Genomic DNA, 112,351 nt, shown 5'->3' with positions numbered 1-112,351 from the left:
CGGTCGGCCTCTCTTCCGAGATTTCTGCCGCCGACCGGCGTCCGCCGCGCGAGTGATCGTTTCGATCCCCCGACGGACCCGCAGATCCCCTGATCCGTCTCAGCGCAGGAGTTCGCACCATGACAACCACTCACCTCACCCTCGGCCTGGTGCCGGCCGCTTGTCGTCGGTCACCAGCTCCGGCACCGCACTGACCCCTGCACGTCATCTCTGAAAGGAACAACATGGCTCGCTCCGATGTCCTGGTCCCCGTTGACTGGGCCGAAGAGAACCTCAACGCCCCCGGCGTCGTCTTCGTCGAGGTCGACGAGGACACCTCCGCCTACGAGGGTGGCCACATCGAAGGCGCCGTTCGCCTGGACTGGAAGACCGACCTGCAGGATCAGGTTCGTCGCGACTTCGTGAACCAGGAGCAGTTCTCCGATCTGCTGTCCGCGCGTGGCATCGGCAACGACGACACCGTCGTGCTCTACGGCGGCAACAACAACTGGTTCGCGGCCTACGCCTACTGGTACTTCAAGCTGTACGGCCACAACGATGTGAAGCTGCTCGACGGCGGCCGCAAGAAGTGGGAGCTCGACGGTCGCCCGCTCTCGACCGCGCCCGTGAACCGCCCGGCCACCCAGTACAAGGCCGCGGCCCCCGACCTGAGCATCCGCGCCTTCCGCGACGAGGTCATCGCCGCCATCGGCACCAAGAACCTGGTCGACGTGCGCAGCCCCGACGAGTTCTCCGGCAAGATCCTGGCGCCCGCGCACCTGCCGCAGGAGCAGAGCCAGCGTCCCGGCCACATCCCGAGCGCGATCAACGTGCCGTGGAGCAAGGCCGCCAACGAGGACGGCACCTTCCGTTCCGACGCGGAGCTGGCCCAGCTCTACAAGGACGCGGGCCTGGACGGCGAGAAGGAAACCATCGCCTACTGCCGCATCGGCGAGCGTTCCTCGCACACCTGGTTCGTGCTCCAGGAACTGCTCGGCCACCAGAATGTCAAGAACTACGACGGCAGCTGGACCGAATACGGTTCGCTCGTCGGTGCACCTATCGAGTTGGGAGCGTAATCAATATGTGTGCAGCACCTACCCAGGGTCAGGCCATCCCGGCCGGCGTCGATGTGGAGAAGGAAACGGTCATCACCGGCCGTGTCCTGAGCACCGACGGCCAGCCCGTCGGCGGCGCGTTCGTGCGTCTGCTCGACGGCAACGGTGACTTCACCGCCGAGGTCGTCGCTTCCGGCACCGGTGACTTCCGCTTCTTCGCCGCGCCGGGTTCGTGGACCCTGCGCGCGCTGTCGGCGTCGGGCAACGGTTCGGCCGAGGTTCGCCCCGAAGGCGCCGGCCTCCACTCCGTGGACGTCGCGGTCGCCAAGTAAAAGCTCACAACGGCCCCGGTGGTTCCTGTGCGGGAACCACCGGGGCCGTTTGTGTGCGCGCCGCGCGCAGTAGCTAGAATTCAGGCGTGGTCCTCTTCTTCGAGATACTCCTCATCGCCGTGTCGATCCTCATCGGCTGGTTCGGCCTGTACGTCTTCTACCGGCTCTTCACCGAGTCATGAGCGGGCTCGCGAGCGAAGGTTCCGATCCGGCCGAGCGAGCGAGTACTGAGCAAGGCGCCGCGGCCGAGCGTCGAAGCGGCGACGAAGCGGTGAACATCGCCGCCGAACGGGCGAAAGAAACCGGGGTCCGAAACATTTCAGTCCTCGAGGGTCTTCCGCTGCCCGAAGACACCGCGAACCTGCGTGAAGGCCCCGACCTGAACCACGCCATGCTGGCCCTGCTGCCCATGGTGGGTGTGTGGCGCGGCGAAGGCGAAGGCCACCATCCGACCGACGGCGACTACCGCTTCGGTCAGCAGGTCATCGTCTCTCACGACGGCGGCGACTACCTGGTCTGGGAATCGCAGACCTGGAAGCTCGACACCGAAGGCAATTACGAGCGCCCCGACCTGCGCGAAAGCGGGTACTGGCGGGTCGGCACCGACGCCGACGAGGAAACGCTCGAACTGCTGCTCACCCACAGCTCCGGTGTGATCGAACTCTTCTACGGCACCGCCCGCAGTCAGTCGTCCTGGGAGCTGGCCACCGACGTGGTGATCCGCAGCCAGTCCGGCGCGGTCGTCGGCGGCGCCAAGCGTCTCTACGGCATCGTCGAAGGCGGGGACCTGGCCTATGTCGAGGAGCGCGTCGACGCCGACGGCGCCCTCGTGCCGCGTTTGTCGGCGCGGTTGCAGCGCTACATCGGGTAGCTCGGCCGTGGCCGTCCGGCCTTCACCACGATGGCCGGACGTTCACCGCTTGCGTCGGCACACCGCAGTAAGGTCGAGGTCGATCGGGAACGGCACCAACGTGGTCAATCGCTCGTGGAAGATCCCGACCAGCGCGTAGCTCTGGGTCTCGAGGTCGAGTTGGTAGGTGTAGACGATCGCGTCGTCGTCGCGGCGCTCCACCCGCCAGTAGTGCTGGATTCCCGCCTTCGCGTACTTGAGAGGTTTGGTTTCTCGATCCCGATCCGCTGACTCGGGCGAGACAGCCTCGACCGCGAGCAGAACATCGTCTGCCCGGTAGTACGTCGACGCGGGTTCGCGATCGTATGCCTCGGCGGTCACAACAACCACGTCGGGCTCGGGCATTTGATACTTGCCCAGGCGCACGGCCATCTCGTGGATTGCCCGGAATTCTTGCGGTGCTTGCTCATCGAGTTCCCGCTCGAACAGCGAAATGACCCTGCTGTGCCATTGCGCCTGCGGACTCACGAAAACCAATCCCCCATCGATCAGTTCGGTATGCTCTGGCAAGCCTGGCAGTGCGAGGTACTGCTCGACCGTGAACCCCCCTGCAGGCGGACGCATCCAGTCCGGCACCGGCTCTACCTCGTCAGGTAGCGGCTCTGCATTCATTCTCATATCGTAGCCTTCGAGCAGGCTGTCGAGCAGCGTGTTTTCGCCCGGAACGGAGCGACCCCCGAGCCATACCGCCGCGTTCTCGGGGAACGTGGTGGTCCCGGTTGGATCTGCCGGGAGCTCGGGGGTCGGGTAACTGCCTGGGATTCGCTCAGCGCACCGCTGGGGAACTTCCACAGGGGTGCTGCTAGCGGGCAGCCACCTCACGCATCCGATGAACATACATTCTTCAGACCACCTCCTCTCTTGTGTACCGACGAATCTAGCGGTGCGCCGCGAGGCCGGCAATTGATTTTCGCGCAGAGCTGACCTGGGCGAACACGGCCCGGATCGCCGATCTCGGCGCCCAGAAGTGCGAAGCCGTTGTCGGTGCGGGTGACTACTGCTCATGCACGCCGGCGGCACCGAGGGCTTCGGCCCGGCCGGTGGCATCGACCGTGACGACGGTGTCCGCGCGGTGGCCGACCGGGAGCTGGTGGGTGACGACCACGACCGTGCGACCGGGGTCGACCAGACCGCTGTCACGGTCGAGCAGGTTGCGCAGGAGTTGTGCGCCTTCGGCGGCGTCCAGGTGTTCGGTGGGTTCGTCGAGCAGCAGCGTGCCGGCGGGGGCGACGAGGGCGCGGGCGAGGAGCAGGCGGCGGCGCTGACCGCCCGAGACGGCGGCGGCGCCCGCGGTCAAGGCGGTGTGCACCCCGTCCGGCAGGGTGTCGAGCCAGGCGCCCAGACCGACTGCGCGCAAGGCGTCCTCGGCGCCGTCGGCGGTCAGGTCGCCACGCGCCACCCGCAGGTTCTCCAGGATCGAGGTGCCGAACAGGTGCGCGTCCTCGGCGAAGAAGGTGACACCGTCGCGCGGGGTGTCGAACAGTCCCGCCCAGCTCATCAGCAATGTCGTCTTGCCCGCACCGCTCGGACCGACGACGGCGATACGCCGACCCCGCGGCATCGGGATGAGCCCGGCAGGTGCCGCGCTGGGGAAGACGGCCGCTCTCCCGTCGGGAGTGCCCTTGCCGGCCGGTTCTCCCGGAGCTTCCGGTAAGTCTTCAGGAGGGGATGCGGTGCGGAGGCGGTGGAGGGCCGCGCGGGCGGTAGTGAGGGTGGTGGCCGCGGCGGGGAGGGCACCCACGGCTTCGAAGGCGGAGAGCGGGACCAGGACGAGGATGGTCAGGGCCATCGGGCTCATGCCGCCTGGGAGGCCGCCGGTGGGTCCGTAGGCGGCGATGCCGACGAGCAGGGCGCCGAAGGTGCTGATGCCGATGGACAGGGGTGTGGCCGCGGCAGCCCAGGCGCTGCGCGAGGCGGCCGAGTCCTCGGCTGCGACCGCCCGGCGGGCGGCCTTGTCCGCCTCGGCGAGCGCCGCGTCCAGCCGTCCCGCGACCCGCAGTTCGGCCGCGTGATCGAGCACGGTGAGCGACTCCGCGGTGAAGTCGGCGCGGTCACGGCGCACCGCCCGCTCCGCGTCGCGGGCCGCCACCGCCGACAACCAGGGCGCGAGAACCCCGGAAACGCCCAGCGCGACAGCCAGAATCACCGCGGCGGACACCGAGATGATCGCGATCAGCCCGACCGCCGCCAACGACAGCACCACCGCCACGGCAATGGGCACGAACGCTCGAACCACCACTGCACCGAGATCGTCGATATCGGCCCCGATGCGCACCAGCACATCGCCACGCCGCAACGCCCCCGCCGAACCCGGCCGCCCACCAGCGGTGTCGCCGGCACGATCCGCAGCGCCCTGGCCGACTCCCCGCACCTCGGCGGCACGACCCGTGACCCCTGACCCAACGCCCGGGCCGGTCGCCGACTCCGCGGGCTGCGATCCGCGCCGGTCACTCCACCACCAGATGTCCGATCGGGCCAGCGCGCGATACACCGTGGTCCGCGCGGTCGTCATCGCGCGCAATGCCACATCGTGGGTGGCGAGCCGTTCCAGGTACCGGCACAGCCCACGTGAGATCCCGAGCGCCCGCACCGCCACCACCGCGACGCTGAGATCGAGCACCGGCGGCATCTGCCAGGCCCGCGCGATCAACCACGCCGCCAACGCCGCCAACGCGAGCCCACTCCCCAGCGCCACCACGCCCCACGCCACCGCCACCAGCACCCGCCACGGCGACAAGGCGAGCAGCCGCCACATCTCCCGCAGATCCGCGATCACGCGCCCCACCCCCGTCCCACACCATCACCGAGCCGCCCGCCTTTGCGCACTCCCACCCGCGGCTCACAATCAACGTCCGGCACCGAATCGCCCTCATCGGACGACTCACGGCTGGGCGCCAAGCCGCCAGGGAAACTACCTCCGGCCTCCGCCCGCTCACCAGCTTCTCGACCCTGTGGGGGTCCACTCGCCCGCGACCCACGATCAGCGCCCGACACGGAACCGCCTTCATCGGAAGCCGACTCACCATCGAGCGCACCTCTGTCAGCGGAACTACCGCCGGCTTCGATCCGCTCCCTACGTTCCCGCGCCTGTGCGGGTCCAGCCGCCCTCGGCCCACGATCAGCGCCCGACGCGGAACTGCCCTCATCGGACGACTCACGTTCGGGGGCAGAACCGCCAACGAAGCTACCTCCGGCCTCCGCCCGCTCACGGACTTCCCGGCCTCGTGCGGGCCCACTCGCCTCCGGCGCACGATCAGCGGCCGACACGAGACCGCCTTCGTCGGAGGCGGACTCACCATCGAGCGCACATCCGGCAGGGGAACTACCGCCGACTTCGATCCGCTCACTACCTTCCCGGTCTTGCCCGGGTTCGGCGGGCGAGGGTGGGGTGGAGGCGACGACCTCGACGATCACATCCGCCGCTGCCAGCACGGTGGGGCGGTGGCCGATGACGACAACGGTCGCGCCTTCCGCCGCGAGTTCGCGCAGGCTGGTGAGTACGCGTTGTTCACTGGCGGGGTCCAGGTGGGCGGTGGGTTCGTCGAGGAGCAGGATCGGGCGGCGGGCGGCCAGGACTCGGGTGAGGGCGAGGCGTTGGCGTTGGCCGAGGGACAAGCCGGTGCCGCCTTGACCGACCACGGTGTTCCAGCGGTCCGGGAGCGCGGCGAGGACAGTGTCGAATCCGGTTGCCTCGCCGGCTTTTTCGAGATCGGCGAGCACGTCGGCTGTCTGCGCGCCGAGCAGTTCGACATTCTCGCGTAGCGTGCCCGGCACCAGGACCGGCCGCTGCGGCAGCCAGGCGATGCGCTCCCACCATGTCTCGGAGTCCAGTTCGCGGACATCGGTTCCGTCGACGAGCACGGCACCACCGTCGGGCTCGATCAAACCCAGAATCGCCTGCAACGTGGTGGATTTCCCGCAACCGTTCGGCCCGGTCAGCACTGTGACCGCCCCGGGGCGCAGCACGGCGGTCAGCCGGTCCGGCGCGGCACCGCTCCGCGCGGCGACGGTGAGCCCGCGCAGCGTGATCTCCGCACCGGCCCGAGCAACCGAGCGCGAGCCTTCGGTGTCAGCACCGCTGGGCCCGGTCAGCTCCGCACCGCCCGATCCATGAGCTCCGCGCACCGAACCGGCATTCGCTCCGCCCACCGGCTCGAGTCGGTCCACACCAATCGGTGCCGGCGCAGGGTCACGTCGCACCGCCCCGCCCGCCGGCTTGCCCACCGCTCCGTCCGCCGACTCGCCCACTGTTCCACCCGCCGACTCGCCCACCGTCCCGCCCGCCGGCTCCAGCACGGCGAACGCCTTGTCCGCCGCCGCCATCCCGTCCTGGGCGGCATGGAACTTCTCCCCCACCTGCCGCAACGGCCAGTACACCTCCGGCGCCAGAATCAACGCCACCAGTCCGGCGTACAAACTCATCTCGCCGTACACCAGCCGCAATCCGATCGTCACCGCGATCAGCGCGACGCTCAGGGTCGCCAGGCTCTCCAGCACCATCGAGGAGAGAAACGCCATCCGCAGCGCCCGCATGGTCCGGTGCCGCAGCGAATCACCGAGGGCTTGTACCTGATTCGCCATGCTGGGGGCCGTACCGCCCTCGCGGCCGAGCGCACGAAGGGTCGGCATGCCGGCGAACAGGTCGAGGATCTGGTCGGACAGGCGGGTGGTGGCGGCCAGTGTGGCTTCGGCGCGCCCTTGGGTGAGCAGGCCGATGAGCACCATGAACACCGGGATCAGGGGCACGGTGATCACCGCGATCAGGGCCGAGGTGGGGTCGTGGAACGCGATGACCACCAGCACGATCGGCGGCACCAGGCAGGCCAGCAAGAGGGCGGGCAGGTAGCCGGTGAACCAGCCGCGCAGTCCGCTGAGCCCGTTACCGACGACGACCGCGATCTCGGTGCGCCGCGCGTCGAGTTCCCGGGGTGTGAGCTCCGCACCGGCACGCAACACCGCTGTCTCGAGTTCGGCGACCACGGTGCTGCCCGCGCGATGCGCCAACCGGGCCTGCCACCAGCTCGCGATCCCGCGCACCGCCACGGCGAGCGCGAGGACCACCAATTCCGTCGTCCACATGCCGAACTCGCGCAGGGCTGGATCGGTGATGACCCCGGCGAGCACGCGTCCGAGCACCACCGCCATCACGATGATCGTCACCGTGATCACCAGCGCCAGCCCGATGGCGATCAGCAGGTACGGCCGCGCCGAGCGGGCGTGGCGCCACAGGCGTGGGTCGACCGGCGGGCGCCGGCGGGCGGGTCCGGCCGGTGGTGAGGGCGCCGACATCACCGGGCTCAGCCCTTGCGATTCAGCGGCAATCCCACCGGCGCCGGGATGTGTTCGACCCGGATGCGCTGGCGGAACACCCAATACGTCCACCCCTGATAGAGCACCACCACCGGTGCGGCGAACGCGGCCGCCCAGCTCATCACCTTCAGCGTGTACGGGGAGGACGAGGCGTTGTCGATGGTGAGGTCGAAGTCGGGGCTGATGGTGGAGGGCAGCACGTTCGGGTACATCGAGCCGACGATCAGCACTGTCGCCGCGATCACGGTGAGGGCGGTGCCGACGAAGGCCCAGCCGTCGCGTCCGGCGGCGGTGGCGCCGCCGGCGACGAGTAGCCCGGCCACCGCCGCACCGAGCGCGATCCAGGTCCAGCCGCTGCCGTAGGCGAGCTGGGTCCACAGCCCGAAGGCGCCGACCACCAGCACGGTGGGCGCGAGCAGCATTCGCGCGGCTCGTTGGGCGTCGTCGCGGATCTCGCCGCCGGTCTTGAGTGTCACGAAGATCGCACCGTGCAGCGCGAACAGGATGCCGGTCGCCAGCCCGCCGAGCAGCGCGTACGGGCTGAGCAGATCCAGCACCGATCCGACGATCTGTTTGCGTTCGTTCAACGGCACTCCACGCACCAGGTTGGCGAACACCCAGCCCCACGCCAGCGCCGGCACCCAGGAACCGATCCCGATGCCCATATCGCACCAGAAACGCCACTTCGGGTCGTCGATCTTGGCGCGATACTCGATCGCGCAGATCCGCAGGATCAACGCCACCAGCAACAGCAACAACGCCAGATAGAACCCCGAGAACAAACTCGCGTACCACTCCGGAAACGCCGCGAACATCGCCCCACCAGCGGTGATCAACCACACCTCGTTGCCGTCCCACACCGGCCCGATCGTGTTGAGCACCGCCCGCCTGCGCGCATCCGAACCCCGACCCAGAATCGGCATCAACATACCGACCCCGAAATCGAAACCCTCCAGCACGAAATAACCGGTGAAAAGGACGCCGATCAGAATGAACCAGAACAGCTGCAAACTCATCGCCGGCTCCTAGTACGCGAAAGACAGTTGTTCGACACGGGGCTTATCTGTTGTGTCGCCGACGGGTGCGGGCTCATCTGGCCCCACAACGACATAGCGGCGCATCAGGTAGCACCAGACCACCGCAAGCACACCGTAGAGCAGTGTGAACACGATCAGCGAGAACACGACCGTGCCCGGCGAGTGTTCGGATACCGCCTGCTGCACGGTCATCCGGATATTCGGGTCACCGGTCGGATTGGGGACCACCGCCCACGGCTGGCGGCCCATCTCGGTGAACACCCAACCGGAGATATTGGCCAGGAACGGCGTGGGAATGGCGAGCAGGCTCAGCCAGGAGAACCAGCGCTGGTCCGGCACCCGGCCGCGGCGCGTCACCCACAGTCCGGCGAAGACCAGCAGCATCGACCCGGCTGCCAAACCGATCATGGCGCGAAACGACCAGTAGGTGACGAAAAGATTCGGCCGGTAATCGCCCACCCCGTATTGCTCGTTGTAGGACTTCTGCAGGTCCACCACACCTTCGAGGGTGACGCCGGAGAAGGCGCCTTCGGCGAGGAACGGCAGCACATAGGGCACTTCGAGGACGTGGATCACGCCGTCGCAATTGTTGTGTGTACCGACGGTGAGTACGGAGAATTCCGGGTCTGTTTCGGTGTGACACAACGATTCGGCCGAGGCCATCTTCATCGGCTGCTGCTCGAACATCAGCTTGCCCTGCACGTCACCGCTGAAGACCAGCCCGATACCGGCGAGCACCACCACCACCAGCGATGCCCGCGCCACCGGACGCCAGATCGTGCGTGCCTGTGCCATTTTCGCGGCGTCACCGCTACGTGCGTTGCGCACCATCCACCAGCCGGCGATGCCGGCGACGAAAGTGCCCGCGGTGAGGAATGATCCGGCCACCACATGCGGGAAGGCGGCGAGGGTGGTGTTGTTGGTGAGCATCGCCCAGATGCTTTCCAGTTCGGCGCGCCCGGTTTCGGGGTTGTAGCGCGCACCGACCGGGTGCTGCATGAACGAATTCGCGGCGATGATGAAATAGGCCGACGCGTTCACTCCGATGGCGACCATCCAGATCGTGGCCAGGTGCACGAGTTTCGGCAGCCGGGTCCAGCCGAATATCCACAGCCCGATGAAGGTCGACTCCATGAAGAAGGCGATCAGGGCTTCCAATGCCAGTGGTGCGCCGAAGACGTCGCCGATGAAGCGGGAGTACTCGCTCCAGTTCATCCCGAACTGGAATTCCTGCACGATGCCGGTGGCCACGCCGATGGCGAAGTTGATCAGGAACAGTTTGCCGAAGAATTTGGTGAGCCGGTACCACTTCTCGTCGCCGGTGACCACCCAGGCGGTCTGCATCATGGCGATCAGCGGCGCCAGACCGATGGTCAGCGGGACGAAGATGAAGTGATAGACGGTGGTGATGCCGAATTGCCACCGGGAAACATCCAGCGTGTCCATCCGACCCTCCACCCACTACTACGACGACTTGTAGTAGATCGTACGTCCGCGAAGGCCCTGCGGAAGGGTGATAACCACCACCCCGGTTCCGGCCGAATTACGAAAAGCCCGCAGGGGCACGCCCACCCGTGCCCCGCGCGCGGCTCACCAGTCGCCGATGGTCCCCGGCCGGTCGATGCCGAGGTCGACCATGTCGATGATCTCCTGGGCGTTGTCGGGCGCCGACAGGCGCACACCGTCGAGCTGATTCACCCGCGCGGCCAACGTGATGCTCGACAGCAGCCAGATGCTGTCACAGTCGAACAGGTCGGCGGTGAACAGCGACTGGTACTTGCACTCCCAGCCCTTCTTCTCCGCCACCGTGAACAGCGAACGCTGGGTGACACCCGGCAGCACGCCGATCTTCGCCGGCGGGGTGATGAGCTGCTTGCCGCGCGCGATCACCACCGTCGACCGTGGCCCCTCGAGCACCCGGTGTTCGGTGCTGTGGAAGATCACGTCCTCGGCGCCCATCCGCCGCGCGAACCGCAGCGCGGCCATATTGGTCGCGTACGACAGCGTCTTCGCGCCGAGCAGCTGCCACGGCGCCGCCTGGGCCAGGTCGACCGAGATACCGCGAGCCAGCGACATCACCTTCACGCCCTCGGCGCGCGCCTGGGCCACCCGGGCGGGGACCGGGGAGACGAGCACGTACGCCGTGGGGGCCGGGTCGGGCGAGGCCGGACCCGAGCGCGGCGCGTCGAATTCCGAGTCCCGGCCGCGGCTGTAGATCAGGCGCAGCATCCCTTCCTCTTCCGAACCCCACTCCTCGACCGCCACCTCGACCGCGGCGCGCCACTTCGACAGCCCCGGCTCCGGCAGCTCCAGTGCCTGGGCCGAGCGGCGCAGCCTGGCCAGGTGGAATTCCAGCGCGGTGGCCACTCCGCCGCGCACCAATATCGTCTCGAAGACACCGTCGCCGCGCAGCGCTCCGATGTCGTCGGCATAAAGCGACGGCGCGTTCGCGTCAGCGACCGCGCCGTCCAGTGTCACAAGAACCCGTTCTCCCATGTGCCGAGCGTAGGCGTTATCGCTCTGTTATGCCTACGCCTGCGGGGAATCCGACCCCCGGCGAAGGCGCCGCACCCGCCCGCCTTCTGCACTTGTCGGCAGACGCGCCTACAGTGGGTGCTGTGTCGGTGGTCGTCGCCCCAAGTCCTGTTCTCCACACTCCGGGTGCCGTTGCGGGCATCCCCGGCTCCCCGGATGCCGCCGTCGCCTGGCATTACGGTGACCCGTTCGGCGAGCAGAAAGCCGCCGCGCAGCGCGTGGCGCTGGTGGATCGATCCCATCGCAGCGTCGCCCGGATCACCGGCGCCGAGCGCCTGAGCTGGTTGCACACCATCACCAGCCAGCACATCGCCGCGCTGCCCGACGGGCACAGCGCCGAGAATCTCGACCTCGATCTCAACGGCCGCGTGCAGCACCACTTCGTGCTCACCGATCTCGACGGCACCGTCTGGCTCGACACCGAAGCCGACCGCGGCGCCGAGCTGCTGCCGTTCCTGCAGAAGATGGTCTTCTGGGCCGATGCCAAACCCGAGCCCGCCCCCGATCACGCCGTGCTGAGCCTGCTGGGCCCGCAGGCGGCCACGCTGGTCGACGCGCTGGGCATCGACGCCCTGCCCGAGACCTACGCCGCCGTCGCCCTGCCCGGTGGTGGCTTCCTGCGCCGGATGCCGTGGCCCAGCGCCGACTCCTTCGATCTGATCGTGCCCCGCGCCGAGCTCACCACCTGGTGGCGCAAGCTCACCGAGGCGGGCGCCGAACCGGCCGGTATGTGGGCCTTCGAAGCGTTGCGGGTGGCCGCCCTGCGCCCCCGGATCGGCGTCGACACCGACGAACGCACCATCCCGCACGAGGTCCGCTGGATCGGTGGCGTCGACGAGCACGGCGCCGTGCACCTGGACAAGGGCTGCTACCGCGGGCAGGAAACCGTGGCCCGCGTGCACAACCTGGGCAAACCGCCGCGCACCCTGATGCTGCTGCACCTGGACGGCTCCGCCGACGAACGGCCCGCGACCGGCGACGAGGTCACCGCCGGTGGCCGCAAGGTGGGCCGGCTCGGCACCGTGGTCGACCACTTCGAGCTCGGCCCGATCGCGCTCGCGCTGGTGAAGCGTTCGGTCCCGGTCGACACCGAACTGGTGGTCGGCGCCGTGGCCGCCGCCATCGATCCCGATTCGCTGCCCGCCGATGACGGCGTGCAGGCCGGCCGCGCCGCCGTCGACCGCCTGCGTGGTCGATGAGCCCGCTCATGCGTGTCGGTGACACGGGCCGTGTCGACGCCGTCTGCGTCGTGCACGCCGAGCTCGAGGTGCGCACCAAGATCGGCCGCACCGCCATCGACAAACGCCCGGTCGATGGTCGCGTCGCGGTCGGCGTACTCGGTGTCGACGGCGACCATGTGTGCAACACCGCCTATCACGGCGGCCGCGATCAGGCCGTGTACGCCTACGCCGCCGAGGACGCCCGCCGCTGGGCCACCGAACTCGATCGCGACCTGCCCCCGGGCTGGTTCGGCGAGAACCTGCGCGTGACCGGCCTGCCGCTCAGCGACGCGGTACTCGGCGCGCGCTGCGCGATCGGCGACACCCTGCTGGAGGTGAGCGCACCCCGCGTCCCGTGCGCGACCTTCCAGCAGTGGACCGGCGAACCGCGCTGGGTGAAACGCTTCGCCCTGCAAGCCGACACCGGCGTCTACTTCCGGGTACTCACCGAGGGCAGCATCGCCGCGGGCGACGAGGTGCGGGTGGTGCACGTGCCCGAACACGGCATCACCGTGCGTGACGTGTTCACCGGCGCCGATCCCGCGCGGCTGGCCCGGCTGCGGGTGGAGGAACCGACCATCTCCGCTGAGATCCACCGCCAGATCGACCGGCACACCAAGTCCCGGACCCAGGACGTCCGCGGATGAGTGGTCGCCGAGTAACCCGGAGGGAGACAGCGTGAGCGTCGAACTGGTCGAGGTGGTCCGCTCCGGGTTCCGCGAGTGTGTGCACCGCGGCTCGGTGGTGGTGCTCGACGCCACCGGCGCCCCCGAGCTCGAACTCGGCGAGGTGCACAACCCGATCTTCCCGCGTTCGACCAACAAACCGATGCAGGCACTGGCCCTGCTGCACAGCGGTTTCGACCCGGTCGACGACGCCGAGCTGGCCATCGCCACCGCCTCGCACTTCGGCGAACCCGACCACATCGCCCTGGTCCAGCGGCTGCTCGACCGCTACGGATTCACCGCCGCCGACCTCGCCTGCCCACCGGACCTGCCCTTCGCGGACCGGGCCCGCGCCGATGCGCTCACCGGCGCCGGTCCGAGCACGCTGTACATGAACTGTTCGGGCAAACACGCGGCGATGCTGGCCACCTGTGTGATCAACGACTGGCCACGAACCGGGTACCTCGAGATCGAACACCCGCTACAGCAACAGGTGCTGGCCACGATCGCCGAAGTCACCGGCGAACCGGAGACCGATCTGGGCATCGACGGCTGCGGCCTGCCGATCGTGCCCGTCTCGCTGATCAACCTCGCGCGCGCCTTCGCCGGCTTCACCACGGCCGAGCCCGGCACCGCGCCGCGCCGGATCGCCGATGCCGTTCGCGCCGATCCGCGAGTGATTTCGGGCACCAACGGGCCCGACCTACTGGCCATGTCGACCACGCCCGGACTGTTCTGCAAGATCGGCGCCGACGGCGTGCACGCGGGTGCGTTGCCCGACGGCCGGGCCTTCGCGTACAAGATCGATGACGGCCATGACCGGGCACGAATGCCGCTGACGCTGGCGATTCTGCGTCGTCTCGGGGTGGAGTGGACCGATGCGCACACCGATCTCGCGGCCACCGGGGTGCTCGGTGGTGACACCCGAGTGGGGGTGATCCGCGCGATCCCGGGCGTCATCTGAGACCGGTCGGTCTTGGCGAAGAAGGGGCAAACCACACCCATTCGGTAGGTGTTCGACCACTCCTGGGAGCGCGACTGCCTGACACACGCTAAAGTGTCTGTCAGGAAGAGTATTAATTCGAACGGGGCCGCCAACAAACCCCAGGCCGCCCCGCAGTGACGCGAGGGGGTCAGCCATGGGCCGTGGCCGGGCTAAGGCAAAGCAGACCAAAGTCGCACGTGAGCTCAAGTACAGCTCCGCGCCGACCGACTTCGCGAGCCTTCAGCGCGAGCTTGCGGATAGCACGCCGCTCTATTCTCAGCCGAGAAGGAGCGGAGCGATATCCGACGAGCACGACGCAGACGAGTCGCCGTCGCGCTGGAACAGCGAGGACGACGACTACGACAGCTGGCGTCGCTGATCGAACTCGGCTGAAGGGGGAGGCTACAACGGCCTCCCCCTTCAGGCGTGCTCCGGAAAGCGCTCCAGGCTCGCAGTAGTACGGCGAACATCCGAATAAACGACGAGCGTCCTGTGCACACACAGGACGCTCGTCGTATTCGCCGCCTCCGTGCCCCGACGACACCGAGCCGGCAGCTCGTCCCCCCTCTACTGAGGGGTAGCCGATCCAGCGCCCGAGCAAACCCCGACAGACCGATGAGCCGGGCCGCAGTTGCGGCCCGGCTCATCGTCAACAGCAGATCAGAACCTGGGGTGATCACCCAGCAGCACCGCGCGCGGTGCCTCGACATCGGCGGCCTTCTTGACCTGGCCCAGCGTCCAGCAATCGATGTGGCGGGCGGTGAGCACCGCCAGCGCCCGATCGGCGTCCTCGGGCGCCACGATGGCGACCATGCCGACGCCCATGTTGAACGTCTTCTCCATCTCCACCCGCTCGACGCGCCCGCGCTGGGCGATCATCTTGAACACCGGCGCCGGGTTCCAGGTGCCACGGTCGAGCTCGGCGACCAGACCGGCCGGCAGCACGCGCGCCAGGTTGGCGGCCAGACCGCCACCGGTGACGTGGGAGAAGGTCCGCACATCGGTTTCGGCGATCAGCGCCAGGCAGTCCTTGGCGTAGATGCGGGTGGGTTCGAGCAGTTCCTCACCGAGGGTGCGGCCGAACTCCTCGACGTAACCGGTGAGCGACATGCGGTCGATGTCGAGCAGCACCTTGCGCGCCAGGCTGTAACCGTTGGAGTGCAGACCCGAGGAACCCATGGCGATCACCACGTCGCCCGGGCGCACCCGGTCGGGACCGAGCAGCGCGTCGGCCTCGACGACACCCACGCCGGTGGCGGACAGGTCGTAGTCGTCGGGGTCCATCAGACCCGGGTGCTCGGCGGTCTCGCCACCCAGCAGCGCGCAGCCGGCCTTGATGCAGCCCTCGGCGATGCCGGAGACCAGCTCGGCGACCTTCTCCGGGACGACCTTGCCGATGGCGATGTAGTCCTGCAGGAACAGCGGCTCGGCGCCGCACACCACCAGGTCGTCGACGACCATGGCCACCAGGTCCAGGCCCACGGTGTCGTGCTTGTCGAGCGCCTGGGCGACGGCGATCTTGGTGCCCACACCGTCGGTGGAGGAAGCCAGCAGCGGCTCCCGGTACCCGCCCTTGAGCGCGAACAGACCGGCGAATCCGCCGATGCCGCCCTGCACCTCGGGCCGGCTGGCCTTCTTCGCCAATGGTCCGAACAATTCGACGGCGCGGTCACCGGCTTCGATGCTCACGCCTGCCGCGGCGTAGGAAGCGCCTGCACCGCTGGGTGTCTGTTCAGTCATTGTGGGGGAAAGCTCCAAACCGAATCGGCGGATAGATGCCTAGTAACTCTAGGCGATCGGCCCGCCCCGCTGTTGTGCGGCTCCCAGCAGGTGTCAGACCTTCTTGATGACGACGGGGAAACCCTCGAGCAGGCGGGAGAGGTCGGCGGCATCGGAGGTGTAGAGCACGACAGGCCCGGGGAGCCGACAAGCAACGGCGGCGAGGTCCGCATCGATCGCGTACTTGTGCCCGTGCAGGCCCGCCGCCGTCAGCAAACCGCGGGCCTGCGAGATCACCGCGTCATCGGTATAGCTCGCGAAGCCTGTCCATAGCGTCGCGATGCCGGACCGCCTCGGTGACGTAAGCAGACACGCCGCGCTCGTCGGCCCGCTCACGGATCGACTCGAGCAGATCGTCAGGAAGCGAAATGGTGACCTTTCGCGCCATACTCCAAGCATGGCACGTACCCGGACGACTTGGGATGTCCCCGCCACCTGCCCGACGGCGGATTCCTTCTCGTGAACGCACGACGGACCGATCGTCACGTGCTGTGGTTCATGATGTTCTGGCTGCATGATCCAGGTCAAGCTGCGCGGATCCCGGTGTGTCCACCGGGGAATGTTCCGCCGTGGTGGCCCACTTGGCTGCCGGTTTGAACGACTAGAAGGGCCGGTCAGGAGCTATCCCTGACCGGCCCCAGCGGGCGAAACCTACGGGCGGCTCAGCGCATCGACGTTGGCGTTCTCGCCGAGCAGCTTCGCCTCGGGCTGACCCGACAGCATCCCTTCCAACAAGTTCTTGCCGATGGCGGCCTCCTGCGGCAGCTCGATCGGGTAGTCACCGGTGAAGCAGGCGGTGCACAGGCGCGTGCGCGGCTGTTCGGTGGCCGCGATCATGCCCTCGGTGGAGATGTAGCCCAGGGAGTCGGCGCCGATCGAACGGCGCACGTTCTCGATCATGTCCTCGTAGCTGTCCTCGGACCCGGCGCCGTTGGCGATGAGCTCCGCGCGGGAGGCGAAGTCGATACCGTAGAAGCAGGGCCACTTCACCGGTGGCGAGGCGATCCGCACATGGATCTCGAGCGCCCCGGACTCACGCAGCATGCGGATCAGCGCGCGCTGGGTGTTGCCGCGCACGATCGAGTCGTCCACCACGATGAGCCGCTTGCCGCGGATCACCTCGCGCAACGGGTTCAGCTTCAACCGGATGCCCAGCTGACGGATCGTCTGGCTCGGCTGGATGAAGGTGCGGCCCACATAGGCGTTCTTCATCAGACCCTGGCCGTAGGGAATGCCGGAGCCCTGGGCGTAGCCGACCGCGGCGGGCGTGCCCGACTCGGGCACCGGGATCACCAGATCGGCGTCGATCGGGTGCTCCTTGGCCAGCTTGCGGCCGATCTCCACGCGGGTGGAATGCACCGAGCGGCCGGCGATCGTGGTGTCCGGGCGGGCCAGGTACACGTATTCGAAGACGCAACCCTTGGGTTCGGGATTGGCGAAGCGCATCGAACGCACCCCGTCGGAGTCGATCGCGAGCAACTCGCCCGGTTCGATCTCACGCACGAAGGCGGCGCCGACGATGTCGAGCGCGGCGGTTTCGGAGGCGACCACCCAGCCACGATCGAGCCTGCCCAGCACCAGCGGGCGCACACCGTGCGGGTCGCGGGCGGCGTAGAGGGTGTGCTCGTCCATGAAGGTCAGGCAGAACGCGCCGCGCAGGGTCGGCAGCAGTTCCATCGCCGCCTGCTCGATGCTCGAATCCGCCGAGGCGTGCGCCAGCAGTGCGGTGATGATGTCGGAATCGGAGGTGGCGCCGGTCATCTGCGGTCGACCGTTGACCACACCGGCACCGAGGAGACCGAGTTCGCGTGCGCGCTGGGCCAATTCGGCGGTGTTCACCAGGTTGCCGTTGTGGCCCATGGCCAGTCCGGAACCGACCGAGGTGGTGCGGAAGATCGGTTGCGCGTTCTCCCAGGTGACCCCACCGGTGGTGGAGTAGCGGCAATGGCCGACGGCGATATGGCCGGGCATCGCGGCGAGAGTCTGCTCGTCGAAAACCTGGGAAACCAGGCCGAGATCCTTGAACACCAGGATCTGGGAACCATCGGAGACCGCGATACCCGCGGCCTCCTGCCCGCGATGCTGGAGCGCATACAGGCCGTAGTAGGTGAGCTTGGCGACGTCCTCGTCGGGAGCCCAGACGCCGAAGACGCCACACTCCTCGCGCGGCTCGTTCTCGGGCTCGTCAACGGGTGTGGCAGGGCTGTCGATCATCGGATCGGCGTGGGTCACCGTGTGCTCCCTGTTCGGGCGGGCTGGGGGCATCCGTCAGTCTACGGGTGAATCGGGGCGCTTACTACGGGTGCGCGCATCCCGGTAGCAATCACCGCGCTCGAAGCCGCTGATCAGCCACTGCGAGCTGTTACCGTGCACAAGGTGACGACGGACGACAGCGGAGATGTTGCAGCCGGTGACACCGGCTCGAACAATGAAAACGCCAGTTCGCAGCCGATTGATTCCACGCGACCGCCCACTCACGGAGCGACCTTCGCCACATCTGTGCGCCCGAGCCGTCACTGGGCCCAGATTGTGCTCGCGCCGACACTGGTCCTCACGGTGCTCACCGCCCTGCTCGGCGTGATGTACCTGGGCTATGTCGCCGATCCGGAGAAGAACCTACACGACTTCCCGATCGCGCTGGTGAACCTCGATGTCGGCGATGTCCTCGATACCGGTGGTGAACAGCGCAGGGTCGATTTCGGCAAACAGGTCACCGAGGCGCTCGTCGCGGGTGTGCCCGCCGACAAGGTGGACCTGCGGGTGGTCGGCAAGGCCGAGTCCGAACAGTTGTTGCGCACCGGACAGATCTACGGTGCCATCATCATCCCCGGCGACTTCAGCAAACGTCTGGGCATTCTCGGCGCCGGCTCGATCGTGCCCGGCGAGATGGAACGACCGATCATCACCCTGCAGACCAACCCGCGCATGGGCGCCTACGGTGACGCGATCGTGCGCCGGATCGGCGACCAGGCCCTCGACGAGGTCGACAGGCAGGTCGGCGCCCAACTGGTCGATCAGGTGCGCGCCACTCTCGCCGAGACCCCCGAGGGCGCACCGGCTCCGGAGATCTCCGGGGCGGCGATGCTCAGCCTGCAGGACCCGATCGAGGTGGTCGATCAGGAGTACCGGCCGTTGCCGCCGGGCACCGGCCAAGGGCTCACGGCCTTCTTCTACGCCCTGCTCCTGCTGCTGGCCGGCATGGTCGGCGCGATGGTGATCCACACGATGATCGATGCCCAGTTCGGTTTCGTGCCCACCGAGTACGGGCCCTGGTTCGTGCACTACCCCACCTCGTCGATCTCCCGGTTCCACACCCTGCTCATCAAATGGGGTGTGTCGGCGGTGGTCGCGGTGGTGGTGTCGTTGGTGTTCCTGCTGTCGGCCGAGCTCATCGGCATGCCGATCGACAATCCGCTGGCTCTGTTCCTGTATTCGGTGCTGGCCATGATCGCGGTCGGCTGGACCGGTCTGATGACACTGGCTGCACTGGGGAGCGCGGGTCTGCTGGTGAACCTGGTCCTGTTCGTCATTCTCGGTCTGCCGTCTTCCGGCGGCACCGTACCCATCGAAGCGACCCCCACCTACCTCACCTGGCTCGCCGAATTCGAACCCATGCACCAGGTGTTCCTCGGGGTGCGCTCGATCCTGTACTTCGACTCGAACTATTCGGCTGGCCTGGATCGTGGCATCTGGATGGCGTTGCTCGGCATCGTGATCGCCGTCGTCGCCGGCACCCTCATCACCCGCTACTACGACTACCGCGGCATGCACCGCCAGAACTCCGCGGCCTGAGCGTTCAGTCGGGCCGCGGCAACACCACGATCGGCAGCCACGCGGCGATCTCACCGGCCCTGGTCCCCGACGCGGACACCACCCCCGACTCCACCGCCGCCGCGAAATCCAGCAGCCCGGTGGCCAGCAACAACCACGTGCGCGCGTCGGTCTCCACCACGTTCGGCGGATTCCCCCGCGTGTGCCGCGGCCCCTCGATGCACTGCACCGCCACGAATGGCGGCACCCGCACCTCCACCGAATGCCCCGGCGCACTCCCCGCCAACGCCCGAGCCGTCCCCCGCACCGCCGCACCCAACTCCGCCCGCCCCGGCACCGGCAACACCGGATCCTGCAACCAGTCCCGGACACCCAGCACAGCCGCCCGCACCTGCGCGGGATCAACCACATTCCGTCCAGCCATACCCGAGAAGCTACCGAGGACCACTGACATTTCGGCCCAGCACCCGCCAACTGCCCGACTCCACCGTCGAATACGCGCTAGCGTCCTTCCCGATGAGACTTGCGAGAGCCTTGATCTCGGTCCCTGCCGCGGCCCTGATCGCCGCCTGCCAAACCCCCGACGACACCGCCCCGCTCGAACCTCCGTACGCCGTTCTGGCATGCCGAGGCGACATGCCGACAGGGCCACAAACGATCGCCGGTTCCGACCTCTCGAAATTCGTGGGGCGCACACAGCTCCCACCGGAGGTTCGCGTGGCCGGCGGCAAATCAGCCCCATCAACCGAGCATCCCGGCCTGGTTGACCTATCGCTCGAACTCTGCCTGCCAGGCGCGGCGACAATGGCCGACCTCCTCCCGGCCGCCACCGACCTTGCCCACAACCTCAAAACCGACGAACTCGGCGCCACCACCGCCACCCTGTCGATCACCTGCGTTTGCGAGCACCTACCGGGCCGCACCGCGTTGCACGACAGCAACTTCCAACAGCATCCGTGGGACGGCACCCCCACCCCCGACGCCGAATACCTCATCTGGGAAACGGAGGGGCCATGAACTCGCCATCACCGCCAAGGTTGGCAGCACCGATGTCACAGCCGCTGCGCGAGCGGTGTCGCAAGCGCGCCGCGGCCGCCCAGCAGGAAGCCCACGCCATGAAGATCGCGACCGCGACGGCGCGGAAACTGGCCGCCGACGGTGTTCCGGTCCGTGATATCGGAGCTGTGCTGGGTGTGACCTTTCAGCGCGCATCACAGTTGGCCAATTCCTGCTCTGTCGCGATTCGCCGATCGTGGTCACCCACCATCCACACTCTCCCCGCACCCTGAGCAGCAGCAACGAGACGACTTGGCTTCGATCAGAATGGCGAGTCGGGGCAGCAGCGCGGCGCCGGTGTTGATCGTGAGGTGGAGCAGGGCGGGGGCGGTGGTGCTGGTGGAGCGGTGGCGCAGGTAGGTGAAGAGCAGGCCGGCGAGGGTGGTGGCGGCGAGGGTCGCGGGGACGGGGTCGCCCGCGGAGCGGGCGGGGTGCAGATGCCAGAGGCCGAAGTCGAGGGGGCCGAGTAGGGCGGCGGGAGTGCCTGCGAGGAGGGGGTCGAGGGTGGCGCGGAAGATTGTCTCCTCGGCCAGGACCGTGCCGAGCGGGATGTGCACGGCGATCCATTCGGTTGTCGTGGTTTCCGGGGCCCGGGCCTCGACTCCGGCGGCCAGGCGGCGCAGTGGCGGGATGGCCAGGACGGCTGCGTAACCGGCCAGGACAAGCGCGGAGCTGCCGATCCCCCAGCGAAGGCCCTTGGCGGAGAACCAATTCGGGCGTCCGCGGAAGGCCACGGTGTAGGCGGTGGCGAAGAGCGCGTTCGCGACGGTGCGCCCGCGAAGCGGGAGATCGAGTGCGGGCAGCACCCGGTTGCTCCACAGCGGCGCGAGCACCAGGGCCGGCACGGCGCGGATCGTCACTTCACCTCCCGCTCGTGCTCCTCGGCGGCTTCCACTGCGGCGCGTACCTTTTCGACCACCTCACCACTGACCCCGGGCGGCGCCGCCACCGCCAACCACCCGTCGAGCACCAAACTCCCGTACCGGTGCCCGTGCCCGTCGGTCACTCCCTGCGCATTGGTCAAGTCGGCGGTGACCTGCCAGAACGTCACGAACGGCGCCCAGCGCATCTGGGTGGACACGTCGTCGCCGCGAGGTTCGCGCAACCAGTCGGGGCGGGTGTGGATCAGGTCCGCCGACCACCACACGATGGGGTCGGACGGGTGCTGCAAGTAGGCGATGCGGGGCGCGCGCCAGTTCTCCGCTGGGCCCAGATCGGTGGCGTCGTCGGCGAATCGGACGACGAGACCGTCGGCGTACACCGGAGCCACCTCGGGTGAACCGGGGTCGCGCCGGTCGACGAACTGGCGCCACAGCCGGTTGGAGTTGGGCGGGCCCACCCACAGCGCCCCGTCGACCTTCTCCCGTAATTCGGCGAGCCCGCCGAAGGCTTCCTCGGATCCCTGCGAGCCCAGGCTCTCCCCGTAGACGAACAGTTTCGGCCGCTGCTCCACCGGTTCGAGCAACCACCGCCGGTAGACCGCGTCGAAAAGGTCGCGGCTCGCCGCGGCCGCCTTCTCCCGGTCGGACAGGAACGACAGCACGCTGGGCAGATAGGAGTACTGGGTGGCCACGGTCGCCGTGTCGCCCGCGTAGAGGTACTCGAGGGAACTCGCGGCCATCCCGTTGACCCACCCGGTACCTGTGGTCGTCACCACCACGATCACCGAGCGTTCGAAGGCTTTGGTGCGTTCCAGCTCGGCGACGGCCAGCCTGGCCGCGCTCTGCTCACCACGCACCGACTCCAGGCCCACGTATGCCCGAATCGGTTCGCGCGCGGGCTTTCCGGTCACCGCGGCGATGGTGTCGGCATCGGGTCCGTTGGCGACGAACCAGCGCCCTTCGAATCCCAGGGTCTGCCACGGTGCGAGCGATCCGGGGCTGCCCGAACGTTCCGGGGCGATCGGCTGCGCCGCGTGTTCGGTGCTGCGATCGTTGCGCACACTGAACGCCGAGTTGGCGACGGCGAAGACGGCCCGCGAGGCCACACCGTTGAAGATCGTCACCACCAGCACCACCAACACGAGCGCTCCGGCCGCGGGCGCGAGCTCACGCGGCACCCGCACCCAGCGGTTCAGCTGCCGAGCCAGCACCAGCACCAGCACACGGATCGTCCGGTAGGCGGCCACCACCGCCACTCCGACAGCCAGGCTGAGCAGCCCGGTGCGCAGGTACGCGGGTGTGGTGGTGCCAGCCATCCCCATCAGCGAGGTGATCTCCCGTTGCCACCGCGCCGATTGCACCAGCATCACCGCCGCCACGAGCGCGCACACGATCAGCGCGGCCGCCTTCAGCGCGTACCGCAGGCGATCCGACGGGCTGGGAATCGGGATGCGCGCACGCACCCACTGCCGGAACACCCACTCGAGCACACACCCGAGCCCGTACCCGATCGCGGCATTGATACCACTGATCAGGCCCTGGAACAGCCAGTCGCGCGGTACCAGCGACGGGGTCACCGACAGCGCGAAGAACAGCGTCGCCAACACCAGTCCGGCATAGTTCAGATCGATGATGTCCTCGACGCGGCGCACGATCACGGCGCCGCGCGTACGCAGCGTCGCCACCGTCGAAGCGCCACCGGACATCGTCCCAGTATGGCCGCCGGGTCCGACATTTCTCCGGCCGCCCGGCGACAAACTACGTACCGAACTCGAGTAGTTCTACCGGCGCCGACCGGGCCGAGGGCCCGCACACTGATTCCCATGAGCACACCCAATGCCAAGCCGAAGAACACCTCGGCCTACATGGCCCAGGCCGCGATCGCGTTCGGCGTCAGCCTTTTCGGCACCGGCGCCGGCATCGCCTTCCTGCCACTGGATGGCTGGCAGCGCGCCTTTCTGGCGATGTCGGGCCTGTTCCTGGTGACCAGTTGCTTCACCCTCGCCAAGGTGGTGCGCGACCAGCAGGAAACCCAGTCGGTGATCAGCCGGATCGACGAGGCCCGACTCGAACAGCTGATCGCCGAACACAATCCGTTCCGTTCGGTGTCGTGATCGTGCCGGGGCAGCCTCGGTCGAGGGGTCCGGCGCTACCCCGGCCCGTTCACTTCAGCTGATGTTCGGTGGTCATCGCCTCGTCCAGGAACAGCCGGATCCGTTCGGCCAGTTCCGGGGTGTAGTCCGGTGGCCGGGCCACCGCGGCCCACGCGTCGGGCACCAGATTGCCGTAGTTGTGCCCATGCCCGTCCGAAACCGTCTGGGCGCGCGGCAGATCCGCGGCGACCTGCCAGAACGTGACGATCGGATACCACGACATGGCCGGTGACACATCGGGTCCGCGCTGCTCGGTGAGCCAGTCGGGCTTGGTGAACAGCAGATCCGGTGACCACCACACCACCGGGTCCGAGGCGTGCTGCAGGTAGACGATGCGCGGATCGGTCCATCTGGTCGAGGGCCGGGCGAGCTGATCGGCGTCGGCGGCGAAGCGCACCGAGAGTCCGTCGGCGAAGATCGGGGTGATCTCGGCGGTGCCGGGGTCGCGGCGGGCGACGAATTCCGACCAGAGCCGGTTGGAATTGGGCGGACCCACCCACAGCACCCCGTCGGTGCGGTTACGGATGTCGGCCAACCCGGAGAACGCGCCCTCCGAACCTTGCGAACCGAGACTCTCGCCATAGACCAGCAGCTTGGGCCTGGTGTCCTCGGGCAACCGCGACCAGCGTTCGTACACCTTGTCGAACAGCATGCGGCCCATGCTCATCGACTTCTCCCGGTCGGACAGGAACGACAGCGGGCTGGGCAGGTAGGAGTACTGGGTCGCCACCAGCGCGCTGTCACCGCCGAACATCAACTCGATGGACTGGGCGCTGATGGAGTCGACCCAGCCGGTGCCGGTGGTACTGATCACCACGAGCACCTCGCGGTCGAAAGCCTCGGTCCGTTCGAGTTCGGCGACGGCCAGGTCGGTTTGGGCCTCGAACCCGTCGGCCGACTCCAGCCCGGCGTACACCCGCACCGGCTCGCGGGCCGGCTTCCCCGTCACCTGGCCGATGGCGAGCGCGGTCGGCGCGTTGGACACGAACCACCGGCCTTCCGCGCCGAGGGTGTCCCACGCCACCAGCGAATCGGGGCTGCCGGAGCGTTCGGGCAGCACGGGTTGAACCGCGTGCGGGGAGGTGTGACTGTTGCGGGCGCTGAACGCCGAATTCGCCACGGTGAAAAAGCCTTTGGCCAGCACGCCGTTGAACAGCAGCACCGACCCGACCACCACGACCACCACCCCCAGCGGGCGCGCGACCGAGGTGGGCACGCGAACCCACTGGTTGAGACCACGCGACACCGCGCGCACCAGCCTGCGGACCCCGCGCGCCAGCCAGATCAGCAACCCGACGACCGCGGCGCCGAGCAGCACCGTGCGCGGGTAACCCGAGTACGAGATCGGTGCCATTTCCATCAGATCGGTGATCTCGCGCTGCCAGCGCGCCGACTGGATCGACATCAGCACCGCGAACACCAGGCAGACCAGCACGATCGCGCCCTTGACCACGAGCATCGTCGAGTGCGGACGTTTCGCCCACAGCGCCGCGACCGGCTCGGGCAGCGTCACGCGCGCAACCACCCATCGCCGCCACGCCCAGGCCAGCCCACTACCGAGGCCGTAGCCGATGGTGGCGTTGATGCCGCTGATCAGCCCCTGGAAGAACCAGTCGCGTGGCAGCAGCGAGGGTGTCAGCGAGAGCCCGAACAGCATCGTGGCCACGAGCAGCCCGGTGTAGTTCGGATGGAAGAACCGCTCCACCAGGTGGATTCCGCGCACGAGCAGGTGCTCGCGGGGTAACGCCGTCGCGCCGGCGGGAGCCGAGCTCGTGTCCTCAATGGTCAAAAGCTCGGCTCCTCAGCGATCAGGCTGCGTCATTACGCCCGCTCGGACGGCCCACGTGGTCACGCTCCGCTACCGCCGCCGGCCGCTGACCGATCAGGCTGCAACATTACGCCCGATCGGACGCCCTACGTGGTTCCGCTACCGCCGACCGATCAGGCGACGTGTGCTCCGAACAGCTCGGGCAATGTGGCCTCGAACGTCTCGCGCAGCTCGTCGAGCGTCACCGAGAACTGGCCCTGCACCTCCACCGAATCCGAACCCTGATCCACCACGCCGATACGCACCCACGGCAGCTGCCGCGCGTCGCACATCTTGGTGAAGCGGGTCTCCTCCGAACGCGGCACCGCGACGAGCACCCGGCCGGCCGACTCGGAGAACAGCTGCACGAACGGATCGGAGCCCTCGGGGAGCACGATGCGGCAACCGGTCTCACCGGCCAGCGCGGCCTCGACGACGGTCTGTGCCAGGCCACCCTCGGAAAGGTCGTGCGCCGCGGAGATCATGCCGTCGCGCGAACCGGAGGTGAGCACTTCCGAGAGCAGCTTCTCGCGGGCGAAATCGACCTGCGGCGGCACGCCACCGAGGTGATCATGGGCCACCTGCGACCAGATCGACCCGTCGAGTTCGTCGCGGGTCTCGCCGAGCAGGATCAGCGATTCGCCCGGCTCGAGCCCCAGGCCGGTGGGGATGCGGCGGTGCACGTCGTCGAGCACGCCGAGCACACCGACCACCGGGGTGGGCAGGATGGCGTCCTTGCCGGTCTGGTTGTAGAAGCTCACGTTGCCGCCGGTCACCGGAATGCCGAGCGCCGCACAGCCATCCGCGAGACCACGCACGGCCTGCTGGAACTGCCACATCACGCCCGGGTCCTCCGGCGAACCGAAGTTCAGGCAGTTGGTGACGGCCTTCGGGGTGGCGCCGGTGGTGGCCACGTTGCGGTAGGCCTCGGACAGGGCCAGCTGCGCGCCGGTGTACGGGTCGAGCTTGGTGTAGCGGCCCGAGGCATCGGTGGCCAGCGCGATACCGCGACCCGAGGACTCGTCGATGCGCACGACACCGGCGTCGGCGTGTTCGGCGAGCACGGTGTTGCCGCGCACGTAGCGGTCGTACTGCTCGGTGATCCACTTGCGGCTGCACAGCTGCGGGCTGGCCAGCATCGTCAGCAGCGTCTGGCGCAGTTCGTCGGCCGTCTTCGGCCGGACCAGGTTCGCGGTGGTGTCGGCGATCAGCGCGTCCTGATCATCGGGACGCCGCACCGGGCGCTCGTACACCGGGCCCTCGTGGGCGACGGTGCGCGGCGGCACATCCACGACGGTCTCGCCGTGCCAGGTGATGACGAGGTGATCACCGTCGGTGACCTCACCGATGTCGGTGGCCAGCACGTCCCACTTCTTGCACACCGCCATGAACGCGTCCACGTTCTCGGGGGTGACCACCGCGCACATGCGTTCCTGCGACTCGCTCGACAGGATCTCGGCGGGGGTCATGTGCTCGGCGCGCAGCGGGACCCTGGTCAGGTCGATGTGCATACCGCCGTCGCCGGCCGCGGCGAGTTCGGAGGTGGCGCAGGAGAGCCCGGCGCCGCCGAGGTCCTGGATGCCGACGACCAGCCCCGCCTTGTACAGGTCCAGGCAGCACTCGATGAGCACCTTCTCGGTGAACGGGTCACCGACCTGCACGGCGGGCAGCTTCTTGCGCCCGGAGCCCGACTCGTCACCGGAGAAGGAGTCCGAGGCGAGCACGGACACGCCGCCGATGCCGTCGAGGCCGGTGCGCGCGCCGAACAGGATGATCTTGTTGCCGGCACCGGAGGCGAAGGCCAGGTGCAGGTCCTCCACGCGCATGGCGCCCGCGCACAGCGCGTTCACCAGCGGGTTGCCCTGGTAGGAGGCGTCGAACACGGTCTCGCCACCGACATTGGGCAGTCCGAGGGAGTTGCCGTAGCCGCCGACACCACGCACCACACCGTCGACCACGCGACGGGTGTCGGGAGCGTCGGCCGCGCCGAAGCGCAGCTGGTCCATCACCGCGATCGGGCGCGCGCCCATCGCCATGATGTCGCGCACGATGCCGCCGACGCCGGTGGCCGCGCCCTGATAGGGCTCGACGTAGGACGGGTGATTGTGGCTTTCGACCTTGAACGTGACGGCCCAGCCGTCACCGATGTCGACCACACCGGCGTTCTCGCCGATGCCTGCCAGCATGGATGCCTTCATCTCGTCGGTGGTGGTTTCACCGAAGTAGCGAAGGTGCACCTTCGAGGACTTGTAGGAGCAGTGTTCGCTCCACATCACCGAGTACATGGCCAGCTCGGCATCGGTGGGCCGACGGCCCAGGATTTCCTTGATGCGGGCGTACTCGTCGTCTTTGAGACCGAGTTCCTTGTACGGCTGCGGAGCATCCGGGGTGGCTGCGGCGGTGCCGACAGTGTCGACCTGCAGTGTCACGGGAGACCAGGGTCCTTTCGGCCGGGGAGGAACTTCAGCTCATGAGTCTAATGCTGGCCCGAACACACCCGTGCTCCGGCCGGGTCGGCACCGGATAGTCTGACGCCGTGAACGAAAGACCGGGGGTCGCCGAGCAGGCCGAGTCCGCTGCCACCGCGCGCGACGCGCAGCCGAACTCGACCACCGCCGAGCCCGCGGTGGCCTCGGAACCCCGTGCGCTGGACCGGCACCGGCTGCGCTGGCTGGCGGCGGCGGTCGGGGTCCTGTTGCTGTCGTCGGCGGTGTCGCTCGTGGCGAACTGGTGGGACGGCTACATCGATCTGCAGGTGTACCGCAACGGTGCGCAGGTGTGGCTCGACGGCGGCGACCTGTACGGGCCGATGCCACCGGTCATGGGCCTCGGCCTGCCCTTCACCTACCCGCCGCTGGCCGCCGCGTTCTTCGTACCACTGGCGTTGATGCCGCTGGGGCTGGCCGAGGTCGTGGTGCTGGCCACCTCACTGCTGAGCCTGGGCATCGTGTTGTGGCTGGTGCTGGTCCGGGTGCGCCCGTCGCTGGACCGGCTCGGCGTGCTGAGCCTGGTTGTCGCCGGACTCGGCCTGGCGCAGTTCTACGAACCGGTGCGCCAGACCCTCAATTTCGGCCAGATCAACCTGATCCTGATGGCCGCGATCGTGCTCGACGTCCTGGTGCGCAAGCCGTGGTGGCCGCGCGGCATGCTGATCGGCATCGCCGTCTCGATCAAGCTGATCCCCGCCGGTTACCTGCTGTACTTCCTGCTGCGCCGGGACTGGAAGGCCGCCGCCACCATGGTGGTGTCGGCCGCGGGCGCGGTGGGCGTCGGTTTCCTGCTGTTCCCGCGCGACTCGGTCGAATACTGGTTCACCACCATCATCGACACCGGCCGCATCGGCACGCCGTACTTCGCGGGCAACCAGTCGATCAAGGGCACGCTGTACCGCCTCGGCATGGACGAAACGCTGGCGAGTGGGCTCTGGATCGCGCTGTCGGCGCTCACCGTCGCGCTGGCCGCGGTGTGGATGTACCGGCTCATCAACGCGGGCCACCAGGTGTCGGCGTTGCTGGTGAACGCGGCCGCGATCCTGCTCGTTTCGCCGGTGTCGTGGTCGCATCACTGGGTGTGGGTGGTGCCGGCGACGGTGGTGGCCGTCGACCTGGTCGTGCGCGGCCGCTCACGGGGATTCACCGCTGTGGTGGCGCTGTTCACGCTGGCCTTCCTCATCGGCCCGCAGTGGCTGCTGCCGCATTCCGAGGACAAGGAACTGGACTGGGCGTGGTGGCAGCAGATCCTGGGCAGCAGCTACGTGTGGGGCACGTTCGCGGTGATCGTGTACGCGGTGATCACCTACCGCCCCGCGCACAACAGCTCAGGTCAGTCGAGTGCTTCCGGGGTCAAGAAGGCGGCCAGCGCCGAGGCGTAGGCGGGGATGTCGGCGGCGCCCATCATTTCCCGGCACGAGTGCATGGCCAGCTGGGGCGCGCCCACGTCGACCGTCGACATTCCGGTGCGCGCCGCCGTCATCGGGCCGATGGTGGAACCACACGGCAGATCGGCGCGGTGCACATAGCGTTGCAGCGGGACCTGTGCCTGCGCGCAGGCCAGGGCGAACGCGCCCGCACCCGCCGCGTCGGTGGCGTAACGCAGATTCTGGTTCACCTTGAGCACGGGCCCACCGCCGACCTCGATCCGGTGGGCGGGCTCGTGCCGGTCGGCGTAGTTCGGGTGCGTGGCGTGCGCCATGTCACCGGAAGCCACCACCGAACCGGCGAGCGCGGCAAGGTAGTCCGCGCGGCCACCGCCGCGGGCGAGCACGATGCGCTCGAGCACGGTGGGCAGCAGATCCGACTGCGCACCGCGATCGGACTGGCTGCCGACCTCCTCGTGATCGAACATCACCAGCACCGCCGTCGCTGCGCTCGGATCGTCGGCGGCGGCCAGGAAACCCTGCAATCCCGCGTAGCAAGTGCCCTGGTTGTCGAGGCGCGGCGCGCTCACCAGGTCGAGATCGCGGCCGACGATGGTGCTCGCCGCGAGGTCGTGGGTCATCAGTTCCCAGCCGAGCACGTCGGCGCCGTCGACTCCGGCGCGCTCGGCGACGAAGTCCAGGAACGACGCCGGGCTCTCCCCGATGCCCCAGATCGCATTGACGTGCCGTTGCGGGTCGAGGGTGACGCCGCGCCGGTCCTCGGACAGGTGGATCGCCAACTGTGGCACCCGCAGGATCGGTTCGTCGATCCGCACGAGCACATCACGCATCCGCGCGCCCTCGCGCACGCTGAGCCGCCCCGAGAGCCCCAGCTCGCGGTCGAGCCACGAGTTCAGCCAGGCCCCGCCGTAGGGCTCGAGGCCCACCAGCTGCCAGCCGGCCATCGCCAGGTCGGGGTGTTGTTTCACCCGCAGGTTCGGGCTGTCGGTGTGCGCGCCGACCACCCGGAACGGCGCGGCCGGCACCGCGTCGTAGTCGGCCCAGGCGATCAGCGAACCGCCGCGCACCACATAGTGTTTGCCACCCGCGTCATCCCAGGACTGAGCCTCGGTCAACGGGGTGAAGCCGTTGGCGTCCAGTTCGGCGGCCACCGTCGCGCACACATGAAACGGTGAGGGCGAGGCATCGATGAAAGAGCACAATCCACTGGCCGTGGCCGCTGTCAGAGAAACCGGCATACCCGCGATCCTAGGGGCATCGACGCCGCCGGCTCCGGGGTATCACCGGTCGGCGATCACAGCCAGCGACGCGACGAGATCGTTGTAACGCCGAATGCCCAGCGCGGCCCGCAGTTCTTCCTCGGCGAGCTGTTCCTGCCTGCGAATCCGGTCCACCAGTTTGGCGCCCAGACTGCTGAGTCCGATCAGGATCCGCCTGCGGTCGTCGGTGGCCGCGACCCGGAAGATCAGCCCGCGCTCGGCGAGGTGGTCGGCGTGGCGCGTGGCCGAGGAGGGCGCCAGCCGCGCCTGGGCGGCCAGTTCCGACATGGTGATGCCGTCTTCGGTGGACAACTGGGACAGGATGGCCCAGTGGTCGTCGGTGAGATTGTCGGCCGAGAGAGCGGCGCCGAGCAGGCACACCCAATTGCGTTCTGCCGCGCGCAGGGCGCCGTGCAGTGTGGAACAGCCACTTATGATGGACACCGATCCCATTCCCACCTGCCGATAAACTATTCGAACATCCCTGCTCGCACTAGGCGATAGAGTACAGAATGCCCACGTTCGACGAGTGCCGGGCCGAGACGATCGACATCGTCTCGATCGTGCCCACTCAGGGCCCCTGTGGCATCCTCGCCCCCTCGTGCACCGCCGCGACGTCCCTCGCGGTCGACGAAATCAACAGCGGCGCGGGGATTCTCGGCCGCGAGATCCGGGTGACGACCATCGACGGCGGACGCCCGCCGCACGAGGTGGCCACCGAAGTCGAAGCGCTGATGGCCACGGGCATGATCGGCGCGATCACCGGCTGGCACACCACCCCCGTACGCCGGGCGGTCGCGCGCGCCGTCGGCGGCCGGGTGCCCTACCTCTACGCCACCGACCACGAGGGCCTGACCGACGAACGCCCCGGGGTGCTGATGGTCGGTGAGCATCCCGGCAGACAGACCGTGCCCGCCGCCGCGTGGATGGCCCGCGAACTCGGCGTCCGCCGCTGGGCCGTGATCGGCAACGACTACATCTGGCCGCGACACACCACCGACGCCCTGCGCCGCAGCCTCGGCTCCCCCGCCGACATCGTGGTCGAACGCTATGTCCCGCTGGGCACCACCGACTTCGGGGACTTCCTCGACGATCCGGCCCTGTTGTTCGCCGACGCGGTCCTGATCCTGATGATCGGTGCCGACACCGCGCGCTTCAACCGGCAGTTCAGCGCCGCCGGGCTCCCCGACCTGCTGCCGCGCCTGAGTCCGGCGGTGGACGAGAACATCCTGCTCAGCGCGGGGCTGTCGGCCAACAAGAATCTGTATGTGGCGTCGAGCTTCTTCATCGACGACAGCACACCGGATGGTCGCGACCGGCGCGGCCGCTACCGGGCGCACCAGGGGCGGTTCGCCCCCGCGCTCACCACCTTCGGCAATGCCACCTACGAGGCGATACACCTGCTCGGCGCCCTGGCCGACACCGTCGGCACCCTGGACGTGGCGACGCTCACCACGAACCTGGCCACGGGCGTCACCGTCGACGGCCCGGTGACCCGCCGTGGCTTCCTCGGCAATCAGGCCGTCGGCCCGGCGTTCCTGGCCGAGGCCAATGGCGTCGATTTCGACATCATCGACCGACTGAGCTGACTCAGGCCTTCACGAAGCTGTCGATCACGGAGAAGAACATGCCGAGACCGTCGTCGCTGGGTCCGGTCAGGGCTTCGGTGGCGTGCTCGGGGTGCGGCATCAGGCCGACGACCCGGCCGTTGGCCGAGGAGATGCCGGCGATCCCGCGCTGCGAACCGTTCGGGTTGTCCCCCGCGTAGCGGAACACCACCCGGCCCTCGCCCTCGAGCTCGTCGAGCACCCGGGTCGACGCCTGGAAGCGGCCCTCGCCCGACTTCAGCGGCACCAGGATCTGCGCACCGGACTCGTAGCGGGAGGTCCACGCGGTATCGGTGGCCGCCACCGTGAGCCACTCGTCGCGGCAGATGAAGTGCAGCCCGTCGTTGCGGGTGAGCGCGCCCGGCAGCAGCCCGGCCTCACACAGCACCTGGAAGCCGTTGCAGATACCGAGCACCGGCAGACCCTGACCGGCGGCGCGCACGACCTCGCCCATCACCGGCGCGAAGCGGGCGATGGCGCCGCAGCGCAGGTAGTCACCGTAGGAGAAGCCGCCGGGCACGATCACCGCGTCGACACCCTTGATGTCGGCATCGGCGTGCCACAGGCTCACGGCCTCGGCACCGGCCAGCCGCACCGCCCGCGCCGCGTCGACGTCGTCGAGCGTGCCCGGAAAAGTAATAACGCCGATACGTGCACTCACGAGACTCGAACGACCTTCCAGTCCTCGATCACCGTATTGGCCAGCAGCGCCTCGGCGATCTGCTCGAGCTGGGCGTCGGAGACCGATTCGTCCACCTCGAGCTCGAATCGCTTGCCCTGCCGCACATCCGAGATTCCGGCGAATCCCAGACGCGGGAGCGCGCCGACGACGGCCTGCCCCTGGGGGTCCAGGATCTCGGTCTTCGGCATGACCTCGACCACGACTCGTGCCACGCGTTGCTCCTCAGGTGGTGTGGGGGTTACAGCAGAAATCCTAGTTGACCCGGCCGTCGTGCCCGCGTTCCGGGGTGTTCGCGGCCTAGCATCGAGCGTATGCGTATCGCCCACTTCGGCCATTCCTGCATCCTGGTGGAACTGAACGGCGCGAAAGTCCTGTTCGATCCGGGGACCTTCGCGCACGGTTTCGAAGGCATCACCGGCCTGGACGCGATCGCGGTGACCCACCAGCACCCCGACCACATCGACCCGAACCGGATCGAAGAGCTGATCGAGGCCAATCCCGGCGCCCGCCTGCTGTCGGACCCGCAGACCGCCCAGCAGCGCAGCGAGGGCTGGGAGCCGGTTTCGGCCGGTCAGGTGCTCGACATCGGGGACTTGCAGATCACCGGCGGCGGCGGGCGGCACGCGGTGATCCACCCCGAGATCCCGGTGATCGACAACACGGTCTTCCAGCTGGGCACCGCCACCGACCCGGCCCAGCTGGTCCACCCCGGCGACTCGCTGTGGGTCCCGCCGGTCCCCGTGGGGGTGCTCGCCATTCCGGCGGTGGCTCCGTGGATGCGGATCTGGGACACCGTCGACTACTTGCGCGCGGTCAATCCACGCACCGCGATCCCCATCCATTTCGGCATCGTCGACCCCTCCGCCCAGGGCATCTACTTCGGCAGGCTCACCGAGATGGCCCCGGCGGGCACCGAGTTCCGCGTCATCGAACCCGAAGACCAAGCGCAGTTCTGAAGATCGGCCCGAAGTTCGAGCACCCAGCGCAGCTCGAGGACCCCGTGCAGCTCGAGCACCCAGCGCAGCCCGAGGACCAGCGCAGCCCGAGGATCCCGTGCAGTTCTGACCACCGCCGCGCGCTCGATCGCCGACGCGCGCGCGGCGGTGACCCGTCAGGCAGCCTTGGCCGCGGAGAACGGCTCCCAGCGGTACACGTCGCTGCGCGCACCGTGATAGAGCGCCAGGTCGACCGCGTCGAGCATCGCCTGACGTGGTCCCGGACGCTGCAATTGCGCGCCCGAGATCGCCAGCCGCAACACCCCACCGCGACGGGCCGTACGTGCGGCGCCCATCACCAGCGCCCGGCACCACCACGGTTCGGCGCGGAACCCCTCCCCGATGCCGTACACGCGGGCGCGCTGCGCAATATCGCGTTCCAGGTCCAGCATCGTGGTGAGGCCCAGCGCGAGCCGGAAACCCACCTCGGGCAGCGCGGCCAGCGCGCCCGACGAGGCGTCCCAGCGCGGCGCGGCGAACAGCCGGGTGCGCAGTTCCACCTGCTCCATCACCCGGTCGGCGGCCTTGAGCCGCAGGGTCGCCTCGTGCCTGGGCAGGGTGGCGAACTCGGCGCGCCGGGTCTTGGTGGCCGCCTGGTCGTAGCCGTGCAGCACGATCGCGTCACCCGCGAGCCGCCGCCCGCGCAGCCACGACTGCGTCGCCGGATCCTCGACCAACCGGTACTTGCCCTTCAGCCTGGGCGCGACCAGCAGCGACAGCCGCACATCCCGGTCATCCATCGCCGCGGCGAACTCGATCGCCGCGTCGCGCGTGGTATCCCGGATCCCCGACACCGACACGATCAACTCAGCGTTCATGCACCTCACGATGACACTCCGAGGTGACACCAGTGTGCTGCGCACATGACGCCCCGACGAATTCCGGCCGACTCCGCACCACCACCGGTGCGCTACCGCGATCGCACTTCGCCTGCGCCTCGAGGAAGGTGTCGGTGATGCGCCCGCGCTGCTGCTGCGCCGCGACCGGCCACGGCCGGCACGCGGCGTCCCGGCAGGTCACGCCGGGTGCGGGCCCCGGCACCGATCAGGCGTCGGCGAGTCCTACCCGGTCGAGGACCCAGGCGTACTCGAAGGCGACTTCCTTCCACTTCTCGTAGCGCCCGCTCACGCCACCGTGCCCCGCGCTCATTTCGGTCTTGAGCAGCACCTCGTTGTCACCGGTCTTGGTGGCGCGCAGCTTGGCGACCCATTTTGCCGGCTCCACGTAGAGCACCCGGGTGTCGTTGAGGCTGGTGATCGCCAGGATCGGCGGGTAGTCCTTGGCTTCGACGTTCTCGTACGGCGAGTACGACTTCATGTACTCGTATACGTCCTTGTCGGCCAACGGGTTTCCCCACTCGTCCCATTCGATCACCGTCAGCGGCAGCGACGGGTCGAGGATGGAGGTGAGCGGGTCCACGAACGGCACATTGGCGAGAATGCCGGCGAACAGTTCCGGCGCCAGGTTGGCGACCGCGCCCATCAGCAGCCCGCCCGCGCTGCCACCGTCGGCGATCAGCCGGTCCGGGGCCGTGGTGCCCGCGTCGACGAGATGACTCGCGACGGAGACGAAATCGGTGAAGGTGTTCTTCTTCAGCAAGGTCTTGCCGTGTTCGTACCAGAGCCGGCCCATCTCGCCACCGCCGCGCACGTGCGCCACCGCGAACACCATGCCGCGATCGAGCAGCGACAACCGTGACACCGAGAACGACGGGTCGATGCTGGCCTCGTAGGAGCCGTACCCGTAGAGCAGCATCGGCTTCGGGCCCGGCGGCAGACCACGACGCTGGATCAGCGAGATCGGAATCCGGGTGCCGTCGGAGGCGAGGGCCCAATCCCGGTGCTGCTCGTACTCGCCGGGGTCGTAGCCGCCCAGCACCGGCTGCTCCTTGCGCAGCAGCAGTTCGCCGGTGGCGGGCACGTAGTCGAACACCTGCATGGGGGTGATGAACGAGGTCACGCCCACCCGCAACGTCGGCTGCTCCCACTCGGGGCTCGAACCGGCACCGGCGGAGAACAATTCGAGCCCGAAGTCGAGTTCGGTCAGCTCGCCGTAGCCGGCGGGGGTGAGCGGCCAGACCGCGAGGCGGGGCAGCGCGTCGCGACGGTAGCTGAGCACCAGGTAGTTGGCGAAGGCGTCGATGTCCTCTAGCCGCACGTCCTCACGGTGCCCGATCAACGTGGTCATGTTCGACGGGTCGTCGGCCGGGGCCTCGGCGAGGACGAAGTTCTCCGCCTTCACCCCGTCGAGCACGTCGTTGTGCAGGATCAGGAAACGGTCCGCACCGGCGATCACCGCGTGCTCGGCCGAGTACTCCACACCCTCACGGCGCGGCAGCAGCACCCGGAACTCGCCCTCGGGGTTGTCGGATTCGAGCACCCAGCCCTCGGTGGTGATCTTGGAGCCGAGCCAGATCATCAGGTACTTCTCGGAGCGGGTCGCGCCGACGCTCACCCAGTAGCGCTCGTCGGGCTCGTGGAACACCCGCACGTCGTCGCCGGCACCGGCGCCCACGCGGTGGCGCCACACGGTGTCGGGGCGCCAGGATTCGTCGACCGTCTGATAGAAGATGTGCGTGCCGTCCAGCGACCAGGTCGCCCCCGGCGCGACGCCCGCCACCTCGTCGGGCAGCAGCTCACCGGTGCGCAGGTCCTTGATCCGCAGGGTGTAGCGCTCGTCGCCGGTGCTGTCGACCGAATAGGCCAGCAGGTTGCCGTCGTGGCTCAGCGAGAACGCGCCGAGTGCGAAGAAGTCCAACCCCTCGGCCAGCACATTGCTGTCCAGCAGCACCTGCTCGCCGTCGATCGCAGCGCCGAATTGCGAGGTTGCCGAGGGCCCTGCGTGGTCACGCTCCGCTACCGCCTCCGGGCCCGCCGACAACCCCGCAGTACCCACTTCGAGCTGCGGCGGAGTCCAGGCGTCGATGCCCTCGGCCTTCGCGTCGATCGGGCACCGGCAGTGCACGCCGTACTGCTTGCCCTCGAAGCTGCGCGAGTAGTACCAGTACTCCCCCAGCCGCGTCGGCACCGACAGATCGGTCTCCTGGGTGCGCGCCTTGATCTCGTCGAAGATCTTGTCCCGCAACGGTTGCAACTGGTCGGTGCGCGCCTCGGTGAAGGCGTTCTCGGCCTCCAGGTAGGCGATGACCTCGGGATCGTCCTTGTCCCGCAGCCACTCGTACTCGTCGACGAACGTGTCGCCATGATGCACCCGTTCGAAGGGCACCTTCTTCGCGATCGGCGCCGACCCCGTCTGATTCTCGCCAGCCATGCGTCCACCGTAGTCGCAGCACCCCGGGCCGGCCCGCCAACTCGGCGGTGGGCGGTCGGCCGATGCGGCCCGGCTCAGGAGTGCGGCAACGCAGCGCGGCCCGGCTCGGGCTGTTGAGCCGTCGAGCCGGGCCGTGTGCGCTGGTTCGGTCAGGCCCCCAAGGCGGGCCCGATCACGGGCCAGGAGTGGTGCAGCGCGTCCTGCCAGTAGGACCAGGAATGGGTGCCGACGGGGTGGTAGTCGATCTTCGCGCCGATTCCCGCGGCACGCAGGCGCTGGTCGAAGGCCACCATGCAGGTGTTGACACCGAGTTCGATCGGGCCGCCGAGGAAAATGTTCTCGGCCAGCTGCGGCTTGAGTTCGGCCTCGTGCGGTCCGGGGATACCGGTTCCGGTGGACATGTACAGCGCCTTGCCGCGCAAACCCTCCACCATCAGCGCCGGATCGTGCGCCGCCCACTCGGGACTGCCGGGCGCGCCCCACATGTTGACCGGGTTGCCGCCCCGGTTGGCGATGGAGAACATGATCGCCGAGGCGGCCATCGCGGTGTCGGGGCAGGCGCTGTAGCCGGCCACGGCCCGGTAGAGGCCGGGATTGCGCGCGGCGAGGATGTAGGCCGCGTTGCCGCCCATCGACAGCCCGCCGATGCCGTTCACACCGTTGCCGTTGAACCGGCTGTCGATCAGGCCGGGCAGTTCCCGGGTGAGGAAGGTTTCCCACTTGTACCGGCCGAAACGCGGGTCGTCGGTGATCCAGTCGGTGTAGTAGCTGGCCTGGCCGCCCATCGGCAGCACCACGTTCACGTGCTTGCCACGGAAGAAGGCTTCGGCGTCGGTGGCGTTGGTCCAGGTGCTCTGGCCGATGCCGGGATCGAGGCCGTCGAGCAGGTAGTAGGTGCCGCGCGGCCCGCCGCCCGCCGGGTGGAGCACCTGCAGGTCGACATTGCGGCCCATCGCGGGCGAGGTGACCGTGATGGCCGTGCGGGTGGGGCTCAACTCGGCGGACCCGACGATCTGGGCGGCCGACGCGGAGGCGGGGTGCACGACCGCCGGACCGATCAACGCGATGGCAACAGCCAGCACTGCAGCAGCAACACCTGTACGACGCACGTCCCACCCTCCATAACCGCATGCCAATGACAGTCCAAGGTAACCCATGGGCGAGCGAATGGAGAACATTCGACGTGTCGAGCGTTTCTTCAGCAAACTTACCGGTACGCAATGACCGGTTCGTCCGAACCGCAGGTCAGCGGGTGAGCGCGCCGCGAATGGAGCCGGCCAGATAGTCGAGATCGGCGCGCGCCGGTGAAGTGGGCCGGGCCCGCAAGCCGAAGCCGTCACCGGGCCTGCGCGGAATCACGTGCAGGTGCACATGGAACACTTCCTGCCCGGCCGTGACCCCGTCGGCGAGAAAGAAATTCACCCCGTCGGCGGCGACCTCACTGCTGCGCAAGGCCGCCGCGATCTGCTGCCCGACCTGAAAGAGCTTGCCGCCCAGGGCGGGATCGAGATCGGCCAGGCTCGGCGCGGCAGCTTTGGGCACCACGAGCACATGCCCTGGCGTCACAGGACGAATATCCATGAAGGCGAGCACATCATCGTCCTCGAAAACCTTCGAGGATGGAGCCTGCCCAGCGATGATGTCGGCAAAGATCGTGTACGGATTCACAGTGTCCTCTTGCGGCCGGCGCCGCAGGTTCGCGGCCCTGACGGGCCTCGATTCTTCCCTCCTCCGCTCAGTCGCTGCGCTCCTTCGCTCCGTCAGTCCAGAATCGAGGCGGGCCGCAAACCGTTCGGAGACTGCCTACAGAATCGGCGACGGCGTGTAGCGCGCAGCCGCCGGGTTGGCCTCCACCAGCTTCTGCACCTGCGCGATCACCTCGGACACCTGGTCCGCGGCCGCACCGATGAACGCCGACTTGTCGGCCAGGGCGGCGTCGAGCCCGGCCCGGTCCAGCGGCATCCGCGCGTCGGCGGCGAGCCGGTCGAGCAGGTCGGGTTCGCGGCCCTGCTCGCGCATGGCCAGCGCCACCGCCACCGCGTGCTCCTTGATGACCTCGTGCGCCGTCTCGCGCCCGACTCCGGCGCGCACCGCAGCCATCAGGATGCGGGTGGTGGCCAGGAAGGGCAGGTACCGGTCGAGCTCGCGCGCCACCACCGCCGGGTAGGCGCCGAATTCGGCGAGCACGGTCAGGAAGGTCTCGGTCTGCCCGTCGATGGCGAAGAACGCGTCGGGCAGCGCCACCCGGCGCACCACCGAGCAGAACACGTCGCCCTCGTTCCACTGCGCACCGGCCAGTTCGGCGGCCATCGAGCCGTACCCGCGCAGCACCACCTGCAGGCCGTTGACGCGCTCACAGGAGCGGGTGTTCATCTTGTGCGGCATCGCCGACGAACCCACCTGGCCGGGCTGGAAACCCTCGGTGACCAGCTCGTGGCCGGCCATCAGCCGGATGGTGTGCGCGAACGACGACGGCCCGGCGCCCAGCTGCACCAGCGCCGAGAGCACGTCGTGATCCAGCGACCGCGGGTACACCTGACCCACGCTGGTGAACACGTTCCGGAAGCCGAGGTGGGTGGCCACCTGCTGCTCGAGGGCGGCGAGCTTGCCCGCGTCACCGTCGAGCAGGTCGAGCATGTCCTGGGCGGTGCCCATCGGGCCCTTGATGCCGCGCAGCGGGTAGCGGTCGATCAGTTCCCGCACCCGGGTGAGCGCGACCAGCACCTCGTCGGCGGCGGAGGCGAAACGCTTGCCCAGCGTGGTGGCCTGCGCGGCGACATTGTGCGAGCGACCGGCCATCACCAGTGTCTGGTACTCGGCGGCCCGTTCGGCCAGCCGAGCCGCGACGGCGACACCGTGGTCGTAGACGTGCTCGAGGGAGAGCCGGATCTGCAACTGCTCCACGTTTTCGGTGAGGTCGCGGCTTGTCATGCCCTTGTGCACGTGTTCGTGCCCGGCCAGGGCGTTGAATTCCTCGATCCGCGCCTTCACGTCGTGGCGGGTGACCCGCTCACGCTCGGCGATCGAGGCCAGGTCCACCTGGTCAACGACGCGCTCGTAGTCCTCGACGACCCCCGCGGGGACGTCGATCCCGAGCTGCGACTGCGCGCGCAGCACCTCGAGCCACAGTTTGCGCTCGAGCACGATCTTGTTCTCGGGCGACCAGAGCGCGACGAGCTCCGGGCTGGCGTATCGGGTGGCGAGGACATTCGGGACGAGGCTCACGAGCGCTCAGTCTAGTTGCCGGACCCGTTCGGCCTGCTGGGGCATCATGTTGGGCACCACGGGCGGGGCCACGATGTCGATCATCTCGAGCAGACCGGCCCGGGCGGGGCGGCGCGGTTCGGGGTGTCCCTCGATCAACGCGGCCACCACGGCGCCGTCGACGACGGCCACCAACCTGCGCAACTGCTCGGGGCGCACCACTCGATCGGAGCGGCGCAGCACATCGGCGAGCAGTTCTTCCAGCTGCGTACGTAGTCGTAGCTGGACCTCGCGTAACTCGGGGTGACGGGCCGAGGCGACGGAGCGTTCGTAGCGGGCGATCAGCTGTCCGCGCGCGTCGAGGTCACCGTCGTCGGGGCCCACCAGTAGGTCGAGCACGAGATCGACGGTGGCTTCGGTGCCGCGCCTGCGATGGCTGACCTCGCCGACCCGGCGCCGCATCGCGTCGAGTTCGATCGCGCCGCTGAACTCCACGGCACGCGCGATCAGGTCTTCCAGTGATTCGAAGTAGTAGGTGGTCGACGCGAGCGGAAGATCGGCTCGCGAGGCCACCGAACGATGTCGCACGGCGTCGAAGCCGCCCTCGAGCAACAGTTCAGCCGCCGCCGCCACCAGAGCTTGGCGACGTCGCTCGCCTTTCGGAGTTGTCGCGGTGGTCACCGTGCCATCGTGCCAGTCATCATCAGTTCAACCGTGCGCAATCGTCATCGGGGAAACGCTGGGAATCAGGGATAACTGAGTTTTACCGCATCCCGGCTCGGATGTGGTCGTACTAGGCAAAGTTGTTGTTGCACATCACTGTTGACAGTTGTCCAGTTCAGGGTCGGAGAAACCGCCCCAACCGGTCCAGCGCTGCGGAAATGTCGTCGGTGGCACCGGCGAAGGAAAAACGTACTGTTCGGTCGCCATTAACGGTGTCGAAGTCCAGACCCGGTGCCAGCGCGACGCCGGTTTCGGCCAGCACTTCGGCGCACCAGGCCCGCGCATCATTGGTCAGGTGACCGATTTCGGCGTAGGCGTAGAACGCGCCGTCGGCCGGGGCCAGGTCGGTGAGGCCGAGCGCGGGCAGCCGCTCCAGCAACAGGGCCCGGTTCCGCGCGTACCGGCGCACATGCCCGTCCAGTTCATCCTTGGCTTCCGCACCGAACGCGTGCACCGCCGCGTACTGGGAAATGGCAGGCGGGCACACCGTCATGTTCGAGGCCAACCGCTGCAGCGCCGGCCGCAGATCGGCCGGTGCCAGCATCCAGCCCAACCGCCACCCCGTCATCGAGAAATACTTCGACACCGAGCCGATCACCACCGACTCGCGGGAGAACTCCCACGCCGAGGAGGTCGGCGTACTCGCGCCCGCGTAGGTGATGCCGTGGTAGATCTCGTCGGAGATCAACAGGGTGCCCTTGGCCTCGCACCAGCGGGCCAGCGCGGCGAGTTCGGCCGGATCTATCATGGTGCCGGTCGGATTGGCCGGGCTGGCCACCACCAGGCCCGCCGGCGGCTCCGGCAACGCCTCGAGCATCGCGACCGTGGGCTGGAACCGGGTCTGCGGTCCACAGTCGAGTTCGACCACCCGGCAGCCCAGCGCGGTGAGGGTGTTGCGGTAGGCGGGGTAACCCGGCCGCGCCACCACCACGGTGTCGCCCGGATCGAAGGCGGCCAGGAAGATCAGCGTGAACGCCCCCGAGGAGCCGGTGGTCACCACCACCTCGTCCGGGTGCACGTCGTAGCCGTAGGTCTCGCTGTGATGCCCCGCGATCGCCTCGCGCAGCGGCAGAATGCCGAATGTCTCGGTGTAGCCGAGCAATTCGTGCTCCATCGCCGCCGCAGCCGCCCGCAACACCGGCGCCGGAGCCTGCGTCGAGGGCTGGCCCGCGGCCAGGACCAGCACATCCCCGTGCGACCTGGCCCGTTCAGCTGCCGCTTTCCACACATCCATGACGTAGAAAGGGGCGATGGCCGACCGGCGTGATTCTCTGGACACCCGAGAGACGGTAGAGCACCCGATTGCGCGCCTGCACAGATATGGTCGGCACAATGGCTCCGACAGCGAATACGCAGCCACCGACGTCACCGCACACGCCACGTCGGAGGCGGCGCATGGGGGCGGGGACGGAATGAAGCGGACGGATGCGGCCGAGGAGGTCGTCGGCGGGGGTGCGCTCGACCCTGGCGAGGGCGGGGCGAGCGAGTCGGCGCAGGTGGAGACGTCACAGAACGAGACGATGCGAGCCGAGGGCGATGCTGAAGGCTCGCGAGCCAACGGGGATGCGGAAAGCACGCAAGCCGACGGCGATGCGGAAAGCACACGAACCAACAGGGACACGGAAAGCACGCAAGCCGACGGGGATGCGGGTAGGCGTAGGGCTGTCAGCGTCAATGGCCGGATTCTGCAGGCCGACTGGCGGGCGCAATTGCCCGCGAAAGGCGGCACCCGTGATCGGCTCACCGACTGGGCGGCCAGGTATCCGCTGGTCGGTGAGCTCGCGGGGGAACTGCGCAGTGGTGACGTGCGCAAGGTGTTCTGGCAGCGTCCTACCGCGCAGGTGAAGCAGTTGTGGGCGCGCAGGCCGAGCAGCGAGCGGGTGCGTGAAGTCCTCATCGAACGCCGGGTGCTGATCGCCGGGGTCGCGGTGGTGGCGATCTGTGTCGCCGCCGACGGACAGGTCAACCGTGCGGTCGCCGATCGTCCGCTCGCACCGGGTGAGGCGCAGCGTGTGGCGATCGCCTATCCCCCGCAGATCCAGCCGAACCCACAGTCGGCGCGCCGCCTGCTCGATGCCATCGCCCGCGGCGAGAAGCGTCGCGAGGCCGCGGTGGTCGCCGCCGCGGCACGCGCCACTCTCGCACGGGCCAAAGCCGAGGCGGCGGCCGCGTCATCGGGGGAATGGCAGCCGTGGATGGGTGAGCGGGCGCCCGTGGTGCCCGGGGCGATGGTGCCGGGCGGCACCCCCTCCGGCGGCGGTTTCAGCCTGCCCGCCAAGGGCGCGTTCACCTCGGGTTTCGGCTCCCGCTGGGGCACCATGCACCGCGGCATCGACATCGCGGGCCCGATCGGCAGCCCGATCTACGCCGTCGCCGACGGCACCGTCGTGGAGGCGGGCCCGGCTCAGGGCTTCGGCCTCTGGGTCCGCATCCGCCACGACGACGGCACCATCAGCATCTACGGCCACATGTACGACTTCGTCGTCTCCCAGGGCGAACGGGTGCCCGCCGGCATGCAGATCGCCCGCATCGGCAACCGCGGCGACTCCACCGGCCCGCATCTGCATTTCGAGATCATGCAGAACGGTCAGCACGTGGACCCGCAGGTCTGGCTGGCGTTGCACGGACTACAGCTGAATTGACCTCGACCGGCCGACGAAGCCTCGAACAGCACCCGCCGCAGCCCCAGAGCGAACTTCGGTGAACGGTGACCAGCGCCATCGGCCGCTGATCACCATCGCCGAGTACTACTCCGCTGCCACGTTCCGCTGCGGGATGGTGACGTCGGTGGTGCCGATATCGGTCCGGAAGTGGCTGCCGGTCAACTTGATTCCGGCCAGGCGCGCATAAGCCCGCTCGCGGGCCTGCGCCAGATCGGTGCCGACGCCCACCACATTGAGCACCCGCCCACCCGCGGAGACCAGTGCCCGGTCCTCGCGCTGGGCCGTACCGGCGTGCAGCACCAGGGTCTCGCCGCCCAGCGCGGTGTCGTCGGCGCCGGTGATCACGTCGCCGGTGCGCGGCCGGGCCGGGTAGTTCTCCGCGGCCAGCACGACCGTGATCGCGGAGCCGTCCTTCCAGCGTGGCGGCTCCACCTCGGCGAGGCGACCGGTGGCGGTGGCGTGCAGCAGTTCGGCGAAAGGGCTGTCGAGCAGGGCCAGCACGGCCTGGGTCTCCGGGTCACCGAAGCGGCAGTTGAATTCGACGACGGCGGGCCCGTTCGAGCCCATCGCGAGACCGGCGTAGAGCAACCCGGAGAACGGGTTGCCGCGGCGAACGAGTTCGGCCGCAACAGGTTTCACCACGTCTTCGACGATCTCGGTGAGCGCTTCCGCGGGCAGCCACGGCAGCGGGGTGTAGGCGCCCATGCCGCCGGTGTTCGGGCCGGAATCGCCGTCGCCGACCCGCTTGTGGTCCTGCGCGGGCAGCAGCGGCACCACAGTTTCGCCGTCCACCAGGCAGAACAGGGACACTTCGGGACCGTCGAGGAACGATTCGAGCAGCACCGGGTGGCCCTGCTCGAGCAGTTCGGCACCGTGATCGCGGGCCGCTCGCCGGTCGGTGGTCACCACCACGCCTTTGCCCGCGGCGAGCCCGTCGTCCTTGACCACCCAGGTCGGGCCGAAGCGGTCCAGCGCGGCATCGAGCTCGGCCGGCGTGTCGACGATCTCACTGTGCGCGGTGCGTACCCCCGCCGCTGCCATCACGTCCTTCGCGAACGCTTTGGACCCCTCGATCCGCGCGGCGTCGGCCGAGGGGCCGAACACCGGGAACCCGGCCGCGCGCACCACGTCGGCGACACCGAGCACCAGCGGCACCTCGGGGCCGATCACCACCAGGTCGGCGGCCACCTCGCCGGCCAGGGCCGCGACGTCCTCGGCGGAGGTGGGATCGACCGGGCGGAGTTCGGCGTGCTGGCCGATGCCGGGGTTGCCCGGGGCCGCGATCACCGCCGTCACGGACGGATCCCGGCGCAGCGCCAGGACGAGGGCATGTTCACGGGCTCCGGAACCGATGACGAGTACGCGCACGCGACCAGATTAGTCGCGCACGTCGCACGCACTTCGCACGCCCCTGACCGCGCACCGCGCACGCGCGACGCCGGTACGCGATTCGCCTGTCGAGGATCGCTTCCCCTGGTACCGAGGCCGAACTTGCCGATCCGGGCCGCGGCGCCCGCCCTCGCGGGTGGCGGCGGTACCAGTGCCGACGCCACCGTGCGCGAGTTCAGCACCCGGCAACCGGATCGTCAGGCCGACGACCCCCGCAGCGAGTCCTTTTGGGGGACACTGGTTGTGGAGATCCAGCACTTCGCCTGTCGGCACCTCGCGTGATAGGAGCACAACATGGGCCTGCTCGACGGAATGATGGGCAACGCCGGTCGCATAGATCCGGCCGCCGCCCAGCAGGAATACGCGAAACTGTTCGGTCAGGGCGAACAGGTCTACGCCGCGTTCCTGCTGGTCCGCGACGCGATGCTGTTCACCAACCGCCGCCTGATCCTCATCGACAAACAGGGCGTCACCGGCCGCAAGGTGAGCTATCACAGCATCCCCTACCGCTCCATCACCCACTTCTCCGTGGAAACCGCGGGCACCTTCGACCTCGACGCCGAGCTCGACATCTGGATCGGCAGCGACAACGAACCGATCAGGCAGCGCTTCAACCGTCAAGTCGACATCTACGAAGTCCAGGGCATCCTCTCTCATTTCGTCGCCATCTGAACCCGCACCCGGGTCGGCCGCCCGGCCGCAACGTTTAGGCTCGGCTGCATGGCATCCGTTTTCAGCGCGATCATCGCAGGACAGATTCCGGGCCGATTCGTATGGGAGGACGACGAATTCGTCGGATTCCTCACGATCGCCCCCGTCACCCAGGGCCACACCCTCGTCGTTCCGCGCGCGGAGATCGACCAGTGGCAAGACGTCGACCCCGCCGTGATGGCACGCCTCACCGGCGTCGCCCAGAAGGTCGGCCAGGCCGTCCGCGCCGCCTTCGACGCCCCCCGCGCCGGCCTGCTCATCGCCGGCCTCGAGGTCCCCCACCTGCACACCCACGTCTTCCCTGCCTACACCATGGGCGACTTCGACATCTCCACCGCCGACCCCGAACCCACCCCCGAATCCCTCGACGAAGCCCAGGCGAAAATCAAGGCCGCCCTGCGCGACCTCGGCTACGGAGCCAACGTCCCCGGCTGATCTTCCACCTGGATGGAACCGAAGCGGCCGGTCGCGCGTCCTAGACATCGAGTGGTTGTGTGCGAACAAGGAGAGACGATGCGACTGGTTGGCTTTGCCGCGGGGATGTGCGCTGTGCTCGCACTCGCCGGATGCTCGGATGCGGTCGACGGACAGCCCGAGGCGAGTGGGGCTCCGCCGGCCAAGGAGCAGCTGTTCGATCCGTGCACGGTGCCCGACAGTGTGTTGATCGCCGCGGGGGCTGATCCTGCGTCCAAGGACGACAACCCGTTCTCGGTACCGAGGGCGGATTGGAAGGGATGCGGTTGGCGAGCAGGCGAATTCTTCATCGATCTGTTCTCGACAACGAATACGATGGATGAATTCCGCGACAACCGGCTCCTACATGATTTCCAAGACGTCGCAATAGAAGACAGAAAAGGTGTGCAGTATCTCATCGGAGAGACCTCGCCTCCCGAGGAGTGTGGGCTTGCATTCGAATCGAGCCGAGGGACGATCACTCTGCAATCCAGTAGGGCTTCGAGCAGCAAGTCGACCACAGATCCGTGCGTAGTCGTGAACAATGCAGCGCCACACTTTATCGCAACATTTCCGAAATAGCACAGACGGAAAACCAGAGGGCCCACCACGATGGCAGATGTGAATGAAACAGCCAAAGAGTTCCAGAGGCTGGCAGGCGAGGCCTCCGCAGGCCGGTTGATAATCGAGGATGGCGCGGCTGAACGATGCGCGGGCTGGTGCGACGCACACAGCGCCGAACTCGACGTTCTGGCCCGACGCGCCCAACGTATGGTTTTCGTCGATTCCTTCGGTGACCTGAATTCGGCGAACAAGCTCGGCGACAAGTTTTTCCAGCTCGCACAGGGCGGTGCAGGAAGTGGCTCCTACACTGACGCCATCGCCAAGCACCAAGAAATTCTCACCGCCATGGCGGACATGTACCGAAAGGCCGGCGCCGCCTACAGGAACTGCGACGAAGCCACCCAGCTGGCCATCAAGCAGCAGACGAACAAGCTCGACTGACACAGGGGGATCACATGTCGTTCGGAGACTTCCTCGCCGGCATTTCCAATACGTCGACTTTCGCGGAAACGGTCACCGAACGGGTGGGTTCCCTGTTCGACTCCGACATCGCGCCCACACAGTCGGAACTGGATGCGCAAGCGGACGGAAACAAAGAGCGGACGCAGATCTACAGCGACAACCAGGCACTCGCCTCCGGGTTCTCCGGCGAGTTCGCCCCGCAGGTGGTTCCCCCGGTGATGGAGTCGTTCGTCGACATGCCCCATTCTCGTATCATGCAGTTCGTCAACTCTGTCGACGTCGTCCAGATGAGCACGAGCATCGATGGCTGGACCGCCCTCGCGGACAATACGAGGGACAAGGCGACTGCTTTCCGGGACAATATCCACAACGAAATGCAGCGCGGTTGGTCCGGTAGTGCGGCGAGTCAAGCATTGGCGAGCACCGAAAACTATCTCACCGAGATCAACAAGGTCGAGCAGGCCGCACGGTTGATCGCGAACAAGATGACCGAGGCCCGTTCCGGTTTCCAGCAGGTGAAGTACTCGGTGCCGCACGAGTCCGACGACCAGGGCGAAACGATTCTGGGAACTGTTGTGTCCTACCTCGACCCGGGAGTCGGCTACTTCATCGACAGCGCCAGCGCCGGTCGAGCCGAAGCCGCCCAGGACGCGGCCCGCCAAGTGATGACCACCGTGTACAAGCCCGTCGCCGAACAGGCCGACACCCATGTTCCGAAGGTTCCGCAACCGGCGAAACCTCAGTCCGGCAAGCCGAATGGCGATACCAACGGGGACAGGCCGGGCGCTACCACCGACAAACCGAGCGGGAACGGCGTCAACGGCAACAACCCGAACACCGACCCGGCCGCCGCCACGCCCGAAGACCCCGCCGCCGCCGATCCGGGTACCGATGACGACACCACGGGCGACGGCAGCGCAGACGCCACGAACCCCACCTCGGCAGCCCCCGAGACACCCGCGGCGACAACGCCTACCGGTCCGAACCCAGCCTCCACCAATCCCGCGAGCGTCAACCCGAGCGGCCTGGGCTCAGGCCTCGGCGCGGGCGGTGGCGGCGCGGGCGCGGGCGGGGGCGGCGCGGGCGCGGGCGGGGGTGCCGGCGCCGGTGCGGGAGCGCTGGGCGCCGCGGTCCCCGGCAGCGCGGGCCAGAAGCAGGGCGCGGGGCTGGGCGCGGGTGCGGCGGCGGGCACCGGCGCAACATCGGGTCGCACAGGTATGGGCGGAATGGGCGCGCCCGGCGCACGCGGCGGCGGCAAGGACGACGAAGACCAGCACGAGATCCCCGACTATCTGCGCGGCGTCCACGAAGAACTGCTCGGCCCCGACCGCCTGCACGTCCCGCCGGTGATCGGCGACGAGGCATGACCGACAGCTGGGAGCTCACGCCGTTCGAGTTCTGGATCGCCTGGGAAACTCTCGGCCGCGACCGTATGCCCTGGCCACTGACCTTCACCGCGGGCGTCGAAACACAGGTCGAGTTCGACCAGCAGTGCCGTCACGCCGCGGATACGCTGATCGCCAAAATGGGCTCCGACGAATCCCTCTACCACGCCTTGCACGCGGTGGCGCACCCCGAAATCCGCGTCGAACTATTCGGCCACCGCTTCGACGGCCGCAAGCGGATGATCCGCGCCTGCGCCACAACGGAGTCCACCAACGGTGTGGTGGCCGCACAGATTCCCGGCGAAAAATACGGCACCGGCGGCAACATCCTCGTCTACCTGCGTCCCGCCCATGCGATAACCCAGCGCCTGATCGGGGTGCTGCCCACCGTCTCGCCGGGAACCCGGCCGGGCATCAACGTCCACCGCGACGACCTCACCGCCGACCCGGATCCCTACGCCCGCCGCCGCTCCCCCGGCGAACAGGCGAGGGCGTTTCTCAACCGCCCGTTCCGCACCTACGCGGAATTTCGCGTGGACACCGGTCCAGCGCTCGACGGCTGGCAGGAAGGCGGCACGACGCTGCAGCTCATCGACTACACCGGCGACGGCCGGTACCTGATCAGCGAAGGCGAGCGCGTGATAGTCGACCCCGCCGCCACCGGCCGGATAGCAGCCGAGCTGCAGCGCCTGATCGACAGAGAGCGCGACCGCGCACGATCAGCCTGGTGATCGAACCCGACGCTCACTGAGCGGTGTAACCACCATCCACCAGCTGGTAGCTGCCCGTGATGAAGGTGGCGGCGTCGCTGGCGAGGAACAGGACCAGGTCGGCCACTTCCTCGGGAGTGCCCAGGCGGCCGATGGGGTGTTTGGCGGACAGGAAGTCGGTGGTTTCGGCGTCGTCGGCCAGCAGGGGGGTGCGGATGAAGCCGGGGCCCACCGCGTTGACGCGCACGCCCTGGGTGGCGTATTCGAGGGCCGCGGTTCGGGTGAGACCGACTACGCCGTGTTTGGCCGTGACGTAGGCAGCCGAGGTCGGGAAGCCCACGCTGCCCAGGATCGAGGCCATGTTCACGATCGAGCCGCCGCCGTTGGCGACGAGCACCGGGAGCTGGGCACGCAGCGCGTAGAACACCGAGTCGAGGTTCACCGACATGACCTTGCGCCAGCTCTGCGTGGAGTAGTCGCCGACGAGGTTCGATTCGCCGGTGATCCCGGCATTGTTGACCGCGATGCCCAGCGGCGAGAGCTCTTGTGCCGCAGCCACACTACGCTCCACGGTTTCCGGGTCGGCGGCGTCGCCGGCGAACGCGACGGCGGTGCCGCCCGCCACCACGATCTCGTCGGCGACTTTCCTCGCCGCATCGGCATCGAGGTCGAAGGCCAGCACCGAGGCGCCGTTTCCGCCGAGTGCGAGCGCCACCGCCCGCCCGATTCCGGAACCGGCACCGCTCACGATCGCCGATCGGCCACCCACGTCGTACACAGCCATGCGCTATCTCCTATCTCGACGTTTCCGCGGACAGATCTGACAGAGCTATCGCCAGGCAGGCTCGCGCTTCGCATAGTCCTCGTACGCGTGGCACAGACCGCCACAGACTTCGGCGGTGGTCTCGAACAGGGCTTGGGCCTTCGGATCGGACACGGTGCCGATATTGGTACGGGCCGCGGTGATCACCTCGGCGAGCAGCGACCGCAGCTGCTCGGCTTGTTCGGCCGGGGACCACTCGTTCTGTTCGCTCAACGTCATGCCCTTCGATCGGTGTCGAGGAGGTGAAACGAAAATCGAGCCGACACCAGTCTAGGACCACCATCGCCGATCCGGACCGAGCGCGCACGGACGAAATCAGGCCCGTCGCCCGCACGGGTGCGGACAACGGGCCTGATCTTGTGAGCCCCCTGTCAGGATTGAACTGACGACCTTCGCTTTACAAGAGCGGTGCTCTACCACTGAGCTAAGGAGGCGGGTTGGGCTTGCCCCGTAGGGCAGCGACCATCATAGCCGGGGACGTCCGCCGCGTGACACCGAGTTCGGTGTCACGCGGGGACGCACTCAGCGATGTCCCGGCGCAGTATCGAGAAGTTACTGCTCAGGACTGGGCGCGGGCCGCATCATCGGCGGCCATGGCGTCGCGCAGGCTCTTGGGACGCATGTCGGTCCAGTTCTTCTCGACGTACTCGACGCACGCGGCCCGGCTTTCTTCGCCGAAGACGACCCGCCAGCCCGCCGGGACCTCCGCGAACGCGGGCCACAGGGAGTGCTGCTCTTCATCGTTGACAAGAACGAAGAAGCGGCCGTCCTCGTCGTCGAAGGGGTTGGTGCTCATTTCACCTCACTGGATACTGGCGCTGTGTACGGGATCGCTGCGAGGCCGACAAGCCCCGAGCGTTGTGTCGACCCTAGCAAGGCATACGTTACGTGTAGGCGGTTACCTCACGCCGCGAAGAAATCCAGCAGGATCTTGTTGACCGCCTCGGGCCGTTCCAGGTAGCCGAAGTGGCCCGTGTCGGGGATTTCCTGGTACCGGGCCCCCGGGATGGCCTCGGCCACCTCACGCGACAGGTACGGCGGAATCATCCGGTCGTCGGCGAAACCGATCGCCAGGCAGGGCACCGTGATCGCGCGGTAGGCGGCCACGCGGTCGAACTCGTGGTCCATCGCCCGCTGGGCGCGGATACCGGGAGTGGCGGGTCCGCCGGTGAATTCGAACAGGTCGAGCCAGTCGCGGGCGGCGGCGGTGTCGGCCATGGTGGCGGGCGAGAGGTTCATCACCGCGGTGATGGCGGCCTCGAATTTGGCGGGCAGCTGCACCCCGGCGGCATCGAGGTCCTGTTCACCGGTGCCCAGGGTCTTCTGGAACTGGTCGAGGCGGCCGTGCCCGGCCATGAACACCGCCTTGCGGACCAGGTCGGGGCGGGCCAGCGCCAGCTCCTGGGCCACGCGCGCGCCCATCGAGGTGCCCGCGACGAGGGCAGGGCCCTCGTCGAGGAACTCGATCAGGGCGGCGGTGTCGGCCACCAGCTCCTCGATCCGGATACCGCCGACGCCCTCGTAGGACGGGGCGATGCCGCGATTGTCGAAGGTGCACACCCGGTAGCCGGCCGCGACCAGCGCGGGCACCTGGTGCAGTTCCCACACCCGGCCGGGTGAACCGGTGCCCATGATCAACACCACCAGCGGACCGCCGCCCTTGACGTCGGTGCCCTTGGTACGGTCGCCCTTGACCTGATAGTTCAGTGCGATGCCGTTCACCGTGGCCAGTGGCATGGGGGGACCCTTTCGGTGGAGTTGCGGTGGCGATTCAACGGTAACGGGCGCGCGCGCAGACCGCACCGGGGCGGGGTGGGCGACTCGGGAGTTCAGCGCTGGTGTACCGGCGCCCGATACTATTGACTACTCGCACGCAGAGCGTAGGAAAACCGGGAGGACGAACCACTATGGCCGCGAAGAGCAGCGCTAACGACATCGCCGACGACGAGCTCGCCCCGCTGGCCGACGAGACCGCTCACCAGGCCCAGCGCGTCGTCGCGGCGTATGCCGAAGACGCCGACGAGTGCCGGATGCTGCTGTCGATGCTCGGCATCGGACCCAGCTGACCCGACCCGGCGACCACAACCTCAAAGCGGAACCCTGCGACGCCAAAGGATGCGTGAGTGGACCAATGATCGATGAACAGTCCAACGACCGTCCGTCCGAGACCAGCGAATCCGGCGCGCCCGCACCCGGCGGTGCGGGCTCGGGATTCATCGTCGTCGCCAATCGGCTGCCGGTCGACCTCGAACGCCTGCCCGACGGCACCACCCGGTGGAAGCGCAGCCCCGGCGGGTTGGTGACCGCCCTGGAACCGGTATTGCGCAGCAACAAGGGCGCCTGGGTCGGCTGGGCCGGTGTACCCGATGTCGAGGTGGAGCCGATCATCGAGGACGGCCTGGAGCTGCATCCGGTGCCGTTGTCGTCGCAGGAGGTGGAGGACTACTACGAGGGGTTCTCCAACGGCACACTGTGGCCGCTGTACCACGACGTGATCGTGCGGCCGGTGTACGACCGGGCCTGGTGGGCGGCCTATGTGGAGGTCAACCGGCGTTTCGCCGAGGAGACCGCGAAAGTGGCGGCCGAGGGCGCCACGGTCTGGGTGCAGGACTACCAGCTGCAGTTGGTGCCCAAGATGCTGCGGATGCTGCGCCCCGACCTGACCATCGGATTCTTCCTGCACATCCCGTTCCCGCCGGTCGAGCTGTTCATGCAGATGCCGTGGCGCACCGAGATCGTCGAGGGCTTGCTCGGTGCCGACCTGATCGGCTTCCACCTGCCCGGTGGCGCCCAGAACTTCCTCTACCTGGCTCGCAGGTTGGCCGGTCAGCCCACCTCGCGCGGCACGATCGGGGTGCGGGCCAAGCTGGGTGTGGTGCAGGTGGGGTTCCGCACGGTCCGGGTGGGCGCGTTCCCGATCTCGATCGATTCCGCCGAGCTCGACGAGCACTCGCGGCGCCGTTCGGTGCGCGAACGCGCGGCCCAGATCCGCGCCGAGCTGGGCAATCCGAAGAACATCATGCTCGGCGTCGACCGCCTCGACTACACCAAGGGCATCGACATCCGGCTCAACGCGCTGTGGGAACTGCTCGAAGAGGGCCGCATCGACCCCGCCGACACGGTGATGGTGCAGCTGGCCACCCCGAGCCGCGAACGCGTGCAGAGCTACATCAAGATGCGCGGCGACATCGAACGCCAGGTGGGCCGGATCAACGGTGAGTTCGCGCGGGTGGGCTACCCGGTGGTGCACTACCTGCACCGCCCGATCCCCCGCGACGAACTGATCGCCTTCTTCATCGCCGCCGACGCCATGCTGGTGACTCCGCTGCGCGACGGCATGAACCTGGTGGCCAAGGAGTACGTGGCCTGCCACAGCGACCTCAACGGTGCCCTGGTGCTCAGTGAGTTCACCGGTGCCTCGGCGGAGCTGCGCCAGTCCTACCTGTGCAATCCGCACGATCTGGACAGCGTGAAGGACGCGATCATCGGCGCCCTCGAAGACGACCGCGACACCAAACGCCGCCGCATGCGTTCGATGCGACGGCAGGTGCTGACCCACGACGTGGAGCGGTGGGCACGGGCATTCCTCGACGCGCTGGCGCAGAGCGATGTCGCCGGGTCGGCGTTGATGAGCGACAGCAGCGAGGAAGACTACCGGGATTCGCAGGAGTAGCGCGTAGCGTCACCTCCCGGCCGGGAGGTGACGCTGTCCGCGATCAGACGGGCGTCACCTGCGACACCAGCCACCGGTCGTCGGTCTTGTCCAGCGCGACGCGCACCCGGCTGCCCGAGGTGGCGCCCTCCGGTGAATCCTTGCTGGTGGTCACCTGGTTCAGGAACAGCAGCACCACGGCGTGCTCTGGTTCGGCCGACACCACACCTTCGGCCTGGGTGGTCGCCTGGACCGTGAGCTGCTTTTCCTTGGCGCCCGGTGCGATGGCTTCCTTGATCAACCGCAGGTAGTCCTCGCGGAAGTCCGCGGTCAGGCCGTCGGCAGCCTTGGGCAGTTCGGTGTCGACGGTGGCCGGCTCGTAGGTGAACATGGCGCTGACGGTGCGACCGGCCGTGCTCATCGCATCACTGCGGGCCTGCTCGGTGCGGTCGTGCTGCCACAGCTGGTATCCGCTGATGCCGAGTACTGCCGCAGCGATCAGGCCGACGACCGCGAGGCTGCTGAAGACGATCTTTGCGCGTTTGCCGCTCATCCGACGAACTCCACTTTCGACACGGTCATTCCGGCGTCGGCGTTGGCCACCGTGACCCGGAAGCGATACTGCCGCGATTGTGGCTCGGGCGAACCCTTGTTGCTCACCGTCTGCTTCGCCGCCACCAGTACCTGCGCGGACTCGTCGTCGGCGGAGACGATGCCCGACTCCACCACGTCACCGGAGGACACCACGTTCGCCTCCTGGACGACGCCCATGAACGGTTCCACGCGACCGTCGAACTCGGCCTTGAAGTCGCCGGAGGCCACCGCCAGGATCCGGTCGATGTCCTCCTTGGCGGTTTCGGCGCGGATGGTGGTCAGGTTCAGCACCGCCTGCCGGGCGGTCTCGGTGTACTGGGCGCGCAGGTCCTCGTCCCGGTCGACCGAGTAGGCGCTGAAGGCGGCGAAACCGGCACCACCGACCAGGGCGAGCACGAGCACGACGGCGGCTGCGAGGGCGAAGATCCGGCCGCGTGCACGAGCGGGCGCGGGGTCGGCGGACTTGGTGAGATCGACCGGGGGCTCGCTCTCCGCAGCAGCGAGGTTCACCGTGGTGTCGGAAGACTTGACCGTCGCATCCGTCGACCGCACCGCCGTCTCGGCGAACTTCACCGTGGGGTCGGCGGGCCGCACCGTGTTCGCGGCCGCCGCACCGGTGCTGTCCTGAACACCTGCCTCGGCCCCGTTGACACCCGAGCCCGGCGATACAGGTTCGCTCTTACTGATGGTGACCGTTTCGGCCGCCGCGTCCTCAACCGGCGGGCCGGCCGAGCGCGCGGCCCGGCGGCGTGGGCGGCGGTTGTCGTTGTCGTTCATCGTTGCTGCTCCTCCAACATCGCCTGCCAGCTGGCCGGCACCGTGCCCGACCCGTCGGCGGCGATGTCGCCTTGGCGGTACGTGCGTCCGTCCGTGCCCAGATAGGTGCCGGTGGACGGATCATAGGGGCGCGCTGCGGCGGGGGTCACACCACCGGCCGCTGCGCCTGCCGGAGCCGAAGCCGGGGCGACCGGCTGCACCTCACCGAACGGCGGGTTGTTGCCTTGGGGCACATACCCGGTCCGGCACAGTTCGGGCGTGGGCGCCCGACGACCTGGATATTCCATGCACGGGGAGTTGCGGATGCCGCGCACCTCGATCGGCGAATCCTGGGGCACCTTGCAATAGAGCCCCTCGGGGGTGTCCATCGGGGTCAGCTCACTGGGTTGACGCCACTGCTCGGCGGGCAGGAACCCGGTGGTGCAGGCCGGCGGATCGTTGATCACCGTCATGAAGTCGACCATGACGCCGTACTCGGAAGGCCCGCGGATCACGGTCTGCAGGGCCGCGATCAAGGGCGGGAAGACGACCAGCAACTGTTCGACGCTGGGGTTGTACGTCACGCCCACCTGTCCGAGGCTCACCAGGTTACGAGTGAGCAGGGGCAGCGTCGGTCGCAGGTCCTGGAACTGCGTGTTCACGACCTCCATCGCGGACGGGCTGTTGTTCAACAGGTTGCGCAGCGTGGGATCGCTTTCGCGCAGCTGGTCGGTGAGCGTGGCCAGATCCGTTGTCCACGACCGGATGTCGGCAGCGGAGCGGGTCTGGGTGTCCAGCAGCGGACCGATCTGGTCGAGTAGCTTCTTGGTGGGCTCGACATCTTCCTCGGCCTGCTGGATGAGCAGGGCCGCGGAATCGATGAACCGTTGCAGGTCTGGCCCGGCGCCGTTGAACGCGAGGAACGCCTCGTCGATCACCTGACGCAGGCGGGTGTCGGCGACGCTGGCCAGCAGTTTGTCGGCCTGGTCGAGCATCGCCCCCACGTCCTGGGGCAGGTGGGTCCGCTCCACCGGGATCACCGAGCCGTCGTAGAGATTTCCGTCGGCGGGTTGCTCGCTGGGCACCAGGTCGACGTACTGCTCACCGATCGCCGAGACACTGCGCACCCAGGCGCGCGAGTCGCCGGGCACCTTGTAGTCGCTGTCGATCGATAGGTCGGCCTCGACGCCGGCGGGAGTGAGCCGCACCGCCTCGACCTTGCCGATGTTCTGCCCACGGTAGGAGACGTTGGCGGTGGGATAGAGCCCGCCGGTGGCGGCCAGCTGCACCGTGACCGCGTAGCGACCGATGCCGAGCATCGCCGGAACCTGCAGGTAACTGCCGCCCATCACCACCAGACCCACCACGGTGAGGACCGCGAAGATCACTAGCTGGGCACGCACGAACCGGGTGAGTTTCATCGACCCGCCCCTTCCTGACCGGGCAGCGGCACGGTGATACCGGGGATGGCGGGCAGGCCGGGAATCGGCGGCAGCCCGGGCACCGAGGGGGCCGGCGCCGGAACCGGAACCGGCGAGGCCAGCGGCGCCGTTGCCGGGTCGCCCGCGCCGGTGGCGGTGCTGGGCGCGAAGGAGCCGATCACGCCCTCGACACCGCCGAATCGGCCGCCGAGCGGAGTTCCGGTGAGCCAGTTGCTGTCGAGGCGCTTACCGGTCATGTCGACGGTGATGAACAAGTTCAGGTAGTCGCCCATGATCGCGTTGTCGATGTTCTTGATCGGAAACGGGAAGGTGGGCAGGATGCCCATCACAGCGACCAGATTGGTTCCGGTGTCGGCCAGCGTCCGCAATACCGGGCCGAGGGCGCGGATATTGGCCACCAGGTCGTCGCCGCTGGTCTGGATGAGCCGTTCGGTGACGTCACCGAGCTCACCCAGCCCGGTGATCGCGGCGGTGATGTTCGCTGTCCGGTCGGCCAAGGCGGTGAGCGCCGGGTGGATCTCCTCGATCGCCTGCGCGATCACCTCACGCTGGCCGGAGAGCTGTCCCGAGAGCCGATCCAGGCCCTCCATCGCGGCGATGATGCTGCCGGTCTGTCGATCCAGGCCCAGGGTCAGCTCGTTGAGCTGGGGCAGGAGATCGGCGATCTCGTCCTCGCGTCCACTGACCATGGCGTTCAATTCGGTGGTGATCGTCTCGAGCTGCGCGATACCGCCGCCGTTGAGCACCACCGACAGCGAGGACAGCACCTGCTCGGTGGTCGGGTAGGCACCCGCACGCTCGAGCGGGATGACGTCCCCGTCACTGAGCCGGCCCACCGGTTCGGCGGTGGTCGGCTCGTTCAGCTCCACATGATTGCTGCCGAGCAGACTGGTCTGACCGATCTTGGCCACCGTATTGGCGGGCAGTTGCACATTCGGGTTGAGCGAGACCGTCACCAAAGCGTGCCAGCCTTCGACCTCGATCCCGGTGACTGTGCCGACCTCGATGTCGTTCACCCGTACCGGCGAATTGCGGGTCAGGGTGGTGACATTGGGCATCTGGATCTGCACGGTGTAGGAACCGGGCATCCGGCCTTCCGAGCCCGGCATCGGCAGGGAGTTGAGACCGTCCCACTGACAACCGGTGGTGCCGAGCGCCACGGCGACACCGAGCGCCATCGTGGCGAGTACGCGTTGCCGTCTCATCGCTGTCCTCCTGGAACCGCAAGACCGGCCAGCCCTTCGGGCACGGTGATCGGGGCAGCCGCAGGGGGCTGGTTCTGCGGGACTTCACCCGCCAGGCTCGGCGGGCTGTACACCAGCTGCTCGGGGAAGGCCGTCACGCTGCTGGCCGGGTTGAGCATGATCGGCGCGTAGTTCATCGCCAGCGAGCTGATCACCGGCGCCAGGAACTCCGCGCACAGGTCCGCGGATTTGTCGGAGTTGTTGTGCTCGAGCGCCCGGATGGAACCGCACAGGAACGAGAGGGGGTTGGCGGTGTTGTTCAGCGCGACCGCACCGGTGAGCGAGCCCTGGGCGGGTTTGTAGATCTGATAAAAGTTCACCAGCGCGGTCGGAGCGCCGTGCAACACCCGTTCGATCTGGGGCCGCTTGTCGACCAGGGTCTGGGTCACGTCGGCGAGGCGTTCGACACCTTCGGTCAATTCGCCACCGCTGCCCTCGAGAAACCGCTTCACATCGGCGAGCGCGATATCGAGACTGTCCAAGCCGGCGCCCAGTTCTTCCGAGGCCCCGGCCAGCACCGAGGACACCGATGCCAGGCGGCCACTGAACTGCACGATCTGCTCGTTGCTCGCCGCGAGTACCTCGACGAATTTCTGCAGGTTGCGGATGGTGCCGAACAGGTCGTTTCGCCCGTCGGAAAGGGTTGTCATGGTCGCCGACAATTCGCGCAGGGTCTCACGGAATTTCTGCCCGTTGCCGTCGAGGTTCTCGGCCGCGGTATCGACGAACCGGCCGAAGGAACCCTTTTCGTCCTCACCGACCGGCCCGAGAGCCGCGGACAGCTCAGTCAGTTCGGCCTTGATCTCGTCCCATTCCACCGGCACCGCGGTGCGTTCGAGCGGGATCTGCGCGCCGTCGGCCAGTTTCGGGCCGCCGCTGTATGCGGGGGCAAGTTGCACGAACCGGGCCGAGACCAGCGAGGGCGCGATGATCACCGCACGGGCGTCGGCGGGTAGATCGACAGCGCTGTCGATACTCATCTGCACCCGAGACTGTCCCTGCCCCGGTTCGATCGAGTCGATGCTGCCGACGGTGACGCCGAGCACGCGCACCTCGTCGCCCTCGTACAGACCGGTGGTGGAGGTGAACGCAGCGGTGACCGTGTTCTTTCCGACTCCGGTGACGAGGTAGACACACAGGGCCACCAGCGCCGCGATCACCACCACCGCCACCGCGATCGTCCAGCGCGGGAAGCCGCGCGCTTTTTGTGCCAGGCTCATCGCGGCGGATCCTCCTGAGCGGGACCGATGTAGGGCGGGGTCGGATGGGTGAAGATGTCGATCATGTCCTGCGGCAGTTGTTCGGGCCAGACCAGCGCGTCGACGAGCGGGCGCAGTTCGGTACTGGTCGCGTTCACCACGTAGGCGTTGAACCAGGGACCGTTGCCCACCTGCTCACCGAGCGCGGCGGCGTAGGGGCCGAGACCGTCGAGGGCAGCGTTGAGGTTCTGCTCATTGCGCTGGAGCAGGGCCAGCACCGAATTCAGGCGATCCAGCACCGGTTGCATCTGTGGCTCGTTGTCGGCGACCAGGCCCGAGAGCTGCCTGGCCACATCGTCGATATAGACGACGAGCTGGTTGATCGCGGCCCGGCGCCGGTCGAGCTCGCCGAGCAGCTCGTTGCCGTCGATGAGCAAGGTGTTGAGCTGGGTGCTGCGGTCGGCGAGGATCTTGGTGACGTTCTGCGCGCGGGCCAGCAGATCGGTCAGCGCCTGATCGCGCACATTGATGCTGCGCGAGAGCGCGGTGACGCCGTCGAGCGCGTTGCGCAACGGGCCGGGGGTGTCGGCGAAGGCCGCCGACAGCGTGTCGAGGGTCTGGTCGACTTTTTCCAGGTCCAGGTCGCGCACGGTGCCACCCAGATCGCTGAGCGCCTCGTTGAGCGAGTAGGGCGAGGTGGTGCGCGCGACCGGGATGGTGTCGCGGGCGCTGATCGAACCCGGCCCGTCGGGCACCACGTCCAGCGACTTGCGACCGAGCACGGTGTTCGTCTTGATCGCGGCGGTCGTCTTCTCGCCCAGCACGATCGACTCGTCGAGGTTGAACTGGACCAGCACCTTGTCGCCGTCGAGCGAGACCTCGTCCACCTGACCGGAGCGCACTCCGGCCACATGCACCGGGTCACCCGGCACCAGCCCGCCCGCGTCGACGAAATTCGCGGAGTAGGTCGCGCCGGAACGGATGAAGGGCAGCTCGGTGAACTGCAGGGTGGCGAGCGAGATGGTGATGACCACGACGATGCCGACGATGCCGATCGTCGCCGTAGACGACTTGTTCTCATTCATTGGGCGTGCACCTTCCGGTCGCCTGCAGACCCGGCATGTGCACTTCCATCGGCTGGCCGTCGGGTCCGTCGATCAGGAAGTTGGTACCGCAGATGTAGAGCTGTAGGAAGGAGCCGTAGGCGCCGATCCGAATGAGCTTCTTGTAGGTCTCGGGCAGCTTTCCGAGCACCCACTCGATGTGGTCGGAACCCTCGTCGAGATTGGTGGCGAGCCTGCCGGTCTGCTCGATGGTGTTGCGCAGATCGGGGCGGGCTTGCACGAGCAGGTCGTTGACTTCCTTGGTCGCCCCGGCGATGCGAGGCAGCGCGGCGCCGATCGGGTCGCGCTGCGCGGACAGGTCACTGACCAGGCGTTGCAGTTCGTCGATGGTGGTGGCGAATTGGTCGCCTCGGTCATCGATGGTGGCCAGCACCGAGTTCAGGTTGTCGATCACGCTGCCGATCAGGGCGTCGCGGTCCGAGAGTGTCTTGGCGAAGCTGCCGCCGCTGTTGAGCAATGACACGAGCGTGCCGCCCTGCCCCTGGAAGATCTGCAACAGCGCCGCGGTGAGGTCGTTGACCTGGTCGGGGTCGAGTCCGCGCAGCAATGGCTTGAAGCCACCGAGCAGCAGGTCCAAGTCCAGCGCGGGAGTGGTCTGCTCGAGGCCGATGGTGTCGCCGTCGGCGAGCCGCCGGGCCGAACCCGGGCCCTCGAGCAGCTCCAGGTAGCGATCACCGACGAGGTTCTCGTATTTGATCGCCGCACGGGTGCTGGCCAGTACCGCGTATTTGCGGTCCACGTCGAACTCGACGTGGGCGAGGTTGTTCTCGCCCACCGCCACCGAGGTCACCGAACCCACGGGCACCCCGGCGATGCGCACCTTGGCGCCGGGCAGCATGCCCGAGGAGCTGGTGAACACCGCGTGATAGCCGGTCTCGCTCGCGAATCGCGCCTGGCTCAACACGATCGCCAGTCCGGCGAACACCAGCGTCATCACCACGGTGAAGATCGCCAGTTTGATCATCGTCGGGGTGTTTTTCACCGCGTAACTCCCGGCATTCCGTCCAGCAACAGCTGGAAAACCTTTGGTACGCCGTTGAACTCGGGCGAACCGGTACGCGGCGTATACGGTGCGCCTTCGTTGGTATCGGTTACCACGTAGTCGGCGTGGCTTTCCGGAACCCGGTCGACCACGCCCTCACAGTGCGGGCCACCGGTGGCGTTCACCTTGGGCAGGTCCTCGGGGTAGGTGTAGGGCTTGGCACCGAACATGAAGTTGGTGTTCATACCGACACCGGGTAGCAGGCCGCCGAACATGTCCTCGGCGATCGGCATCAATGGGCCGAGGCCGTTGACGACGCACCCCAGCGCTTCCCGGTAGTCGTAGAGCAGCTCGGTCGTGGGCCGCAGCAGGTCCAGCGCGGTCACCACCTGGTTCTCGTTCTCGCGCAGCACCGAGCCGACGGTGTCGGACAGGCCGATCACATTCACCAGTACGTTGTCGAGCTGACCCTGCATCTCGGCGAGGGTCTGCGAGGTGACGGTCGCGTTGTCGACGGTGCGAAGCAGCGGGTCGGCGACCTCGGCGTAGAGGTCGGTCACCGCGGCGGTCTTGTCCAGGTCGGCTTGCAGCGTCGGCAGGTACGGGTTGATCTCGCGCAGATAGCGATCCGAGCGGACCAGCAGGTCGCCGAGCTTGTCGCCGCGGCCTTCCAGGGCGGTACCAAGCGCGGCGAGTGTCGCGTTGAGTTTCTCCGGCTCCACCTGGGCGAGCACATCGGACAGGTGCTGGAACAGCGTGTTGAACTCGACGGTCACCGCGCTCGCCGAGACGGTGCTGCCCGGGGCGAGTGCGGCGGTGGTCGGCTGTTCCGGTAAGACGAAGTTCACGTACTTGGCGCCGAACACCGTGGTCGAGCGGATGTCGACACCGGCGTTGGCGGGCACCAGCGCGAGCTGGTCGGGGTCTACTTCGAGCCGCAACTGGGCGCCGTCGTCGTACAGCTCGATGTCGGCGACCCGGCCGATCTCGACGCCGCGCACCTTCACCTTGGCGTCTGGGTCGAGCACCAGACCGCTGCGTGGCGCGTTGACCAGCACCACGGCGGTGTTGGTGAACGCGCCCTGGAACAGCGCGATGGCGAGGGACGCGGCGGCGACCAGCAAGCCGACGAGGGCGAGCGCCGCGAGCTTGCGCCCGAGCCCGCCGTGCAGTGCGGCAACGATCCGTGAGGTGTCCATACCGCTATCCCGAGAGGTGGAAGTTGCCGGAGGTGCCATAGATGGCCAGGGAGATCAGCAGCGTCACCGTGACCACCGCGACCAGTGAGGCCCGCACCGCGTTGCCCACCGCCACGCCGACGCCGACCGGGCCGCCCGCGGCGTGGAAGCCGTAGTAGGTGTGGATCAGCATCACGGCCAACGCCATCACCATGGCCTGCGCGAACGACCACAGGATGTCGCTGGGGATGAGGAAGGTCGAGAAGTAGTGGTCGTAGACGCCGGCCGACTGCCCGTAGATCACCACTGTCGCGAAGCGGCTGGCGATGAAGGAGGCGATCACCGCGAGCGCGTAGAGCGGGACGATCGCGATCATGCCCGCCAGCACCCTGGTTCCGACCAGGAACGGCACCGGCCGGATCGCCATCGATTCCAGCGCGTCGATCTCTTCGGCCACCCGCATCGCGCCGAGCTGGGCGGTGGCGCCGGCCCCGATGGTGGCGGCCAACCCGATACCGGAGATCACCGGCGCCGCGATACGCACGTTGATGAAAGCGGCGAAGAAGCCGGTGAGCGCCTCGACACCGATATTGCCGAGCGAGCTGTAGCCCTGCACCGCGATGGTGCCGCCCGCCATCAAGGTCAGGAAGCCGACGATCACCACGGTGCCGCCGATCACCGCCAGCGCGCCACTGCCCATGCTGATCTCGGCGATGAGCCGGATGGTCTCGGTGCGGTAGTGCATCATCGCGCGTGGCACCGAACCGATTGCCTTGACGAAAAAGATCGCCTTGTCGCCCAGGGAATCCAACGATTTCGAGACTCGATCGAAACGCCGGACCGCCCGGGGGAATCTGCTGCGTACTACGAATGCCATCGTGGTCACCGCACCGTGAATTTCAGGCCGATGGCGGTGACGACAACATTCACCACGAACAGCGCCATGAAGGCGAATACGACGGTTTGGTTCACCGCGTCACCGACACTCTTGGGTCCGCCTTTTACCTGTAACCCGAGATAGCAGGCGACAAGTCCGGCGATCATTCCGAACAGGCCGGCCTTGATCTCGGAGATGATCAGCTCGGGGAAATTCGTCAGCAGCGGAATGCCGTTCACGAACGCACCGGGATTCACCCCCTGCAGAAAGACCGAGAACACGAAGCCGCCGACGATACCGACGGTGCAGACCAGGCTGTTGAGCATCAGCGCTACGAACATCGAGGCGAGCACGCGTGGCACCACCAGCCGGCTGACCGGGTCGATGCCGAGCACTTTCATCGCGTCGATCTCTTCGCGAATGGTGCGTGCGCCGAGGTCGGCGCAGATCGCGGTGGCGCCCGCGCCCGCCACGATCAGCACCGTGACGATCGGGCCCACCTGGGTGACGGCACCGAACGCGGCGGCCGCGCCGCTGAGGTCGGCGGCGCCGATCTCACGCAACAAGATGTTGAGGGTGAAGACCACCAGCACCGTGAACGGGATGGCCACCAACAGTGTCGGCAGGATCGAGACGCGGGCGACGAACCATGACTGGTCGACGAACTCGCGCCATTGGAACGGGCGGCGGAAAGCGGCGCGAGCCACTTCCGCGCCGAGTTCGAAGAAACCGCCGACCGCCCGCAACGGGACAGCAAGGAGGTTGTTCATGCACCGTCCTCCTTATTCGACGGGCGGGCCGCTGTGCCCGCGCTCACGTCATCCACCGCTACCTCGATCTACAGACTGTCCAAAGACTAGAACATGTTCTCGATAATGTCTGCCGTTTCAGGCGACTCTGACCAGGACTTTTTCTTGCCATTTCGGGTCAAAACTGAAACGACGCCTGATCGCTTCGAACCACCCTTCTGTGAGCCGTCGCACACCCCAACGCTCATGTCTACCAACAGCTGGACCGTTGATCAACAGATCGTCCCGGCCAGCCGCGAAGGAATGTGCGGCCAGCCACCACCGGGCAAACCACCGGTGTGGCGAATCAGCCCAGATCGCGTAGTGCGCGAGCCGAGAAAGTGTGCTCGGCGGGGCGGTCGGCGAAATAGCTGTGCAGCGTTTCAGCGAGGTCGGAATCCGACCATTCGGCGCCGTCGGCGTCGAAACGCTGCTCGACCGTCGGCGCCGCCATCAGCGCGACCATCGGTCCGTAGACCACGAATACCTGACCGCTCACCGCGTCGGCCGCGGGCGAAGCCAGGTAGGCCACCAGCTTGGCGACATGCTCGGGCGCCAACGGGTCGACGGTGCCGTCGGGGGCAGCGTCGAAGACCGCCTCGGTCATCGCCGTCCTGGCCCGCGGGCAGATCGCGTTGGCGCGCACGCCGTAGCGCGAGAGCCCACGTGCCGCCGACAGCGTGAGCGCGGTGATCCCCGCCTTGGCCGCACCGTAGTTCGCCTGACCCTCCGGCCCGAGCAGACCGGCCTCCGACGAGGTGTTGATCAGTCGCCCGTACACCGGCGCGCCGGCCGCTTTCGACGTCGCGCGCCAGTACGCGGCGGCATTACGCGACAACAGGAAATGGCCGCGCAGATGGACCGCGAGCACCGCGTCCCAGTCCTCGTCGGACATATTGAAAAGCATGCGGTCGCGGGTGATACCGGCATTGTTGACGACGATGTCGAGACCACCGAGGGATTCCTGCGCGGTGGTGATGAGCGCGTCGGCGGTCGCGCGTTCGGCGATGCTGCCACCCACGAATTCGGCCTTGCCGCCGAGCGCGCGGATCGCGGCGATGGTGTCGGCGGCCGCGTCCTCGGTGAGGTCGTTGACGACCACCGCCGCGCCCGCCGTGGCCAGCGCCAGCGCCTCGGCGCGGCCCAGTCCGGCACCCGCGCCGGTCACGATGGCGACCCGGCCCTCCAGTGAAATCTGCGTCACACTCATCGGGCCGACTCTAGAACGTGTTTCACCTTTCGACAAGAGCTGATCACGCCAGCCTCAGCGCGGCCTTCGGACACTGCGCCACAGCCTCCTCGGCGTCGGCGACGCGATCGGGACCAACGTCGCCCTCGGCGACGATCAGCTGATCGTCATCCGTGAGTTCGAACATGTCAGGGGCAATTCCGACACAGACGCCGTTCGCTTCACACCGATCGAAATCGACGATGATCTTCATGAGAACTTCCTTCCACACGGTCTCGGCGAGACTAACTCAGACAGCGGGGTCCGCGGAGCGAAACCGGCGCCTGATGAAGGTCAATACTGGAACATGTTCCAGTGCGTGTGCAATGATCGGTTTCGGCGGGGCTCATTCCCTGCGCCCCGCCACCGTCCTTTCAGCTCGAACCCGAGGTAGGAAGCATGCGCGTCGCGTACACGCCGCAACAGGAGCAACTACGCGCCGAGCTGCGCGAGTATTTCGCCCGGTTGATGACACCCGAACGCCGTACGGCGCTGAGCATGCAGACCGGCGAGTACGGCGCGGGCAACGTCTACCGCGAAGTCGTGCGCGAGATGGGCCGCGACGGCTGGCTCACGCTGAGCTGGCCCGCCGAATACGGCGGCCAGGACCGCACCACGATGGACCAGCTGATCTTCGTCGAGGAAGCGGCCGTCGCGGGCGCGCCCGTCCCGTTCCTCACGCTCAACTCCGTGGCGCCGACAATCATGCAGTACGGCACCGAAGAGCAGAAGAAGTTCTTCCTGCCGCGCATCGCCGCGGGCGAATTGCATTTCGCGATCGGCTATTCCGAACCCGGCGCCGGCACCGACCTCGCCTCACTGCGCACCACCGCGGTGCGCGACGGCGACGACTTCGTGATCAACGGCCAGAAGATGTGGACCAGCCTCATCGCCTACGCCGACTACATCTGGCTGGCCGCGCGCACCGACCCCGGCGCCAAGAAGCACAAGGGCATCAGCATGTTCATCGTGCCCACCGACGCGGACGGCTTCTCCTGGACGCCGGTGCACACGATGGCCGGGCCCGACACCAGCGCCACCTACTACCAGGACCTGCGCGTACCCGCCTCCTCGATGGTGGGGCCGGAGAACGGCGGCTGGTCGCTGATCACCAATCAGCTCAACCACGAACGAGTCGCGTTGACCTCGGCGGGCCCGCTGGCGCTCGCGGTGACACAGACCGTGGCGTGGGCACGCGACACCGAACTGCCCGACGGCCGCCGGGTGATCGACCAGGAATGGGCCAAGCTCAACCTGGCGCGCGTGCACGCCAAGGTCGAGTACCTCAAGCTGCTGAACTGGGAAATCGCCAGCCGCGCCGATCAAGGCGGTGACGCGGCGCCGAAACCATGGGATGCCTCGGCGTGCAAGGTCTACGGCACCGAACTGGCCACCGAGGCCTACCGGCTGCTGATGGAAGTCGTCGGCCCGCACGCCTACCTGCGCCAGGACTCCCCCGGCGCCGAGTTGCTCGGCCGACTCGAGCGGATGCACCGGGCCGCCCTGATCCTCACCTTCGGCGGCGGCACCAACGAGGTACAGCGCGACATCATCGCGATGACCGCCCTGCGCCAGCCCGCCTCCGCCCGCTGATCCGAAAGCCGGTACTCCATCATGGATTTCACCCCCACTGAAGCCCAGCTCGATCTCGCCCGGCTCACCGGCGAGATCTGCGCCAAACTCGTCACCGCCGACCGCCTACGCGAACTCGACACCGCGGGGCGCTTCGACGAGCAACTGTGGAAGGCACTGGCCGAGACCGGCGTACTCGCCGCTGCCCTGCCGGAAGAATTGGGCGGCAGCGCTTTTGGTGCCCTCGAGCAGACCGCGATCCTGCGTGAGCTCGGCCGCTGTGTGGCAGCGGTGCCCTATCTGTGGTCGGTCGTCCTCGGTGCAGGTGCGCTGGCGAAGTTCGGCGACCAGGCGCAGCAGGCGCTGGCCGGGCGAGCGGGCACCGGTGCGGTGGTACTCACCGCCGCGCTGGCCGAACCGCTGCGTGACACGACCGGTGCGCCCGGCATCATCGCCCAGGGCCCGGCGTGGACGTTGACCGGTGTCGCGACGACCGTGCCCTACGCCGACCGCGCCGAACGGATCCTGGTGCCCGCCACCATTTCCGGACGCACTGCTGTCTTCCTGGTCGACCCCGCGCACAGCTCGGTCACCCGCACCGCGCAGCAGGTCGTCGACCTGTCGCCGGAATTCCTCGTCGAATTCACCGACACCCCGGCCGAACTGGTCGGCACGGTGGAATCCGGGGCCGACATCCTCACCTGGCTGCGTGAACAAGCGTGGCTGGGACTGTCGGCCATGCAACTCGGCACCCTCGAACGCGCCGTCGAACTCACCGCCGAACACACCCGCACCCGCGAACAGTTCGGCAAGCCCCTCGGTGCTTTCCAAGCGGTGGCCCAGCGCCTGGCCGACGCCTACATCGATATCGGCGGCCTACGCCTCACCGTGACCCAGGCGGCCTGGCGGGTCTCGGAAGACCTCCCGACCGCCGAGGCCGTGCACACCGCCAAGTTCTGGGCTGCCGAAGCGGGACACAAGGTGGCCCACACCGCCGTCCATATCCACGGCGGCCTCGGCATCGACCGAGACCACACCCTCCACAACTACTTCACCGCCGCCAAGCATCACGAATTCGCTCTCGGTGGCACCACCGCGCATCTGCTGGCTCTCGGCACGGAACTGGCAAGCTGAACCGCTGCACATCGGCTGCGCCGTAGCTCACGGTACCAAAACTAGAACGTGTTACATTTTTAAGTAATGGGCCTGCGCCCGATCACAGCGCTCGAACGTCAGGAGATCTCGGATGTCCCACTGCCTGGTCGAAAAACGCGACCATGTCCTCATCGTCACCATGAACCGGCCCGAGGCGCGCAACGCGCTCTCGGCCGAGATGATGGCGATCATGCGCGACGCCTGGGACCAGGTGGACAGCGATCCCGACATCCGCGTCGCGATCCTCACCGGAGCCGGTGGCTCCTTCTGCGCGGGCGCCGACCTGAAGGCGATGACCGCTCAGCACCCCGGTGATTCGTTCAAAGGCGGCGGCTGGGATCTGTCCCGCATCGACGCGCTGCTCAAGGGCCGCAGGCTCACCAAGCCGCTGATCGCCGCCGTCGAGGGCCCCGCCATCGCGGGTGGCACCGAAATCCTGCAGGGCACCGACATCCGGGTGGCCGGCGAGAGCGCCAAATTCGGCGTCTCCGAACCCCGCTGGGGCCTGTTCCCACTCGGCGGCTCCGCCGTCCGCCTCACCCGCCAGATCCCCTACACCGTCGCCGCCGACCTCCTGCTCACCGGCCGCCACGTCAAGGCAGCCGAGGCCAAGGAGATCGGCCTCATCGGCCACGTGGTCCCCGACGGCACCGCCCTGGACAAGGCCATCGAACTGGCCACCATGATCGCCGCCAACGGCCCCCTCGCCGTCCAAGCGATCCTGAAGACCATCCGCGACACCGAAGGCATGCACGAAAACGACGCCTTCAAGGTGGACGCCGAACTCGGCGCCGCAGTCTTCAAGTCCGCCGACGCCAAGGAAGGCCCCAAAGCCTTCGCCGAAAAGCGCAAGCCCACTTTCACCGGTTCGTAGCCGGTGGCGCACCGCCCGGGTGCGCCACCGCCCGCACCCGGTCACAAGCTGATCGAGGCGGCCGAGTCGACTCCGGTCCCCCCTGTCAGATCAGCTCGAATGCGGAACGGATCGCCGCGGTGAGCGCAGGCTCGGCGTCAGCATTCAGATAACCGATGACCTTGCCGAGGTCGGCAACCGGGATGGTGACAATGTTGTCGCACGACACGACACTGTCGTGCTCGAGCCCGTTGCGGCGACCGACCGGCACTTCGGTCGACAGCCCACGAACAGTGCTGGTGATCGGCGCAACCGTAACCCTGGCCAAAAAGGGACGCACCGCTTCGCGAGTGAGCACGAGCACCGGGCGCGTCTTGTCCAGACGCGCGAGATGGATCGGCCTCACGCGAGATCGTCCATGGAGGTCCGTGCCGCGTACGCCGCGAGATCATCCATGTCGTCGTCGGCGGCGCCTTGCACGGCGGCCAGAATCGCGGCATCGGCTTCGGCCGCCCGGCGCAGTCGTTCACGAACAAGGGCCTGTTCGATGATGACCGCGCGGCTGGACGCGTCACCCTTCGCGATGACGGAATCAAGCCAGTCAACGGTTTGCTCTGGGAGTCGAACTGTAATCTGCGAGCTCATCCCACGATGATACCCGATTCGGGATTCAACGTGGGATTTGTCAAGGCTGCTCGCTGCGATGCCCGGCGCTCACGCCCCCGGGTAGTTCATGAAGAACGGCTCCCACTGATGCCCGTCGGGATCGATGAAGGTCCGCCCGTGCATCCCCACCTGAGCCTCCTCGGCCCGCTTGTCAGCATTGACCTCCTCGGTAGCCCCCGCACCCAGTGCGGCATCGGTCAGCGCGTCCACTTCCGCCACGCTGCCCAGCGACAGCGCGTAAGCCGCCCCCACCTGCCCGGCGGTATCAGCGATCGCACGCTTGCTGAACGCGGTGAAGAACTCCTTGGTCAGCAGCATCAGGCAGATGTTGTCGTCGATCACGATGCAGGCCGCGTTCTGGTCGGTGAAGTCCTCGTTGACCTTCCAGCCGAGGGCTTCGTAGAAGCCTTTGGAGCGGTCGAGGTCGGCGACGGGGAGGTTGATGAAGATCATCTTGCTGCTCATGGAATCAGCCTTTCGGAGCGTCGTTGCGGTCTTGTTCATGTAGACGCGCCGGTGCCGCCGGATTCATCGCGCGGCCGGAAATTCCCCGGAAACATCGGTAGTCCGATTTGTGCTCTGTCGGCTGTCGGACCCCTGTGGCATCGTGAAACCATGAGCGACGCCACAACCGCCACCACCGGCCCGGATCCTGAGGTTCTGGCCGAATTCGAGACCCATCGCCGCGAGCTGTGCGCGTACGCCTACCGCATGCTCGGCTCCTCGTTCGAGGCCGAGGACGCGGTGCAGGAGACCTTCACCCGTGCCTGGCGTTCCTACGGTTCGTTCGAGGGTCGCGCGAGTCTGCGGTCGTGGCTGTACAAGATCGCGACCAACATCTGTCTGGACATGCTGGATCGTCCGCAGAGCCGGGCGCGGCCGATGGATCTCAATGGTCCCGGCCGCCCGGATTCCCCGTTGCCGATGCCGCAACCCGACTATGTGTGGATCGAGCCGATCCCCAACGGTTTGGCCTTCGGCGCTGATCCGGCCGAGCACGCCTCGACCAAGGACACGTTGCGGTTGGCTTTCGTGGCCGCGTGTCAGCATCTGCCCGCCACGCAGCGCGCGATCCTGATCATGCGCGAGGTGCTGCGGTTCTCGGCCGGGGAGACCGCCGAGGCGCTGATGATGTCGCCCGCTTCGGTGAACAGTGCCCTGCAGCGTGCCAGGGCCACCATGTCGAAGGTGCAGCCCTCGGTCACCGGCGGTTTCGACGAGGCCGATCCCGAGCAGCGCAAACTGGTCGACGACTTCGTCAGCGCTTTCGAGGCCTATGACATGGACACGCTCACCACGTTGCTGAAAGCCGATGTGGCGCTGTCGATGCCGCCGTTCGATCTGTGGATCTCCGGTCCGGAGAACGTGGCGGCGTTCATGCTCGGTACCGGCAGCGCGTGCCGCGATTCGCGGATGGTGCCGTTGGCGGGGGCCAATGGGCTGCCCGCCTTCGGGCATTACAAGCCCGGCGAGGAGCCGGGAGTGTGGGTGCCGTGGTCGATCACGGTGCTCGAACTCGAGGGCGGCACCATCGCCGGCCTCAACTTCTTCCTCGACACCGAGCGCCTGTTCCCGCTGTTCGGGCTGCCGCCCGAGTGGCGCGAAGCCTCTTGAGCGGCAGCCGGTTTCACAGCAGGCGGCGTTTGTACAGCTTGCCGTTGGGGTCGCGGGGCAGTTCGGTGCGGTATTCCACCGTGCGGGGCAGCTTGTATTTGGCGAGCTGACCGGCGGCGAAGGCGAGCAGGTCGGTGGTGAGTTCGTCGTCGCCGGCCATCCCGTCGACCGGTTGCACGAACGCCTTCACCTGCTGGCCCCAGTCCGGGTCGGGTACCCCGAGGACCGCTACGTCGGCGACCTTCGGGTGGCTCATCAGGACGCCTTCGATTTCGGCGGGGTAGATGTTCACCCCGCCCGACAGGATCAGGTCCGAGCGGCGGTCGCACAGGAACAGGTAGCCGTCTTCGTCGAGGTAGCCGATGTCGCCGACGGTGAACAGGTCACCGACGCGCGATTCCTCGGTCTTCTCCTTGGCGTGGTGGTATTCGAAGCTCGAGGCGCCCATCTTCATGTAGACCAGGCCCTCTTTGCCGGGGGGCAGTTCGCTGCCGTCGGCCTCGTCGAGGATCTTGATCACCGACCACGGCCAGGCTTTGCCGACCGAACCCGGTTTGCGCAGCCATTCGGCTCCGCTGATCACGGTGCCGCCGCCTTCGGTGGCCGCGTAGTACTCGGTGACCACGGGGCCCCACCACTCGAGCATCTGGCGCTTGGTCTGGGGTGGGCACGGCGCCGCACCGTGGACCATGCTGCGCAGCGAGGACACGTCGTAGCGGGCGCGCACGTCCTCGGGCAGGGCGAGCAGGCGGTGGAACTGGGTGGGCACCATGTGGCTGTGGGTCACGCGGTGGCGGTCGATGAGCGCGAGCATGTCCTCGGCGCCCCAACGGTCCATCAGCACGAGCTTGTGCCCCAGCTGGATCGAGATGGTGGAGAAGTTCAGTACGGCGGTGTGATAGAGCGGGGAACCGCAGATGTGCACGTGGTTGTCGTAGGGCGCGAGGCCGAAGAGGCTGAAGAACGCCTTGTTCGGGGCGGGTACTTCGTCGGGGTCGGCGCCGGTGAGCGGGCGGCGAACACCCTTGGGCCGCCCGGTGGTTCCGGAGGTGTAGAGCATCGGCGCGCCGACCGAACGCTCCGGTGGGCGGCCGGTGTCGGCCGCGCCCAGCCACGACACCGGCCGGAAGCCGGGGATCGTGCCGACGGCGAAGCGGGCGTCGTCGGACAGTTCGGCGAGTTCGGCGGCTTCGGCGGCGGTGGCGGCGAACCGTTCACTGGCCAGGAAGGCCGCCGCGTCGCTGTCGCCGAGGATGTAGGCGATCTCGGGCGCGGTGAGGTGCCAGTTCACCGCGACGATGTAGAGCCCCGCCTGGTAGGCGGCGAAGTACGCGGCGATGGCTTCGACACCGTTGTGCAGCATGCTGACGACGACGTCGCCGGTACGCAATCCGATGCCGCGCAATCCGTTGGCGTAGCGGTTGGCGAGGGTGGCCAATTCTCGATAGGTGATCTCGTGGCCGTCCGGGTCGACGACGGCGATCCGCTCGGGATCGGCCGCGGCGATATTCCACAGTCCGAGGACTTCCGTTGTCTGCTGGCTGCTCACCCTTTGAATTTAGAACGTGTTCTACTGCTCGACAAGGGGTTGGAGCCGACGAAGTTGCTCGGCATCGGAAACCGAGATCAACATCATTGTCACACCGGCGTCCTCCCATTCCCGCAAGCGTGCGCGCACATGCGCCTCGTCGCCGAAGATGGCGGTGTCGGTGATCAGCTCGTCGGGCACCGCGGCGGCGGCCTCGGCCTTGCGCCCGGCCTGGAACAACGCCGAGATCTCGTCGACCTCGGCGCCGTAGCCCATCCGCCGGTACACCTGGGCGTGGAAGTTCAGCTCCGGTGCGCCCATGCCGCCGATGTAGAGCGCGCTCACCCAGCGCATCCGCTCGATCTCGGCGGCGGGGTCGTCGGTGACCACCACCTGGGCGCTGGCGGCGATCTCGAAATCGGCGCGCGACCGGCGGGCACCCGCGCGCGCGAAGCCCTCGTCGAGCCATTCGTCGTACATGCCGGCCAGGCGCGGCGCGTAGTAGATGGCGAGCCAGCCGTCGGCGATCTCCGCGGTCTGGGCGACATTTTTCGGACCCTCGGCACCCAGCCAGATCGGCAGCTCAGCGCGCAGCGGATGCACGATCGGCTTGAGCGGTTTGCCCAAGCCGGTGGCGCCCGGACCGTCGTAGGGCAGCCGGTAGTGCTTGCCGGCCGAGGTCACCGGCGCCTCACGGGCCAGCACCTGCCGCACGATGTCGACGTATTCGCGGGTGCGCCGCAACGGCTGGGCGAACGGCTGCCCGTACCAGCCTTCCACCACCTGCGGGCCGGAAACGCCCAGGCCGAGCACCGCCCGGCCGCCGCTGAGGTGGTCGAGGGTGAGCGCGTGCATGGCGGTGGCCGCCGGGGTGCGTGCCGACATCTGCGCCACCGAGGTCCCCAGACGCACCCGCTGGGTCGCCGAGCCCCACCAGGCCAGCGGCGCGAAGGCGTCCGAGCCCCACGACTCGGCGGCGAACACCGCGTCGAAGCCCGATTCCTCGGCCGCGATCACCAGCTCGCCGACGTCGGTGGGCGGCTGTGCGCCCCAGTATCCGAGCTGCAGTCCGAATTTCATGATCGGCGCCCTTTCGGCAAATCCTTGCGAGCAGAATAAGAACCTGTTCTACTCGATATCGTGACCCAGGGGAATACCGCAGTGGAATCATTGAGCGCACCCCTCCGGGTGCGATTCGACTACACCAGGTCCGTCGGACCCATCATCGGCGCCTTCCTGACCGGCTTGCGCGATCGCCGGATACTCGGCGTGCGCGGCAGCGACGGCCGCGTGCTGGTGCCGCCACCGGAGTACGATCCGCACACCAGCGCTCCACTCGACGAGCTGGTCGAGGTCGCGACGACAGGCACCCTCACCTCGTGGACGTGGGTATCGGAACCGCTGCCCGGCCAGCCCTTCGACCGCCCGTTCGCGTGGGCGTTGATCCAGCTCGACGGCGCGGACACCGCCCTACTGCACGCCCTCGACGTGTCCGCACCCGAAGAACTGAGCACCGGAATGCGGGTCAGCGCCCGCTGGGCCGACGAACGCACCGGCCGCATCCAGGACATCGCCTGCTTCGAACCCGGCGAGCACACCACCGGCCCGACCGCTTCCGACGGCGAACCGGTCACCATGCTGACCACCCCCGTCGACCTCGCCTACAAGCACACCGCGTCCCCACAGGAGAGCATCTACCTGCGCGGACTGGCCGAAGGCAAGCTGATCGGCGGCCGCTCCGAAACCGGTGGCGCGGTGTACTTCCCGCCGCGCGGCGCGAACCCGACCGATGGCACCCCGACCAGCGACCTGGTGGAACTGCCCGACAAGGGCACAGTGACCACCTTCTGCATCGTCAACGTGCCCTTCCTCGGCCAGCGGATCAAACCGCCCTACGTGGCCGCCTACGTGCTGCTCGACGGTGCCGACATCCCCTTCCTGCACCTGGTCCTCGGCTGCGAGGCCAGCGAGGTGCGGATGGGCATGCGCGTGGAGGCGGTGTGGAAGCCCCGCGAGGAGTGGGGCCATGCCCTGGCCAATATCGACCACTTCCGGCCCAGCGGTGAGCCCGATGCCCCGTACGAGTCCTACCAGCACCACCTCTAGAGAGGCGACCTTGACCACCACACCCGAAATCGCGGTCGTGGGGTTCGCCCACGCACCGCACGTGCCGGAAACCCACGGCACCACCAACGGCGTCGAGATGCTCGTGCCGTGCTTCCAGCAGCTCTACGACACCCTGAACATCACCAAGTCCGATATCGACTTCTGGTGCTCGGGATCCTCGGACTTCATGGCCGGGCGCGCCTTCTCCTTCATCTCCGCCATCGACGCGATCGGGGCGGTGCCCCCGATCAACGAGTCGCACGTGGAGATGGACGCGGCCTGGGCGCTCTACGAGGCCTGGGTGAAGCTGCGCTCGGGCCAAGCCGAGACCGCCCTGGTGTACGGCTTCGGCAAGGCCTCGGCCGGTACTCTGCGCCAGGTCCTCACCATGCAGCTCGACCCGTATCTGGTCGCACCGCTGTGGCCGGACGCGGTGTCGATCGCCGGCTTGCAGGCGCGTGCCTGCCTGGATTCGGGCCGCTGGACCGAACAGCAGATGGCTGCCGTGCTCGGTGACGATGTGGAATCGCTGCTCGCCGCACCGTATGTGGCCGATCCGTTGCGCGCCCACGACATCGCGCCGATCACCGACGGTGCCGCCGCGATCGTGCTGGCGGTCGGCGACCGGGCCAGGCAGCTGTGCGAACGCCCCGCCTGGATCACCGGTATGGCGCACAACATCGACGCCCAAGCCCTCGGCTCCCGCGACCTGACCCGCTCCCCCTCGACCACGAGGGCCGCCGCGGCGGCCACCGGTGGTGATACCCGCTTCGATGTGGCCGAACTGCACGCACCGTTCAGTCACCAGCAGCTGATCCTGGCCGAAGCCATCGGTCTGTCTCCCGAGACCGTGCTGAATCCCTCCGGTGGCGCGCTGGCCGCCAACCCGATGTTCGCGGCGGGGCTGGAACGTATCGGCTGTGCCGCCGAGGCCATCATGTCCGGTACCGCGAACCGGACACTCGCTCATGCGACCAGCGGTCCCGCGCTGCAGCAGAACCTGGTCGCCGTCCTGGAATCGGAGCCCTCACGATGAGTTTTCCTGCTGCGGTGCTCGGCACCGGACAAACCCATCACGTGACAAAACGTTCGGACGTGTCCATGGCGGGCATGTGCCGTGAGGCGATCGATCGCGCGCTCGACGACGCCGGCCTGACGATCGCCGACATCGACGCCGTTGTCGTCGGCAAGGCACCCGACTTCTTCGAGGGCGTCATGATGCCCGAGCTGTACATGGCCGAGGCACTCGGTGCTACCGGGAAACCGCTGATCCGGGTGCACACCGCGGGCTCGGTGGGCGGGTCGACCGGCATCGTCGCCACTAATCTCGTGCAGGCCGGAGTCCACAAGCGGGTGCTCGCGGTGTCCTGGGAGAAGCAGTCGGAGTCCAATGCCATGTGGGCGTTGTCGATTCCGGTGCCGTTCACCATGCCGGTCGGCGCGGGCGCGGGCGGCTACTTCGCTCCGCACGTGCGCTCCTACATTCGACGCTCCAACGCACCCATGCACATCGGTGCCCAGGTGGCGGTGAAGGACCGGCGCAACGGTGCGAAGAATCCCCTGGCCCACCTGCACCAGCCCGACATCACTCTCGAATCGGTGCTGGCATCGCAGATGCTGTGGGATCCCATTCGTTTCGACGAGACGTGCCCGTCTTCGGACGGCGCCTGCGCCATCGTGCTCGGTGATGCCGAGGCCGCCGCGGCGGTCGAAGCCGAGGGCAACCGTGTCGCCTGGGTGCACGGAACGTCGATGCGCACCGAGCCCACCACGTTCGCCGGCCGCGACCAGGTGAACCCGCGGGCGGGCCGTGACGCGGCGGCTGCGCTGTGGGCCACGGCCGGGATCAGCGATCCGCTCGAAGAGATCGATGTCGCCGAGATCTACGTGCCGTTCTCCTGGTTCGAGCCGATGTGGTTGGAGAACCTCGGTTTCGCCGCCGAGGGCGACGGCTGGAAACTCACCGACAAGGGTGAGACCGAGATCGGCGGCCGGATCCCGGTGAACCCCTCGGGTGGGGTGCTCTCGTCCAACCCGATCGGTGCGTCCGGGCTGATCCGGTTCGCCGAGGCGGCCAAGCAGGTGATGGGCCGGGCGGGCGCCTACCAGGTGCCCGACGCGCGCAAGGCGCTCGGTCACGCGTACGGCGGTGGCTCCCAGTACTTCGCGATGTGGGTAGTGGGAAGCGAGCGTCCGGAATGAAGTTCACCCTCGGGATCGCGCTCAGTCCGCTCGAACAACTCACCGAACTCGCCAAGACCGCCGAGGAATGCGGGTTCACCTCGGTCGGCCTGCCCGACTCGCTGTTCTACATGAAGTCCCAGGCCGCCGACTACCCGTACACCCCCGACGGCAGCCGGTTCTGGGGACCGGACACGCCCTGGGTGGACCCGCTCATCGCGGCCGCGTCGATGGCCGCGGTGACCACGAAGCTGCGGTTCTACACCAATGTCCTCAAGCTCGGCTCCCGCAACCCGTTGCTGCTGGCCCGCCAGGTCGGCTCGATCGCCAACATGTCGGGCAACCGGTTCGGCTTCGGCGTCGGCATCGGCTGGGCGCCGGAGGAATTCGAGTGGTGCGGGGTGCCCTACGCCCGTCGTGGTGCCCGGGTCGACGAGATGATCGAGGTGATCAGACTCGTGCTCGACGGCGGCATGGTCGATTTCCACGGCGAGTTCTTCGACTTCGACTCGTTGCAGATGAGCCCGGCCCCCAGCGAGCGTGTGCCGTTCTACATCGGCGGCCACACCGGTCCCGCCCTGCGCCGGGCCGCCCGCGTCGGCGACGGCTGGACTTCGGCCATGATGAAGTTCGAGCAGCTGGAGACGACCATCGCCACCCTGCGCGAGCTGCGCGCCGAATACGGCAGAACCGAAGTGCCGTTCGAGATCCAAGCCGTCTGCATCGACAAGTTCGGCCGCAGCGGCTATCAGGACCTGGCCGACGCCGGCGTCACCGACACCATCGTGGTGCCGTGGTTGTCCGACGGCATCGGCTTCGACGGTGAGCTCGCCGCCAAACAGGACTCGCTGCGCCGATTCGCCGAGAAGTACATCGCCGACCCGATCCTCGCTCAGGAGACCACGTGACCGAAACCGCCGTAGACCGCACGGCCCGGGCGGCGAGCCTGGCCTCCCAGTCGGCGGTGCGCGCCAAGGACAAAGCCACCTGGGTCGCCCTGTTCGCCACGGACGGAATAGTCGAAGACCCGGTCGGCCCTTCGGGCTTCGACCCGGAGGGCGTCGGACACCGGGGCCACGAGGCGATCGGCGCCTTCTGGGACAAGACCGTCGCACTGGCCGAGTCGATCGAATTCCGGTTCACCGACTCCTTCGCCTGCGGCAACGAGATCGCCTTCACCGGCCTGATCCGCACCACCATGGCGGGCCACGTGATCGACGCCGAAGGCGTGTTCACCTACCGGGTCGACACCGAGGGCAAGATCGCCGCCCTACGCGCGTTCTGGGAAGTGGAACGCGCGATGGCAACCACCCGCCCCGCAACCACCTGACTTCGCCACCCTCCCGCATTCCCAGCTGCCCGGCACCGCTGGAAGTCGGCCACCCTCCCGCACTTCCAGCGGCCCGGCACTACCCGAAGTCGGCCACCTCCCCGCACTTCCAGCGGCCCGGCACTACCCGAAGTCGGCCACCTCCCCGCACTTCCAGCGGCCCGGCACTACCCGAAGTCGGCCACCTCCCCGCACTCCCAGCGGCCCGGCACTACCCGAAGTCGGCCACCTCCCGCACTCCCAACCCCGCCCTCCCCGACCTCGAGGAGGGGACGCCGCGAAGCGGCGTAGCGGCCCGGCCGCGAGTTAGCCGCCGTTGCGTCCGCGGCGCAGCCGCCAGCAACGGCGGCTAACTCGCGGCCCCCTCGGGGCCGCGCTCGAGCGCGCCAGCGCTCCAACAAACACAGCCGATACCGTTTACCAACACCAAACAACAAGGCCGGGCACGCCCATAAGCGCGCCCGGCCTCGTCACTCCCCTAGTGCTTCACAGGACAACCCCGATAATCCACGGGCAGTTCCTTGACCCCGTTGAGCCACCCCGACCGCAACCGCTTGGGGTCGCCGACCTTGGTGATGTCGGGCAGGTGGTCGGCGATCGCGTTGAAGATCAGCTCCACCTCGAGCCGGGCCAGGTTCGCGCCCACACAGAAGTGCGCACCGGTCCCGCCGAACGCGAGGTGCTGGTTGTTCTCGCGCATGATGTCGAACTTCTCCGGGTGGTCGAAGACCTCCTCGTCGAAGTTGGCCGAGCGGTACAGCATCACCACCCGCTGGCCCTTCTTGATCTGCACGCCACCGAGCTCGGTGTCCTCGAGGGCGGTGCGCTGGAAGGAGGTGACCGGGGTGGCCCAGCGGATGATCTCGTCGACCGCGGTGGCCGGGCGCTCCTTCTTGAACAGCTCCCACTGGTCGGGATTGTCCATGAAGGCGTCCATCCCGTGGCTGATGGCGTTGCGGGTGGTCTCGTTGCCCGCCACCGCCAGCAGGATCACGAAGAAGCCGAATTCCTCGGCGGTGAGCGCCTCGCCGTCGACGTCGGCCTCGATCAGGGTGGTGACCAGATCGTCGGTCGGGGAGTTCTTTCGGGCTTCGGCCATCTGGTACGAGTAGCCGAGCAGCTCCATCGACGCCGCGACCGGGTCGATGTCGACATTGTCGGGATCGTCGTAGCCGGTCATGTCGTTGGACCATTCGAAGACCTTCATCCGGTCTTCCTGCGGTATCCCGATCAGCTCGGCGATCGCCTGTAGTGGCAGCTCACAGGCCACCTGGGTGACGAAGTCGCCCGAGCCCGACTCCGCGGCGGTGCGCACGATCTGCTCGGCCCGGGCCGAGAGTTCGGCCCGCAGCCCGTTGACCGCGCGCGGGGTGAACCCCTTGGCGATCAGCTTGCGCAGTTTGGTGTGCTCGGGTGCGTCCTTGTTGAGGATCACGAAGCGCTGCAGTTCGATCTGCTCGCGCTGGATGTCGTCGTTGAAGCGCGGGATCGCGGTGTTCTCGTAGGTCGAGAACACGTCGCTGCGCCGCGACACCTCTTTCACGTCGGCATGCTTGCTCACCACCCAGAAGCCGTCGTCGTGGAAACCGCCGACCTCACGCGGCTGCGGGTTCCACCAGATCGGGGCCGTGCGGCGCAGCTCGGCGTACTCCTCCATCGGGACACGCTCGGCGTAGATGTCGGGGTCGGTGACGTCGAACCCGTCCGGCAGGCTCGGCCGGTTGTCCGCCGCGAGACCGCCGGCGTGTTCGTTGCGCGGATCTACCACCAGATGTCTCCTTCGACAAACTGAAACACGTTCTACAATCATTCAAGCACAGGGGTTGCGAAGACGGAAGAACCTCGCGGTTTTACCCTGGGTACAAGATCAGAACACGTTGCAGTTAAGAGGGAGAATCAGATGGGCACACCCGTAATCGTCGAGGCAGTGCGCACCCCGATCGGCAAACGGCGCGGGCAACTGTCGGGCTTGCACGCGGCCGAACTGCTGGGCCTGGCCCAGCGCGGCCTGCTCGACCGCGCCGGTCTGGACCCGGCCGAGGTAGAGCAGGTGATCGGCGGCTGCGTCACCCAGGCGGGCGAACAGTCCAACAACGTCACCCGCGTCGCCTGGCTGCACGCCGGCCTGCCCTGGCAGACGGGCGCGACCACCATCGACGCCCAGTGCGGCTCGGCCCAGCAGGCCAGCCACCTCATCGCGGGCCTGATCGCCGACGGGGCCATCGACGTGGGCATGGCCTGCGGCGTGGAGGCGATGAGCCGGGTGCCACTGGGCGCCAATGTGGGCACCGAGGCGGGCGCGCGCAGGCCGGCGTCGTGGTCGATCGACCTGCCCGACCAGTTCGGCGCCGCGGAACGAATCGCCCGGCGACGCGGACTCACTCGCACCGACCTGGACGAATTCGGCTTGCGCTCACAGCAATCCGCGGCCCGCGCCTGGGCCGAAGGACGCTTCGACCGCGAGGTGCTCACCGTCGCGGCACCGGTGCTCGACAGCGAGGGCGCGGCCACCGGCGAGAAGGCCGAGGTCAGCCGCGATCAGGGGCTGCGCGCCAGCACGCTCGAGGGCCTGTCCGCGCTCAAGCCTGTGGTGGCCGACGGCCTGCACACCGCGGGCACCTCGTCCCAGATCTCCGACGGCGCGGCGGCGGTGCTGCTGATGGACGAGACCGTAGCGCGGAGAAAGGGTTTGCGCCCGCGCGCCCGGATCCACACCCAGGTCCTCGTCGGCGCCGAACCCGAGTTCCATCTCGACGGGCCGGTGCAGGCGTGCACCCGCCTACTCGAACGATCCGGAATGTCGATTGCCGATATCGATCTTTTCGAGATCAACGAAGCATTCGCGGCCGTTGCACTTTCGTGGGCTGCTGTACACCAGCCGGACATGGAACGGGTAAATGTCAACGGCGGTGCGATCGCAATCGGGCATCCGGTCGGTTCCACCGGTTCGCGGCTGATCACAACCGCGTTACACGAGCTCGAACGAACGGGCGCAGGCATCGCAATGGTGCTCATGTGCGCGGGTGGCGCACTCGCCACCGGCACGATCATCGAACGGCTGTAGACTGGCCTCACCGAAACCGGGCGCCCAGGTTGAACATTCATCCCAAAGCGCCCGGAACGTGTCGTACGCCACACAGGCGACGGGCGAAGGGGGAACATGAGACATCAGCTATCTTTGGGTTACCATGGGTGCATGGTAGAAGAACCCCGCGACGGGCACGAACCCGGATACCCTCTGGCTTCACAAGAGTCGTTGGCGTGGCCCGCAAACGCGGCCACCACCGCCCCTGCACGCAGGTGAGCGGCGGAATCTGCCGAGAAATCCCGAATCAGGCGTAGGTTTTCAGTTACTGAGCCGCTAATATCAATGATACGTATCCGAGATAACGACTGTTAGTACAGTGAAGGGAATTGGGCGGCTCACAATGGCTGATTTCGCGGCGCGGCTGAACAAGCTGTTCGAAACCGTGCATCCCCCGGGGCGCAAGCCGCACACCAACGCAGAGGTTGCGGCTGCGCTGACTGCCTCCGGGCATCCGATCTCGAAGCCGTATCTCTCGCAGCTGCGGTCGGGACAACGAACGAACCCGTCCGACGAGACGGTGGCCGCGCTGGCGAAGTTCTTCAAGGTCAAGCCTGATTACTTCTTCAACGACATCTACGCGGCCAAGATCGATCACGACCTGGAGCTGCTCGCGCAGTTGCAGGGTTACGGGCTGCGTCGACTGTCCAGCCGGGCGTTCGACCTCTCGGAAGAATCACAGAATCTACTCACCTCCATGGCGGAGAAGTTGCGGGCCAGCGAAGGGCTGCCCGAAGTTCCGCCAGACGGAACGGAATAGGACCAACGAAGCGGTCGACCTGACGCACCTACTGGTGTCCTGGGTATGACCGCGCAACGTCGGATACGTGGAGAACGGGCCTGAGCCGGTGGAAACCACCAGCTCAGGCCCGTCCTTTTGGTCGAGCACGGCTAACCCGCCGAAGCCTTCTCCGGTGCGGACCCGGCCACGGCCACCGTCGTCTCGAACTTGCTCGCGATCGCCAGCACCCAGCCACGCGGGCTCACCCCCGGCGGCGGCGCGATCCAGCGCGCGTCGACGAACAAGTCCCCCAAGGGATTTCGAGCCCATTCGGCCACCACAGCGGCCCGCTCCGACACCGAGTTCGGCGGTTCACCGGCCGCGGGGATCACGATGCCACTGCCGGCGAGCAGATACAGCGCGTCCATCACCTGCGCCACGTGATCGGAGGCCTTCAACTGCGCCGAGGTGGCGGTCTGCTCGGGGGCGACCACGTCCGGGAAGCGGCCGATCATCAGCTGGTGCAGCGGACGGATGCGGCGCAGCAGGATTCGGGCCCGCCACCACAGCTCGATCACGATCGACACCGCGCCCAGCGAGATCAGCAGACTCGCGATCTCCCAGGCCGGCCAGGCCCAGGCCGGTTCACCGGGCGGGGTCGGTGCGGCGTCCTGGAACGCGCGACCGGCATTGGCGAAGGCGAGCACCGCCACCAAAGCCGTTCCCGCCGTGTAGATCGCGATGCCGCGACCCAGCGTGGTCCAGTCCAGGTTGCGCAGGCCGGTGGTGACGATGAAGACCGCACCGAATGCGACCACGATCCAGCCGAAGGTGAACGACCACGCCAGTGTGAGCACGATCGCGAGCGCGCCGATGCCGTAGACCACCATCGCCACCTGGCGCAGATTGCGCCGCGACACCACCGGCCAGGCGGCCGAGGCCACCACCGAGGTGGCCGTGGTGAACAGGATCCACGCCGAAACGACGATGCCGGTGGACAGCCAGCCGTTGTGCACCCCGCCGGGTAGCAGGTTGTCGACGGCGACGGCGATATCGGGAATGGCGACCGTCGAGGCGAGCGCGACGGCGGCCACCGCCACCACGATGGCGACGCGAGCGGTCGTCGCGGGCTTCACCAGCACGCGACCCACTCGCGCACCCGCGGCAACCCAGACCAGCAGGGCTGTCAACCAGAGTGTCATCCGAGTGCCTCATCGAATCGAAGGACCGAGACGCCTGCGCCACGGTTGTTGAACACGCGCAGCCGGGTCATGAGCATGGCCGCGAAGGTCTCGGCCTCCCACTCGGCCAGGTCGTCGGTTCCGTCCTCGACGATCTGGGCGTGGGCCCGCTGACTGAGCATGTAGGCGATCAGGTCGTCACTGACCTCGAGGGTGGTCTCCACCGCGGGCGCACCCTCGTGGTCGAAGACGATGTGGCCGAGTTCGTGGGCCAGGGTGTGGTCGCGGCTGGGCAGGGCGTCGGCGAGCACGATGATGTCGCGTTCGGGATAGAACCGCCGCTGCCCGCACACACCGGGCCCCAACTGCGCGCTGGTGATCTCGATTTCGCGTTGACGCTCGAGCGAGACCGCCGCGACAACCTCATCGAGGCTGGTCGCGTCGGAATCGGCGGCGACCGCGCACACCGCGTCGACCGCGGCGGCCACCCGCCGATAGGACCGCGAGGTGGACTGGGTCTTGCTCCTGCTCATCGAAGATCCCCTCACGACCTGGGTCCGAAGAACTCGGCACGCGCCGCGTTCACCCGCGCTTGGGCGGCGGCGGCACCTTGGAAACTGACTGCGCCCGAACCGGTTCCGGCCAGGGTGAGTGCGATCAGGCCGCCGATCACCGACAGCAGCTTCGGTTCGGGCAGGCCACCGTTGTCGCTGGTCGGCCGCACCTGATGGTTCGGCGCCGCCGCAACGGCCTCCGGCGCGGGCGCCGCGGCGGGCGGGGCCGGGGCCTCGGCGGCCGGTGGCGCGGCGGCGGGGGCCGGAGCCGCCACCGCCACGTTGGGCACGGCCGGTACCGACGGCGCACCCGGTGCGGGCGGAATGGCGATCGGCGGTAAGGCCGGGGTCGCGGGCGGCGAGGGAATGGGGATCAGCAGCAACAACAGCGGCGACGCCGAGCCCACTGCCGCCGAGCCCACGGCGGCCGAACCGACCGCGGCCGAACCCGCACCGGCCGAACCCACGGCTGCGGAGCCCGCGGCTGCCGAACCCGCTGCGGCGGAGCCGGTTCCGAGTACGGCCGCGCCGAGGCCCGCCGCTGCCGAGCCGGTGCCCGCCGCGGCGGAACCCACGGCGGCCGAACCCGTACCCAGCACCGCGGCCCCGGCGGCGGAGCCGGTGCCGAGGATGGCGGCCGTGGCGGCCGAACCGGTGCCGAGAACCGCGACGGCGCCCGCCGAACCGGTGCCGAGAACCGCACCCAGACCGGCCGAGCCGGTGCCGAGCAGCACGCCCAGGCCCGCGGAGCCACTGCCGAGGACGAGACCGGCGGCCGCCGAACCGGCACCGCCCACCGCCGCCGAACCGGTGGCCGCGGCCGCCGAACCGGACGCGGGGCCCGCTACCTGCTTGGTCGGGACACCGTGGGGCTGACCGGGGATCGCCAGCGGCCGCCATTCACCGCCGGCGACCGGGGCACCCGAGGGCGAGTGCGGATCGGCAGCGGGCTCACCCGGAGCATTGCCACCGGCATCACCCTGACCGTCGGCGCCGCCCTGGCTGTTGCCGTTACCGGCGCCTTCGGGATCTTCGTTGCCTTGACGGCCGTCGCCACTGCCACTTCCGGGCAGCTTCAACGGCCTGTTGTTCCCGTTGCCATTGTGCTGGCCACCGCTTCCGTGACCAGTGTTCCCTTGTCCACTGCCATTACCCTGCCCGCTGCTGCCGCTGCCGGGCGCCTGAGCGGCCGGGGTGGACGGTCCATCGGGTGCGGCCACGGCGGCCACCGGCCCGAGTAGAGCACAGCCGGCCAGGACACTCGCAGCGGCAAATACGCGCAACATGCGACCAACGGCCATGCGCTTGTCATCCCCTTAGTAGTTCAGCGCAGCATTACCCCCGGTCGCGACACAATCCGGGATCGACGATCAGTAGCCCATAGTAAACCCACCGGGAGATCCCCGCAGGCGAGCACAAGAGTCGTTCAGGCCCCTGAACGGGTGTGACATGGCAAAAGTGCAGGCCGAGCAGCTTTACTCGATCTCACATCGCCGAGTTTGCTATGCACCGTATACCGGCTCGGGCGGCACGCTCTTTTCGAGCAATTCCGCGACGACCGGCCCCAGCTCGGCCGGGTCCCAGCGCGCGCCGCGATCGACCGCGGTACCGTGCCGCCAACCCTGGGCAAGCGCCACCTTTCCGCCCTCGACCTCGAACATCCGGCCGGTCACCCCGGCGGATTGGGTGCTGCCGAGCCACACCACCAGTGGCGAGATGTTCTCCGGAGCCATGGCGTCGAAGCCCCCATCCGGGGCGGCCATGGTGTCGGCGAAGACCGTTTCGGTCATCCGGGTGCGCGCGGCGGGGGCGATGGCGTTCACCGTTACCCCGTAGCGGCCGAATTCGGCCGAGGCGGTGAGGGTGAGACCGGCGATGCCCGCCTTGGCCGCACCGTAATTGCCCTGACCGACGCTGCCCTGCAGACCGGCGCCGGAACTGGTGTTGATGATGCGGGCGTCCACCGGACGTCCGGCCTTCGACTCACCACGCCAGTACTCGGCCGCGTGCCGCATGGTCGCGAAGTGGCCCTTGAGGTGCACGCGAACGACCGCGTCCCATTCGTCCTCGCCCAGGTTCACCAGCATGCGGTCACGCACGAAGCCCGCGTTGTTCACCAGCACGTCGAGCCCGCCGAAGGTGTCGATCGCCTGGTGGATCAGGTTCCGGGAGCCCGCCCAGTCGGCCACGTCGTCGTAGTTGGCGACCGCCTCGCCGCCGGCGGCGACGATCTCGTCGACCACCTGCTGAGCGGGGGTCTCGGTGGTGGCGGCGCCGTCGAGCGCGGTGCCCACATCGTTGACCACCACCTTGGCCCCCGCCGCGGCGAAGGCGAGTGCGTGCGCGCGACCGATCCCGCGCCCGGCGCCGGTGACGATCACCGTGCGGCCCGCACAGATCAACTGCTGGTCCATCGGAAACTCCTGTTGTGTTCGGCGGCGGCGCCGCGGGGGTGTCTAGGTGTTGGTGTTCGCGGCGTCGAGAAAGGCGGGCCGCTCCCCCGCGCCGTGCACCAGCAGGCTCGCGCCGCTGACGTAGGCGGCCAGGGAGGAGGCCAGGAACAAGGCGGCGCCGCCGACGTCGGCCGGGCTGGCGAGCCGGCCCATCGGGACGGTGGCGCCCACCGCGGCCACGCCGTCGGCATCGCCGTAGTGCAAGTGGCTGAGCTCGGTGTGCACCGGCCCGACGACCACGGAGTTCAAGCGGACCTTGGGCGCCCACTCCACGGCCAGCGAGGTGGTGAGGTTGTCCAGCCCCGCCTTGGCCGCCCCATAGGCCGCCGTACCCGGTGAGGGACGGTGCCCGCTCACACTCGACACCATCACGATCGAACCGCCGCTGTCCTGGCGCTGCATCACCGCGTTCGCCTGCTGGGCGACCAGCAGGGGCGCGAGCAGATTCAGTTCGACGATCTTGGCGTGGAAGCGCGGGCTCGCGGCGTCGGCGAGGGCGAAGGGCGCCCCGCCCGCGTTGTTCACCACGTGGTCGAGCCGGCCGTGGGTGGCCACGATCCGATCGAACATCGCGGCTACGGCGTCACCGTCGCGCACGTCGCAGGTCAGGTGCTCGGTGGTGCGCTCACCCACCGAGATCGGCGCGTCGACGGGTCTGCGCGCGCAGGTCAGCACGGTCGCGCCCGCCGCGAGGAAGGCCCGGCTGATCCCCGCGCCGACGCCGCGTACGCCGCCGGTCACCAGAACGATCTGCTCGGAAAGGTCGATTTCTACAGCCACCGTGTTAACCTACCAAGCAATTGCTTGCTTTGTCTCGGGTTCGCCGAGTGGATAGGACATCGCGATGGGGATAGACCGTCACACCGAGACCGAGGGGGTCGAGGTGGTCACCGTCGACTACCCGCCGGTCAATGCTCTGCCGTCGGACGGGTGGTTCGCCCTCGCCGACGCGATCCGCGCCGCCGGGCGCAATCAGGACACCCGTGCGGTGGTTCTGCGAGCCGAGGGCCGCGGATTCAACGCCGGGGTCGACATCAAGGAGATGAACGCCGACGTCGGCCACACCGCGCTGATCCGCGCCAACCACGGTTGCTTCGAAGCCTTCGCCGCCGTCTACGACTGCGAGGTGCCGGTGATCGCCGCCGTCAACGGCTTCTGCCTGGGTGGCGGAATCGGGCTGGTCGGTAATTCCGACGTGATCGTGGCCTCCGACGACGCCACCTTCGGCCTGCCCGAGGTGGACCGCGGCGCCCTCGGCGCGGCCACCCACCTGGCGCGGCTGGTCCCCCAGCATCTGATGCGGACCATGTTCTACACCGCGGGCAAACTCACCGCCCAGCAGCTGCACCACTTCGGCTCGGTGTACCAGGTGGTGCCCCGCGCCGAACTCGACGCCGCGGCGATGGAAGTCGCGAAGAACATCGCGAACAAGGACGGCCGGGTCATCCGCGCGGCCAAGCGCGCGCTCAACGGCATCGACGTCCAGGATGTGCACCGCTCCTACCGCTACGAGCAGGGTTTCACCATGGAACTCAACCTCGCCGGGGTGGCCGACGAGATCCGCGCGCGCTTCGACGACGATCTGGCCGCGCAGAAGAAGGGGAACTGATCGTGCGCGACAAACAAATGACTCTGGACCAGGTGGTCGGCGAGCTGCGCAGCGGCATGACCATCGGCCTCGGCGGCTGGGGCTCCCGGCGCAAGCCGATGGCCCTGGTCCGCGCCCTGCTGCGCTCGGACGTCACCGACCTGACCGTGGTGGCCTACGGCGGCCCCGAACTGGGCCTGCTGTGCTCGGCGGGCAAGGTCCGCAAGGCCTACTACGGGTTCGTCTCGCTGGATTCGGCGCCGTTCTACGACCCGTGGTTCGCCAAGGCCCGCACCGAGGGCGCGATCACCGTGCGGGAGATGGACGAGGGCATGGTGAAGTGCGGCTTGCAGGCCGCCGCCGCGCGCCTGCCGTTCCTGCCGATCCGGGCCGGGCTGGGCTCGGCGGTACCGGACTTCTGGGACGGCGAGCTGCGCACCGTCGCCTCGCCCTACCCCGCGGCCGACGGCCGCACCGAGACCCTGCTGGCCATGCCGGCACTGAACCTCGACGCGGCCTTCGTACACCTGGACGTGGGCGACAAGCACGGCAACGCCGCCTACACCGGTGTCGACCCTTACTTCGACGACCTGTACTGCCTGGCCGCCGAGCGCCGGTACGTGTCGGTGGATCAGCTCGTCGCGACCGACGAACTGGTCAAATCCGTGCCACGGCAGGCACTGCTGCTCAACCGCATGATGGTCGACGGCGTGGTCGAAGCACCCGGCGGCGCGCACTTCACCCTGGCGGGTGACTACGGCCGCGACGAGAAGTTCCAGAAGCACTATGTGGCCGCGGCGAAGGACCCGGCGGCCTGGGCGGAGTTCAAGGCCCGCTACCTGGATGTCTCCGAAGCCGAATACCAGTCCGCTGTCCAGGCTTTCGCCGAGGAGCAGAAATGAACACAGCAGTGCACACCGCGCCGATCACCCGGGCCGAAGTCTGCGTCATCGCGGCTGCCGAGATCTTCCGTGGAGCGGGCGAGATCATGGCCAGCCCGATGTCGACGATCACCACCATCGGGGCCCGGCTGGCGCGCCTCACCTTCGAACCCGACCTGCTGCTGTCCGACGGCGAAGCGCTGCTGTTCGCCGAGGTTCCGCCGGTCGGTGCGAAAGCGCCCGTGGAGGGCTGGATCCCGTTCTCCAGGGTCTTCGATGTCGTCGCCTCGGGACGTCGCCACGTGGTGATGGGCGCCAATCAGCTGGACCGGTTCGGCAACCAGAACCTGTCGGCGTTCGGTCCGCTACAGCACCCGAGCAGGCAGATGTTCGGTGTGCGTGGGGCGCCGGGCAATACGATCAACCACCCGACCAGCTACTTCATCCCCAAGCACAACGCGCGGGTGTTCTGCGAGCAGGTCGACATCGTCTCCGGCATCGGCTACGACAAGATCGACCCGGCCAACCCGGCCTACCGGTTCCACCACCTGCACCGCGTGGTGTCGAACCTGGGCGTGTTCGATTTCGGCGGACCGGACCACACGATGCGCGCACTGTCGCTGCACCCCGGGGTGAGCGCCGACGAGGTCGCCGAGAACACCTCGTTCGAGATCGCCGAGCTGGCCGAGGCTGGTGCGACGCGGCTGCCCACCGAGGAGGAGTTGCGCATCATCCGCACCGTGCTCGACCCGCGCGGCTTCCGGGACAAGGAAGTGGCGCCGTGAACGCCCGGCTGCGGACTCCACTGACCGAACTGGTCGGCATCGAGCACCCGATCGTACAAACCGGGATGGGCTGGGTCGCCGGCCCGCGCCTGGTCGCGGCCACCGCCGAAGCGGGCGGGCTGGGCATCCTCGCCTCGGCCACCATGACCTTCGCCGAGCTGGAAGCCGCTGTCGCCAAGACGAAGTCGCTCACCAGCAAGCCCTTCGGGGTGAACATCCGCGCCGATGCCACCGACGCGACCGAGCGCATCGAACTGCTCATCCGGGAACAGGTGCGGGTGGCGTCGTTCGCGCTCGCGCCCAAGAAGGAACTCATCACCCGGCTCAAAGACGCCGGTGTCGTGGTGATTCCGTCGATCGGTGCGGCCAAGCACGCGGTGAAGGTGGCCTCCTGGGGCGCCGACGCGGTGATCGTGCAGGGCGGTGAGGGCGGCGGGCACACCGGCCCGGTCGCCACCACCCTGCTGTTGCCCTCGGTGCTCGACGCGGTCGACATCCCGGTGATCGCCGCGGGCGGCTTCTTCGACGGGCGCGGCCTCGCCGCCGCCCTGTCCTACGGCGCGGCCGGGGTCGCGATGGGCACCCGGTTCCTGCTCACCCAGGAGAGCACCGTCCCGGACGCGGTGAAACAGGAGTACCTGGCTCGCGGCCTGGGCGAGACGGTGGTGTCGGTGAAGGTCGACGGAATGCCGCACCGCATGCTCAACACCGAACTGGTGCAGCGACTGGAACATTCGGGCGGCTGGCGGGGTCTGTCCGCCGCTCTCGGCAATGCCGCCAAGTTCAAGAGCATGACCGGCATGAAATGGTCGACGCTGATGCGCGACGGCCTCGCGATGCGAAAGACCAAGGACCTGAGCTGGTCGCAGGTGGTGATGGCGGCGAACTCGGCGATGCTGACCAAGGCCGGTCTGGTCGAGGGCCGCACCGACGCGGGCGTACTGCCCGCGGGCCAAGCCACCGGCATCATCGAGAGCCTGCCGACCGTGGCCGAACTCGTCGACCGGATCGTCACCGACGCGGTGGCCCGGATCGGCGCGATCTCGGCCCTGACCGAAGAGCCCGCCCCCGAGGCGCACTGACCTCATCCCGGCCACGCCATCCCCGCCCCGACAGGTGGGTGGCGTGCGCTGCGGATGCGGACCGGTTTTCGAACCGGACGATCGAGCACCGGGCCGGGCGCGATACCCACGAGGTACGCGCTCGGCCCGGTGTTCTTCTGCGCTGTCGGTCCGGTGACCTCAGTGGTCGAGGCGCTCGATGATCGTGACGTTCGCCGTGCCGCCACCCTCGCAGATCGTGAGCAGGCCGTAGCGGCCGTTCACGCGCTCGAGTTCGTGCAGCAGAGTGGCGAACAGTTTGGCGCCGGTCGCGCCGAGCGGGTGGCCGAGGGCGATGGCGCCGCCGTTGACGTTCACCTTCGCCGGGTCGGCGCCGATCTCCTTGATCCAGGCCAGCACCACCGGCGCGAACGCCTCGTTGATCTCGATGACATCGATGTCGTCGATGGTCAGGCCGGTCTTCTCCAGGGCCCACCGGGTGGCCGGGATGGGGGCGCTGAGCATGAAGATCGGGTCGGCGCCGCGCGCGCTGACATGGTGGATGCGGGCGCGCGGGGTGAGGCCGTATTCGCGCACCGCCCAGTCCGAGGCAAGCAGGGTGGCGCTGGCGCCGTCGGAGATCTGGCTGGCGACCGCGGCGGTGAGCGGGCTGCCCTCGGCCAGCGGTTGCAGGGTCGCCATCTTCGCCAGGCTGGTTTCGCGCGGGCCCTGGTCGACGGTGAAGTCACCGACCGGCACGATCTCGGCGGCGAAGCGGCCATCGGCGATGGCGGCGCGGGCGCGCTCGTGGCTGCGCAGCGCCCACTGCTCCATGTCCTCGCGGGTGATGCCCCATTTCTCGGCGATCAGTTCCGCGCCACGGAACTGCGAGACCTCGCCGGTGCCGTAGCGCTGGTCCCAGCCGGTGGCGCCGACGAACGGCGAATCGAACCCGTATTCCTTGCCCGCGAGCATCGCCGCCGAGATCGGGATGGCGCTCATGTTCTGCACACCCGCGGCCACGATCACTTCGGCGGTGCCGCTCATGATGGCCTGGGCGCCGAAGTTGATGGCCTGCTGGCTGGAACCGCACTGCCGGTCGACGGTGACGCCGGGGACTTCCTCGGGGTAGCCCGCGGTCAGCCACATGGTGCGCCCGATGTTGCCGGCCTGCGGGCCGATGTTGTCCACGCAGCCCACGATCACGTCGTCGACGACGGCCGGGTCGATACCGGTGCGCTCGACGAGTCCGCGCAGTGCGGCGGCGCCGAGGTCGGCCGGATGCACACCGGCCAGGGCGCCTCCTCGTTTTCCGACCGCGGTACGCACCGCGTCGACTACGTAGGTCTCCCGCAACGGGGTGTAGGGGCGGCGTTCGGCGGGTGCGGTCATTTCGGAACTCCTACTGCGTGTGGCTCCGGGGCACGGTGAGCCCGTCGAGCACGATGGTCAGATATTGCTGGGCAAGGTTTTGCACGGTGATCGGGCCGCCGGGGGTGTACCAGCGCACCGCCACCCACACGGTGTCGCGCAGGAACCGGAAGGTCAGTTCCACGTCGAGTTCGGGGCGGAAGCTGCCGTCGGCGACACCGGCGGTGAGCACGCGGCGCCACAGGTCGCGGAACTCGGTGTTGAAGTCCCGGATGTAGCCGAAGCGTGGTACCTCGCGCAGGGTTTTGGCCTCGGCCTGGTAGATCGCCACGGCGGCGTGGTGCCGGTCGAACGCCTGGTAGGAGGCGATCACCAGGGCTTCCAGGGTGTCTCGCGAGCTGAGTCCGGCGGCCGCGATCTCGCGGTAGCGGCCGAACAGGTCGTCGAGGAAGCCGCGCAGGATCTCGTCGACCATCGATTCCTTGGAATCGAAGTGGTGGTAGAGACTGCCGGAGAGGATGCCGGCCGAGTCGGCGATGTCGCGCACGGTGGTTGCCCGCATGCCACGTTCGGCGAACAGGTCGGCGGCGAGGTCGAGGAGTTCGGCGCGGCGGCTGCGTTTGGTGTCGGGTGCGGTCACACGGGACATGGTACAACCAAGCAGTTGCTTGGTTCCGGTGCCGGGAACCTCGCTGCGCCGCTCATGCGCGCTGGCTACTCACCGAAACCACCTCACCGGTGAGGTAGGAAGTGTAGTCACTGGCCAGCATCGCGATGGTCGCCGCCACCTCCCAGGGTTCGGCGGCGCGACCGAAAGCCTCCCGCTCGCTGAGCTGGTCGAGCAGGTCCGAAGAACTCACCTTGTCCAGGAACGGATGCCGCGCGATGCTCGGCGCGACCGCGTTGATCCGGACCCCGAACTCGGCCGCCTCGACCGCACTGCACCTGGTCAGCGCCATCACGCCCGCCTTGGCCGCCGCGTAATGCGCCTGGCCGTGCTGGGCGCGCCAACCGAGCACGCTGGCATTGTTGACGATCACCCCACCGTGGCCCGCGCCCCGGAAATAGCCCAGGGCGGCGCGGGTGCAGCGGAAGGTGCCGGTGAGCGTGATGTCGAGAACCTGATCCCACTGCTCGTCGGTCATGTCGACCACCGGCGTCTCACCACCGAGACCCGCGTTGTTGACCATGATGTCGACGCGCCCCAGCGCGGCGGCCGCCTCGGTGAGCAGCTGGTTCACCTGCGCGGTGTCGCGGACATCGCAGACCACCGCGGCGATCGTGCGCTCGGGGAATTCCTTCGCGAGCAGTTCGGCGGTTTCGGTCAGCCGCCGCTCGTGCCAGTCCGAGACCACCACATCGGCGCCCTCGTCGAGCAGCCGGCGCGCGGTGGCCGAACCGATACCGGTGCCGGCGGCGGCGGTGACCACGGCCTTGCGGCCGGTGAGCAGGCCGTGGCCGGGGATCGCGGCGGGCGGGGTGGACAGCGGGCCGGTCACGGGCGGACCTCCCGTGGCAGACCGAGCACCCGCTCGGCGATGATGTTGCGCTGCACTTCGTTCGAACCTCCGTAGATCGTGTCGGCACGGCTGAACAGGTACAGCCGCTGCCATGCGGTCATGTCGTCTGGGCCGGTGACCAGTCCGGCGGCGCCCTGCACCGCCATGGCCAGCTCACCGAGGCCGCGATGCCAGTTGGCCCACAACAATTTCGAGACCGAGGCGCCACCCGCGTCGTCGGTGTCCTCGCTGAGGGTGCGCAGCGCGTGCGCGCGCAGCACCCGCAGGCCGACCCAGGCGCGGTCGATGCGGTCGGCGATCAGTGGGTCGGTGGCGGCGCCGGTGCGCCGGGCCAGGTCTTCGATGTCGGCGAGTTCGCGGGCGAAGCGGATCTGCTGGCCGAGCGTGGAGATGCCACGTTCGAAGGTCAAGGTGCCCATGGCGATGCGCCAGCCTTCGCCGGGCGACCCGACGACCAGGTCGGCGTCGGTGACGGCGTCGTCGAAGAACACTTCGTTGAATTCCGAGGTGCCGGTGAGCTGTTCGATCGGGCGCACCACGATGCCCGGCTGTTTCATCGGGACCAGCAGATAGGACAGACCGCGGTGCCGGGCGGAGCCGCGTTCGGTGCGCGCGATGACGAAGCACCAGTCGGCGACGTGGGCCAGCGATGTCCAGATCTTCTGGCCGTTGATCACCCACTTGTCGCCGTCCAGGCGCGCCGTGGTCGCCACCGCGGCGAGATCGGAGCCGGCGCCGGGTTCGGAGTAGCCCTGGCACCACAGTTCGCCGACCGAGCGCACACCGGGCAGGAAACGGCGTTTCTGCTCCTCGGTGCCGAAGGCGAGCAGGGTCGGACCGAGCAGTTCCTCGCCCACGTGTGAGACCCGCGCGGGCGCGTCGGCCTTGGCGTACTCCTCGTGGAAGATCACCTGCTGGCGCACGCTCGCCGCGCGGCCGCCGTATTCGACGGGCCAGCCCAGGCACGTCCACCCTGCCGCGGCGAGGTGGCGGTCCCAGGCGAGGCGCTCGGTGAAGTATTCGTGCTCGCGGCCCGGTCCGCCGGTGCCGCGCAGGTCAGCGAACGCACCGGTCAGGTTTTCGGTCAGCCAGTCGCGTATTTCCGCGCGAAACTCCGCGTCGGAAGTCGCGGTATCGGATTCTGAGGTCTGGATCACGCCCACCTCGATAGGATAACCTACCAAGCACTTGCTTTGTTAGCTGCTTCGCTAGAAGAGCAACCGCACAACGGTGAGGACCCCGTGACACCCCCAGCACAAACCACCCCGCAGGCGCTGCGAGACATCGCCGCCGCCTACCCCGACGCGCCCGCCCTCATCGACGGCGATACCCGGCTGACCTGGTCGGAACTGCTCGACCGGGTGCGCATCGCCACGCGTGCGCTGATCGCGCGCGGCGTGGACCCTGGCGACCGGGTGGCGATGTGGGCGCCCAACACCCACCACTGGGTGGTCGCCGCACTGGCCGCACACGCCGTCGGCGCCGCACTGGTACCGCTGAACACCCGCTACGTGGCGGCCGAGGCGGCCGACGTGTTGCGCCGGGTGCAGGCGAAGGCGTTGTTCGTCGCCGGACCGTTCCTGGGGCGTGACCGGGCGGCCGAACTGCTCGACCAGGCACCGGAACTGACCATCGATACGGTGATCGTGATCCCGGTCGAGGGTGAACAGGCCGATTCTGTCGCGCGGCCGAGTTCACAGCACGAGACCAGTGGACCGGCAGCGCCCACTGAGCATTCGGCCGAGGGGCCGACTCCCGGAACCGACGCGGCGGCATTCAGCTGGTCGGCGTTTCTCGAGCTGGCCGCCCAGGTTTCCGAAGCCGACGCGGAGGCCAGGGCCACCCAGGTGTCCCCCGACGACATCTCCGACATCCTGTTCACCTCCGGCACCACCGGTCGCAGCAAAGGCACCCTGGTCGCGCATCGGCAGGCACTGGATGTGGTGCGCGCCTGGGTCGACTGCTCGACCCTGCGCGCCGACGACCGGTACCTGATGATCAACCCGTTCTTCCACAACTTCGGTTACAAGGCGGGCATCCTGGCCTGCCTGCTCACCGGCGCGGCCATCGTCCCGCAGGCCACCTTCGACGTGCCCACCGCGATGGCGCTGATCGAATCCGAGCGGATCACCGTGCTGCCGGGGCCGCCCACGATCTACCAGACGATCCTGACCCACCCGGCACGCGGCGAGCGCGATCTCAGCTCGCTGCGGGTCGCGGTGACCGGGGCCGCGACGGTACCCGTCGTACTCATCGAGCGGATGCGCGACGAACTCGATTTCGACGTGGTCGTCACCGCCTACGGCCTGTCCGAATCCGCCGGGTTCGGCACCATGTGCCGCCCCGACGACGACGCCGTCACCATCGCCAACACCTGCGGTCGCCCGATCGCCGGTTTCGAGCTGCGCCTGGCCGACGACGGCGAGGTGCTGTTGCGCGGACCCAATGTGATGCTCGGCTACCTCGACGACCCCGAGGCCACCGCCGAGGCGATCGACGCCGAAGGCTGGCTGCACACCGGCGACATCGGAGTCGTCGACGAGCGTGGCTACCTGAAGATCACCGACCGGCTCAAGGACATGTACATCACCGGTGGGTTCAATGTGTATCCGGCGGAGATCGAGCAGACCCTGGCCCGGCTCGACGGGGTCGCCGAATCCGCCGTCATCGGGGTGCCCGACACCCGGCTGGGCGAGGTGGGCAAAGCCTTCATCGTGCGCGAACCTGGCACGGCGCTCACAGCCGAGTCCGTGATTGCTTATGCCACCGGCCAATTGGCCAATTTCAAGGTGCCCCGGTTCGTCGAGTTTCGTGATCGGTTGCCCTACAGCGCGGCGGGCAAGGTGCTCAAGCGTGAGCTACGTGAGGAGAAGTCGTGAGTTCCGAAACCGAGGTCGTCACCTACGAGGTGCGGGGGCAGGTCGCCGTCGTCACCATGAACCGGCCCGAGTTCCGCAACGCGCAGAACTCGAAGATGACCTATGCGCTCGACGCCGCCTTCGTGCGGGCGGTCGAGGACCCCGAGGTCAAGGTGATCGTGCTGGCCGGCAACGGAAAACACTTCAGCGCCGGGCACGATATCGGCACACCGGGGCGCGATCACGATGCGCGCTACGAGAACAAGGCCGCGCTGTGGTGGGACCACGTCGACCGGGCCGGTGGTGATCAGCGTTTCGCGCGCGAGTCCGAGGTGTATCTCGGCATGTGCAGGCGCTGGCGCGACATTCCCAAGCCGATGGTGGCGATGGTGCAGGGCGCCTGCATCGCCGGCGGGTTGATGCTGGCCTGGGTGTGCGACCTCATCGTGTGCTCCGAGGACGCCTTCTTCTCCGATCCGGTGGTGCGCATGGGTATTCCGGGTGTCGAGTACTTCGCGCACCCGTGGGTGATGGGACCGCGCGCGGCCAAGGAGTTCCTGTTCACCGGCGACCGGTTCGGTGCGGCCCAAGCCAAGGAGTGGGGCATGGTCAACCGGGTCGTGCCACGCGAGGAGCTCACGGCCGAGACGCTGGCCCTGGCCGAGAAGATCTCCGCCATGCCGCAATTCGGGCTAGCCCTCACCAAGAAGGCCGTCAACCAGGCCGAGGATCAGATGGGCATGCGCACCGGCATGGATTCGGCCTTCGGGCTGCACCATTTCGCCCACGCGCACAATGCCGAAGTCGGCGCCGATTCGCTCGGCGGGATGAACGCGCGCTCCATGAAGGGCGCCGCGACAGAGCAGAACGGGACGAAATAAGTGGATCTCGAGATCGACCCGGCGGCCCGGGAATTCCAGCTGGAAGTGCGCGAATTCCTCGCCACGCACGCACCGCGCGAACCCCTGCCGTCGATGGACACCGCCGCCGGTTTCGAAGCGCACCGGGCGTGGGAGGCGACGCTGGCCGACGCCCGGCTCTCGGCGGTGTCGTGGCCGCGCGAGTACGGCGGGCGCGACGCCTCCATCCTGGAATGGGTGCTGTTCGAGCAGGAGTACTACGCCGCGGGCGCGCCCGGGCGGGTGGCCCAGAACGGGATCTTCCTGCTCGCGCCCACCCTGTTCGAGCACGGCACCCCCGAACAGCTGGCCCGCATCCTGCCGCGGATGGCGCGCGGCGACGACATCTGGGCCCAAGCCTGGTCCGAACCCGAGGCCGGCAGTGACCTGGCGAGCCTGCGCTCCACCGCGCGCCGCACCGAGGGCGGCTGGTTGCTCAACGGGCAGAAGACGTGGAGTTCGCGCGCCTCCTTCGCCGACTGGGCGTTCGGACTGTTCCGCAGCGACCCCGAGGCCCAACGCCACCACGGGCTCACCTATGTGATGTTCCCGCTCTCGGCGCACGGGGTGAGCGTGCGCCCCATCCCCCAGCTCGACGGGGAACCCGGCTTCGCCGAAATCTTCCTCGACGACGTGTTCGTACCCGACCGCGATGTGATCGGCGCACCGAACGAGGGCTGGCGGGTGGCGATGGCCACCTCGAGCAACGAGCGCGGCCTGTCGCTGCGCAGCCCGGGCCGCTTCAGCGCCACCGCCCGGCGTTTGATCGACCTGTGGTCCGAGACCACCGAACCCACCGACACCGCGGCACGAAACGCCGTGGTGGACGCCTGGATCGGGGCCGAGGCGTACCGGCTGCACACCTTCGGCACGGTCACCCGGTTGCTGGACGGCGGCCAGCTCGGCGCCGAATCGTCGATCACCAAGGTGTTCTGGTCCGATCTCGACATCGCCATGCACGAAACAGCGCTGGACCTGCTCGGTTCCGGCGCCGAGCAGGCCGGCCCGTGGACCGACGGCTACCTGTTCTCGCTCTCGGGACCGATCTACGCCGGTACCAACGAGATTCAGCGCAACATCATCGCCGAACGCCTCCTCGGCCTGCCGCGCGAGAGCAAGCGATGAACGCCCTGCTGCGTCCCGAGCAGCGAACCAGCCGTGCGCGCACGCACCGGTCCGGTGCGTGGGCGGGGTGCGCGCAAGTGCGCGAGTCGACCACCGGCAGCGATGAATCGGGTTCGATCACCCGTGCGAAAACAGGAGGTGTGCGATGAGATTCGCGCTCAGTACCGAACAGCTCGACTTCGCCGCCGAGCTGCACAAGATCCTCGACGCCGGCCAGGTCCCCGCCGCGGTGCGCGCGTGGGCCGCGGGCGACCCCACCAAGGGGCGGGTGCTGCTGCGCCAGGTCTCGGACATGGGAGTGTTCGGCCTGCTGGTGGACGAACAGTACGGCGGCGCCGAGGCCACGCCGGTCGACCTGGTGGTCGCCCTGACCGAACTGGGCCGGGCGGGCTTGCCCGGCCCGGTGATCGAGTCGACCGCGGTGATTCCGGCGCTGCTGCAACGCCTGCCGAACGCCGAGCCCGCCCAGCGCTGGCTGCCCGCGCTGGCCGGCGGCGACCTGCTCGGCACCGTCACCTTCGACGAGCCCCAGCACTCGATCGCCCTCGACACCGACACCGCCGAATTCGTCCTCGTGGCCGGCGGCGACCGGGTGTCGCTGGGCCGGCGGGGTCGCTTGCACGCGCCCGCAGACGGCGCCGACTCGTCCGCCGATCCCGAGGCGGTCGCGCTCGATGCCGCCTTGCCGATCACTTCGATCGATCCGCCCCGCAAGCTCGCTCGCGTGGTGCGCGCCGAGGTGGTGGCCGAGGGCGCGCAGGTCCGGGCCGCGATCGACTACGCCTTCGATGTCGGTGTGCTCGCCTGTGCCGCGCAGCTGTCGGGTGCGGGCCGGGCGATCCTGGAGCAGACCGTCGCGTACGCGAAACAGCGCAAGCAGTTCGGGCGGGCGATCGGGGAATTCCAGGCGGTCAAACAGCAGCTCGCCGATGTGCGCATCGCCCTGGATCTGGCCGAGCCGCTGCTGTACCGTGCCGCCCTGACCCTCGATTCCGAGGATCGCGCCCGCGACGTGTCGGCTGCCCTGGTCGCCTGCGGTGCCGCCGCCCACCGCGCTGCCCGCGCCGGCTTGCAGGTGCACGGCGCCATCGGCTACACCGCCGAATTCGACCTGTCGCTGTGGCTGACGAAGGTCGCGGCGCTGCGCACCGCCTGGGGCACCGCGGACTTCCACCGCGCCCGGATCGGGTCCGCCTTGCGGGTCACCGCGGCGGTCTGAGCGACCGGTGTCCCACTCATCCACAACGGTGCACAAGCCCTGTGACCAGCTGTGCACAACCGCGCCACCATCGAACTCGCCGAGGAAACCCCATGTCATCGAATGAACTGCTCGAATTCCGGACTTCCGTGCGGGCGCTGCTGAGCAAGCACGCCACCTCGGGTGCGCTGCGCGCGGCGATGGGAACCGAGCTCGGGTACGACCCGCAGTTGTGGCGGTTGCTGTGCGAACAGGTGGGCGTGGCGGCGCTCGCCGTGCCCGAGGAGTGGGGCGGGGCCGGCGCGGGGCTGGTCGAATCATTGCTGGTGGTCGGCGAGCTGGGGCGCACGTTGGCGGGGGTGCCGATGCTCGGGTCGGCGGTGCTCGGGGTACAGGCGGTGCTGTTGTCGGGTGATGATCAGGCGTGCGCGCGGCTGCTGCCCGACCTGGCCGACGGGTCGCGCACCGCGGCCCTGTGCTGGGCCGACGCCACCGGCTGGGACGCGCACGGAGTTCGCTCCGAGGGCGATTCGCTCAGCGGTACCGCGCATTACGTGCTGCACGGTGCGCAGTCCGATCTCCTGCTCGTGCTCACCGAGGACGGGCTGTTCGAGACGACCCCGGCCGCGCCCGGAGTCGTCGTCACCCCGGCTCCCGCGCTCGACCCCACCCGCCGGCTCGCCACCGTCACCTTCACCGACACCCCGGCGACCAGAATCGGTGCCGCCGACCCGGTGGAACTGCGGCGCCGACTGCGCGAGATCGCCTGGGCCGCGCTGGCCGCCGAACAGGTGGGTGCCGCGCGGCACTGCCTCGAGATGACCGTCGAGTACACCGCTTCGCGGGTGCAGTTCGGTCGTCCGATCGGCAGTTTCCAGGCGCTCAAACACCGCATGGCCGACATGTACGTGCTCGTCGAATCGGCCGAATCGGCGGCGCTGGCCGCGGCCCTGGCCGTGGCCACCGACAGCGCGTCGGTGGCCGAGGACGTCTGGGTGGCGCGCACGCACTGCACCGAGGCGTTCGCCGCGGTGGCGGCCGAGACCGTCCAGCTGCACGGTGGGATCGCGATCACCTGGGAGCACGACGCCCACCTGTACTTCAAACGCGCCCACGCCACCGCCGAGCTGTTCGGCTCGGCCCGCAGGCCCGTCGCGACGGCGTAGCGTCGGTGGCATGACCGAGGATCAGCGCGGGCGTGTGCGGGTGGCGGCGGGACACAAGCGGGTGCGGGTGTACCTGCGCGGCGAACTGGTGGCCGACACGCTGCGGCCCCTGCTGGTCTGGGAGGTTCCGTACTACCCCACCTATTACCTACCGCTCACCGATATCCACGCGGACCTGGAACCGAACGGGAGCACCGCACACTCCGCCAGCCGCGGCGACGGCACCGGCTACGACGTTTCCGTCGCCGGGTCACGCGCCGAGGGCGCCGCGCTGCGCTACCTCGACTCACCGCTGCCCGAACTCCGGGACGCGGTGCGGCTGGACTTCGAGAGCTTCGACTGGTTCGAGGAGGACGAACCGATCTACGTCCACCCGCGTGACCCGTATTCGCGCGTCGACATCCTCGCCAGCTCTCGGGCGGTGCGCGTGGAGATCGACGGCGTCACCGTCGCGGACTCGACGAGCCCGCGCATCCTGTTCGAAACCGGTTTGCCGCCCAGGTACTACCTGCCGCTCACCGACGTGCGAATGGACCTGCTCACGCCCTCCGACACGCACACCAGCTGCCCCTACAAGGGCACCGCCGACTACTGGCATGTGCGTGTCGACGGCACCGAACATCGTGACCTGGTGTGGATCTATCGCACCCCGTTGCCGGAGAGCCAGAAGGTCGCCGGCCTGGCGTGCTTCTACAACGAGAAGGTCGACATCTTCCTCGACGGTGTGCTCCAGGACCGCCCGCACACCCCCTTCGGCTGACTACTCGGGCACGTCGAGCACACCTTCCTCGACCGCCTGGGCGATCGAGGAATCCAGTGACGGGCACGATTCCGGGCGCCCCGGACGCGGACCCATCTCCGCGAAAACGGGACACCGCGCCGCGGGCGCCTCGGTCCACTGCACCGAGGTCTGGTGCGCGCTGGCCTTGCGCACCAGGACCTCGGCCCGGCAGGTCCGGCACCGCAGTGGGGTCAGGCCGTCATCGAGGTAACGCTGTTTGTCGACCGTGGTCTGGGCCCGCACCGCGGCCTGCCGCGCGGGCTGATCGGCGAAGTCGGGTGCCTTGGCCCAGGTCGGGGTCATCTCACACGCCCGCTTCCTCTGTTTCGGACGCAGCTTCGGACTCGGCCTTGCGCCGCAGGTTCTCGGCCACTTCGGCCTCCCACGCCACATTGGCCTTGGTGGTGTCGACCTCGAATTCGAAGCGCTGGGTCATCTTCTCGGTGACCTCGGCGGCGTCGACGTAGAACTGGTCGTACCAGCGGCGCAGCTGGTAGACCGGGCCGTCCTCCTCGCACAGCAGCGGGTTGTCGACCTTGGACTTGTGCTTCCAGATCTCCACGTCCTGCAGGAAGCCGTCGCCGAAGAACTCCGTCATCGACTGGGCCAGCCGTTCGGCGGTCGCGTCGTCGATGCCCGTGGGCTTTTCGACGGTGAGACCCCACTGCAGCATGAACGAGTCCTGGGTGACCGGGTAGTGACAGTTGATCAGCACCACCTTGATCTGGTAGCCGCCGTAGATGTTGACCAGCGGGTTGATCATGTAGGACGGACCGAAGTAGGACGCCTCCGACTTCAGCAGCGTCTCCCCGCCGTACTTGGCCGCCATCCCGATGTCGGGGCGGCCCTTGGTCTCGAGGAACTGCGTGGCCACCTGCCCTTCGAAGACGTTCTTGAAGTACGTCGGGAAGGCGAAGTGGATGTAGAAGAAGTGCGCCATGTCGACCACGTTGTCGATGATCTCGCGGCAGTTGGCGCCCTCGATGAGCATCTGGTTCCAGGTCCAGGAGGTCCAGCCGCTGTCGTGGGTCTCGCTCGGATTGCCCTCGGCGTCGGTGTAGGCGCCTTCGATGTGCGGAATGGTCACCTCGTCCGGGGGCTCGTTGCCCTCGTGGTCGTGCCAGATGAACAGCTGACCATTGCGTTCGAGCGTGGTCCACTTCCGGGTGCGGGCCAGCGGTGGAACGCGTCGCGCGTAGGGAATCGCGGTGCACTTGCCGTTGGCGCCCCAGCGCCAGTCGTGGAACGGGCAGGCGATGTCGTCGCCCTTCACCGTGCCCATGCTGAGGTCGCCGCCCATATGCCTGCAATAGGCGTCGAGCACACACAGTTCGTCGTTCGTGTCGGTCCAGACCACGAGCTTGGTCCCGAAGATCTCGATCGCGTGTGGCTTGCCGTCGCGAAACGACGACGCCAGGCCGACACAGTGCCAGCCACGCGCGTATCTGGTCGGCGGTGTGCCGACATCGAGTTCCCTCACCTTGGGGTTGACTGCCATCCCGAACCCTCCTTGTTCACTAGAACACGTTACAAAACTGGGGCGTTTCACGCCAGTTATCCAGCGAACTTCACTGCCGACTCCTGTTATATCCGAGGTAGGCCGATCGTCTCGACAGAAATGAGAACCTGTTCTAATCTCAGAGACGAACAAGAACCGGTTGTCGATTCGACAAGGCAGGAACGGGCTCCCACATGACGCGAGAAGTGACCGAACGGGTCGAGGCACTGCTGCCGACACTGCGTGAACGTGCGCAGGAGGCCGAGGACCTGCGCCGCATCCCCGACGAATCCATGAAGGCGCTGCAGGAAACCGGCTTCTTCCGCCTGCTGCAGCCCAAGCAGTGGGGCGGATACGCCGCCGACCCGGTGGTCTTCTACGACACCGTGCGCAAGATCGCCAGCGCGTGCGGCTCCACCGGCTGGGTGGCCGGCATCATCGGCGTGCACAACTGGCACCTCGCCCTGTTCGACCAGCAGGCCCAGCAAGATGTCTGGGGCGAGGACACCGAGGTGCGGATCTCGTCCTCGTACGCGCCGATGGGCGCCGGTCAGGCCGTCGACGGCGGCTACATCGTGCGCGGATCGTGGGCCTGGTCATCGGGCTCCGACCACGCCGACTGGGCCGTGCTCGGCGGACCGGTGATCAAGAACGGCAAGCCGGTCGACTTCGGCAGCTTCCTGATCCCGCGCTCGGAGTACCGGATCGACGACGTCTGGAACGTGGTCGGCCTGCGCGGCACCGGCTCCAACACCGTTGTGGTGGAAGACGTCTTCGTGCCCACCCACCGGTTCCTGAGCTTCCGCGCGATGAGCGAGGGACGTTCGCCCGGGCTGGAGCAGAATCCCGACGCGGTGTACAAGATGCCCTGGGGCACCATTCACCCCACCACCATCTCCGCGCCGATCGTCGGCATGGGCTACGGCGCCTACGAGGCCCACGTCGAGCACCAGGGCAAGCGGGTGCGCGCCGCCTACGCCGGGGAGAACGCCAAGGACGACCCGTTCGCCAAGGTGCGCGTGGCCGAAGCCTCCAGCGACATCGACGCCGCGTGGCGTCAGCTCTCGGGCAACGTGGCCGAGGAATACGCGCTACTGGTGGCCGGTGCGGAAGTGCCGTTCGACCTGCGCGTGCGCGCCCGCCGCGACCAGGTCCGCGCCACCGGCCGGGTGATCGCCTCGATCGACAAACTCTTCGAGTCCTCCGGCGCCACCGCCCTCGCCAACGGCACCCCGCTGCAGCGCTTCTGGCGTGACGCGCACGCCGGACGCGTCCACGCGGCCAACGATCCCGAGCGCGCCTACGTCATGTACGGCACGCACGAGTTCGGGCTGCCCGTCACCGACGCCATGGTGTAGCCGATGACCCAGACCGCTGAACTCACCTACGCATCGACCTCACGCTTCGCGCAGGTCAGCCCAGAACTGAAACTGCACTACCACGAGGCGGGCGTCGGCAACGGTCCGACGATCGTGCTGCTGCACGGTGGTGGGCCCGGCGCCTCGGCCTGGTCGAACTTCGCCCGCAACATCCCGGTGCTGGCCGAGAACTATCATGTGATCGCGCTCGACCAGCCGGGCTTCGGCAAGTCCGACAAGCCGATCGAGCATCCGCAGTACTTCGTGCACGCCGCCACCGCCCTGCTCGCCCTGCTCGATCACCTCGAGATCACCGATCGTGTGCACCTGCTGGGCAATTCGCTCGGCGGCGGCACCTCGGTGCGCTTCGCCCTCGACAACCCCACGCGCGCGGGCAAACTCGTACTCATGGGCCCCGGCGGGTTGAGCACCAACCTGTTCGCGCCCGACCCGACCGAGGGCGTGAAGCTGCTCTCGGCGTTCAGTTACGCGCCGACCAGGGAAAACCTCGAGAAGTTCCTGCGGATCATGGTCTTCGACCAGTCGCTGATCACCGAAGAGCTCATCGACGAACGGTTCGCCCAGGCGAGCACACCCGAATCGCTGGCAGCCATGCGCGCGATGGGTAAGTCCTTCGCGAGCGCCGACTTCGAGAAGGGCATGCTCTGGCGCGACGCCTACAAACTGCGTCAGCCGGTGCTGTTGATCTGGGGTCGCGAAGATCGGGTGAACCCACTCGACGGCGCGCTCATCGCCACCAAGGTGATTCCCCGGGTGCAGCTGCACGTGTTCGGCGGTTGCGGCCACTGGGCGCAGGTGGAGAAGTTCGACGAGTTCAACCGGCTCACAGTCGATTTCCTCGGGAGCAAGTGATGAGCATTCGCGCACTCGGCTACATGCGCATCGAGGCCACCGACATGGCGGCCTGGCGCGAGTACGGCCTCAAGGTACTCGGCATGATGGAGGGCACCGGGCTGAACCCCGACGCGCTCTACCTGCGGATGGACGACTTCGCCGCGCGACTGGTGATCGTCCCCGGTGAGCAGGATCGGTTGCTGGTCTCGGGCTGGGAGGTCACCGACGCGCGTGGCCTGCAGCAGCTGCGCGAAACCCTGGACAAGGCCGGGGTCGACTACACCGAGGGCACCAAGGACGAGCTGGGCGAGCGCCGCGTCGAGGGCATGATCCGGTTCCAGGATCCGTCCGGGAACACCCTCGAGGCGTTCTACGGCGCGCAGTACCTCGGTCGCCGCTTCGTGAGCCCCTACGGCCACAAGTTCGTCACCGCCGAGCAGGGCCTGGGCCACGTGGTACTCACCTGCACCGACGATGCCGCCGCACAAGCCTTCTACCAGGATGTGCTGGGCTTCCGCCTGCGTGACTCCATGCGGCTGCCACCCCAGATGGTCGGCCGCCCCGCCGATGGCGACCCGGCCTGGCTGCGCTTCTACGGCTGCAACCCACGCCACCACGCACTGGCGTTCCTGCCGTTGCCGAATCCGACCGGCATCGTGCACCTCATGGTCGAGGTGGAGAACTCCGACGACGTCGGGCTCTGCCTGGACCGCGCCCTGCGCAAGAAGGTGAAGATGTCGGCCACCCTCGGGCGCCACATCAACGACAAGATGCTGTCGTTCTACATGAAGACGCCCGGCGGTTTCGACATCGAATTCGGCTGCGAGGGACTGGAAGTCGACGACGAAGCCTGGGTCGCCCGCGAGTCGACCGCGGTCAGTCTCTGGGGTCACGACTTCACCGTCGGATTCAAGTAGCGACAGGAATGGCGGCGAGGGACATGACCGAACAGACACCGGCGATCGACGGCCGGCAATTCCGTAATGTGCTGGGGCAGTTCTGCACCGGCATCACCGTGATCACCGCGCTCGACCCCGACGGGAAACCGATCGGATTCGCCTGTCAGTCCTTCGCCGCACTCTCCCTCGATCCGCCGCTCGTGCTGTTCTGCCCCACCAAGGGGTCGCGCTCGTGGGCGGCGATCGAGGTGGCCGGCAAGTTCTGCGTGAACGTGCTCGCCGAGGAACAGCAGCCGACCTGTGCCCGCTTCGGCTCCCGCGAACCGGACAAGTTCGCCGGAGTCCCCTGGCACACCACGGATCTCGGGGTGCCCGTACTCGACGAGTCGCTGGCAACCATCGAATGCACGGTCGACTCCGTGGTCGACGGCGGCGACCACTACATCGTCATCGGCCGGGTCCGAGCGCTGGCCGAGTCGACCGGCACCAACGGTCGCCCCCTCCTGTTCTACCGAGGCCAGTACACCGGCATCGAACCCGACAAAACCACCCCCGCCCCCTGGCGCGCCGACCTCGACCACTTCCTCACCACCACCAGCCTCGACACCTGGCTCTGACCCCGCGCCCCCCACAAGAACAAGATCATCAGGCACTGGTGGTTTTCTCTTCTCGGGCGATGTTTGCGTGAGGGCCTGGTGGTCGACTGTCCAGCGGGGCTAGTGGGTGGGGCGCCAGGGGATGCGGCCGTTGCCGTCGCCGGTGGGGGTCCAGGATTCGGACCAGTCCCAGAGGGGTTGCAGGGATTCGGCCAGGAGGGCGCCTTCGGTGGTGAGTTCATAGGCGCCGCGGGGGCCGTTCTTGCGGGTGAGGCCGGCTGATTGGAGTTGGTGGAGGCGGTCGGAAAGCATGCTCGACGAGCAGTTGCCCATGCGCCGGCGCAGGTCGAGGAAGCCGAGGGGGCCGGGCTCGAGTTCCCAGATCACGCGCAGCATCCAGCGCTGACCGAGCAGTTCGATGGCGGCCAGGATCTTCGCGGATGGTTCGGCGGGGAACTCGCCGTCGGTTGCGCTTCTCATTCAGAAGCACGATAGTTGCTTCTGAATCAGAAGCAACGGCCGCTCGGGGACGGCAGGAGGAGGACGATCGTGGATTCGACGGCACAGCGGGTGGTGCTGGTGACGGGGGCCTCGCGGGGAATCGGGGCCGAGGCGGCCGCGCAGTACGGGGCGACGGGGGCGCGGGTGATCGTCAACTTCCGGGAGAAGCGCAAACGCGCGCAGGCCGTGGTCGACCGGATCGTCGCGGCAGGAGGTCGCGCTTCGGCGCTGGGCGCCGATGTGTCGGATCCGGCGGCGGTGGAAACGCTGGCAGCCGAAATCGAGGCGAACTTCGGCCGGCTGGATGTGCTGGTACTCAACGCTTCCGGCGGACTCGAGCGCGATGCCGATCCCGGGTATGCGACCCGCTTGAATCGGGATGCACAGGTGAACCTGGCCACCACGATGTTGCCGCTGATGCCGTCGGGCGGACGCATCGTCTTCGTCACCAGCCATCAGGCGCACTTCTACCGCGCCAACGACGAAGTGCCACAAGGGTACGGGCCGATCGCAGCGAGCAAGCGCGCCGGTGAAGACGCGCTGCGTGCGTTGATACCCGAGTTCCGTTCGCGGGAAATCGGTTTCACCGTGGTGTCCGGTGACATGATCGACGGCACAATCATCGTCCGGCTGCTCGAACGGCGTGACCCGAACAGTGTCGAGTCACGCCGTGCGGCCGGGCCGTTGCCCACTGTCGAAGAGTTCGCGCGGGTGATCGTGCGCGCTGGTGCCGACGACGTCATCGACGGGCACACCTACTACGTCGGCGGTGACGACTACCTGGCACTGCCTCGGCAGTGAACAGGCCGTCGCCGCCCCAGGACTGCCCGAGGCGCTGATGTTCCCGCTCACCGAGCTGGCCGGAGGTGTATCGCACCGATCGGAATCGCGGCCGACCTACCGCGAGGTCGGGCCGACGAGGTCAGGCCGGGGTGATTTCGCGTTGGAGTAGCGCCGGAGCCCTCGGTGACGATCACCGAAACGCTCGACGGCGCGCTCTGCTACGGCTGGATCGACAGCCACCGACGTTCCCTCGACGCGCATCACTACCTGCGCGAGACTCGCCGCGACGGGCCCACAGCCCGTGGTCGCAGGTCAATGTCGCCAAGGCCGAGGCGTTGATCACGGCAGGACGAATGCGGGCTGCCGGTTACGCGGCAATCGAGGAAGCCGTTGCCGACGGGCGCTGGGCAGGGGCCTACGAACGGCAGAGCACCGCCGAGACGCCTGTGGAGCTGGCTGCCGCGCTTGCCGAATCACGCGGGACAGGACGTCAGCGGTATTCAGAGCTCTTTCACCAGAACGGCGCGGGTGTAGAGGAGGGAGAATCCTCGACCTTGCGCGTTCTGCTGCGACTTGGATCCGGGCGCGGTGGTGACTGTCGCCAGGTCGCAACCGGCTTGTGTCGCGTCATCGAGACGTGTGGTGAGCAGGGCGGTTTGGACGCCTCGTCGTCGATGCGACGGAAGAGTGGCCGCGCCTGCGAGAGCCGCGATCCCGTCAGCGGTGCGCAGGCTCGCGCCACCGGCTGCGACACCATCACGGTAAGCGAGGTAGCGACGGGTCTCGTTGGACGAAGCCATATCCCGCATCACCGAGGCAACCGCCTCGCGCGGGAATTCCTCGTGGTTCGGACCTTCGTCGGGATGAGCGAACCCGTCGACCAACACATCAAGCCATCCCCCGAGATCTTCCCCGTCATCGAGCCGAACCTCCACGCCGTCCGGTACGGCGAACCCGTTGCCGTCCAACCGCATCCCGAGCACATTCTCGAACGACATCAACCGATACCCCCGCCCCGTCAGCTCCTCCCCGATCGCCGGCTCGGCCAACTGCGCCAACTCCACCTGCACAGGACACCCCACCCGCGCATAAGACGCCTCGATCGCCTCCCACTCCCCCGCCGAAGGCACCCCACCGAACCCGACCCCCACCACCTTGTTCAACGGTGATCCCATCCCCGCAAAACAGGCCGCACCGCCCCCGACCTCCCGGACGAACCCCTCGACTCCCCGCCCGATCCCGACCCGGGCGGCCCCCACGATCGCCGCGGTCTCCGCCCCCTCGATCCGTGCCGCCAAATCCCCACCACAAAACAACGACCACCCGTTTTCCCTCATCCCCCACTTATATCCCCCATGTCCAGTGAGTTTCCGCCCCTGAACCAAGATCACCACGCTCTGGTGGCGGCGACCTCTCGGCCGATGCCGCCACCAGAGCGTGGTGATCAGATGTTCAGGAAAGCGCCTCGTGCTGAGAGGGCGGATTCGATTCGGTCGAGGAGTATGTGGGGGCGTGTGTAGAGGAGATTGGCGCCTGTTCGGATCACCTGCCAGCCGTGTTCGGCAAGAACAGCGGCGCGGTCGATATCCTTTGCACGCTGAGCGGGGTCGGTCCAATGATGGGCTCCGTCGTATTCGACGGCCACACACCATTTCTTCCACCCCATGTCGAGGCGGGCGAGGAAGGCGCCATCGGCGTTCCGCACGACGATCTGGGTGGTCGGCGCCGGAAGACCATTCTCGACGATCAACATCCGCGTCTGTGATTCCGGCGGCGACTCGGCGCCCGGGTCGACCAGCGGCAACACCGATCGGACCTGAGCACACCCACGCTCCCCGGCGTGGGCAGCGGCGAAGGAAAGCACTTCTGACGGCGCGAGATTCGTCGCCCGACACAGCGCATCGAGGACTGGAACCGCATCTTTCCTCGGCAGGCGGCGCGCGAGATCGAAGGCGGTGCGCGCGGGAGATGTGACGAGGTATCCGTCGATATCGCAGCACTCGTCGCGGGAGATGCGTGCCTGCCGGGTACTGATCCAAGCCGGCGGCCTGCGATACGTCGGGATCGCGATCTCGGCGGGCAACTCCGCGTCGAGCCACCGACTCCCGTGCATGGCCGCAGCCGAAAGCCCCACGATCACCCCCGCCCCTTTACTCCAGTGCACCGCCGCCTCGGCCCGCCCGACCGCATCCAGTCGACATCCCCGCGCCACATAGACATCCGGCGCGATCCGATCGAAGTCGTGCCGCAACTCCCACCGCGTAACCACCCCAGCCGCAACAGCCCACGACCCAACAAACGCCCCCTCGACAGCCCCCATACGCCACATATTCCCCCACCCCACCGACAACTCGCGCGCCCACGTCCTGGACATGTGATCACCACGCTCTGGTGGCGTTGCCTTCTCGGCCGATGCCGCCACCAGAGCGTGGTGATCACATGTCCAGGTGGTGACGCGTTTCCGGGGTAGACGGCGGAACGGCGCGACCGGGAGGGCGCGCCGTTTCGGGTCGGGATAGTCAGGCCGGGGGGGATTCGCGTTGGAGTTCGAGGGCGATGTCGATGAGTTGGTCTTCCTGGCCGCCGACGAGTTTGCGCTTGCCCGCGCGGACGAGCATTTCGGCGGCGGAGACGTTGTAGCGCTCGGCTTGACGTTCGGCGTGGCGGAGGAAGCTGGAGTAGACGCCCGCGTAGCCCATCATGAGGGCTTGGCGGTCCAGGAGGCATTCGGTGGGCATAGCGGGGCGGACGACGTCTTCGGCGGCGTCGGTCACGGCGAAGAAGTCGACGCCGGTCTTGATGCCGAGTTTGTCGCAGACCCCGATGAACGCTTCGACGGGGAGGTTGCCCGCACCCGCGCCGAAGCGGCGGGCGGAGCCGTCGATCTGGGTGGCTCCGGCGCGCACGGCGTAGACGGAGTTGGCGACGGCGAGGCCGAGGTTCTCGTGTCCGTGGAAACCCACCTGGGCGTCGTCACCGAGCTCGGCGACCAGAGCCGCGACGCGATCGGAAACCTGCTCGAGGACAAGGGCACCGGCGGAGTCGACGACATACACGCACTGGCAGCCCGCGTCGGCCATGATGCGCGCCTGTTTCGCCAGCTTCTCCGGGGTGGTGGAGTGGGCCATCATCAGGAATCCGACGGTTTCGAGGCCGAGTTCGCGGGCGAGACCGAAATGCTGGATGGAGACATCGGCTTCGGTGCAGTGCGTCGCGATGCGGCAGATCGACGCGCCGTTGTCCTGGGAGATCTTGATGTCTTCCTTGACGCCGACACCGGGCAGCATGAGGAAAGCGATCTTGGCCTGCTTGGCGGTTTCGGCCGCGGCTTTGATGAGTTCTTGTTCGGGGGTCTTGGAGAACCCGTAGTTGAACGACGACCCGCCGAGCCCGTCACCGTGGGTGACCTCGATGACCGGGACACCCGAACCATCCAGGGCGGCAACGATCTTGCGTACCTCATCCACCGTGAACTGGTGACGTTTGTGGTGCGACCCGTCACGCAGCGAAGTGTCGGTGACGCGGACGTCCAGTTCGCCCGAGAAGGGCTTCAGGATTGTGCTCATTGCGGAAACTCCTTACACCCGAGCCGAGATGATCTGATCGGCCAGCACGTCACCGACGCGGGTCGCGGCGGCGGTCATGATGTCGAGATTGCCCGCGTACGGAGGCAGGAAGTCGCCCGCACCCTCGACCTCGACGAAGATCGACACCTTCGCCATGCCGCCGGACACCACCGACGGGTCGTCGAACTGGGGTTCATTGAGCAACCGGTAGCCGGGCACGTATTCCTGGATGGACTTCTCCATCCGCAGGATGCTGTCGGCGATGGCGTCGCGGTCGGCGTCTTCCGGGATCGAGCAGAAGATGGTGTCGCGCATGATCATCGGCGGCTCGGCCGGGTTCATGATGATGATGGCCTTGCCGCGCTGGGCACCACCGATCGTTTCCACGCCGCGGCTGGTGGTCTTGGTGAACTCGTCGATGTTGGCGCGGGTGCCGGGTCCGGCCGACACCGAGGCCACCGACGCCACGATCTCGGCATAGGCCACGGGAACCACCCGGGAAACGGCCGCGACCATGGGAATGGTCGCCTGCCCACCACAGGTGATCATGTTGACGTTCGGCGCGTCCCGCAACGAGTCCAGGTTCACCGGCGGGATCACGGCCGGGCCGACAGCGGCCGGAGTGAGGTCCACGGCGCGGATGCCTGCGGCCTCGTACTTCGGCGCGTACGCGCGGTGCACGTAAGCGGAGGTGGCCTCGAAGACCAGGTCCGGTTTGTCGTCCAGGGCGAGCAACCAGTCCGCGCCCTCGGCGGAGGTTTCCAG

The 112,351-nt window shown here is 68.0% G+C and carries 114 protein-coding genes, 1 tRNA gene and 1 pseudogene (1 of these 116 cut by a window edge); 50 read left to right on the top strand and 66 right to left on the bottom strand.

Annotation, left to right across the window (positions count from 1 at the left end; translation table 11 throughout):
• The first annotated feature begins 224 nt into the window (after positions 1-224).
• The 3 genes from ACFO5K_RS24185 (at position 225) to ACFO5K_RS24175 (ending at position 2,240) form a co-directional block, all read left to right on the top strand.
• Positions 225-1,058: a sulfurtransferase gene (locus ACFO5K_RS24185; RefSeq protein ID WP_378567436.1), complete on the top strand. Its 834-nt coding sequence runs from the start codon at positions 225-227 to the stop codon at positions 1,056-1,058.
• A 5-nt stretch (positions 1,059-1,063) separates the two neighbouring features.
• Positions 1,064-1,369 (top strand): DUF1416 domain-containing protein, encoded by a 306-nt coding sequence (locus ACFO5K_RS24180; RefSeq protein ID WP_378567433.1) that lies wholly within the window; start codon positions 1,064-1,066, stop codon positions 1,367-1,369.
• 178 nt (positions 1,370-1,547) lie between these two features.
• The gene (locus tag ACFO5K_RS24175; protein WP_378567430.1) at positions 1,548-2,240 is read left to right on the top strand and encodes an FABP family protein; all 693 of its coding nucleotides are present in this window, start codon (positions 1,548-1,550) and stop codon (positions 2,238-2,240) included.
• Positions 2,241-2,282: 42 nt separating this feature from the next.
• Here ACFO5K_RS24175 and ACFO5K_RS24170 read toward each other — a convergent pair whose 3' ends face one another.
• From ACFO5K_RS24170 to ACFO5K_RS24145, 6 genes and pseudogenes are all read right to left on the bottom strand, one after another.
• Positions 2,283-2,891 carry a Uma2 family endonuclease gene (locus ACFO5K_RS24170; protein WP_378567427.1) on the bottom strand — a complete coding sequence of 203 codons (609 nt, stop codon included), beginning with the start codon at positions 2,889-2,891 and terminating at the stop codon, positions 2,283-2,285.
• Positions 2,892-3,273: 382 nt separating this feature from the next.
• Positions 3,274-5,034 carry a thiol reductant ABC exporter subunit CydC gene (gene cydC, locus ACFO5K_RS24165; protein ID WP_378568301.1) on the bottom strand — a complete coding sequence of 587 codons (1,761 nt, stop codon included), beginning with the start codon at positions 5,032-5,034 and terminating at the stop codon, positions 3,274-3,276.
• A 638-nt stretch (positions 5,035-5,672) separates the two neighbouring features.
• A pseudogene (locus ACFO5K_RS24160) lies at positions 5,673-7,568 on the bottom strand (ABC transporter ATP-binding protein/permease); the annotation flags it as partial.
• Between the two features lie 8 nt (positions 7,569-7,576).
• Positions 7,577-8,605: a cytochrome d ubiquinol oxidase subunit II gene (gene cydB, locus ACFO5K_RS24155; RefSeq protein WP_378567424.1), complete on the bottom strand. Its 1,029-nt coding sequence runs from the start codon at positions 8,603-8,605 to the stop codon at positions 7,577-7,579.
• A 9-nt stretch (positions 8,606-8,614) separates the two neighbouring features.
• Complete coding sequence (locus tag ACFO5K_RS24150) at positions 8,615-10,072, bottom strand: cytochrome ubiquinol oxidase subunit I (protein ID WP_378567421.1); 1,458 nt, start codon at positions 10,070-10,072, stop codon at positions 8,615-8,617.
• A gap of 144 nt (positions 10,073-10,216) precedes the next feature.
• Positions 10,217-11,122, bottom strand: a complete 906-nt coding sequence (locus ACFO5K_RS24145; RefSeq protein WP_378567418.1) for an aminodeoxychorismate lyase — start codon at positions 11,120-11,122, stop codon at positions 10,217-10,219.
• A gap of 122 nt (positions 11,123-11,244) precedes the next feature.
• Between ACFO5K_RS24145 and ygfZ the strand changes: the two genes are divergently transcribed.
• The 4 genes from ygfZ to ACFO5K_RS24125 all read left to right on the top strand — a co-directional run bounded on the left by ygfZ (position 11,245) and on the right by ACFO5K_RS24125 (position 14,410).
• On the top strand, positions 11,245-12,360 hold the full coding sequence (gene ygfZ / locus ACFO5K_RS24140; RefSeq protein WP_378567415.1) for a CAF17-like 4Fe-4S cluster assembly/insertion protein YgfZ: 1,116 nt from the start codon (positions 11,245-11,247) through the stop codon (positions 12,358-12,360).
• An 8-nt stretch (positions 12,361-12,368) separates the two neighbouring features.
• Positions 12,369-13,028: an MOSC domain-containing protein gene (locus ACFO5K_RS24135; protein WP_378567412.1), complete on the top strand. Its 660-nt coding sequence runs from the start codon at positions 12,369-12,371 to the stop codon at positions 13,026-13,028.
• A 31-nt stretch (positions 13,029-13,059) separates the two neighbouring features.
• A complete protein-coding gene (locus ACFO5K_RS24130) occupies positions 13,060-14,010 on the top strand; it encodes an asparaginase (protein WP_378567409.1) in 951 nt (316 codons plus the stop codon).
• A gap of 175 nt (positions 14,011-14,185) precedes the next feature.
• Positions 14,186-14,410 carry a DUF3073 domain-containing protein gene (locus tag ACFO5K_RS24125; RefSeq protein WP_378567407.1) on the top strand — a complete coding sequence of 75 codons (225 nt, stop codon included), beginning with the start codon at positions 14,186-14,188 and terminating at the stop codon, positions 14,408-14,410.
• A 281-nt stretch (positions 14,411-14,691) separates the two neighbouring features.
• Here ACFO5K_RS24125 and purM read toward each other — a convergent pair whose 3' ends face one another.
• From purM to purF, 4 genes are all read right to left on the bottom strand, one after another.
• The gene (gene purM, locus ACFO5K_RS24120; protein ID WP_378567405.1) at positions 14,692-15,771 is read right to left on the bottom strand and encodes a phosphoribosylformylglycinamidine cyclo-ligase; all 1,080 of its coding nucleotides are present in this window, start codon (positions 15,769-15,771) and stop codon (positions 14,692-14,694) included.
• A 93-nt stretch (positions 15,772-15,864) separates the two neighbouring features.
• On the bottom strand, positions 15,865-16,047 hold the full coding sequence (locus ACFO5K_RS24115; protein ID WP_378567403.1) for a hypothetical protein: 183 nt from the start codon (positions 16,045-16,047) through the stop codon (positions 15,865-15,867).
• A 4-nt stretch (positions 16,048-16,051) separates the two neighbouring features.
• Positions 16,052-16,198, bottom strand: a complete 147-nt coding sequence (locus ACFO5K_RS24110; RefSeq protein ID WP_378567400.1) for a ribbon-helix-helix protein, CopG family — start codon at positions 16,196-16,198, stop codon at positions 16,052-16,054.
• A 263-nt stretch (positions 16,199-16,461) separates the two neighbouring features.
• The gene (gene purF / locus ACFO5K_RS24105; RefSeq protein ID WP_378568299.1) at positions 16,462-18,024 is read right to left on the bottom strand and encodes an amidophosphoribosyltransferase; all 1,563 of its coding nucleotides are present in this window, start codon (positions 18,022-18,024) and stop codon (positions 16,462-16,464) included.
• A 285-nt stretch (positions 18,025-18,309) separates the two neighbouring features.
• Here purF and ACFO5K_RS24100 point away from each other — a divergent pair, with 285 nt between their 5' ends.
• The gene (locus ACFO5K_RS24100) at positions 18,310-19,602 is read left to right on the top strand and encodes a YhgE/Pip domain-containing protein (RefSeq protein ID WP_378567397.1); all 1,293 of its coding nucleotides are present in this window, start codon (positions 18,310-18,312) and stop codon (positions 19,600-19,602) included.
• 4 nt (positions 19,603-19,606) lie between these two features.
• Here the strand turns inward: ACFO5K_RS24100 and ACFO5K_RS24095 are convergent, their stop codons facing one another.
• Complete coding sequence (locus tag ACFO5K_RS24095; protein ID WP_378567394.1) at positions 19,607-20,005, bottom strand: sterol carrier family protein; 399 nt, start codon at positions 20,003-20,005, stop codon at positions 19,607-19,609.
• Between the two features lie 380 nt (positions 20,006-20,385).
• On the opposite strand from ACFO5K_RS24095, the gene ACFO5K_RS24090 reads away from it, so the two are divergent.
• Positions 20,386-20,598: a hypothetical protein gene (locus ACFO5K_RS24090; protein ID WP_378567391.1), complete on the top strand. Its 213-nt coding sequence runs from the start codon at positions 20,386-20,388 to the stop codon at positions 20,596-20,598.
• A gap of 32 nt (positions 20,599-20,630) precedes the next feature.
• Entirely contained in the window at positions 20,631-20,870 is a 240-nt protein-coding gene (locus ACFO5K_RS24085; RefSeq protein WP_378567388.1) for a hypothetical protein, read from the top strand.
• Here the strand turns inward: ACFO5K_RS24085 and ACFO5K_RS24080 are convergent.
• Entirely contained in the window at positions 20,838-21,497 is a 660-nt protein-coding gene (locus ACFO5K_RS24080) for a CPBP family intramembrane glutamic endopeptidase (RefSeq protein WP_378567385.1), read from the bottom strand. The two genes, ACFO5K_RS24085 and ACFO5K_RS24080, sit on opposite strands and share 33 nt — an antisense overlap.
• The gene (locus tag ACFO5K_RS24075; RefSeq protein WP_378567382.1) at positions 21,494-23,224 is read right to left on the bottom strand and encodes an alpha/beta hydrolase; all 1,731 of its coding nucleotides are present in this window, start codon (positions 23,222-23,224) and stop codon (positions 21,494-21,496) included. The genes ACFO5K_RS24080 and ACFO5K_RS24075 overlap by 4 nt, the downstream gene beginning before the upstream one ends.
• Positions 23,225-23,341: 117 nt before the next feature.
• Here ACFO5K_RS24075 and ACFO5K_RS24070 point away from each other — a divergent pair, with 117 nt between their 5' ends.
• Positions 23,342-23,632 carry a YiaA/YiaB family inner membrane protein gene (locus tag ACFO5K_RS24070; protein WP_378567379.1) on the top strand — a complete coding sequence of 97 codons (291 nt, stop codon included), beginning with the start codon at positions 23,342-23,344 and terminating at the stop codon, positions 23,630-23,632.
• Positions 23,633-23,681: 49 nt separating this feature from the next.
• On the opposite strand, the gene ACFO5K_RS24065 is transcribed toward ACFO5K_RS24070, so the two are convergent.
• Both ACFO5K_RS24065 and purL read right to left on the bottom strand, forming a co-directional pair.
• The gene (locus ACFO5K_RS24065) at positions 23,682-25,460 is read right to left on the bottom strand and encodes an alpha/beta hydrolase (RefSeq protein WP_378567376.1); all 1,779 of its coding nucleotides are present in this window, start codon (positions 25,458-25,460) and stop codon (positions 23,682-23,684) included.
• Between the two features lie 152 nt (positions 25,461-25,612).
• Positions 25,613-27,907, bottom strand: a complete 2,295-nt coding sequence (gene purL / locus ACFO5K_RS24060; RefSeq protein WP_378567373.1) for a phosphoribosylformylglycinamidine synthase subunit PurL — start codon at positions 27,905-27,907, stop codon at positions 25,613-25,615.
• Positions 27,908-28,014: 107 nt separating this feature from the next.
• Here purL and ACFO5K_RS24055 point away from each other — a divergent pair, with 107 nt between their 5' ends.
• Positions 28,015-29,349, top strand: coding sequence for a glycosyltransferase 87 family protein (locus ACFO5K_RS24055; protein ID WP_378567370.1), 1,335 nt, complete (start codon positions 28,015-28,017; stop codon positions 29,347-29,349).
• On the opposite strand, the gene ACFO5K_RS24050 is transcribed toward ACFO5K_RS24055, so the two are convergent.
• Complete coding sequence (locus tag ACFO5K_RS24050) at positions 29,301-30,593, bottom strand: M18 family aminopeptidase (protein WP_378567362.1); 1,293 nt, start codon at positions 30,591-30,593, stop codon at positions 29,301-29,303. The genes ACFO5K_RS24055 and ACFO5K_RS24050 overlap by 49 nt on opposite strands.
• Before the next feature lie 42 nt (positions 30,594-30,635).
• Positions 30,636-31,067, bottom strand: coding sequence for a MarR family winged helix-turn-helix transcriptional regulator (locus ACFO5K_RS24045; RefSeq protein ID WP_378567359.1), 432 nt, complete (start codon positions 31,065-31,067; stop codon positions 30,636-30,638).
• A gap of 59 nt (positions 31,068-31,126) precedes the next feature.
• On the opposite strand from ACFO5K_RS24045, the gene ACFO5K_RS24040 reads away from it, so the two are divergent.
• Positions 31,127-32,203, top strand: a complete 1,077-nt coding sequence (locus tag ACFO5K_RS24040) for a substrate-binding domain-containing protein (protein ID WP_378567356.1) — start codon at positions 31,127-31,129, stop codon at positions 32,201-32,203.
• A 1-nt stretch (position 32,204) separates the two neighbouring features.
• On the opposite strand, the gene purQ is transcribed toward ACFO5K_RS24040, so the two are convergent.
• Positions 32,205-32,882: a phosphoribosylformylglycinamidine synthase subunit PurQ gene (gene purQ / locus ACFO5K_RS24035; RefSeq protein WP_378567353.1), complete on the bottom strand. Its 678-nt coding sequence runs from the start codon at positions 32,880-32,882 to the stop codon at positions 32,205-32,207.
• Positions 32,879-33,115, bottom strand: coding sequence for a phosphoribosylformylglycinamidine synthase subunit PurS (gene purS / locus ACFO5K_RS24030; protein ID WP_378567350.1), 237 nt, complete (start codon positions 33,113-33,115; stop codon positions 32,879-32,881). Before purS ends, purQ begins: the two co-directional genes overlap by 4 nt.
• A gap of 99 nt (positions 33,116-33,214) precedes the next feature.
• On the opposite strand from purS, the gene ACFO5K_RS24025 reads away from it, so the two are divergent.
• The gene (locus tag ACFO5K_RS24025; RefSeq protein WP_378567347.1) at positions 33,215-33,859 is read left to right on the top strand and encodes an MBL fold metallo-hydrolase; all 645 of its coding nucleotides are present in this window, start codon (positions 33,215-33,217) and stop codon (positions 33,857-33,859) included.
• A gap of 155 nt (positions 33,860-34,014) precedes the next feature.
• On the opposite strand, the gene ACFO5K_RS24020 is transcribed toward ACFO5K_RS24025, so the two are convergent.
• From ACFO5K_RS24020 to ACFO5K_RS23990, 7 genes are all read right to left on the bottom strand, one after another.
• Positions 34,015-34,716 (bottom strand): DUF2334 domain-containing protein, encoded by a 702-nt coding sequence (locus ACFO5K_RS24020; protein WP_378567344.1) that lies wholly within the window; start codon positions 34,714-34,716, stop codon positions 34,015-34,017.
• Positions 34,717-34,942: 226 nt separating this feature from the next.
• On the bottom strand, positions 34,943-37,168 hold the full coding sequence (locus ACFO5K_RS24015) for a S9 family peptidase (RefSeq protein ID WP_378567342.1): 2,226 nt from the start codon (positions 37,166-37,168) through the stop codon (positions 34,943-34,945).
• 149 nt (positions 37,169-37,317) lie between these two features.
• Positions 37,318-38,250, bottom strand: a complete 933-nt coding sequence (locus ACFO5K_RS24010) for an alpha/beta hydrolase (protein ID WP_378567339.1) — start codon at positions 38,248-38,250, stop codon at positions 37,318-37,320.
• Between the two features lie 163 nt (positions 38,251-38,413).
• A complete protein-coding gene (locus ACFO5K_RS24005; protein ID WP_378567336.1) occupies positions 38,414-38,836 on the bottom strand; it encodes an HIT family protein in 423 nt (140 codons plus the stop codon).
• 135 nt (positions 38,837-38,971) lie between these two features.
• Positions 38,972-40,393 (bottom strand): adenylosuccinate lyase, encoded by a 1,422-nt coding sequence (gene purB, locus ACFO5K_RS24000; protein ID WP_378567333.1) that lies wholly within the window; start codon positions 40,391-40,393, stop codon positions 38,972-38,974.
• Between the two features lie 6 nt (positions 40,394-40,399).
• Complete coding sequence (locus ACFO5K_RS23995) at positions 40,400-41,053, bottom strand: TetR/AcrR family transcriptional regulator (protein WP_378567330.1); 654 nt, start codon at positions 41,051-41,053, stop codon at positions 40,400-40,402.
• Between the two features lie 157 nt (positions 41,054-41,210).
• The gene (locus ACFO5K_RS23990) at positions 41,211-42,329 is read right to left on the bottom strand and encodes a pyridoxal phosphate-dependent aminotransferase (RefSeq protein WP_378568297.1); all 1,119 of its coding nucleotides are present in this window, start codon (positions 42,327-42,329) and stop codon (positions 41,211-41,213) included.
• A 178-nt stretch (positions 42,330-42,507) separates the two neighbouring features.
• On the opposite strand from ACFO5K_RS23990, the gene ACFO5K_RS23985 reads away from it, so the two are divergent.
• Positions 42,508-43,737, top strand: a complete 1,230-nt coding sequence (locus tag ACFO5K_RS23985) for a M23 family metallopeptidase (RefSeq protein ID WP_378567327.1) — start codon at positions 42,508-42,510, stop codon at positions 43,735-43,737.
• A 105-nt stretch (positions 43,738-43,842) separates the two neighbouring features.
• On the opposite strand, the gene purD is transcribed toward ACFO5K_RS23985, so the two are convergent.
• Entirely contained in the window at positions 43,843-45,126 is a 1,284-nt protein-coding gene (purD, locus tag ACFO5K_RS23980) for a phosphoribosylamine--glycine ligase (protein ID WP_378567324.1), read from the bottom strand.
• 123 nt (positions 45,127-45,249) lie between these two features.
• Between purD and ACFO5K_RS23975 the strand changes: the two genes are divergently transcribed.
• The 7 genes from ACFO5K_RS23975 (at position 45,250) to ACFO5K_RS23945 (ending at position 49,453) form a co-directional block, all read left to right on the top strand.
• Positions 45,250-45,429 (top strand): hypothetical protein, encoded by a 180-nt coding sequence (locus ACFO5K_RS23975; protein WP_378567321.1) that lies wholly within the window; start codon positions 45,250-45,252, stop codon positions 45,427-45,429.
• A gap of 12 nt (positions 45,430-45,441) precedes the next feature.
• Positions 45,442-45,819 carry a PH domain-containing protein gene (locus ACFO5K_RS23970; RefSeq protein WP_378567318.1) on the top strand — a complete coding sequence of 126 codons (378 nt, stop codon included), beginning with the start codon at positions 45,442-45,444 and terminating at the stop codon, positions 45,817-45,819.
• A 48-nt stretch (positions 45,820-45,867) separates the two neighbouring features.
• Entirely contained in the window at positions 45,868-46,293 is a 426-nt protein-coding gene (locus tag ACFO5K_RS23965) for an HIT family protein (protein WP_378567315.1), read from the top strand.
• Between the two features lie 78 nt (positions 46,294-46,371).
• Positions 46,372-46,893 carry a DUF3558 domain-containing protein gene (locus ACFO5K_RS23960; protein WP_378567312.1) on the top strand — a complete coding sequence of 174 codons (522 nt, stop codon included), beginning with the start codon at positions 46,372-46,374 and terminating at the stop codon, positions 46,891-46,893.
• Positions 46,894-46,932: 39 nt separating this feature from the next.
• Complete coding sequence (locus tag ACFO5K_RS23955; RefSeq protein WP_378567309.1) at positions 46,933-47,316, top strand: hypothetical protein; 384 nt, start codon at positions 46,933-46,935, stop codon at positions 47,314-47,316.
• Positions 47,317-47,330: 14 nt separating this feature from the next.
• Complete coding sequence (locus ACFO5K_RS23950; RefSeq protein WP_378567306.1) at positions 47,331-48,704, top strand: PPE domain-containing protein; 1,374 nt, start codon at positions 47,331-47,333, stop codon at positions 48,702-48,704.
• Positions 48,701-49,453 (top strand): ESX secretion-associated protein EspG, encoded by a 753-nt coding sequence (locus ACFO5K_RS23945; protein WP_378567303.1) that lies wholly within the window; start codon positions 48,701-48,703, stop codon positions 49,451-49,453. Before ACFO5K_RS23950 ends, ACFO5K_RS23945 begins: the two co-directional genes overlap by 4 nt.
• A 13-nt stretch (positions 49,454-49,466) precedes the next feature.
• Here ACFO5K_RS23945 and ACFO5K_RS23940 read toward each other — a convergent pair whose 3' ends face one another.
• From ACFO5K_RS23940 to ACFO5K_RS23920, 5 genes are all read right to left on the bottom strand, one after another.
• A complete protein-coding gene (locus tag ACFO5K_RS23940; RefSeq protein ID WP_378567300.1) occupies positions 49,467-50,216 on the bottom strand; it encodes an SDR family NAD(P)-dependent oxidoreductase in 750 nt (249 codons plus the stop codon).
• A 45-nt stretch (positions 50,217-50,261) separates the two neighbouring features.
• On the bottom strand, positions 50,262-50,468 hold the full coding sequence (locus ACFO5K_RS23935; protein WP_378567297.1) for a hypothetical protein: 207 nt from the start codon (positions 50,466-50,468) through the stop codon (positions 50,262-50,264).
• 149 nt (positions 50,469-50,617) lie between these two features.
• Positions 50,618-50,689 (bottom strand) — tRNA-Thr (locus ACFO5K_RS23930).
• Positions 50,690-50,814: 125 nt separating this feature from the next.
• Positions 50,815-51,051 (bottom strand): MbtH family protein, encoded by a 237-nt coding sequence (locus ACFO5K_RS23925; protein ID WP_022565839.1) that lies wholly within the window; start codon positions 51,049-51,051, stop codon positions 50,815-50,817.
• A 107-nt stretch (positions 51,052-51,158) separates the two neighbouring features.
• Positions 51,159-51,992 carry an alpha/beta fold hydrolase gene (locus ACFO5K_RS23920; RefSeq protein ID WP_378567294.1) on the bottom strand — a complete coding sequence of 278 codons (834 nt, stop codon included), beginning with the start codon at positions 51,990-51,992 and terminating at the stop codon, positions 51,159-51,161.
• Positions 51,993-52,162: 170 nt separating this feature from the next.
• On the opposite strand from ACFO5K_RS23920, the gene ACFO5K_RS23915 reads away from it, so the two are divergent.
• A complete protein-coding gene (locus ACFO5K_RS23915; RefSeq protein WP_378567291.1) occupies positions 52,163-52,321 on the top strand; it encodes a hypothetical protein in 159 nt (52 codons plus the stop codon).
• A 65-nt stretch (positions 52,322-52,386) separates the two neighbouring features.
• The gene (locus ACFO5K_RS23910) at positions 52,387-53,928 is read left to right on the top strand and encodes an alpha,alpha-trehalose-phosphate synthase (UDP-forming) (RefSeq protein ID WP_378567288.1); all 1,542 of its coding nucleotides are present in this window, start codon (positions 52,387-52,389) and stop codon (positions 53,926-53,928) included.
• A 43-nt stretch (positions 53,929-53,971) separates the two neighbouring features.
• Here ACFO5K_RS23910 and ACFO5K_RS23905 read toward each other — a convergent pair whose 3' ends face one another.
• From ACFO5K_RS23905 to ACFO5K_RS23850, 12 genes are all read right to left on the bottom strand, one after another.
• Positions 53,972-54,460 carry a h domain protein gene (locus tag ACFO5K_RS23905; RefSeq protein ID WP_378567285.1) on the bottom strand — a complete coding sequence of 163 codons (489 nt, stop codon included), beginning with the start codon at positions 54,458-54,460 and terminating at the stop codon, positions 53,972-53,974.
• Positions 54,457-55,278 carry a hypothetical protein gene (locus tag ACFO5K_RS23900; protein ID WP_378567282.1) on the bottom strand — a complete coding sequence of 274 codons (822 nt, stop codon included), beginning with the start codon at positions 55,276-55,278 and terminating at the stop codon, positions 54,457-54,459. The genes ACFO5K_RS23905 and ACFO5K_RS23900 overlap by 4 nt, the downstream gene beginning before the upstream one ends.
• Positions 55,275-56,678, bottom strand: coding sequence for an MCE family protein (locus ACFO5K_RS23895; protein WP_378567279.1), 1,404 nt, complete (start codon positions 56,676-56,678; stop codon positions 55,275-55,277). Before ACFO5K_RS23895 ends, ACFO5K_RS23900 begins: the two co-directional genes overlap by 4 nt.
• Positions 56,675-57,904 carry an MCE family protein gene (locus ACFO5K_RS23890; protein ID WP_378567276.1) on the bottom strand — a complete coding sequence of 410 codons (1,230 nt, stop codon included), beginning with the start codon at positions 57,902-57,904 and terminating at the stop codon, positions 56,675-56,677. The genes ACFO5K_RS23895 and ACFO5K_RS23890 overlap by 4 nt, the downstream gene beginning before the upstream one ends.
• Positions 57,901-59,163, bottom strand: a complete 1,263-nt coding sequence (locus tag ACFO5K_RS23885; protein WP_378567274.1) for an MCE family protein — start codon at positions 59,161-59,163, stop codon at positions 57,901-57,903. Before ACFO5K_RS23885 ends, ACFO5K_RS23890 begins: the two co-directional genes overlap by 4 nt.
• A complete protein-coding gene (locus tag ACFO5K_RS23880; protein ID WP_378567271.1) occupies positions 59,160-60,227 on the bottom strand; it encodes an MCE family protein in 1,068 nt (355 codons plus the stop codon). Before ACFO5K_RS23880 ends, ACFO5K_RS23885 begins: the two co-directional genes overlap by 4 nt.
• Positions 60,220-61,248 (bottom strand): MCE family protein, encoded by a 1,029-nt coding sequence (locus ACFO5K_RS23875; protein WP_378567268.1) that lies wholly within the window; start codon positions 61,246-61,248, stop codon positions 60,220-60,222. Before ACFO5K_RS23875 ends, ACFO5K_RS23880 begins: the two co-directional genes overlap by 8 nt.
• Positions 61,245-62,447 (bottom strand): MCE family protein, encoded by a 1,203-nt coding sequence (locus ACFO5K_RS23870; protein ID WP_378567265.1) that lies wholly within the window; start codon positions 62,445-62,447, stop codon positions 61,245-61,247. The genes ACFO5K_RS23875 and ACFO5K_RS23870 overlap by 4 nt, the downstream gene beginning before the upstream one ends.
• A gap of 4 nt (positions 62,448-62,451) precedes the next feature.
• A complete protein-coding gene (locus tag ACFO5K_RS23865; protein WP_378567262.1) occupies positions 62,452-63,303 on the bottom strand; it encodes an MlaE family ABC transporter permease in 852 nt (283 codons plus the stop codon).
• A 5-nt stretch (positions 63,304-63,308) separates the two neighbouring features.
• Positions 63,309-64,073, bottom strand: a complete 765-nt coding sequence (locus ACFO5K_RS23860) for an MlaE family ABC transporter permease (RefSeq protein WP_378567259.1) — start codon at positions 64,071-64,073, stop codon at positions 63,309-63,311.
• A 325-nt stretch (positions 64,074-64,398) separates the two neighbouring features.
• A complete protein-coding gene (locus ACFO5K_RS23855) occupies positions 64,399-65,301 on the bottom strand; it encodes a 3-oxoacyl-ACP reductase (protein ID WP_378567256.1) in 903 nt (300 codons plus the stop codon).
• Positions 65,302-65,344: 43 nt separating this feature from the next.
• Positions 65,345-65,533, bottom strand: a complete 189-nt coding sequence (locus tag ACFO5K_RS23850; RefSeq protein ID WP_378567253.1) for a ferredoxin — start codon at positions 65,531-65,533, stop codon at positions 65,345-65,347.
• Positions 65,534-65,718: 185 nt separating this feature from the next.
• Between ACFO5K_RS23850 and ACFO5K_RS23845 the strand changes: the two genes are divergently transcribed.
• From ACFO5K_RS23845 to ACFO5K_RS23835, 3 genes are all read left to right on the top strand, one after another.
• Positions 65,719-66,912 (top strand): acyl-CoA dehydrogenase family protein, encoded by a 1,194-nt coding sequence (locus ACFO5K_RS23845; RefSeq protein ID WP_378567250.1) that lies wholly within the window; start codon positions 65,719-65,721, stop codon positions 66,910-66,912.
• Positions 66,913-66,933: 21 nt separating this feature from the next.
• A complete protein-coding gene (locus ACFO5K_RS23840) occupies positions 66,934-68,025 on the top strand; it encodes an acyl-CoA dehydrogenase family protein (protein WP_378567247.1) in 1,092 nt (363 codons plus the stop codon).
• Positions 68,026-68,137: 112 nt separating this feature from the next.
• On the top strand, positions 68,138-68,920 hold the full coding sequence (locus tag ACFO5K_RS23835) for a crotonase/enoyl-CoA hydratase family protein (RefSeq protein WP_378567244.1): 783 nt from the start codon (positions 68,138-68,140) through the stop codon (positions 68,918-68,920).
• Positions 68,921-69,005: 85 nt separating this feature from the next.
• On the opposite strand, the gene ACFO5K_RS23830 is transcribed toward ACFO5K_RS23835, so the two are convergent.
• The 3 genes from ACFO5K_RS23830 to ACFO5K_RS23820 form a co-directional block, all read right to left on the bottom strand.
• Complete coding sequence (locus tag ACFO5K_RS23830; RefSeq protein WP_378567241.1) at positions 69,006-69,305, bottom strand: type II toxin-antitoxin system PemK/MazF family toxin; 300 nt, start codon at positions 69,303-69,305, stop codon at positions 69,006-69,008.
• A complete protein-coding gene (locus ACFO5K_RS23825; RefSeq protein ID WP_378567238.1) occupies positions 69,302-69,544 on the bottom strand; it encodes a ribbon-helix-helix protein, CopG family in 243 nt (80 codons plus the stop codon). Before ACFO5K_RS23825 ends, ACFO5K_RS23830 begins: the two co-directional genes overlap by 4 nt.
• A gap of 69 nt (positions 69,545-69,613) precedes the next feature.
• Positions 69,614-70,030, bottom strand: a complete 417-nt coding sequence (locus ACFO5K_RS23820; protein ID WP_378567235.1) for a VOC family protein — start codon at positions 70,028-70,030, stop codon at positions 69,614-69,616.
• A 150-nt stretch (positions 70,031-70,180) separates the two neighbouring features.
• Here ACFO5K_RS23820 and ACFO5K_RS23815 point away from each other — a divergent pair, with 150 nt between their 5' ends.
• Positions 70,181-71,179: a sigma-70 family RNA polymerase sigma factor gene (locus ACFO5K_RS23815; protein ID WP_378567232.1), complete on the top strand. Its 999-nt coding sequence runs from the start codon at positions 70,181-70,183 to the stop codon at positions 71,177-71,179.
• A 13-nt stretch (positions 71,180-71,192) separates the two neighbouring features.
• Here ACFO5K_RS23815 and ACFO5K_RS23810 read toward each other — a convergent pair whose 3' ends face one another.
• Both ACFO5K_RS23810 and ACFO5K_RS23805 read right to left on the bottom strand, forming a co-directional pair.
• Positions 71,193-72,728: an acyl-CoA synthetase gene (locus ACFO5K_RS23810; RefSeq protein ID WP_378567229.1), complete on the bottom strand. Its 1,536-nt coding sequence runs from the start codon at positions 72,726-72,728 to the stop codon at positions 71,193-71,195.
• Between the two features lie 21 nt (positions 72,729-72,749).
• Entirely contained in the window at positions 72,750-73,787 is a 1,038-nt protein-coding gene (locus tag ACFO5K_RS23805) for an LLM class F420-dependent oxidoreductase (RefSeq protein WP_378567226.1), read from the bottom strand.
• A 60-nt stretch (positions 73,788-73,847) separates the two neighbouring features.
• On the opposite strand from ACFO5K_RS23805, the gene ACFO5K_RS23800 reads away from it, so the two are divergent.
• From ACFO5K_RS23800 to ACFO5K_RS23780, 5 genes are read left to right on the top strand one after another with little or no spacing between them, the layout of a single operon-like run.
• Positions 73,848-74,813 (top strand): Zn-ribbon domain-containing OB-fold protein, encoded by a 966-nt coding sequence (locus ACFO5K_RS23800; protein WP_378567223.1) that lies wholly within the window; start codon positions 73,848-73,850, stop codon positions 74,811-74,813.
• Between the two features lie 10 nt (positions 74,814-74,823).
• The gene (locus ACFO5K_RS23795; RefSeq protein WP_378567220.1) at positions 74,824-75,849 is read left to right on the top strand and encodes a thiolase domain-containing protein; all 1,026 of its coding nucleotides are present in this window, start codon (positions 74,824-74,826) and stop codon (positions 75,847-75,849) included.
• The gene (locus tag ACFO5K_RS23790) at positions 75,846-77,015 is read left to right on the top strand and encodes a thiolase domain-containing protein (protein ID WP_378567217.1); all 1,170 of its coding nucleotides are present in this window, start codon (positions 75,846-75,848) and stop codon (positions 77,013-77,015) included. The genes ACFO5K_RS23795 and ACFO5K_RS23790 overlap by 4 nt, the downstream gene beginning before the upstream one ends.
• A complete protein-coding gene (locus tag ACFO5K_RS23785; RefSeq protein WP_378567214.1) occupies positions 77,012-77,902 on the top strand; it encodes a TIGR03619 family F420-dependent LLM class oxidoreductase in 891 nt (296 codons plus the stop codon). Before ACFO5K_RS23790 ends, ACFO5K_RS23785 begins: the two co-directional genes overlap by 4 nt.
• Positions 77,899-78,324, top strand: coding sequence for a nuclear transport factor 2 family protein (locus ACFO5K_RS23780; protein WP_378567211.1), 426 nt, complete (start codon positions 77,899-77,901; stop codon positions 78,322-78,324). The genes ACFO5K_RS23785 and ACFO5K_RS23780 overlap by 4 nt, the downstream gene beginning before the upstream one ends.
• A gap of 478 nt (positions 78,325-78,802) precedes the next feature.
• Here the strand turns inward: ACFO5K_RS23780 and ACFO5K_RS23775 are convergent, their stop codons facing one another.
• Positions 78,803-80,092 carry a cytochrome P450 gene (locus tag ACFO5K_RS23775; protein ID WP_378567208.1) on the bottom strand — a complete coding sequence of 430 codons (1,290 nt, stop codon included), beginning with the start codon at positions 80,090-80,092 and terminating at the stop codon, positions 78,803-78,805.
• 132 nt (positions 80,093-80,224) lie between these two features.
• Here ACFO5K_RS23775 and ACFO5K_RS23770 point away from each other — a divergent pair, with 132 nt between their 5' ends.
• Together ACFO5K_RS23770 and ACFO5K_RS23765 are read left to right on the top strand one after the other, a co-directional pair.
• Positions 80,225-81,388 (top strand): steroid 3-ketoacyl-CoA thiolase, encoded by a 1,164-nt coding sequence (locus ACFO5K_RS23770; RefSeq protein ID WP_378567205.1) that lies wholly within the window; start codon positions 80,225-80,227, stop codon positions 81,386-81,388.
• A 364-nt stretch (positions 81,389-81,752) separates the two neighbouring features.
• Positions 81,753-82,169 (top strand): helix-turn-helix domain-containing protein, encoded by a 417-nt coding sequence (locus ACFO5K_RS23765; RefSeq protein ID WP_033244044.1) that lies wholly within the window; start codon positions 81,753-81,755, stop codon positions 82,167-82,169.
• Positions 82,170-82,300: 131 nt separating this feature from the next.
• Here the strand turns inward: ACFO5K_RS23765 and ACFO5K_RS23760 are convergent, their stop codons facing one another.
• The 5 genes from ACFO5K_RS23760 to ACFO5K_RS23740 form a co-directional block, all read right to left on the bottom strand.
• Positions 82,301-83,332 carry a hypothetical protein gene (locus ACFO5K_RS23760; RefSeq protein WP_378567202.1) on the bottom strand — a complete coding sequence of 344 codons (1,032 nt, stop codon included), beginning with the start codon at positions 83,330-83,332 and terminating at the stop codon, positions 82,301-82,303.
• Entirely contained in the window at positions 83,329-83,844 is a 516-nt protein-coding gene (locus ACFO5K_RS23755) for an ImmA/IrrE family metallo-endopeptidase (RefSeq protein ID WP_378567199.1), read from the bottom strand. The genes ACFO5K_RS23760 and ACFO5K_RS23755 overlap by 4 nt, the downstream gene beginning before the upstream one ends.
• Positions 83,845-83,855: 11 nt before the next feature.
• Complete coding sequence (locus ACFO5K_RS23750) at positions 83,856-84,944, bottom strand: hypothetical protein (RefSeq protein WP_378567196.1); 1,089 nt, start codon at positions 84,942-84,944, stop codon at positions 83,856-83,858.
• A 423-nt stretch (positions 84,945-85,367) separates the two neighbouring features.
• Positions 85,368-86,279 carry an SDR family oxidoreductase gene (locus tag ACFO5K_RS23745; RefSeq protein ID WP_378567193.1) on the bottom strand — a complete coding sequence of 304 codons (912 nt, stop codon included), beginning with the start codon at positions 86,277-86,279 and terminating at the stop codon, positions 85,368-85,370.
• Positions 86,280-86,321: 42 nt separating this feature from the next.
• Positions 86,322-87,098 (bottom strand): SDR family oxidoreductase, encoded by a 777-nt coding sequence (locus tag ACFO5K_RS23740; RefSeq protein ID WP_378567190.1) that lies wholly within the window; start codon positions 87,096-87,098, stop codon positions 86,322-86,324.
• A 64-nt stretch (positions 87,099-87,162) separates the two neighbouring features.
• On the opposite strand from ACFO5K_RS23740, the gene ACFO5K_RS23735 reads away from it, so the two are divergent.
• From ACFO5K_RS23735 to ACFO5K_RS23720, 4 genes are read left to right on the top strand one after another with little or no spacing between them, the layout of a single operon-like run.
• The gene (locus ACFO5K_RS23735; RefSeq protein WP_378567187.1) at positions 87,163-87,927 is read left to right on the top strand and encodes an enoyl-CoA hydratase family protein; all 765 of its coding nucleotides are present in this window, start codon (positions 87,163-87,165) and stop codon (positions 87,925-87,927) included.
• 17 nt (positions 87,928-87,944) lie between these two features.
• The gene (locus ACFO5K_RS23730; RefSeq protein ID WP_378568295.1) at positions 87,945-88,808 is read left to right on the top strand and encodes a CoA transferase subunit A; all 864 of its coding nucleotides are present in this window, start codon (positions 87,945-87,947) and stop codon (positions 88,806-88,808) included.
• Entirely contained in the window at positions 88,805-89,572 is a 768-nt protein-coding gene (locus ACFO5K_RS23725) for a CoA-transferase subunit beta (RefSeq protein ID WP_378567184.1), read from the top strand. The genes ACFO5K_RS23730 and ACFO5K_RS23725 overlap by 4 nt, the downstream gene beginning before the upstream one ends.
• Complete coding sequence (locus ACFO5K_RS23720; protein WP_378567181.1) at positions 89,569-90,654, top strand: NAD(P)H-dependent flavin oxidoreductase; 1,086 nt, start codon at positions 89,569-89,571, stop codon at positions 90,652-90,654. The genes ACFO5K_RS23725 and ACFO5K_RS23720 overlap by 4 nt, the downstream gene beginning before the upstream one ends.
• Positions 90,655-90,813: 159 nt before the next feature.
• Here ACFO5K_RS23720 and ACFO5K_RS23715 read toward each other — a convergent pair whose 3' ends face one another.
• From ACFO5K_RS23715 to ACFO5K_RS23700, 4 genes are read right to left on the bottom strand one after another with little or no spacing between them, the layout of a single operon-like run.
• The gene (locus ACFO5K_RS23715) at positions 90,814-91,968 is read right to left on the bottom strand and encodes an acetyl-CoA C-acetyltransferase (RefSeq protein WP_378568293.1); all 1,155 of its coding nucleotides are present in this window, start codon (positions 91,966-91,968) and stop codon (positions 90,814-90,816) included.
• 46 nt (positions 91,969-92,014) lie between these two features.
• Entirely contained in the window at positions 92,015-92,632 is a 618-nt protein-coding gene (locus ACFO5K_RS23710; protein WP_378567178.1) for a TetR/AcrR family transcriptional regulator, read from the bottom strand.
• 52 nt (positions 92,633-92,684) lie between these two features.
• The gene (locus tag ACFO5K_RS23705) at positions 92,685-93,482 is read right to left on the bottom strand and encodes an SDR family oxidoreductase (RefSeq protein ID WP_378567175.1); all 798 of its coding nucleotides are present in this window, start codon (positions 93,480-93,482) and stop codon (positions 92,685-92,687) included.
• On the bottom strand, positions 93,479-94,660 hold the full coding sequence (locus ACFO5K_RS23700; protein WP_378567173.1) for an acyl-CoA dehydrogenase family protein: 1,182 nt from the start codon (positions 94,658-94,660) through the stop codon (positions 93,479-93,481). The genes ACFO5K_RS23705 and ACFO5K_RS23700 overlap by 4 nt, the downstream gene beginning before the upstream one ends.
• A gap of 84 nt (positions 94,661-94,744) precedes the next feature.
• Here ACFO5K_RS23700 and ACFO5K_RS23695 point away from each other — a divergent pair, with 84 nt between their 5' ends.
• The 6 genes from ACFO5K_RS23695 to ACFO5K_RS23670 all read left to right on the top strand — a co-directional run bounded on the left by ACFO5K_RS23695 (position 94,745) and on the right by ACFO5K_RS23670 (position 101,509).
• Positions 94,745-96,382 (top strand): FadD3 family acyl-CoA ligase, encoded by a 1,638-nt coding sequence (locus ACFO5K_RS23695; RefSeq protein WP_378567170.1) that lies wholly within the window; start codon positions 94,745-94,747, stop codon positions 96,380-96,382.
• Positions 96,379-97,242: an enoyl-CoA hydratase gene (locus tag ACFO5K_RS23690; RefSeq protein ID WP_378567167.1), complete on the top strand. Its 864-nt coding sequence runs from the start codon at positions 96,379-96,381 to the stop codon at positions 97,240-97,242. The genes ACFO5K_RS23695 and ACFO5K_RS23690 overlap by 4 nt, the downstream gene beginning before the upstream one ends.
• Entirely contained in the window at positions 97,243-98,385 is a 1,143-nt protein-coding gene (locus ACFO5K_RS23685; RefSeq protein WP_378567165.1) for an acyl-CoA dehydrogenase family protein, read from the top strand.
• 145 nt (positions 98,386-98,530) lie between these two features.
• Entirely contained in the window at positions 98,531-99,604 is a 1,074-nt protein-coding gene (locus tag ACFO5K_RS23680) for an acyl-CoA dehydrogenase family protein (RefSeq protein ID WP_378567162.1), read from the top strand.
• A gap of 92 nt (positions 99,605-99,696) precedes the next feature.
• Complete coding sequence (locus ACFO5K_RS23675; RefSeq protein ID WP_378567159.1) at positions 99,697-100,749, top strand: acyl-CoA dehydrogenase family protein; 1,053 nt, start codon at positions 99,697-99,699, stop codon at positions 100,747-100,749.
• 10 nt (positions 100,750-100,759) lie between these two features.
• Positions 100,760-101,509, top strand: a complete 750-nt coding sequence (locus ACFO5K_RS23670; RefSeq protein ID WP_378567156.1) for a DUF427 domain-containing protein — start codon at positions 100,760-100,762, stop codon at positions 101,507-101,509.
• Here ACFO5K_RS23670 and ACFO5K_RS23665 read toward each other — a convergent pair whose 3' ends face one another.
• A complete protein-coding gene (locus tag ACFO5K_RS23665; protein ID WP_378567153.1) occupies positions 101,510-101,833 on the bottom strand; it encodes a hypothetical protein in 324 nt (107 codons plus the stop codon).
• A gap of 1 nt (position 101,834) precedes the next feature.
• Entirely contained in the window at positions 101,835-103,028 is a 1,194-nt protein-coding gene (locus ACFO5K_RS23660) for a Rieske 2Fe-2S domain-containing protein (protein ID WP_378567150.1), read from the bottom strand.
• Between the two features lie 194 nt (positions 103,029-103,222).
• On the opposite strand from ACFO5K_RS23660, the gene hsaA reads away from it, so the two are divergent.
• The 4 genes from hsaA to hsaB are packed head-to-tail and all read left to right on the top strand — an operon-like array spanning position 103,223 to position 106,757.
• Complete coding sequence (gene hsaA, locus ACFO5K_RS23655; RefSeq protein WP_378567147.1) at positions 103,223-104,386, top strand: 3-hydroxy-9,10-secoandrosta-1,3,5(10)-triene-9,17-dione monooxygenase oxygenase subunit; 1,164 nt, start codon at positions 103,223-103,225, stop codon at positions 104,384-104,386.
• A gap of 3 nt (positions 104,387-104,389) precedes the next feature.
• A complete protein-coding gene (gene hsaD, locus ACFO5K_RS23650) occupies positions 104,390-105,259 on the top strand; it encodes a 4,5:9,10-diseco-3-hydroxy-5,9,17-trioxoandrosta-1(10),2-diene-4-oate hydrolase (protein WP_378567144.1) in 870 nt (289 codons plus the stop codon).
• Entirely contained in the window at positions 105,256-106,158 is a 903-nt protein-coding gene (gene hsaC, locus ACFO5K_RS23645) for an iron-dependent extradiol dioxygenase HsaC (protein WP_378567141.1), read from the top strand. The genes hsaD and hsaC overlap by 4 nt, the downstream gene beginning before the upstream one ends.
• Before the next feature lie 23 nt (positions 106,159-106,181).
• The gene (hsaB, locus tag ACFO5K_RS23640; protein WP_378567137.1) at positions 106,182-106,757 is read left to right on the top strand and encodes a 3-hydroxy-9,10-secoandrosta-1,3,5(10)-triene-9,17-dione monooxygenase reductase subunit; all 576 of its coding nucleotides are present in this window, start codon (positions 106,182-106,184) and stop codon (positions 106,755-106,757) included.
• Between the two features lie 99 nt (positions 106,758-106,856).
• Here the strand turns inward: hsaB and ACFO5K_RS23635 are convergent, their stop codons facing one another.
• Entirely contained in the window at positions 106,857-107,216 is a 360-nt protein-coding gene (locus ACFO5K_RS23635) for a winged helix-turn-helix transcriptional regulator (protein ID WP_378567134.1), read from the bottom strand.
• Between the two features lie 69 nt (positions 107,217-107,285).
• Here ACFO5K_RS23635 and ACFO5K_RS23630 point away from each other — a divergent pair, with 69 nt between their 5' ends.
• Complete coding sequence (locus ACFO5K_RS23630) at positions 107,286-108,038, top strand: SDR family oxidoreductase (protein ID WP_378567131.1); 753 nt, start codon at positions 107,286-107,288, stop codon at positions 108,036-108,038.
• 482 nt (positions 108,039-108,520) lie between these two features.
• On the opposite strand, the gene ACFO5K_RS23625 is transcribed toward ACFO5K_RS23630, so the two are convergent.
• The 4 genes from ACFO5K_RS23625 to ACFO5K_RS23610 all read right to left on the bottom strand — a co-directional run.
• Complete coding sequence (locus ACFO5K_RS23625) at positions 108,521-109,357, bottom strand: GNAT family N-acetyltransferase (RefSeq protein WP_378568291.1); 837 nt, start codon at positions 109,355-109,357, stop codon at positions 108,521-108,523.
• A gap of 107 nt (positions 109,358-109,464) precedes the next feature.
• Positions 109,465-110,271 (bottom strand): DUF559 domain-containing protein, encoded by an 807-nt coding sequence (locus ACFO5K_RS23620; protein WP_378567128.1) that lies wholly within the window; start codon positions 110,269-110,271, stop codon positions 109,465-109,467.
• A 268-nt stretch (positions 110,272-110,539) separates the two neighbouring features.
• On the bottom strand, positions 110,540-111,586 hold the full coding sequence (dmpG, locus tag ACFO5K_RS23615; RefSeq protein ID WP_378567125.1) for a 4-hydroxy-2-oxovalerate aldolase: 1,047 nt from the start codon (positions 111,584-111,586) through the stop codon (positions 110,540-110,542).
• A gap of 12 nt (positions 111,587-111,598) precedes the next feature.
• A protein-coding gene (locus tag ACFO5K_RS23610) for an acetaldehyde dehydrogenase (acetylating) (RefSeq protein ID WP_378567122.1) crosses the window boundary here: on the bottom strand, positions 111,599-112,351 show its 3' portion. 153 nt of this gene lie beyond the right edge of the window; only the last 753 of its 906 coding nucleotides appear in the window; its start codon lies beyond the right edge, outside the window; it ends in the stop codon at positions 111,599-111,601.

It is taken from the genome of Nocardia halotolerans (assembly GCF_042650145.1).
Lineage (GTDB): Bacteria > Actinomycetota > Actinomycetes > Mycobacteriales > Mycobacteriaceae > Nocardia > Nocardia halotolerans.
The sequence above is the reverse complement of the archived record's forward strand: the minus strand, read 5'-3'. Positions and strand labels throughout refer to the sequence as shown.

Bases quoted from the DNA above. Each gene is read 5' to 3' on its own strand.
- ACFO5K_RS23870 (WP_378567265.1), bottom strand. From the start codon at position 62,447: ATGGACACCTCACGGATCGTTGCCGCACTGCACGGCGGGCTCGGGCGC.
- cydC (WP_378568301.1), bottom strand. From the start codon at position 5,034: ATGTGGCGGCTGCTCGCCTTGTCGCCGTGGCGGGTGCTGGTGGCGGTG.
- ACFO5K_RS23635 (WP_378567134.1), bottom strand. From the start codon at position 107,216: ATGAGAAGCGCAACCGACGGCGAGTTCCCCGCCGAACCATCCGCGAAG.
- ACFO5K_RS24095 (WP_378567394.1), bottom strand. From the start codon at position 20,005: ATGGCTGGACGGAATGTGGTTGATCCCGCGCAGGTGCGGGCGGCTGTG.
- hsaB (WP_378567137.1), top strand. From the start codon at position 106,182: ATGACCGAACAGACACCGGCGATCGACGGCCGGCAATTCCGTAATGTG.
- ACFO5K_RS23760 (WP_378567202.1), bottom strand. From the start codon at position 83,332: ATGACACTCTGGTTGACAGCCCTGCTGGTCTGGGTTGCCGCGGGTGCG.
- ACFO5K_RS23710 (WP_378567178.1), bottom strand. From the start codon at position 92,632: ATGTCCCGTGTGACCGCACCCGACACCAAACGCAGCCGCCGCGCCGAA.
- ACFO5K_RS24180 (WP_378567433.1), top strand. From the start codon at position 1,064: ATGTGTGCAGCACCTACCCAGGGTCAGGCCATCCCGGCCGGCGTCGAT.
- ACFO5K_RS23755 (WP_378567199.1), bottom strand. From the start codon at position 83,844: ATGAGCAGGAGCAAGACCCAGTCCACCTCGCGGTCCTATCGGCGGGTG.
- ACFO5K_RS23850 (WP_378567253.1), bottom strand. From the start codon at position 65,533: ATGAAGATCATCGTCGATTTCGATCGGTGTGAAGCGAACGGCGTCTGT.
- ACFO5K_RS23865 (WP_378567262.1), bottom strand. From the start codon at position 63,303: ATGGCATTCGTAGTACGCAGCAGATTCCCCCGGGCGGTCCGGCGTTTC.
- ACFO5K_RS23815 (WP_378567232.1), top strand. From the start codon at position 70,181: ATGAGCGACGCCACAACCGCCACCACCGGCCCGGATCCTGAGGTTCTG.
- ACFO5K_RS23770 (WP_378567205.1), top strand. From the start codon at position 80,225: ATGGGCACACCCGTAATCGTCGAGGCAGTGCGCACCCCGATCGGCAAA.
- ACFO5K_RS23970 (WP_378567318.1), top strand. From the start codon at position 45,442: ATGGGCCTGCTCGACGGAATGATGGGCAACGCCGGTCGCATAGATCCG.
- ACFO5K_RS24040 (WP_378567356.1), top strand. From the start codon at position 31,127: ATGCCCACGTTCGACGAGTGCCGGGCCGAGACGATCGACATCGTCTCG.
- ACFO5K_RS23745 (WP_378567193.1), bottom strand. From the start codon at position 86,279: ATGGACCAGCAGTTGATCTGTGCGGGCCGCACGGTGATCGTCACCGGC.
- ACFO5K_RS23825 (WP_378567238.1), bottom strand. From the start codon at position 69,544: ATGAGCTCGCAGATTACAGTTCGACTCCCAGAGCAAACCGTTGACTGG.
- ACFO5K_RS24070 (WP_378567379.1), top strand. From the start codon at position 23,342: ATGAGCACACCCAATGCCAAGCCGAAGAACACCTCGGCCTACATGGCC.
- ACFO5K_RS23785 (WP_378567214.1), top strand. From the start codon at position 77,012: ATGAAGTTCACCCTCGGGATCGCGCTCAGTCCGCTCGAACAACTCACC.
- ACFO5K_RS23925 (WP_022565839.1), bottom strand. From the start codon at position 51,051: ATGAGCACCAACCCCTTCGACGACGAGGACGGCCGCTTCTTCGTTCTT.
- ACFO5K_RS23900 (WP_378567282.1), bottom strand. From the start codon at position 55,278: ATGAACGACAACGACAACCGCCGCCCACGCCGCCGGGCCGCGCGCTCG.
- ACFO5K_RS23890 (WP_378567276.1), bottom strand. From the start codon at position 57,904: ATGAGACGGCAACGCGTACTCGCCACGATGGCGCTCGGTGTCGCCGTG.
- ACFO5K_RS23725 (WP_378567184.1), top strand. From the start codon at position 88,805: ATGAACACAGCAGTGCACACCGCGCCGATCACCCGGGCCGAAGTCTGC.
- purM (WP_378567405.1), bottom strand. From the start codon at position 15,771: ATGACTGAACAGACACCCAGCGGTGCAGGCGCTTCCTACGCCGCGGCA.
- ACFO5K_RS23670 (WP_378567156.1), top strand. From the start codon at position 100,760: ATGACCGAGGATCAGCGCGGGCGTGTGCGGGTGGCGGCGGGACACAAG.
- ACFO5K_RS23860 (WP_378567259.1), bottom strand. From the start codon at position 64,073: ATGAACAACCTCCTTGCTGTCCCGTTGCGGGCGGTCGGCGGTTTCTTC.
- ACFO5K_RS23950 (WP_378567306.1), top strand. From the start codon at position 47,331: ATGTCGTTCGGAGACTTCCTCGCCGGCATTTCCAATACGTCGACTTTC.
- ACFO5K_RS23895 (WP_378567279.1), bottom strand. From the start codon at position 56,678: ATGAAACTCACCCGGTTCGTGCGTGCCCAGCTAGTGATCTTCGCGGTC.
- cydB (WP_378567424.1), bottom strand. From the start codon at position 8,605: ATGAGTTTGCAGCTGTTCTGGTTCATTCTGATCGGCGTCCTTTTCACC.
- ACFO5K_RS23845 (WP_378567250.1), top strand. From the start codon at position 65,719: ATGCGCGTCGCGTACACGCCGCAACAGGAGCAACTACGCGCCGAGCTG.
- ACFO5K_RS24085 (WP_378567388.1), top strand. From the start codon at position 20,631: ATGTCACAGCCGCTGCGCGAGCGGTGTCGCAAGCGCGCCGCGGCCGCC.
- ACFO5K_RS23940 (WP_378567300.1), bottom strand. From the start codon at position 50,216: ATGGCTGTGTACGACGTGGGTGGCCGATCGGCGATCGTGAGCGGTGCC.
- ACFO5K_RS23730 (WP_378568295.1), top strand. From the start codon at position 87,945: ATGACTCTGGACCAGGTGGTCGGCGAGCTGCGCAGCGGCATGACCATC.
- ACFO5K_RS24135 (WP_378567412.1), top strand. From the start codon at position 12,369: ATGCGTGTCGGTGACACGGGCCGTGTCGACGCCGTCTGCGTCGTGCAC.
- ACFO5K_RS23990 (WP_378568297.1), bottom strand. From the start codon at position 42,329: ATGGATGTGTGGAAAGCGGCAGCTGAACGGGCCAGGTCGCACGGGGAT.
- ACFO5K_RS23945 (WP_378567303.1), top strand. From the start codon at position 48,701: ATGACCGACAGCTGGGAGCTCACGCCGTTCGAGTTCTGGATCGCCTGG.
- ACFO5K_RS24185 (WP_378567436.1), top strand. From the start codon at position 225: ATGGCTCGCTCCGATGTCCTGGTCCCCGTTGACTGGGCCGAAGAGAAC.
- ACFO5K_RS23820 (WP_378567235.1), bottom strand. From the start codon at position 70,030: ATGAGCAGCAAGATGATCTTCATCAACCTCCCCGTCGCCGACCTCGAC.
- ACFO5K_RS23840 (WP_378567247.1), top strand. From the start codon at position 66,934: ATGGATTTCACCCCCACTGAAGCCCAGCTCGATCTCGCCCGGCTCACC.
- dmpG (WP_378567125.1), bottom strand. From the start codon at position 111,586: ATGAGCACAATCCTGAAGCCCTTCTCGGGCGAACTGGACGTCCGCGTC.
- ACFO5K_RS23915 (WP_378567291.1), top strand. From the start codon at position 52,163: ATGGCCGCGAAGAGCAGCGCTAACGACATCGCCGACGACGAGCTCGCC.
- ACFO5K_RS24145 (WP_378567418.1), bottom strand. From the start codon at position 11,122: ATGGGAGAACGGGTTCTTGTGACACTGGACGGCGCGGTCGCTGACGCG.
- ACFO5K_RS23880 (WP_378567271.1), bottom strand. From the start codon at position 60,227: ATGAATGAGAACAAGTCGTCTACGGCGACGATCGGCATCGTCGGCATC.
- ACFO5K_RS24090 (WP_378567391.1), top strand. From the start codon at position 20,386: ATGGCCGACCTCCTCCCGGCCGCCACCGACCTTGCCCACAACCTCAAA.
- ACFO5K_RS23805 (WP_378567226.1), bottom strand. From the start codon at position 73,787: ATGAAATTCGGACTGCAGCTCGGATACTGGGGCGCACAGCCGCCCACC.
- ACFO5K_RS23765 (WP_033244044.1), top strand. From the start codon at position 81,753: ATGGCTGATTTCGCGGCGCGGCTGAACAAGCTGTTCGAAACCGTGCAT.
- ACFO5K_RS23910 (WP_378567288.1), top strand. From the start codon at position 52,387: ATGATCGATGAACAGTCCAACGACCGTCCGTCCGAGACCAGCGAATCC.
- ACFO5K_RS23625 (WP_378568291.1), bottom strand. From the start codon at position 109,357: ATGAGGGAAAACGGGTGGTCGTTGTTTTGTGGTGGGGATTTGGCGGCA.
- hsaA (WP_378567147.1), top strand. From the start codon at position 103,223: ATGACGCGAGAAGTGACCGAACGGGTCGAGGCACTGCTGCCGACACTG.
- ACFO5K_RS23885 (WP_378567274.1), bottom strand. From the start codon at position 59,163: ATGAGCCTGGCACAAAAAGCGCGCGGCTTCCCGCGCTGGACGATCGCG.
- ACFO5K_RS24170 (WP_378567427.1), bottom strand. From the start codon at position 2,891: ATGAATGCAGAGCCGCTACCTGACGAGGTAGAGCCGGTGCCGGACTGG.
- ACFO5K_RS24150 (WP_378567421.1), bottom strand. From the start codon at position 10,072: ATGGACACGCTGGATGTTTCCCGGTGGCAATTCGGCATCACCACCGTC.
- ACFO5K_RS24075 (WP_378567382.1), bottom strand. From the start codon at position 23,224: ATGTCCGGTGGCGCTTCGACGGTGGCGACGCTGCGTACGCGCGGCGCC.
- ACFO5K_RS23920 (WP_378567294.1), bottom strand. From the start codon at position 51,992: ATGCCACTGGCCACGGTGAACGGCATCGCACTGAACTATCAGGTCAAG.
- ACFO5K_RS23790 (WP_378567217.1), top strand. From the start codon at position 75,846: ATGAGTTTTCCTGCTGCGGTGCTCGGCACCGGACAAACCCATCACGTG.
- ACFO5K_RS24025 (WP_378567347.1), top strand. From the start codon at position 33,215: ATGCGTATCGCCCACTTCGGCCATTCCTGCATCCTGGTGGAACTGAAC.
- ACFO5K_RS23985 (WP_378567327.1), top strand. From the start codon at position 42,508: ATGAAGCGGACGGATGCGGCCGAGGAGGTCGTCGGCGGGGGTGCGCTC.
- ACFO5K_RS23855 (WP_378567256.1), bottom strand. From the start codon at position 65,301: ATGAGTGTGACGCAGATTTCACTGGAGGGCCGGGTCGCCATCGTGACC.
- ACFO5K_RS24125 (WP_378567407.1), top strand. From the start codon at position 14,186: ATGGGCCGTGGCCGGGCTAAGGCAAAGCAGACCAAAGTCGCACGTGAG.
- ACFO5K_RS23665 (WP_378567153.1), bottom strand. From the start codon at position 101,833: ATGACCCCGACCTGGGCCAAGGCACCCGACTTCGCCGATCAGCCCGCG.
- ACFO5K_RS24050 (WP_378567362.1), bottom strand. From the start codon at position 30,593: ATGCCGGTTTCTCTGACAGCGGCCACGGCCAGTGGATTGTGCTCTTTC.
- ACFO5K_RS24020 (WP_378567344.1), bottom strand. From the start codon at position 34,716: ATGAACGCTGAGTTGATCGTGTCGGTGTCGGGGATCCGGGATACCACG.
- ACFO5K_RS24175 (WP_378567430.1), top strand. From the start codon at position 1,548: ATGAGCGGGCTCGCGAGCGAAGGTTCCGATCCGGCCGAGCGAGCGAGT.
- ACFO5K_RS23960 (WP_378567312.1), top strand. From the start codon at position 46,372: ATGCGACTGGTTGGCTTTGCCGCGGGGATGTGCGCTGTGCTCGCACTC.
- ACFO5K_RS23680 (WP_378567162.1), top strand. From the start codon at position 98,531: ATGAGATTCGCGCTCAGTACCGAACAGCTCGACTTCGCCGCCGAGCTG.
- ACFO5K_RS23675 (WP_378567159.1), top strand. From the start codon at position 99,697: ATGTCATCGAATGAACTGCTCGAATTCCGGACTTCCGTGCGGGCGCTG.
- ACFO5K_RS23735 (WP_378567187.1), top strand. From the start codon at position 87,163: ATGGGGATAGACCGTCACACCGAGACCGAGGGGGTCGAGGTGGTCACC.
- ACFO5K_RS23965 (WP_378567315.1), top strand. From the start codon at position 45,868: ATGGCATCCGTTTTCAGCGCGATCATCGCAGGACAGATTCCGGGCCGA.
- hsaD (WP_378567144.1), top strand. From the start codon at position 104,390: ATGACCCAGACCGCTGAACTCACCTACGCATCGACCTCACGCTTCGCG.
- ACFO5K_RS23660 (WP_378567150.1), bottom strand. From the start codon at position 103,028: ATGGCAGTCAACCCCAAGGTGAGGGAACTCGATGTCGGCACACCGCCG.
- ACFO5K_RS24045 (WP_378567359.1), bottom strand. From the start codon at position 31,067: ATGGGATCGGTGTCCATCATAAGTGGCTGTTCCACACTGCACGGCGCC.
- ACFO5K_RS23905 (WP_378567285.1), bottom strand. From the start codon at position 54,460: ATGAGCGGCAAACGCGCAAAGATCGTCTTCAGCAGCCTCGCGGTCGTC.
- ACFO5K_RS24015 (WP_378567342.1), bottom strand. From the start codon at position 37,168: ATGGCTGGCGAGAATCAGACGGGGTCGGCGCCGATCGCGAAGAAGGTG.
- purF (WP_378568299.1), bottom strand. From the start codon at position 18,024: ATGATCGACAGCCCTGCCACACCCGTTGACGAGCCCGAGAACGAGCCG.
- ACFO5K_RS24110 (WP_378567400.1), bottom strand. From the start codon at position 16,198: ATGGCGCGAAAGGTCACCATTTCGCTTCCTGACGATCTGCTCGAGTCG.
- ACFO5K_RS23835 (WP_378567244.1), top strand. From the start codon at position 68,138: ATGTCCCACTGCCTGGTCGAAAAACGCGACCATGTCCTCATCGTCACC.